This is a genomic window from Pseudomonas sp. IT-196MI5, assembly GCF_949767415.1.
GTDB lineage: Bacteria > Pseudomonadota > Gammaproteobacteria > Pseudomonadales > Pseudomonadaceae > Aquipseudomonas.
Map to the genome: position 1 here is coordinate 1 of NZ_CATKPZ010000001.1, position 115343 is coordinate 115343.

Sequence of the window (115343 nt, forward strand, 5' to 3'; positions counted from 1 at the left end):
CCTACATTGGTTTTGTGTTGCGCAGGTGGTTAAGATGCTGCCCTTCCCCGCAGCCTCTTTCTGCACCCGCCGAATAAGCCGATCCCATGCCTTTCGAACTCAGCGTTGACCTCTCTACCCTGGCCATCCTGGCCCTTGTCGCTTTTGTTGCCGGTTTCATCGATGCCATCGCCGGTGGCGGTGGGTTGTTGACCACCCCCGCCCTGCTCACGGCCGGCCTGCCGCCGCATCTGGTACTGGGCACCAACAAGCTCAGCTCGACCTTCGGTTCGGCGGTTGCCAGTTTCACCTTCTACCGCCGCAAGCTGTTCCATCCCGCGCAATGGATGCACGCCATCGTCGGCACCCTGGTCGGCGCGCTGACCGGTGCCGTGGTCGCGCATTACCTGCCCGCGGAGTGGCTGAACAAAATGCTGCCGGTGATCGTCTTCGCCTGTGGCGTTTATCTTTTGTTTGGCGGCACGCCGAAAGCGCCAACGGACAGCGATGCACCGATCAAGAAAAAGTGGCAGTCGACCCAGGGCTTCAGCCTCGGCTTCTATGACGGCGTGGCCGGGCCCGGCACGGGTGCGTTCTGGACCGTGAGCAGCCTGCTGCTCTACCCCATCGACCTGGTGAAGGCCAGCGGCGTGGCGCGCAGCATGAACTTCGTCAGTAACGCGGCAGCGCTGTCGATCTTCATCTTTTCCGGTCAGGTGGACTGGATCATCGGCCTGTGCATGGGCTCGTCGTTGATGGTCGGCGCGTTCTTCGGAGCCCGCACCGCCATCAGCGGCGGTGCGAAATTCATTCGCCCGGTGTTCATCACCGTGGTGCTGGGCCTGACCGTGCGCCTAGCCTGGCAGCACTGGTTCAGCGTGGCCTAAACGCCGCGCCACATAGAGGTCGATCAGGTAACGGGCAATCGAGCGTGACGCCGGCAACGGCGGCAGCTCGTGCACGTTGAACCACTGGGCGTCCTCGATCTCGTCTTCCTGACAGACGATCTCGCCGCCGGCGTATTCGGCATGAAAGCCGAGCATCATCGAGTGCGGGAACGGCCAGCACTGGCTGCCCATGTACTGGATGTTCCTGACCTCGATGCTCACCTCTTCGCGAACCTCGCGAATCAGGCAGTCCTCGGCCGATTCGCCCGGCTCGGCAAACCCGGCCAGGGTGCTGTAGACCCCCGGCACAAAGCGCGGCGAACGCCCCAGCAGAATCTCGTCGCCGCGGGTCACCAGCACGATCATGCTCGGCGAAATCCGTGGATAGCTGCGCAGATCGCACGGCTGGCAATACATTGCCCGTTCGCGCGGCACCTGAGTCATGGCCTGGCCGCAGTTACCGCAAAAGCGATGTTCACGGGCCCAGGTGCCGATCTGCGCGGCGTAACCAAGCACCTTGTAGAGCGTGTGATCGCCCTCCAGCATGAACGCCCGCAGGCCTTTCCAGTTGCAGCCCGGCACCTCGGTGTGACTGCGCAACTCCAGCAGATAGACCGGCTCGCCATCGAGATGACCGATGCCATGCTCGGCGAGAATCGGCAGATCCTGGCGCTTGAGCCATTCGCGCGCAAACAGTGCGCCATTGTCATCGAACAGAAAGCCTTCGGGGCTGCGCGCGACAGCCCAGCCGCCGGGTTGATCGGTGTCCAGTACTGCAGTGGTCCAGCGAGGAATCATGGTTAGTCAATCCAGAAATTCAGGTTTCTGTTTGCTCATATGGGCGGCCATGGCCACGCGCAGATCGGTGGATTGCAGCATGGCGGCGTTCCAGGTAGCGATGTATTCGAGGCCGTCATCGATGCGATGGTCGCGCATGTAGCTGATCATCTCTTTGGTGCCGGTGACGGCAATCGGCGACTTGCCGGCGATGTCGCGGGCAATGCCCATGACGCCGTCGAGCAGGCTGGCGTTGTCGTTGTAGACGCGATTGACCAGGCCCATGCTCCGCGCTTCGTCGGCGCCAAAGGTGCGACCAGTGTAAGCCAGTTCACGCAGCATGCCGTCACCGATGATCCGCGGCAAGCGTTGCAACGTGCCGACGTCGGCGGCCATGCCGATGTCGATTTCCTTGATCGAAAACTGTGCGTCCTCGGCGGCATAACGCATGTCGCACGCGGCAATCAGGTCGATGGCGCCACCCAGGCAGTAACCCTGAATCGCTGCAAGCACCGGTTTGCGGCAGCTATCGACCGCATTGAAGGACGCTTGCAGGGTGAGGATCTTGCGCCGCAACAGGCGCGCATTGCGTCCGACGTCCTTGCCCAGTTCGTTGGCCACGCCCGCCAGCATCATCAGGTCGATACCCGAGGAGAAATGCTTGCCTGCGCCGCTGAGGACCACCACGCGCACTTCATCGGTGTCGTCGATCCACTGGAAGATCTCGACGATCTCGCTCCAGAACGCAGCGTTCATCGAGTTGATCTTCTCCGGGCGGTTGATCTGCACATGGGCGATTTTATCGACCAGTTCGACGTTGAACGCGCTGTACCGAGACATGCCAGTGATCCTTTTGCGGGCAAAAATGAGGCCCGAACTATAACAAGGCACCAAGGTGGGCAGTAAGACAGTGGTTCGGCCAAATGCGGGACTTGCCAGGCTGCACCTTAACAGTGCACCACCACCAAAACGTGGCGCACATTTATGTGACTGCCCTGTGACTTTTTGCGGCCAAAACGCCAAAAAACATGCACTTCGTCGGGGCATTTGCACCTCGATCAGGCACGTCCGTACCGCTACAAACCGATTGTCGAACAATTTTGCCATCCGGCCTTCACCGCTCTAAGTTCTGGCCTAGACTCATTTTCTCGAGACGAAACCGGCCGGTCACAAAGTGGAAAAATAGTCGAAACTTTTTCCAATCCCGATCGGTCCTCTGAAAAGACGGTGCGTTGCGACTGGTGCAATCTTTGCAGTTGCTCATTCACCCATTCTGCTTCAGCGCATTGGGCAACGCTTGCTCACCGATGCGTAGCGCGTTTGCGCCCGGCCACGGAAATTGGCCATGGAACACCGTTTGCCAGACCTAAGAATTAGATCAACAACACGGGAGATTCATATGACCGGTACGGCTATGGAAATACAGGGAGAGCGTGCTCATCAGGTCGGTGAGTCGAACGCCGTAACTGCCGCAAACACCCAACCCGTCAGCGTTCCTGGCACCCGGACGCTGACCCCGGTAGCCAACCGGAATCCGAACCGTAAAAAAGTCTTGTTCGTCACCTCGGAAATCGCCGACCTGGTGAAAACCGGCGGCCTGGGCGACGTTTCCGCGGCGCTGCCGCGGGCCATGGCCCATCTGCACGATGTGCGGGTGTTGATCCCGGGTTACCCGCAGGTGCTGCACAGCGAGAACCCCATCCATATCATCGGTGAGCTTGGCGGTCATGCCGCGTTGCCACCGTGCAAGATCGGGCGCATGGACATGCCCGACGGTTTGGTCATTTACGTACTGATCTGCCCCGAGCTCTACGAGCGCGAAGGTTCGCCCTACGGCGCCAACAACGGCCGCGACTGGCCGGACAACCATATCCGTTTCGCCCGCCTGGGCCTGGCGGCGGCCGATATTGCCGCCAACCTCGCGCAAATCCACTGGTGCCCGGACCTGGTGCACGCCCATGACTGGCCGGCCGGTCTGGCCCCTGCTTATATGCACTGGCGTGGACAGCGCACGCCCACCCTGTTCACCATCCACAACCTGGCCTACCAGGGCGTGACCAGCCTGGGTTCGTGCCCCGAATTGGGCATCCCCCATCACGCGCTGCAGCAGGAAGGCATGGAGTTCTACGGCAAGATGTCGTTCCTCAAGGCCGGCATGGCCTATTCGAGCCATATCACCACGGTCAGCGCGACCTACGCCCAGGAAATCACCACCCCGGATTTCGGCTGCGGTCTCGACGGTTTTCTCGCCGCCAAGACCCAGCAAGGCCTGCTCAGCGGGATTCCCAACGGTATCGATGAAAGCTGGGATGCGGCGACCGATCCGCACCTGTTCTGCCCGTTCAGCATTGGCGACTGGGAGGGCAAGGCCGTGAACGCCGCCCATGTCCGCGAGCTGTTTGGCCTGGAACATTCCGAAGGCCCACTGTTTGCAGTGGTCTCGCGGCTGGTTTATCAGAAAGGCCTGGACCTCACCGAGGCGGTCTCCGAATACATCGTCAAATCCGGTGGCCAGATCGCGATCATCGGCCGTGGCGAGCCCGAAGAAGAACAATCGATGCGCGAACTGGCCCTGCGTTTCCCCGGGCAGATCGGCGTGCGTATCGGCTTCAACGAAACCGACGCCCGGCGCATGTTCGCCGGCAGCGACTTCCTGCTGATGCCGTCGCGTTACGAGCCGTGCGGCCTGAGCCAGATGTACGCCCAGCGCTTCGGCTCGTTGCCGGTGGCACGCAATACCGGTGGCCTGGCCGACACCATCGAGAACGGCGTGACCGGTTTCCTGTTCGATGAATCCACGGTGCAGAGCTATCAGGAAGCCCTGAGTCGCGCATTCAAGGTATTCGCCTTTCCCGACCTGCTGCACGCCATGCGCTGCCGGGCCATGGCCGCGCCGTTCAACTGGTGCAAGGCGGTCGAACCCTACGCCGAACTCTATGAACGGCTTGTGGCGAAAGCGTTGGGGAAATCGAACAAACAGTAAGAGGCTTTCAAGATGCCGTTAAGGACCCTTGAGACCTGGCCTCACGGCGCAATCATGCTGGATGCAGAGCACACGCGATTTGCGTTGTGGGCGCCAGATGCGTTCTACGTCAGTGTCGAACTGGAAAATGGACAGTCCTTGCCGTTGCTGCCCCAGGCCGACGGCTGGTTCGTGAGCAACACCCGATGCCCGGCAGGCACGCGTTACCGCTACAGCATCGACGGCGAACTGCAAGTGCCCGACCCCGCCTCCCGCGCTCAGGCTGGCGGCATTGACCAGCCCAGCGTGGTGGTCGATCCGTTGGCCTATGCGTGGCAACACAGTACCTGGCTGGGACGACCGTGGAACGAAGCGGTGATTTATGAGTTGCACGTCGGTGCGCTCGGCGGCTTCACTGCCGTCGAGCAGCATCTGGCACGCCTGGTCGAACTGGGTGTCACTGCGATCGAACTGATGCCCATCGCGCAGTTTCCCGGTGAGCGCAATTGGGGCTATGACGGCGTCCTGCCCTACGCGCCCCAGGCTTCATACGGCTCACCCGAGCAGCTCAAGCACTTGATCGACACCGCCCACGGCCACGGTCTGGCGGTGATTCTCGACGTGGTCTACAACCACTTCGGCCCGGACGGCAATTACCTGCATCGTTATGCCAGTGGCTTCTTTCGCGAAGACCGACACACGCCCTGGGGCGCGGCCATCGACTTGCGCCGTCGCGAAGTACGGGACTTCTTCATCGAAAACGCCTTGATGTGGCTGCTGGAATACCGTTTCGACGGATTGCGCCTGGACGCGGTGCACGCCATCGAAGACCCGGATTTTCTTCAGGAACTGGCGCGACGGGTGCGCCAGCAGACGGGGCCGGCGCGGCATGTCTGGCTGATGGTCGAGAACGAACACAACCAGGCCAGCCTGCTCGAGCAGGGTTACGACGCGCAATGGAATGATGACGGCCACAACGCCCTGCACGTATTGCTGACCGGCGAAACCGACGCCTATTACGCCGACTACGCGCAAAGCCCCACCGAACAACTGGCGCGCTGCCTGAGCCAGGGTTTCGTGTTCCAGGGCCATCTCAACCGCCATGGTGTGGCGCGCGGTGAGCCCAGCGGGCATTTGCCGCCCAACGCCTTCATCCTGTTTTTGCAGAACCATGACCAGATCGGCAATCGGGCCTTCGGCGAGCGCCTGCATCAACTCGCCCATCCGCAAGCGCTGCGGGCCGCCACGGTATTGCTGCTGCTGTCGCCGATGATTCCACTGCTGTTCATGGGTGACGAGTTTGCCGTCGAACAACCCTTCCTGTTTTTCACCAGCCATCACGGTGAATTGGCAAAACGGGTACGCGATGGCCGGCGCAACGAGTTCGCGGCGTTCAGCGCGTTTGCGGACCCGCGTCAACGCGAACACATTCCGGACCCGAACGATCCGCAGACATTTGCAGCGTCCTGCCCTGTCCTGCCCTCGATCGGCCACAGCGAGATGCACGACCTGTACTGCCGACTGTTGCAGATCCGGCACCGGCTCATCGTCCCGCACTTGCCGGGCACCCAGGCACTGGGCACCGACGTGCTGGGCGAAGGCGCGGTCAGTGCAGCCTGGCGATTGGGCGATGGCAGCCAACTGCGCATTGACCTGAACCTCAGCGACAGGCCCGTAGGCCACACTTCACAAACCGGTGCCGCGCGGTTGTTCGAATACCCGCCAGAGAGCGCCGGCCTTCTGGACCAAGGCACCCTTGCCCCGTATTGCGCGCTCGTCAGCCTCACCGCCGCAGCCCCTTTGCTACCCCCTATGGAGAGCGTTCATGAGTGATGCGCAACTGGAAATCCTGGCCAGCCGTGCCGGCCTCGCGGTCGATTGGATCGACGCCAACGGTCGCCCGCAAAAAGTCGCGCCTTCAGTGTTGCGCAACGTGCTGAGCGGCCTTGGCCACCCGGCCGGCAGTGCTCAGGAAATCGACGCCAGCCTGCTGGAATTGCAAACGACGCAACAGACCCATCACTTGCCGCCCTTGATCACCGCCGATGTGGGGGTGGGCCTGGACCTGGCGCGTTATTTCGAGCCCCAGACCCCTTGCGAAATCCACCTCGAAGACGGTTCGCGGCTCAACCTGAAACTGGACGCCAATGCGGTGCTGCCGGGGCTGGTGCCGGTCGGCTATCAACAGGTCAGCATCGATGGACAAACTTTCACCCTGGCGGTGGCCCCGTCCCGTTGTTACAGCGTGGCCGACGCCGTGGATAACCCCATTCCTCGTGCCTGGGGCCTGAGCGTGCAGTTGTACGGGTTGCGCCGCCTCGGCGATGGCGGGTTTGGCGACACCCAGGCGCTGGAAGACCTCGCCCGGGTGGCCGGCGAGCGTGGCGCCGAGGCGCTGGCGATCAGCCCGTTGCATGCGATGTTTTCCAGTGACACCCAACGCTATAGCCCGTATTCGCCGTCCAGCCGTTTGTTTCTCAACAGTCTTTACTGCGCCCCCGGCACCATTCTCGGCGAACGCGCCCTGCGTACCGCCATCGATGCAACCGGCCTGGCCATTGAACTCAAGGCGCTGGAAGAACGTCCGCTGATTGACTGGCCGGCCGCCGCCGAAGCCAAGCATCGGTTGTTGCAGGCCCTGTATGAAGGCTTCGTCCAGGGTGAACACCCGTTGCACGAAGACTTCAGCAGTTTTCGTCACGCGGCGGGCGAAGCGCTGGAAAACCACTGTCGCTTCGAAGCCATCCAGGAGGCGCGCGCCGCCCGCGGTGAACACCTCGACTGGCGGCAGTGGCCCGAACCCTGGCGCAACCCGCGCAGCGCCGAACTGGCGGCATTCGCCGAAGAAAATGCCGGGCGCATCGGCTTCTTCGCTTTCTGCCAGTGGCTGATCACGCGCTGCCTGGAGCGCGCGCAAACAGCCGCCCGCGCCAGCGGCATGAGCATCGGCCTGATTGCCGATCTGGCGGTCGGTGCCGATGGCGGCGGCAGCCAGGCCTGGAGCCGTCAGGACGAACTGCTCGCCGCCCTCACCGTCGGGGCGCCGCCGGACATTCTCAACCGCAGTGGCCAGGGCTGGGGGATTTCCGCGTTCTCCCCCGAAGGCCTGGTGCGCAATGGTTTCCGTGCCTTCATCGAAATGCTGCGGGCCAACTTCGCCCACTCCGGTGGCTTGCGCATCGACCACGTCATGGGCTTGCAGCGTTTGTGGGTGATCCCCAACGGCTCGCCGCCGGCCGACGGCGCCTACCTGTATTACCCGGTGGACGATCTGCTGCGCCTGCTGACCCTTGAATCCCATCGTCACCAGGCCATCGTCCTCGGTGAAGACCTCGGTACCGTGCAGGATGGCCTGCGGGAAAAACTCATCGCCCGTTCGATACTCGGCATGCGGGTGTTGCTGTTCGAACAGGACAACACGCACTTCAAGCCGATCCTCGACTGGCCGGACAACGCCCTGGCGATCACCAGCACCCATGACCTGCCCACCCTCAACGGCTGGTGGCATGGCCGCGATATCGACTGGAACGCCCGGCTCGGCATGATCGATGCCAGCACTGAAATCGAATGGCGCCAGCACCGCGAGCGCGAGCGTGAGGGTCTGCGCCGGGCGTTGAGCCAGGACCCGCAGAACTTCCGCGAAGAATCCCACGAAACCGACCAGGTGCTCGACGCCAGCGTGCGCTTCCTCGGCCATACCCGCTCGCCGTTGGTGCTGCTGCCACTGGAAGATGCCCTTGGCGTAGAACAACAGGCCAACCTGCCGGGCACCATCGATACTCACCCGAACTGGTCGCGGCGCTTGCCCGGATACAGTGAGGCCCTGCTCGATGGAGCGGATGCCGCGCGGCGTCTGGAGCTGCTCGCCTGTGCGCGACTGCAGGCGGCCGAGCGTGATCGATGACTCAAGTGCCAAGCCGACCACTGCGCGCCACGTTGCGCCTGCAATTTCATAAAGGCTTCACGCTGGAAGATGCGGTGCCACTGGTGCCGTATTTCGCCCGTCTCGGCATCAGCCATGTCTACGCCTCCCCACTGTTGCGCGCGCGCGCCGGGTCGATGCACGGCTATGACGTGGTGGACCCGACAAGGGTCAATCCGGAGCTGGGCGGTGAGGCGGCGCTGCGCAGTCTGGTCGATGCCCTGCACGGGCACGACATGGGGTTGATCCTCGATATCGTCTCCAACCACATGGCGGTCGGCGGCAGTGATAATCCCTGGTGGCTGGATTTGCTGGAGTGGGGGCGCCTGAGCCCCTACGGCGAGTTTTTCGACATCCAGTGGCACTCGCCCGACCCGTTGATGGAGGGCCAGTTGCTCCTGCCGTTTCTGGGCAGCGACTATGGCGTCGCATTGCAGGACGGCACCCTGCCCCTGCGCTTCGATGCCTGGCACGGAAGCTTTCACGTCGAGTATTACGAACACCGCTTTCCCATTTGCCCCTGGGATTACGGCGAGCTGCTCAAGGTCGATGCGCCGCTCGATACACAACAGGGCGAACGACTCAAATCCCTGGCCGATCGCTTCAGCACCCTGAGCTACCAGACCGATGCCCACAACCTGGCGCAACCGCTGAAAGCAGAACTAAGCGACCTGGTCGGCGATCCGGCCATTGCCCAAGCCATTGACCAGCACCTGAAAAACTACGATTCAGTGACCGGCGAAGGCTTCCAGCGCCTGCACAACCTGCTGGAGCGCCAGAGCTATCGCCTGGCCAGTTGGCGCACCGCCGCCGATGACATCAACTGGCGGCGCTTCTTTGATATCAATGACCTCGGTGGGCTGCGCGTCGAGCGTCCCGCCGTGTTCGAAGCCACCCACGCGAAGATTTTCCAACTGGTGGCTGAAGGGCTGATCGACGGGTTGCGCATCGACCATATCGACGGCCTTGCCGACCCGCGAGGCTACTGCCGAAAACTGCGCCGTCGGCTCGACAACCTGTCCGCGGGACGCCACCTGCCCATCTACGTCGAAAAGATCCTCGGCGAAGGCGAAAGCCTGCCTCGTGACTGGTCGGTGGATGGCACCACTGGCTACGAATTCATGAACCAGTTGTCACTGCTGCAAACCGACCCCAGGGGTGCGCAGGCGCTGGCCGAGCGCTGGAAGCGTCACAGCGGGCGGTCCGCCGACTTCTCCCAGGAAGCACAACTGGCCCGTCAGCAAATCCTCAATGGCTCCCTCGCCGGGGATTGCGAAAGCGTCGCCCAGGCGTTACTGCAAGTGGCCCGGGACAATCTCATGACCCGCGACCTGACCCTCGGGGCCATTCGCCGGGCCTTGCAGGCGTTGATCGTGCATTTCCCGGTGTACCGCACCTACATCGGCCCCCTTGGCCGGTCAGCCCAGGACGAGGTGTTTTTCCGGCAGGCCATGGCCGGTGCCCGGCAAACCCTGGGCGAGGCAGACTGGCCGGTGCTCGACTGCCTGGCCGGCTGGCTCGGCGGTGAACCCTGGCGGCGGCGCCCGGCCGGTCGCCAGCGCAAACGCCTCAAGTACGCCTGCGTACGTTTCCAGCAACTGACTTCACCGGCCGCGGCGAAAGCGGTCGAGGACACCGCATTCTATCGCTCGGCGGTCCTGCTCTCGCGCAACGATGTGGGGTTCAACACCGAGCGGTTCAGTGCGCCGGTTGCCGACTTTCATCAAGCCTGCATCGAACGCCTCGACACCTTCCCGGACAACCTGCTGGCCAGCGCCACCCACGACCACAAGCGCGGGGAAGACTCACGGGCGCGGCTGGCGGTGATGAGCGAGCGCAGCGACTGGTACGCCGACCAGATCGGTCTGTGGCGCACCCTCGCCCGGCCACTGCGCAGTGACGATCAAATGCCGTCGGCGGGCGATGAGTTGATTCTGTACCAGACGATCCTCGGCAGTTGGCCTCTGCCATTGAGTTTCGATAATCCGCTGGCGCTCGAAGACTACGCAAAACGCCTGAAGCAATGGCAACGCAAGGCCCTGCGCGAAGCCAAACTGCAAAGCAGCTGGAGCGCGCCCAATGACACTTGTGAGCAGGCGAGCGAGGACTTCATCCAGCGCCTGTTGCTCAGCCCCGAAGGTGAGCTGTTGCGTACGGCCCTGGCCAAGGCTGCCCGTTCGATTGCCGTGCCCGGTGCACTCAACGGTTTGGCGCAAACCTTGCTGCGCATGACCGTACCCGGCGTGCCGGATCTGTATCAGGGCAACGATTTCTGGGACTTCAGCCTGGTCGATCCGGACAACCGTCGCCCGGTGGATTACGCCAGCCGCCAGCAGGCACTGCAGCAAGCGGTGGACCTGTCGGACTTGTTGCTGAATTGGCGTGACGGGCGCATCAAGCAGGCCTTGATTGCGCGCACCCTGGGTTTGCGTGCCGAGCATGCCGAGCTGTTTCGGCGTGGCACTTACCAGGCCCTGGAAGTGGTGGGCAGCGAGGCCCATCGAGTGCTGGCTTTTGTCCGTGAACGGGAGGGAAAACGCGCCGTCGTGATTGTGCCGATACGTTGTGCCGAGCTGCTGGAAAACGGTGCCGAGCCACATGTTCACGCGCCGCTGTGGGGCGATACCCGGGTCAAATTGCCGTTCACCATCCCTGACGAAAATCTGAAGGGACTTTTTTCCGGCGTCGCAGTCACACAACACAGGGAGCTGCTGGTCAGCGCCGCGCTGGGGGATTTCCCGGTCAATCTCTTTATTCAAACTACCCACACTTGAGTTCAGTTCAGGAGCATTGCGATGAGTACCGACGATAAACGCATCCGCGAATTCGCCTATCAGATCTGGGAATCCGAAGGAAAACCCGAGGGCCAGGAAGCCCGCCACTGGGAGATGGCAAGCAAACTGGCGGAAGCTGAAGCCCTGGCCCCCAAAAAACCAGCCAAGGCAGCGGCGATTAAAAACCCGGTCAGCAAAACGGCCAATGGCAAGGCTGGTGAGAGCAAAGTCGCTGCGCCCAAAACCAAAGCCAAGCCTGCAGCGGCCTCGAAAGTAATCCCGCCGGGAGAAAAGACCGCCGAGAAAAAGCCCCGGGCGGCGAGAAAACCACCGGCGGTTTGATCCACACAGCGTTTACCCTGACTGACTGCGTGGCACACCTGTTCGCCCCAAAAAACACCTGTGGGAGCGAGCTTGCTCGCGATAGCGGAGTGTCAGCCAACATAGGTCTTGAATGTTGAACCGCCATCGCGAGCAAGCTCGCTCCCACATGTATCCCGTCTGCAGGAGCACTTATGACCAGCCCGAAGAAATCCGCAGCGCCCCCCCCGCGTGCCGAAGCCACGCGAATCCGCGAAGGCTTGCCCTTCCCGCTGGGCGCCACCTGGGATGGACTGGGCGTCAACTTCGCGCTGTTTTCCGCCCATGCCACCAAAGTTGAACTGTGCCTGTTCGACGACACCGGCGAAGTTGAGCTCGAACGCATCGAACTGCCCGAATACACCGACGAGATCTACCACGGCTACTTGCCCGACGCCCATCCGGGGCTGATCTACGGCTATCGCGTCTACGGCCCCTACGACCCGGCCAACGGCCATCGCTTCAACCCCAACAAACTGCTGATCGACCCCTACGCCAAACAACTGGTCGGCAAGCTGAAATGGTCCGAAGCGCTGTTCGGCTACACCATCGGCCACCCCGACGCCGACCTCAGCTTCGATAAACGGGACAGTGCGCCCTTCGTGCCCAAATGCAAGGTCATCGACCCGGCGCACACCTGGGGCCACGACCACCGCGTCAGCGTGCCGTGGGACAAGACAATCATCTATGAAACCCATGTGCGCGGCTTCAGCATGCGTCACCCTGCCGTCCCCGAAAACCTGCGCGGTACCTTTGCCGGGTTGATGGTCGATGACGTGGTGGAGCACATCCGCAAGCTCGGCGTGTCGTCCGTGGAACTGCTGCCGATCCATGCGTTCGTCAACGACCAGCATTTGCTGCACAAGGGCATGACCAATTACTGGGGCTACAACAGCATTGCGTTCTTCGCCCCCGACCCGCGTTACCTGGCCAGTGGCAAGATCGCCGAATTCAAGGAAATGGTCGCGCACCTGCACGAAGCCAATCTGGAGGTGATCCTCGACGTGGTCTACAACCACACCGCCGAGGGCAACGAGCAAGGCCCGACCCTGTCCATGCGCGGTATCGACAACGCGTCCTACTACCGCCTCAAACCCGATGACAAGCGCTTCTATATCAATGATTCCGGCACCGGCAACACCCTGGACCTGAGCCACCCGTGCGTACTGCAAATGGTCACCGACTCCTTGCGCTACTGGGCCTCGGAAATGCACGTGGACGGTTTCCGCTTCGACCTGGCGACCATTCTGGGGCGTTACCACGACGGTTTCGACGAACGCCACAGTTTCCTCGTGGCCTGCCGCCAGGACCCGGTGTTGCGCCAGGTCAAACTGATCGCCGAACCCTGGGACTGCGGCCCCGGTGGTTATCAGGTCGGCAATTTCCCGCCGGGCTGGGTCGAGTGGAACGACAAATTCCGCGACACCGTGCGCGCCTTCTGGAAAGGCGACGATGGACAACTGGCGGATTTCGCCAGCCGCCTGACCGCTTCGGGCGAAATGTTCAATCAGCGTGGCCGCCGCCCCTATTCATCAGTGAACTTCGTTACCGCCCATGACGGCTTCACCCTCAACGATCTGGTGTCGTACAACGACAAGCACAACCAGGCCAACGACGAAGACAATCAGGACGGCAGCAACAACAACCTGTCGTGGAACCACGGCGTCGAAGGCCCCACCGACGATCCCGACATCAACGCATTGCGCCATCGGCAGATGCGCAATTTCTTCGCCACCCTGCTGCTGGCCCAGGGCACGCCGATGCTGGTGGCCGGCGACGAATTCGCCCGCACCCAGGACGGCAACAACAATGCGTACTGCCAGGACAGCGAGATCGGCTGGGTCAACTGGGACCTCAGCGAAGACGGCAAGGCCCTGCTCAAGTTCGTCAAACGCCTGATCAAGTTGCGCCTGACCTACCCGATCCTGCGGCGCGGGCGTTTTCTGGTGGGTAATTACAACGAGGACATCGGCGTCAAGGACGTGACCTGGCTGGCGCCGGACGGCACGCAAATGACCACCCGGCATTGGCACGATGCGCACAATCGCTGCCTGGGCATGCTGCTCGATGGCCGCGCCCAGGAAACCGGCATTCGCCGCAAAGGCGCCGACGCAACGTTGATGCTGGTGGTCAACGCGCATCACGACATCGTCAATTTCCGGCTACCACAAGTGCCTGACGGTGGGTTCTGGACGTGCATGATCGACACCAACCAGCCGTCGGTCCACGGCCAGGAGCGCTTCGAGTTTGGCCACGAGTACTCGGTCACCGGCCGCTCGTTGCTGCTGTTCGAGTTGCAGCATGAGGAAGAAGAGTAACGAGGAGGGTGAAAAATCACGGCGCCACTGCCGTAGAGCGGAAAAATCATATTGATTAAGTTCGCGATGCGACGAATAGCGTTACATGAGCAATACTCGATTCGCGGCCATCCAGGGTAGGGATTGTCGCACCACGCTATCCACCAGCCTTCACGGGTCGGCCGGGCTTGACTCGCGCACGACTGAAGGCGCAGCAGAACAAGGACGTAATCCCCATGAAATCCGTTTCCGTCAGCGAAGCCAGCCTGCCATCACACATCTGGAACAGTGCCCCGCAACTGGACAGCATCCCGGTCATCAGCACCCAATCCCTGGTGCCCACCGGCGCACGTGCGGTGCTCATTGCCCCGCACCCCGGCGATGAAGTCGTGACCTGCGGCGGCCTGCTGCAATTGCTCAGCAACCTGGGCCACCCGCTGCAATTGATCTCGATCACCGACGGCAGCGCCAGCCATCCGGGCTCTCGGCAGTGGTCGGAAAAGCGCCTCAGTGTATTTCGCCCCCAGGAAAGCGTCGAAGCCATCCGCCGACTCGGGTTGCCGATGCATAGCCTGAAGTGGATTCGTGGCGGGTTTACCGACAACGCCCTGGTGGAACACGAAGACCAGATCGCCCGATTCATCACGCGCTACCTGCGCCCCGGTGATGTGGTGTTCAGCACCTGGTGCGAGGACGGCAACGTCGACCACGACACCGTCGGCCGGGCCAGCGCCAGGGCCGCAGCCAACGCAGGGGCATCCTACAACGACGTACCGCTCTGGGCCTGGCACTGGCCGGCACGGGACCGGGAGCTGATTCCCTGGCATCGAGCACGCAAGGTGCGCCTCGATACCTGGACCGTCGCCCGCAAGAGCCACGCCATTCACGCCTACGCCAGCCAACTCGACGGCGAACCGGCCATCGGCCTCGCGCCATTGCTGCCGCGGTCGTTGCTCGAGCGTATCCGCTTGCCTTATGAAATCGTGTTGATTTGAAAGCGCAACCCATCAGACTGAACTGCCTGCCGACGCATCAGTCGCATACATAAGCAGCCCTGAATCAGAGGAGTGGATGTGGCCAGTCATTCAAAACGGCAGGTAGCCCAATCAACGCCATTGAACACACCCCCGGCGATTCATCGGCTTCGCGTGCTGACGGTCAACACCCATAAGGGGTTTACCGCACTCAACCGGCGCTTCATCCTCCCAGAGTTGCGTGAAGCGGTGCGCAGTACGTCGGCAGACCTGGTGTTTCTGCAAGAAGTCGTCGGCGAACACGACCAGTATTCCTCCCGCTACAACGATTGGCCACCAACCTCGCAGTATGAATTTCTCGCCGACAGCATGTGGGGCGACTTCGCCTATGGACGAAACGCCGTCTATCCCGACGGTCATCATGGCAATGCCCTGCTGTCGAAATACCCGATCCGCGAGTACCGAAACCTCGATGTTTCCATTACCGGCCCGGAGCGTCGCGGCTTGCTGCACTGCGTACTGGACGTGCCGGGGCATAACGAAGTGCATGCCATCTGTGTGCACCTCAGCCTGCTGGAAAGTCATCGTCAGCTGCAGTTGCAGTTGCTCTGCCAACTCCTCGAGTCCCTGCCTGACCAGGCACCGGTAATCATTGCCGGCGACTTCAATGACTGGCTGATGCAGGGCAATGCCGCCCTGGCCCGTCGCGATTATCTGCACGAAGCCTTCGAACGCCACCATGGCCGTCCGGCCAAAACCTACCCCGCGCGGTTTCCCTTGTTGCGCCTGGACCGCGTCTACCTGCGCAATGCCAGCAGCCACGAGCCACAAATACTCGGGCACAAGCCGTGGACGCACCTGTCCGACCATTTGCCGCTGGCGGTGGAAGTGCATCTCTAAGTCGTCAGATCTGTTAGTTCTTACAGTATCCCGTGCCTCGATTGGCAGGCATGCTGGTTTCCGGGCATTGGGCAGGTAGCGAAGTACCACGATGATTTACCGGGCGCTTCACCACAAAGGCACGCCAACTTTGACGGTTACCGACGCGCGTGGCCTGGCCCTACGCGAGGTGGCTTACTGCCGAGAGCAGGCGGAGCAGTCCGCCGATACCCGAATCACCCGTCAAGTGTTCGACCCTGCCGAACGGCTGGTGGCGCATTGGGATCCGCGCCTTTGGGGCAATGCCCCCGCCCCCAACCTCGCGACGATCTTCAGCCTTACGGGCCAGACGCTATTGAGTGACAGTGTCGATGCCGGTTGGCGGTTGAGCTTGCCCAATGAAGCTCAATCCATGGTGTTTCGATGGGACAGTCGTGGCACTTGGCATCAGTGCGAATTCGATCGACTTCAGAGACCGGTCGCCATCCGTGAAGCGTTGGCCGATGAACCGCCTCGAGTCATCGAGCGATTCATCTACGCAATGGCCAACCATGAATGTGCTGCACACAATCAATGCGGCCAATTGGTGCGCCACGATGATAGTGTCGGCAGTCAGCATTTGAGCGCGTTTGCCATTCACGGCGAAATACTGGTTGAAACCCGGCAGTTTCTCAGCAGCCTTGATACACCTGACTGGCCGCTCGACATTCAATTGCGCGAGGCATTGCTGGAAGTTGGCGAAGCTTTTGTTTCCACCTGGCGTTACACCGCCACCGGCGATTTGCAAAGCCAGGCCGATGCCAAAGACAACTACCGGGAATTTGCTTATTCGCTAGCCGGCCAGCTCAAGGAGAGCCGGTTGCAGCTGGCAGGCGCCGGGCAAGTACCTCGTCTATTGGTCAGTGACATCCATTACAACGCCGCCGGACAGATAGACAATGAAACGGCTGGCAATGGCGTAATTACCCGCGTTTTTCATGCCGCCGACAATGGCCGCCCGACTCGGCTGACAAGCGCCGTGCCTGGCAGCGCCCCACTCCAGGATTTGCACTACCGCTACGACCCGGTCGGTAACATCCTTCATGTGGAAGACACGGCACAACCCATTCGGTTTTTCAAAAACCAGCGGGTCGAACCGATCAACCGTTATCGTTATGACAGCCTGTACCAACTGGTCGAAGCCAGTGGCAGGCAAGTAATGCCCTCCACCTACGGTCCTGCACTCCCGGCAATGCTGTCCACTCCGCTGGACCCGAATCAACTGACCCCTTACACACAAACTTTCGACTACGATGCCGCCGGCAACCTGCTCACCCGCCACCACTCCGACGCCCCGACCTTCCGCATGAAAACCTCCCGCACAAGTAACCGCAGCCTTGCGCAGCAGGAGGACCGCGCATGGCTCGACGAGCAGGACATCGCCAATGGATTTGATCCCTGCGGCAATCAACGACAACTGCAACCTGGTCAGTACGTCCGGTGGGACGGTCGTCAGCAATTGAGTGAGGTTACGATGGTCAAGCGCGATGACGGGCCTGATGACCATGAGCGCTACATCTATGGCCCGCGCGGACAACGCCTGCGCAAGGTGCGCATCACCCACACCGGCCGTCGCACCTTACTCGCAGAAACGCGCTATTTGCCGGGGCTGGAAATTCACCTCGACGCCGTGCACGGTGAAGAACGACATGTGATTACAGCCGACGCAGGACGAAGCCAGGTACGGATGATGCACTGGACAGTGCCCCCTCCAAAGGACGTAAAGAATGATCAACTGCGATTCAGCCTCTGCGACTTGCTTGGTTCCTGCACACTGGAGCTGGACGAACATGCCAGGCTGTTGAACCAGGAAGGTTTTTACCCGTTTGGCGGCACGGCGTGGTGGGCTGGCAACAGTGCATTGGAGGCGAGAGACAAGGTTCGCCGTTATTCGGGCAAGGAGCGGGATGCGACAGGGCTTTATTACTATGGTTATCGATATTACGCACCGTGGTTGCAACGGTGGATGAGTCCGGATCCGGCGGGGAATGTGGATGGATTGAACCGGTATTTGATGGTGAAGAATAATCCGGTGGTTTTTTTTGATGAAAATGGCCTTGGGCGCACATCAACAACAAATCCGCATCGACCATTAACGTCAGGCCGACAAAACGCAGAGCCGAACATCTCTTACTACGATCAAAACTTAGAAGAACGCTTTAACTTAGATAGCGAAGCAGTAAAAAAGCACATAGACTTCATCGAAAAAAACTTCATCCATCAATCAATAATGAAATACGGTATAAACTCTTCATTTATTTCTGATAATTTTCACAATATTTTCCAACCAGATCACTGGCAATTCATGCACAACTTTCGAAACCCCACCACAACGGATTACTACGCAAATGAAATGGCAAAATTTCAGTACGCAAAAATAGCTCGAGAACAAAACTTCTTTGGACATCTACCATCCCTCATTACCAGAAGCAACGTCATCAACAAGGAAACATTAAAAGAAACTAAACACCTTAAAAGCGGAAGTGACAAAATGCTTAAAACCTTTATGAGCAAGACACCAAATGGAAAATCCACTCAAAGAATACTGAGTGACTTCGGATTGATGGCTACCAAGGTTGAAAAATTTTCCTCTGACAATAAGGTCAGTTTTCTAATACATGTGCAGCCTGCCCCCGTCATTTCCTCCGAAGAAAATCCGGGCAAGTTTGGAGAGGCCGCTGCCAACGACGCAGCTTTCGAGTCGTCCACGAATACCCTTCAAACGCAACGACGGAGAAACGGGCTAGTAGCATCTATTCAAAATTTTTTTCGATGACACCTGAAATCTCGCTGACACAGCAATCCGGAAATTTACCATGGTGAACGCCAATTTAAATCTCCAACTGTAATTTATGACAGTAGCGACGTTCAAAAACTGTTGTTACCGTTTAACTTAACCTCAGCAGCCAAGCGGTCACTTGTTTCACAGTAACCGACGCTGCCCCAAGGTCAGTTGCCTTTCGATGCAGTCTCGCAACTCACGCTTCAGGTGCGTCCGATGCGTGACCGTTAATCGCGAACGGCATAGAGCCGTAGTTCCTCGACCGTCGAACTGGGTCTGGGCCTGGTCGCCAGGGTGACACCGCTGGTGAGCCTGTACATCAGCGCCGACTACAGCAGCGACGTGGATGACAATGATTTGAACGGATTGATTGGCAGCCTGGGGGTGCGAATGCGCTGGTGAAAACTGGTATTTCTTACAGTATCCGTGGCACTGACGGTGATGCATTGTGATGGCCAAGTCCCCCTGATCGAGGCCGTCACGGATGTTTATGGACCATGCGCATCACGGCACACCGGTTCTTGCGGTTTCAGATCCCCGTGGCTTGGGGATCAGGGCCATTCAATACCATCGGCGGCTGGCGGGCGATCCGCTTGAAGCGCGGGTGACGCATCAACGGTTCAATGCCGCCGGGCGGCCGGTGGCCAGTCGCGATCCGTATTTGTTTGCCTTGGCGCAGAACGATGCGTCGGTGCCGGCCAACCTAAGTCAGGTGTTCAGTTTGTCTGGCGCACCGTTGTCGAGTGACAGCGTGGATGCAGGTTGGCGGGTGGCGTTGCACGGTGCGGCCAGGCAGCGCGTCGCGGCTTGGGACGGGCGCGGCAGCCACTCCCTGACTGAGTTCGATGTACTGCTGCGACCGGTGGCCGTACGTGAACGTGGTGAAGATGTCGCCGAGCATGTCCTTGAGCGTTTTACTTATGCGGGAGTCGAGGCCGGCGCGGCCTTGCACAATCTGTGCGGTCAGTTGATTCGCCATGATGACCCGGCGGGGACGTTGCACCTGAATGATCTCGGCATCGCTGGCGCACTGCTACAACAGACGCGGCATTTTTTGCTCGAAACCAATCCCGTGAACTGGCCCGACAGCGTGCCCGCCCGCGATGCGTTACTTGAACCCGCTGAGGGCGCCACCACCGCGCGGCACCATGCCGCCAGCGGTGAACTGCTCCAGCAAATCGATGCACTGGGTAATCAGCAGCGTTTTGCCTACAGCGTCGCCGGTGAATTGAACGACACGCGACTGACCCTGGCTGGCCCCGACGGGAAAGAGCACACGCTGGTCAGCCATCTTCGCTACAACGCCTCCGGCCAGATCGAAGCAGAAACCGCCGGCAACGGCGTCGTCACCCGCCACCACTACGATCCGGCGGATGGTCGCCTCATTGGGCTCAGCGCACACAAAGCCAACGGCACGCCGCTGCAGGACTTGAAATACAGCTACGACGCAGCCGGCAACGTTCTGAGCCTCGAAGATGCCGCCCAGCCGATCCGCTACTTCAACAACCAGCGCATCGAACCGATCAAGACCTACCGCTACGACACCCTTGATCAATTGATCGAAGCCACCGGATGGGAGGCAAAGACAGGGCATGGCGGTCCCGCCCTGCCCGACCTTCAGCCCTTGCCTCTCGACCCCAACCAGGTTGCCAATTACAGCCAGACGTATCACTACGACGCCGGCGGTAACCTGCTGGACCTGACGCATGTCGGGGCCCAATCCCACAGCCGCACCCTGACCCGCGCCCAATACAGCAACCGTTGCCTGTCCGAACGCAACGGCCGGCCTCCGACCGAAGACGAACTGGCCGCCGGCTTCGATGCCAATGGCAACCTGCGTGAGTTGCAAGCCGGCCAATCGCTCGCCTGGGACCTGCGCAATCAACTGTCTACCGTGCGCCCGGTCGTCCGCGAAGACGGCAATGACGACTACGAACGTTATATCTACGACGGCGGCGGCCAACGGGGGCGCAAACTGCGTTCAAACCAGACCAACGCCCGCACACTGATCAGTGAAGTACGCTACCTGCCCGGCGTGGAAATCCGTAGTCATAGCGGTACCGGGGAAATCCTTCACGTGATCAATGCCAGCGCCGGCAGCAACAGCGTACAGGTGCTGCATTGGGTTGCCAAACCACCCGAGAACATCACCAACGACCAGGTGCGCTACAGCCTCAACGACCACCTGCAATCCAGTACCCTGGAACTGGACCAAAACGCCGACCTGATCAGCCAGGAATGGTATTACCCGTATGGCGGCACGGCTTGCTTCGCGGCCCGCTCCGCCACAGAGGCCAAGTACAAGACCGTGCGCTATTCGGGCAAGGAGCGGGATGCGACGGGGCTTTATTACTACGGGTTCCGGTATTACGCGCCGTGGTTGCAGCGGTGGATTAATCCGGATCCGGCGGGGTATGTGGATGGGATGAATTTGTTCGCAATGGTCAGGAACATGCCAATCAATTATGGCGATCTGGCTGGCCATGCAGGAAAAGACCTGACACAAAAAGATCTCGACAAAATCGCAAGCTCAATAAAAAAAAATATGGCCGATCTCCCTGAAGAGGCGGTGATAGATGTCATCAACCAGTATTTGACGAACAAAGGAGCGGATCCTCAGCAGTATCTTGATACGATCAAGTCTTTATTAGGCTTTGCAACAACCAAGGCAGTAGCAGGAACATCGATGCAACCACCGGCAACGAAATATGACAGAGATTTGAAAGAAAACGAAAAAAAAGGACTTCATCTATTTTGGAGCACCAATGCTGGCGCCCAATATATCAATGCAATTACTAGAAATTTTTACACGGGAGATACAATCCAAGAACCAACATCCTTACAGAGCGCCAGGGACGCTGCATTCAAGGAGTTAAAGTCGAATCTTGGCTCAACGACCATCAAAATGTCGAGTGCTACGCAGAAAGATAGTTACTCCCCTGCAATGGAGCTATTAGTCAAGCATGAAAATAATTCAAGACAAACCATACTTCTGATGAAGGCCTCACTAGGCGCCCAGCTAAAATCAGCTGTTTTCCGTGGTGCGCGGTTACCCGACTCCAATATAAAAGAAGGTGACATATTGCAAACCAGTGGCTTCACGTCATTTAGCCCGAATGAACGTACCGCGCGGGCATTTACTGATCGACCTTACGACCTCGCATTCAATAGCAAAACAACACCGGTAATGTTTATTACCGATGGAGGCTATCGCATTGAACACGGCACAGAGGAAGAGAGCGCATTCCCTCCGATGACTCAGTTCAAAGTAACCGGAGTCTATTCCGGCAAAAAGAATACGCCAAATATATACCTTGAAAAAATCAAATTCAAATCCACCCCCAGTGCCAGATGGATTTAAATCGGAAAAATCATCTTTCAAGAAAGCTATATTTAATAGGCAATTCGAATACTGAAAAGTATTCGAGTCACCCAATTGCAGTAGAGGAACGTCTACCCCTCCGGCCGCAACATCAACACCGCCAACGGCGGCAAATTCAGCACCAACGACAACGCCTGCCCATGGCTCGGCGTCTCCTCGGCCAGCGCCCCGCCACTATTGCCGTAGTTGGAACCCGCATAAATAGACGAATCGCTGTTGAGCACTTCACTCCACTGCCCGGCAAACGGCACCCCGACGCGATAAGCCTCGCGCGGCACCGGCGTAAAGTTGGCCACCACCAGCACAGGCCGGCCGTCCTTGCTCCAGCGCAGCCACGCATAAACGCTGTTGATCGCGTCATCGCCGATCAGCCATTGGAACCCCTGCGGTACATCGTCCTGCTCGTGCAGCGCCGGCTCTTCGCGGTACAAGCGATTGAGGTCAGACACCAGTTTCTGCACGCCCTTGTGCTCGGGGTATTGCAACAGGTACCAGTCCAGCTGCTGGTCGTGGTTCCACTCGCGCCACTGGCCGAACTCGCAGCCCATGAACAGCAGTTTCTTGCCCGGATGCGCCCACATGAAGCTCAGGTAGGCCCGCAGGTTGGCGAATTTCTGCCAGCGGTCGCCGGGCATCTTGTCGATCAATGAGTGTTTGCCGTGCACCACTTCATCATGGGAAATCGGCAGGATGAAGCGCTCGGACCAGGCATACACCAGGCCGAAACTCAGCTCGTTATGGTGATGGGCGCGGTACACCGGGTCTTGCTGGATGTAGTGCAGCGAATCGTGCATCCAGCCCATGTTCCATTTGTAGGCAAAGCCCAGGCCGCCCTGTTGCGTGCCCTGGCTGACGCCCGGCCAGGCGGTGGATTCTTCGGCGATGACCAATGCACCAGGCGCTTCCAGGGCCACCACGTCATTGAGGTGGCGCAGGAAGTCGATGGCTTCCAGGTTCTCCCGCCCGCCATGGCGGTTCGGCACCCATTCGCCAGCCTTGCGCGAGTAGTCGCGGTACAGCATCGAGGCCACCGCGTCGACCCGCAGGCCGTCGACATGAAAATGCTTGAGCCAGTGCAGTGCCGACGCCAGCATGTAGCCGTGCACTTCGGTGCGCCCCAGGTTATAGATCAGCGTGTCCCAGTCCTGGTGGAAACCTTCCTGCGGGTTGCCGTACTCGTACAGTGCCGTGCCATCGAACTGGGCCAGACCGTGGATATCGGTGGGGAAATGCGCCGGCACCCAATCGAGAATCACCCCGAGCCCGGCCACATGGCAGGCGTTGACGAAGGCGGCGAACTCGTCCGGCGTGCCATACCGCGCACTCGGCGCGAATTGCGACAGCAACTGATAGCCCCACGAACCGCCGAACGGGTGCTCCATGATTGGCATCAGTTCGATGTGGGTAAAACCCAGGTCTTTTACATAGGGAATCAGTCGCTCGCTCAGTTCGGGCCAGGTGTACTGGCGGGCCACTTCGCCCAGGTCATCCAGCTCACATTGCCATGAGCCGGCGTGCAATTCGTAGATCGACAAGGGCGCAGTCACCCGGTGGCGGTCGCCCCGGGCCAGCATCCAGTCCTGATCCTGCCAGTCGACATTCAAGGGTGAAGCGACTTTCGAGGCGGTGTCTGGCGGCAGGCTGGTGGCCAGTGCCACGGGATCAGCCTTCAACGGCAGAATGCCGTGGGCGCCGAGAATCTCGTATTTGTAGGTGTCCCCGGCTTGCAGGCGCGGGATGAACAACTCCCAGACACCGGTGGGATGGCGCAGGCGCATCGGATGCCGGCGCCCGTCCCAGACGTTGAAATCACCGACCACCGACACCCGCCGGGCATTCGGCGCCCACACGGCGAAACGCACGCCGTCGACGCCGTCCACGGTTTTCAGTTGCGCGCCCAGGCATGCGCTGAGGTCGCGGTGATTGCCTTCGGCGAACAGGTACAAGTCCATTTCGCCCAGCAACGGACCGAAGCTGTAAGGGTCTTCGGCCGTTTGCTCGCCGCCGGCCCAATGGGTGCGCAGCAGATACGCTTGCGCACGCTGGAAATGCCCGACAAACAACCCCGGTGTCGCTGTGGCTTGAAGATTCCCAAGCGCTTCGCCCGAGTCCCTGGCCAGCACTTCTACACTCAGTGCGCCCGGCAGATACGCGCGAATGAACTGCCCGCCCATGCCATCGGCGTGCGGGCCGAGAATCGCAAAAGGGTCGATATGCTCGGCGCGTACCAATGCATCGATATCCCGCGCGCTGGGCAGCAGCGCTTCTTTGTGATGACCCTGTTCCTTGTTCGAGACACTCATGACTACTCTCCACCAAGATCGGAAAAGGGTTTGATCCCACTCAATAATCCATATAAACCGTGCAACGGCACGGGCAACCAGGTGGGGCGATTTTCCGCCTCATAGGCCACTTCATACGCCGCCTTCTCCAGACCGAACAGCGCCAGCGCGGCATCCTCGCCTTCTGGATCTTGCCATGCATGGGCAAGACTAGCTGCCGCCAGCCGATAAGCGTCGACAAATGCTTGCCGCGCTTCGCTCGAGTAGCGATCGGTGACCCGCAAGCGCGCGGCAGCGGCTGTCGCGGTGTTATCGACGCTCTGCACGTTGATCGCCATCGCCGCCGCATAGTCGAAGGAACGCAGCACACCGCTGACATCCTTGTACGGGCTGTGTTTGCCCCGTCGTTCATGCAATGGCCGCGCCGGTTCTCCTTCAAAGTCGATCAGGTAGGCATCGCCCTTGATCACCAGCACCTGCCCCAGATGCAGATCGCCGTGCACACGAATGCGCAGGCCACCTGCAGTCTTTTTGCCTAACGCTTGCACATGGCCGAGGATGGCTTTTTTGTTGTCCAGCAAATGGCTGACCAGCGTCTGGTCCGCCGGGTTCAGTTGATTTTTATGCTGCTTGAGCAAGTTCAACGCGTGGTCGATTTGCGCCGCGACATCCCTGGCCGAAGCCAGCGCCTCCTTCGGCGTGGTGACCTGTGGCAAGAAGTCCGGATTGGCACTCGGCGCTGCCAGCACCTGATGCATTTCTCCCAGGCGCCGACCGAGCATACCGGCGAAATCTTTCAGTTCGCCGAGCGCGTTGTAGTGTTGTTCCTGCTCGGACACGGCGTCGGCCAGCTCATCGCGCAGCGCCCGTTCGAGGTTGTTCTGCGTCCACTCCCAGGCGTCGCCCTGATTGTTCAGATAGCCTTGGGCGATCATCAGCAGATTGTCTTCACCCGCCGCATCACGGCGCACCACCGCACCCAGCAATGGCGAGATATTGCTGAACCCGGCGTTGGTCAGATACGCGCTCATTTCCAGTTCCGGATGCACGCCTGAGGCGACCTTGCGGATCAGCTTCAGCACCAGGCTGTTGCCGATCACCACCGAGCTGTTGGACTGCTCGGCCGACAGGTAGCGCACCGGGGACTCGGCATTGAGGCCGAGTTTTTCAAGCTCCGCGGTGGACTCGAAGCGAATGTCGCCATCACTGGATGCCAACACGGTGCCGGCCTGAATGCCCTGTAATACGGCATGCACAAAGGTGTCCAGGCTGAAGGCATCGGTGATCAGGCCGACCTGACGTCCACGCCGTACCCGCGACAACGCCAACTGCTGCGGCAACGGAGTGCCGACCTGATCCTCGGAAATAAAGCCGAACGGCAACTGGTAGCGACTGACCTGGCCTGCGCTGGTGACTTTTATCTCACTGAACAGCACCGGATGCTGCGGATCGCCGAAACGCACGCCATAGGCCAGATCGACCTGTTGAATGGCAGCGTCCTTGCCGGCGAACCAGCGGCGGTTCTGCAACCAGTTCGGCAGGATGCTTTGCTCCAGTGTGGTGCGTGACGGCGCTTCGAGCAGCTCTTCCATGCGTTTTTTCAGCACCAGCGTGGTGAAGTCCGGCAGGCTTTGCGCGGGTTCCACGTGCCAGCTCGGCATCTGGTTTTCCGCGGCGAGGCCAAACCAGTAAAAGCCGTAGGGCGCCAGCGTCAGAAGGAAATTCAGCTGGCCAATGGGCGGGAACGCATTACCCCCGAGCATTTCCACCGGCACCATGCCGACGTAGGCCGACAAGTCCAGCTCGGCGGCTTGGGCACTGCGCGACACATTGGCCACGCACAGAATGACTTCGTGCTTGCCATCCACCCCGGTGTATTCACGGGTGTAGGCCAGAATCCGTCGGTTGCTCGGCGAAAGCATCCTCAATGTACCGCGCCCGAAGGCCTTGGATTGCTTGCGCACGGCAAGCATGCGCCGGGTCCAGTTCAACTGCGAATGCGGATCGCCGGCCTGGGTTTCGACGTTGACCGACAGGTAGCCATATTGCGGGTCCATGATCGGCGGCAGCACCAGGCTGGCCGGGTCGGCGCGGGAGAAACCGCCGTTGCGGTCGATGGACCATTGCATCGGCGTGCGTACCCCGTCGCGGTCGCCGAGGTAGATGTTGTCGCCCATGCCGATTTCATCGCCGTAGTACAGGGTCGGCGTGCCGGGCATCGACAGTAGCAGGCTGTTGAGCAGCTCGACCCGGCGGCGGTCGCGCTCCACCAAAGGCGCCAGACGCCGGCGAATGCCCAGATTGATCCGAGCCCGGCGGTCGGCGGCGTAGTAATTCCACAGGTAGTCGCGTTCCTTGTCGGTGACCATCTCCAGGGTCAGCTCATCGTGGTTGCGCAAGAAGATTGCCCACTGACAATTGGCGGGAATATCCGGTGTCTGGCGCAAAATGTCGGTAATCGGGAAGCGATCTTCCTGGGCCAGCGCCATGTACATGCGCGGCATCAACGGGAAGTGAAAGGCCATGTGGCATTCGTCGCCGTTCAGGCCTTTTTTATCGGTGTCGCCGAAGTACAACTGGGTGTCCTCCGGCCATTGATTGGCCTCGGCCAGCAGCATGCGGTCGGGGTAGTTGGCATCGATTTCGGCGCGGATCTTTTTCAGGACGTCGTGGGTTTCCGGCAGGTTCTCGTTGTTGGTGCCATCGCGTTCGATCAAGTAAGGGATCGCGTCCAGGCGCAAGCCGTCGATGCCCATGTCGAGCCAGTAACGCATCACCGACAGCACCGCTTTCATCACTTGCGGGTTATCGAAGTTCAGGTCCGGCTGGTGGGAGTAGAAACGGTGCCAGAAGTATTGGCCGGCGACCGGGTCCCAGGTCCAGTTGGACTTTTCGGTGTCGAGGAAAATGATGCGGGTGCCGTCGTATTTCTGATCGTCATCGGACCACACGTAGAAGTCCCGGGCGGCTGAACCTTTTTTGGCCTTGCGTGCGCGCTGGAACCACGGGTGCTGGTCGGAGGTGTGGTTGATGACCAGTTCGGTGATCACCCGCAGGCCGCGTTTGTGCGCCTCGGCAATGAACCGCCTGGCATCGGCCATGGTGCCGTAGTCACTGTGCACGCCACGATACTCGGCGATGTCGTAACCATCGTCGCGCCGTGGCGAGGGATAGAACGGCAACAACCAGATGGTATTGACCCCGAGGTCGGCGATGTAGTCGAGCTTGGCGATGAGGCCGGGAAAATCGCCAATCCCGTCGTTGTTGGAGTCGAAATACGATTTGACATGAACTTGATAGATCACCGCGTCCTTGTACCAGAGCGGGTCCTTGATGAACGTGGCTGCCTTGGGTTTCTTCGCCATGTGAAACTCCTGGTGAATTCGATAAAGCCGCTGGGCCGTTCGCCTGCCTCGAACGCGATGACTTACCTGTGGGAGCGAGCTTGCTCGCGATGACGTCAGCACATCCAACATCAATGTGTCAGACAGTTCGCCATCGTCGGAACGCCGCCCGGAGCAATCTCGCTCCCACAGGTTCAGCGTCTAGGCAGTTATCCTCCAAATCCCGAACGGCTGGTACGCCGGGTCGATCCGCATGAACTGCTGCTTGCCGTGCCAGGTCCAGCGATGGCCATTCATCAAATCTTCACCCTGGGTGCTGGCGTCATCGGGCAGGCCCATTTCCCACAACGGCAACTCGAAGCTCGCTTCCTGCACGTTGTGCGGATCGAGGTTGACCGCCACCAGAATGAAATTGCTGCCGTCAAAGCTGCGTTTGCCGAAGTACAGGATGTTGTCGTTCCAGGCGTTGTAGACCTTCAGTCCCAGATGCGTGTGCAGCGCCGGGTTCTGCCTGCGGATGCGGTTGAGCTGGGCGATCTCGGCAATGATGTTGCCCGGCGCGTTGAAGTCCCTGGGGCGGATCTCGTACTTCTCGGAGTCAAGGTACTCCTCCTTGCCCGGCACCGGCGCCGACTCGCACAACTCGAAACCCGAATACATGCCCCACAGACCCGAACCCATGGTCGCCAGCACGGCGCGGATGAGGAACCCGGGACGCCCTGAGTCATGGAGAAACGCCGGGTTGATGTCCGGTGTATTGACGAAAAAGTTCGGCCGGTAGCATTCGCGCCACGGCGATTCGTTGAGCTCAGTGAAGTAGCTCGCCAGTTCGGCCTTGGTGTTGCGCCAGGTGAAATAGGTGTAGCTCTGGGAATAACCGACCTTGCCCAGGCGCGCCATCATTGCCGGGGTGGTGAAGGCTTCGGCGAGGAAGATCACCTCGGGGTACAACGCCCGTACATCGGCGATCAGCCACTGCCAGAACGGCAAAGGCTTGGTGTGCGGGTTATCGACGCGGAAGATCTTCACACCCTCCTCGACCCAGCCCACCACGATGTCGCGCAGTTCCACCCACAGGCTCGGAATCGCCTCGGGGGCATAGAAGTCGACGTTGACGATGTCCTGGTATTTCTTCGGTGGGTTCTCGGCATATTTGATCGTGCCGTCCGGCCGCCAGTTGAACCAGCCGGGGTGTTGCTTGAGCCAAGGGTGGTCCTGGGAACACTGGATGGCAAAGTCGAGGGCGATTTCCAGGCCATGGGCCGCAGCGGCCGCCACCAGTCGCCGGAAGTCTTCGCGGGTACCCAACTGCGAGTGAATCGCCTCGTGGCCGCCCTCCTCGCTACCAATCGCATAAGGACTGCCCGGATCATCGGGGCCCGCCGTCAGGGAGTTGTTCGGGCCTTTGCGGTAGCTGCGCCCGATCGGATGAATCGGCGGGAAATACAGCACGTCGAAGCCCATGTCCTGAATCATCGCCAGCCGTGAATGCACGTCATTGAAGGTGCCATGGCGCGCCGGACTGTCGGTGATCGAACGCGGGAACAATTCATACCAGCTGGCGAACTGCGCCAGTTCGCGCTCCACATCCACCGGGTACTCCGGGCTCAGGCTCAGGAAAGCACGATGATTAGAGCGAGCCATGAGGTCGGCACTACGCGGGTGCAAAAACAGCGCGACCTGCTCGGCTTCGAGCAGTCCTGACAGTTCATGGTGCAAGGCCGCCAGTTGCTCGCTAAGTGGCCCTTCGCTGCGTTCGGCGGCTTGTTGTACATGAATCCGCCCTTCCTGCAATTCCAGGCTGACGGGCACCGCCGCCGCATGCTTCTTTTCCAGCTCATAGCAAAAACTGGCGAACTGATCGATCCAGGCTTCGATACAGAACAGATAACGGCCCTGGCTCTCGACACGGAACTGCCCTTGCCAACCGTTGTTGCCCAGATCGTTCATGACCGCGCTTTGCCAGACGTCCTCGTCCTCGGCCCGCCAGCGCACGCGAACCGTCAGCTTGTCATGCCCGTCGGCAAATACCTTGGCGGTCACCACCATGTCCTGCCCCACCACGGCCTTGACCGCGAACTGCCCGCCTTCAAGGGTCGGCATGATGTTTTCCATGACGATACGCGGCAGCAACAACGCCTGCGACAGCGGCATGTGCGGGTTGTAGCTCAACTCAGTCGGTTTTTCAGCCGTCATCGAGCCTCTCTCCTGACGCCCCATGGACGCGCATGTGTCTGGTCGCCATCCCGCTGGACTGTCCGCCCCGGGATGCACTTACTTAGGTTCCGAGCGACAGTCGCCGGGAAAGTTTCATCTGCAATTTGCGTAATCAAGTCTTTGGCGCAGCGGTTAACCCAGTAGTCCACCTACTTAAGCACGACTCACGCCATGTGCCAGTGGAGGTTTGAACAATGAACAATCCATTCCTGGCACGATCCCACCGCCAAGAGAAGAATCGCCAACGACGATGTCGCCGGTGATGGTGAATCTGCAATGAAGACGGTTGATCGCTCCTGCGTCGAAAGCAGGGAAGATCATAAAAAATGTATGACTCTTCCCAAGAACGCGTAGTACCGATCCTAAAGCGGCAATTCTGCCCGCCCGACACTTTACGAAACGCATATCCCACGCCTTATATAGCCATCACTCCGTCAGCATTGAGCGTGGCCAGCCATGAAAACGTTTTTTTCCAGCGTCAGCGAACTCACAGACAACGCTAGCGCACAGCACCACGCGCTCAACCGTGAACGACCAACCGACGGCTGGCCTCCCTTTGAAAATATTCAATTACGAATTCCTTTGCTTCGAAGCCGAACGCCCTCCCTCGGAACCATCAACCAGAAGCTCAATCATCAGGGATCTGGAGAATCATCTGCTGCACGGTGATATTGACTACAGCCAGCACGAACTCTCGGAAACCCCAAGCAACGAGCAGGAATCAGGTTGTGAAAAAACCTCCGCTGACAGGCAGGCGCGGTGGTTGGACGCCGGCACTTGAAAGCCACCGACAGTGATTCGGTGATTTGACCGAGATTGATCAGCGCCTGCCGCCGCTGTTTTAGATGGCCTCCTGCGCTCAACTGTGACGGGTGCTTCAAGTTGTCGCAGGCCGTGCGTCCAGTACCATCTGATCCGCTTTTTAATGCAATACCTGAGCCTGTTATGCAAACAGATCGCCGCTCATAGTGCTCATGCCTGATGGAGGCTGATGAGCGAAAGACCATGAGCGAGAGAATCCCCGTCCGAACCGTAGAAACATTCGAGCCTTCGCGTCCAAAGATGAAGGCCAAATCCAGCGACAACCACATTCACACCCGCAGCTTCACCGGGTTGTTCCGCAACCTGCGCATCAGTGGTGCGGGTTTTCTGTTTTTGCTGTTTTTCGGCACCGTGTGGTTGAATTGGGGCGGCCGCCAGGCGGTGCTCTGGGATCTTTCCGAAAGCAAATTCCATATCTTCGGCGCAACTTTCTGGCCGCAGGACTTCATCCTGCTCTCGGCGCTGTTGATCATTGCTGCCTTCGGCCTGTTTGCGATCACCGTGTTCGCGGGACGGGTCTGGTGCGGATACACCTGCCCGCAAAGTTCGTGGACCTGGATCTTCATGTGGTGCGAGAAGATCACCGAAGGCGAACGCAACCAGCGGATCAAGTTGCAAGCTGCGCCGTGGGGCCTGAACAAACTGATGCGGCGAGCGGCCAAGCACACCTTGTGGCTGGCCATCAGCCTGCTGACCGGCCTGACCTTCGTCGGCTACTTCACGCCGATCCGGCCGTTGGCCGAAGAGCTGCTGACCTTGCAAATGAGCGGCGTCAGCCTGTTCTGGGTGCTGTTTTTTACTGGTGCCACGTACATCAATGCCGGTTGGCTGCGTGAAGCGGTGTGCATGCACATGTGCCCCTACGCGCGGTTCCAGAGCGTGATGTTCGACAAGGACACCCTGACCATTTCCTACGACGTGGCCCGGGGCGAAAACCGTGGCCCGCGCAAACGGGAAGTCAAACCCGCCGAGGTCGGTTTGGGCGATTGCATCGATTGCCAGCTCTGCGTACAGGTCTGCCCGACCGGCATCGACATTCGCGATGGCTTGCAGATGGAATGCATCGGTTGCGCCGCGTGCATCGACGCCTGCGACTCGATCATGGACAAGATGGGCTACGCCCCAGGATTGATCAGCTATACCTCCGAGCATCAGTTGCAGGGTGGCAAGACCCACCTGCTGCGTCCGCGCCTGATCGGCTACACCGCCGTGCTGCTGGTGATGATCGCCGCCCTGGTGGTGGCGCTGATGGAACGGCCGATGGTGTCGCTCGACGTCAGCAAGGACAGGGGGTTGTTCCGCGAGAACAGCCAGGGGCAGATCGAAAACATCTACAGTCTGAAGGTGATCAACAAGACCCAGCAGCGTCAGGACTATCAATTGAGCCTGGTCGATGCCGATGGTTTCGAGCTGCGGGGCAAAACCGGGTTGAGCCTGGCACCGGGCGAGATTGTCGATGTGCCGGTGTCGGTGGCGATGCTCACGGAGCGTCCGGCCAGCAGCTCACAGAGCATCGGCTTCAAGGTGGTCGACAACGATGAGCCCGACGTCTACAGCGTGGCGAAGAGCCGGTTTGTTGCGCCGATGAATCGCTGAACCTTTACACTGCGGTCCTTGTGAAATGCGTTCCCCTGTGGCGAGGGGGCTTGTCGGAACGCCGCACCGCCCCGTTGGGTCGCGAAGCGGCCCCAAAATGGGACTGCTGCGCAGTCCAACGGGGGCAAGCCCCCTCGCCACAGACAAGCCCCCTCGCCACAGTTAATCGAATCGACTCCATTGCGGGACACCGATGAAACGCTACGAAAAATTCGCCGACGACATCGCAGAACTGATCCGCTCCGGCGTCCTCGGCCCGGGCCAGCGTGTGCCCTCGGTGCGCTACGCCAGCCAGACCTACGGCGTCAGCCCGTCGACGGTGTTCCAGGCCTACTACCTGCTGGAACGTCGCGGGCTGATCCGCGCTCGCCCGCGTTCCGGCTACTTCGTCAACGCTCATGCACCTCGACCGTTTTCCGAACCGGTGATCAGCAATCAGGTCAACGAATCCACGGAAGTCGACGTCAGCGAACTGGTGTTCTCGGTGCTCGACTCGATCAAGGATCCGAACACCGTGCCCTTCGGCTCGGCGTTCCCCAGCCCGACCCTGTTTCCCCTGCAACGCTTGTCCCGCTCCCTGGCCAGCGCCAGCCGCGAGATGGATCCGCGCATGGTGGTCACCGACATGTCGCCGGGCAACCCGCAACTGCGCCGGCAAATCGCCCTGCGCTACATGGTCGGCGGGCTGATGCTGCCCATGGAAGAACTGCTGATCACCAACGGCGCGCTGGAAGCCCTCAACCTGTGCCTGCAAGCGGTGACCCAACCCGGCGACCTGGTGGCCATCGAAGCCCCGGCGTTCTATGCCTGCCTGCAAGTGCTCGAACGCCTGAAGCTCAAGGCCGTGGAAATCCCCGTGCACCCGCGCGACGGCATCGACCTCGGTGTGCTCGAGCAAACCCTGGAGCGCCATCCGATCAAGGCCTGCTGGTGCATGACCAGCTTCCAGAACCCCATGGGCGCGACCGTGCCCGAGGCAAAGAAACAGCAGCTTGTGGAACTGCTGCGCCGCCACCAGGTGCCGCTGATCGAAGACGATGTCTACGCCGAACTGTATTACGGCCAGCAAGCACCGAAACCGGCCAAGGCCTTTGATACCGAAGGCCTGGTGATGCACTGCGGTTCGTTCGCCAAGAGCCTGGCCCCCGGCTACCGCATCGGCTGGGTCGCCGCCGGGCGCTATGCGCAGAAAATCGAACGACTGAAACTCATGACCTCACTCTGTGCCTCGATGCCGGCCCAGGCCGCCATCGCCGACTACCTGCAACACGGCGGCTACGACCGGCACCTGCGTAAATTGCGCCACGCACTGGAAGACCAGCAAAGCGCCATGCTCGCCGCCATCGCCCGCTATTTCCCCGCGCAAACGCGGGTCAGCCAACCGGCGGGCGGGTACTTTTTGTGGCTGGAATTGCCGGAACAGATGGATTCGCTGAAGTTGTTCCAGATGGCGTTGGCGCAAGGCATCAGCATTGCACCGGGGCCGATTTTCTCGCCGGCGCAGCGGTTCAGGAATTGTATTCGGTTGAATTATGGCAGCCCGTGGGATGAGGCTGCGGAGAAGGCGATGGAGACGTTGGGGCGGATTGTGCGCTCGTTCTGACAGCACCATGTCGTTTGATAGATGGCTATCGCGAGCAAGCTCGCTCCCACAGGTTTCTCCGTACACACAAGATTTGTGAGCAGTTGAGATCCACTGTGGGAGCGAGCTTGCTCGCGATGAGGCCAGAGCAGACAACGTCTGTCTCAGGAACTAACGCCCACCACCAAGATCGACGAAAGTCCCCGTCGCATAAGAAGCCTTGTCCGACAACAACCAGACAATCGCCTCCGCCACCTCATCCGGACGCCCGCCCCGGGCCATCGGAATCGCCGATTCCAGTTTGCTGACCCGGTCCGGATCGCCGCTCAAGGCATGGAAATCGGTGTAGATATAGCCCGGGCGCACGGCATTGACCCGAATCCCCTCGCCCGCCACTTCCTTGGACAGGCCGATGGTGAAGGTGTCCAGTGCACCTTTGGAGGCAGCGTAGTCGACGTACTCGTTGGGCGCGCCCAAACGCGAGGCCACCGAAGACACGTTGACGATGCTGCCACCCTGCCCGCCGTGCCTGGGCGACATGCGCAGGATCGCATGCTTGGCGCAAAGGATCGGCGCCAGGACGTTGGTTTTCATGATTTTGAGAATGCGGAACTCGGACATCTCGTCGACCCGGGACTTTTGCCCGACGGTGCCGGCGTTGTTCACCAGCGCGGTGACACGGCCCAGTTCGTTGTCTACCCGATTGAACAGCGCGATGACCTCGTCTTCGATGCTGACGTCGGCCCGTACTGCAATGGCTTGCGCACCGAGGGCGCGGACTTGCTCGAGCACGCCGAGTGCAGCCTGTTCGTCGGCCTGGTAGTTGATGCAGATCCGATAGCCCTGCGCGGCGGCCAACAGAGCGGTGGCGGCACCAATGCCGCGGCTACCGCCGGTGATGACGATGACTTTGTCCATGCGAGCTTTCCCCCCAATCAAAGCTTAAGCGGTCGGGGGCAAGAATAACCGCCATTGACGGTTTTTGCATGGCTTCGGTTGTGTTTGCTCGCGAAGCAGGATGACGCGGTCGATCAGGCGAGTTCCAGCAGCTCCGCGCGGTGAATCTCGTTCATGAAACGCTCGGCCGGCAACGGATGCCCGAGCAAATAGCCTTGCAACGAATCGCAACCGAGTTGAGTCAGGAAGTCCTGCTGCACACCCGTCTCCACACCTTCGGCGACGATGCGCAACCCCAGCGCCTGGCCGAGGGCAACGATGGCCGAAACGATGGCGGCGTCATCGCTGTCGTGCTCCAGGTCGCGGACAAAACCGCGGTCGATCTTCAGTTCGTTGGCCGGCAGGCGCTTGAGGTACATCAAGCTCGAATAGCCAGTGCCAAAATCGTCGATGGACAGGTCGACGCCCATTTCCGACAGCTCCTGAAGCACCGTCATGCTCGCATCGGCATCGCTCATGGCGGTGGTTTCAGTGATTTCCAGGGTCAGGCTGTTGGCCGGCAGTTGGTGTGTCGCCAGCGCTTTGGCGACGCTCTGGACCAGCCCGGCATGACAGAACTGGATCGCCGACAGGTTCACCGCAATGCGCCAATCGGTGTAGCCCGACACGTACCACTCGCGCATCTGGCGGCAGGCTTCGTTGAGTACCCATTCGCCGATCGGAATGATCAGGCCGGTTTTTTCCGCCATTTCGATGAATTTGTCCGGCAACAGCAGCCCTTGCGTCGGGTGCTCCCAGCGCAACAAGGCCTCGGCGCCCACCGGACGGCCATTGGCGGCGTCGAACTTGGGCTGGTAATACAGGCTGAATTCCTGCTGTTCCACGGCATTGCGCAAATCCTGCAGCAATTGCAGCTGTTTGCGGGCGTTGCTGTTCATCGAGGCATCGAAAAAGCTGTAGCCGTTTTTACCCGCGCCCTTGGCGTGATACATCGCCGCGTCGGCGTTCATCAGCAACTCGTGGGCGGACTGCCCATTACCCGGGTAGAGCGCGATGCCGACGCTGGCGGAAATGTGCAATTCATGTTCGGCAACCCGGAACGCCCGCGCGATCAGCCCGACCTGGCGGGCCGCCAGGTTCAAGGCGTCGATCTGCTCGCTCAATTGCACCAGCAACACGAACTCATCGCCGCCGATCCGCGCCAGGGTGTCCTGGCTACGCAAGTCTTCGCGCAGGCGCAAGGCCACTTCGCGCAACAGCAAATCACCCATATGGTGACCAAAGGCATCGTTGACCGGTTTGAAGCCGTCCAGATCGATGAACATCAGGGCAAAGCAGCCACCCTGTTCCCGGACCCGCGACATGGCCTGATCGATACGATCGGCAAGCAACATCCGGTTCGGCAACCCGGTCAGGGTGTCATGCAGAGCCAGTTGGGTCAGTTCCCGGTTGGCCTCGGTCAGCGACTCGGCCAGGCTCGCGGTGCGGGCCTCCAGGCGCGCATCGAGGATCGAGGTCAGCAAGGCGATGCTCAGCACCGCCAGCGTGGTGACCAGCACCAGATTGTCCAGGCCCTTGCCGCTCAGGCCATTGACCGCCGCCCCGCAAAAACTGCCATCGGCAAAGCGCGCGGCGGCCATGCCGGTGTAGTGCATGCCGACGATGGCGATACCCATGATCACGGCGGCACCACCACGGATCAGACGGACATAAGGCGTTTGCTGGCGCAGGCGCAAAGCAATCCACAATGCCGCGCCCGATGCACCGACCGCGATCAGAAGCGAAGTGCCGAACAGCGTCGGATCGTAGTCGATGCCCGGTTGCATGCGCATGGCGGCCATGCCGGTGTAGTGCATCGCACTGATGCCGGCGCCCATGACCAACGCGCCAAAGGCCAGCTGCCAGGCCGGCAATTGCGGTTGGCTGACCAGCCACAGCGCAAAACCGCTGGAGAGCACGCCAATCAGCAGCGACAACAGGGTGATCGTGCCGTCGTAGCCCAGATCGATCGGCAACTTGAACGCGAGCATGCCGATAAAGTGCATCGACCAGATGCCGATGCCCATGGCAATGGCCCCGCCCGCGGTCCACAAATGCACGGCGCGACCTTTGGCAGTGGCAATGCGTCCGGTCAGGTCGAGTGCGGTGTATGAGGCGAGAATCGCGACACAGAGCGAAATGATGACCAGGGTGGGGGAATAGCTACCGATGAGCATGGGGACTTCTCGCGCATGCCCCCGTCAATTGCATTGATTCTCGCTGGGGGGCAAATGCGGCGATTGTACTGATTCCAAATGAGAACGCACTCACAAAATTAGCAAAAGGCCACCAGTCCGATGAAACGCTTGTTTTAAGGTTTTACATTAACTCCCTTCAAGCTGCTGGCGCCACAAAACCTGTGGGAGCGAGCTTGCTCCGGGCGGCGTTCCGACGATGGCTGCGTCACATTCAGCATGGATTTTGCCTGACCCACCGCTATCGCGAGCAAGCTCGCTCCCACAGGGATTGCAGCGTGCGTGAGATTGCGCTACCGGCTATCGCTCACCTGAAGCTGTCCATCCCAGCCACCTCCCAACGCGGCAATCAACTGCACGCTGGCAATCAGGCGGCTTTGCAGCAGGTCCAGGTTACTGCGCTCATTGCTCAGCGCCGCCGCCTGGGTCACCACCACATCGATGTAGGCAATCAAACCGGCCTTGTACTGGTTCTGGGTCAGGCGCAGCGATTCACGGGCGGCGTCCAGTGCCTGTTGGCGCACGACGGCTTCGTCTTCAAGCACCTTGAGCTGCACCAGGAAGTTTTCCACCTCGCGGAATCCGTCCAGCACAGTCTGGCGGTACTTGGCCACCGTTTCGTCATAGGCCGCTTCACTGCGGTCGACTTCCGCCGAGCGCTGGCCGCCGTCGAACAGGGTCATGGCCAATTGCGGTCCGACCGACCAGAAGCGGTTTGGCAGGCTGATCCAGTTGGCATAGGTGCTGCTGCTGTAACCGCCGTTCATGTTCAATGTCAGGTCGGGGTAATAGGCGGCCTTGGCCACGCCGATGTTGGCGTTGGCGGCCATCACCGAACGCTCGGCCGAAGCAATATCCGGGCGCCGCTCCAACAACTGCGAAGGCAAGGCTGGCGGCACTTGCGGCAACGGCGGAATGTCCTGGCTTTCCGCCAGGCTGAACTGCGAAGGCGGCAGTCCGATCAGCACGGCAATGGCATTTTCGAACTGGGCGCGCTGCCAGATCAGGTCGACCATATCGGCTTCGGTGCTTTTGAGCTGCGTCTGGGCCTGGGCCACGGCGTCCTTGCCGGATACGCCGGCGCGGTACTGGTTCTCGGTCATCTTCAGCGAGCGCTGATAAGCCTCGACCGTGTCCTGGAGCAAGCGCTTCTGGCCATCGATCACGCGCAATTGCAGGTAGTTCTGCACCAGTTCCGACTGCTGGCTCAAGCGCATCGCGGCCAGATCGGCAAAGCTGGCCTGGGCATTCGCGGTGTCGGCTTCGAGGCCCCGGCGCAGCTTGCCCCATACGTCCGCTTCCCAACTGACGCCCACCTGGGCGGAATACGTGTCGCGAATACCGCTGGACGAACTGGTCAGGCTGGAATTGCTGCTGCCAGTGCCCTGGCTTGAGCGGTTCTTGCTGACGTTCAGGTCGCCCGTCGGGAAAAACGCCCCGCGTGCGCTACGCACCAACGCCTGGGCCTGGCGGTACTGGGCTTCGGCCTGGGCGACGGTCTGGTTGGCGCTGTTGAGCTTTTCGACCAGGTCGTTGAGCTGCCGGTCACCATACAACTCCCACCAGGCGCCGCGCGCCAGGGCATCGCTCGGATTGGCCTGACGCCAGCCCTCTGCGGCCTTGTACTGCGCAGGTTCCGCGGTTTGCGGGCGCTGGTAATCCGGGCCGACGGCGCAGGCACTGAGCATTGCCACGCACAGTGACAGGCTCAACAGACGCGAGCCTCGAGCCATGAGCAGCGGTGCAGCCAGGTTGAAAAGCGAACGTTCAGTCATAGCGGAGTTTCCAGAGCAGCATCGGTACGCACCCCACGCCATTTATTGAAGCGATGGCGCAGTTTGTCGAGATAGAGGTAAACCACCGGGGTGGTGTAGAGCGTCAGCACCTGGCTGAAGATCAGTCCGCCGATGATGGTCAGGCCCAGTGGCTGGCGCATTTCCGCCCCTTCGGCACGGCCCAGCAGCAACGGCAAGGCACCGAGGATCGCCGCCAGGGTGGTCATCAGAATAGGTCGCAAACGTTGCAGGCAGGCACTGCGAATCGATTCCAGGGGCGCCATGCCCTGGTGTCGCTCCAGCTGCAACGCCAGGTCGATCATCAGAATGGCGTTTTTCTTGACCACGCCGATCAGCAAAAACAGCCCCAGCAGCGAAATCAGGCTGAACTCGCCGCCCAGCGCATAGATCGACAGCAACGCGCCGACCCCGGCCGACGGCAGCGTGGACAGGATGGTCAGCGGATGAATGTAGCTTTCGTACAACACGCCGAGCACCAGATACACCGCCACCAGCGCACCGAGAATCATGAACGGCTGGCTTTTTTGCGTGGCGGCAAAGGCGTCGGCGGTGCCGGCCATTTTCACGATCACGTCTTCCGGCAGGCCGACCTTGGCAATCGCTCGTTCAATGGCGGCACTGCCCTGCTCCACAGTTACGCCTTCGGCCATGTCGAAGGCAATGCTTTCCGAAGCGAACTGGCCTTCGTGGCTGACCCGGTCGTTTTCCAGGCTGTTTTCGTAATGGGCGATGGTCGACAGTGGAATCCGCGCGCCATCAGCGGTGATCACCTGGACCTGCTTGAGAGTGATCGGGTCCTGGGCGTATTTCGGATTGACCTCCATCACCACCTGATACTGGTTGAGGCTGTCGTAGATGGTCGAAATCTGTCGCTGACTGTAGGCGTTGTTCAGCACCGCCGTGACCATGTCCATGTCGACGCCCAGGCGCTTGGCCTGGTCGCGGTCGACGATCAGCGTCACTTGCCGGGCGCCCCGGCCTTCCCGCGCATCGATCGCCGTCAGCTCCGGCAAGGCCCTGAGCGCGGTGACGACTTTCGGATACCACTCGCGCAACGACCCCAGGTCACCGCTTTGCAGGATGTAGGAATATTGCGAGGAGGTCTGCTCGCGGCCGCCGCCGAATTGCAGGTCCTGGTCAGCCATCAACATCAGTTGTGCGCCTGGCACTTTAGGCATTTCCTTGCGCAGACGCTCGATGACCTTTTGCGCGGAAATGTTGCGTTCCTTGATCGGCTTCAGGCGCACCAGCATGAAGGCGTTATTGGTGCCGTTGCTGCCGCCAATGAACCCGGCGACGCTTTCTACCGCCTCATCCTTCAACACCGCCCGGCGGAAAATCTCCATCTTCGGCTGCATCACACTGAACGACAGGCCGTCGTCGCCGCGCACGAAACCGATCAGCTGGCCTGTATCCTGCTGCGGCATAAATGTTTTAGGAACAACCACATACAACGCGATGTTCACACCAATTGTCACGAATAGACTGAGCAAGGTCAGGCGCTTGTGACGCAGCACCCAGTCGAGGCTGGTGGCGTATTTGCCAACCATCCAGTCGTTGGTCCGCCGGCTCCAGCGTTGCAGGCGGTTCTCCTGCCCTGGCGTGTGCGGCTTGAGCCAGCGGGCGCAGAGCATCGGGGTCAGGGTCAGCGACACCAGCAGCGAGACCACGATGGCCGCCGCCAGGGTGATGGAGAATTCGCGGAACAGGCTCTCGATGATCCCGCCCATGAACAGGATCGACAGGAACACCGCCACCAGCGACACGTTCATCGACAACAAGGTGAAGCCGACTTCCTGGGCACCGAGGTACGCGGCCCGCATCGGCCGCACGCCTTCGTCGATGTGCCGGGAAATGTTCTCCAGCACCACGATGGCATCGTCCACCACCAGCCCTGTGGCCAGGATCAGCGCCATCAGCGACAGGTTGTTCAGCGAAAAACCGTAGAGGTACATCACGGCAAAGGTGCCGACCAGCGACACCGGCACCGCCAGGGTCGGAATCAGCGAGGCGCGGAAGTTACCGAGGAACAGGAACACCACCAGGATCACCAGCGCCACGGCGATCAGCAGGGTCATTTCCGCTTCGTGCAGCGTGGCCTTGATCACCGGCGAGCGGTCCATGGCCAGGTTCAGCTTGACGCTGGCCGGCAACACCGCCTGCAACGCCGGCAACTGGGCCTTGATCTCGTTGACCGTCTCGATGATGTTGGCGCCGGCCTGCCGGTTGATCACCAGCAGCACCGCCGCGTCATCGTTGAAGAAGCCGCTGTTGTAGCGGTCCTCGACGCCATCGCTGACCTTCGCCACATCCTTCAGGCGCAGGGCTGCGCCGCCGTTGTAGTGGATGATCAGCGACTCGTAGTCCTTGGCTTTTTCCAACTGGTCGTTGGCCTGGACCTGCCACAGCCGCTGATCGTCTTCCACCGAGCCCTTGGGCCGGCGCACGTTGGCATTGGCGATGGTGTTGCGCACATCGTCCAGGGCCACGCCATACTGGTTGAGCAACTGCGGTTCGAGTTCGATACGTACCGCTGGCAGGGAACTGCCGCCGATCTGCACCTCGCCGACGCCCTGCACCTGGGACAGGCTCTGGGACAGGATCGTCGAGGCCAGGTCATAGAGCTGGCCTTTTTCCAGCACATCCGACGTCAGCGACAGCACCATGATCGGCGCCTGGGACGGATTGACCTTCTTGTAGGTCGGCATGCTGCGCATCCCGCTGGGCAGCAGGTTGCGCGAGGCATTGATGGCCGCCTGCACTTCCCGCGCTGCGCCGTTGATGTCGCGGTCGAGGTCAAATTGCAGAATCACCCGGGTCGATCCCTGGCTGGACCGGCTGCTCATGGTGTTGACCCCGGCAATGGCGCCGAAAGAGCGCTCCAGCGGTGTGGCCACGGTCGATGCCATCACCTCGGGACTGGCCCCGGGCAGGCTGGCCTGGACCACGATCACCGGAAAGTCCATTTGCGGCAGCGGCGACACGGGCAACAAACCGAAGCTCACGCCCCCCAGCAGCATGATCGCCAGACTCAGCAACATGGTCGCGACCGGGCGCTTGATGAAAGGGCCTGAAAGATTCATCGCTGTTGCCCCACTGTGGGAGCGAGCTTGCTCGCGAAAGCGGTGGACCGGCCAACAATGATGTTGAATGTACGGGCCTCATCGCGAGCAAGTCGGATCGCCGCACCGTCGCTCCCACAGGTTGTGCGGGGCGTCATACCGCCGTCTCCTGAGCGCCGGTCTTGCCAAATCGCCGACCGAGACGGTCGAAATACAGATAGATCACCGGCGTAGTGAACAGGGTCAGAACCTGGCTCAGCAGCAATCCGCCAACCATCACCAGACCCAGCGGCTGGCGCAGTTCTGCGCCGGAACCGGTGGCCAGCATCAATGGCACGGCACCGAACAGCGCGGCCAGGGTGGTCATCAGGATCGGCCGGAAACGCAGCAGCGCCGCCTGATAGATCGCCGTTTGCGGGTCCATGCCCTGGTTGCGCTCGGCGTCGAGGGCGAAGTCGATCATCATGATCGCGTTCTTCTTCACGATGCCGATCAGCAGAATGATGCCGATGATCGCGATCATGCCCAGGTCATTGCCGGTCAGGATCAACGCCAGCAAGGCGCCCACCGCCGCCGACGGCAAGGTCGAGAGAATGGTGATCGGGTGGATGTAGCTCTCGTAGAGCACGCCCAGCACGATGTACATGGTCACCACCGCCGCCAGAATCAGCAGCAAGGTGCTCGACAACGAAGCCTGGAACGCCTGCGCCGCGCCCTGGAACTGGGTCTGCACGCCAATCGGCATGCCAATGTCCTTCTGCACCTGCTCGATGATCTCTACCGCATGCCCCAGCGCCACGCCCGGTGCGAGGTTGAAGGACATCATCACCGCCGGAAACTGGCCGATGTGGGTGATCGCCAGTTGCGCCTGGCGTTCCTCGATATGCGCCAGGCTGGACAGACGCACCTGCCCGCCATCGGTGGTCTTGACGTGAATCTGGTTCAACGCATCCGGGCCGATCTTCTCGCCGGACTGCGATTGCAGCACCACGCGGTACTGACTGGCCTGGGTGTAGATGGTGGAAATCTGCCGCTGGCCAAAGGCGTCGTACAACGCATCGGTGATGTTCGACACCGACACCCCGACCCGCGACGCCGCATCGCGGTCGATCACCAGATAAACCTGCAAGCCCTTGTCCTGCAAATCGCTGGCAACGTCAGTCAGTTCCGGCCGGTCGGCCAGGGCGTCGACCAGTCGCCCGCTCCACAGGCTCAGCAGCTCAGAATCCGGCGAAGACATGCTGAACTGGTACTGCGTGCGGCTGACCCGGTCTTCGATGGTCAGGTCCTGCACCGGTTGCATGAACAGGCGGATGCCGACCAGTTTGTCCAGCTCCGGTTGCAGGCGGGCAATCACTTGCGTGGCACTCAGGTCGCGGTCGTGGTGCGACTTGAGGTTGATCAGCAACCGGCCGCTGTTGAGGGTCGAGTTATCGCCATCCACGCCAATGTAGGAGGACAGGCTCTCGACGGCCGGGTCGGTCAGAATGACCTTGGCCAGTTCCTGCTGGCGCTCGCTCATGGCGGCGAATGAAATCGATTGCGGTGCTTCGGAAATACCCTGAATGACGCCGGTGTCCTGCACCGGGAAAAATCCCTTGGGCACCACCATGTACAGCAATACCGTCAGCACCAAAGTGCCAATGGCCACCATCAAGGTCAGCGGCTGGTGCTTGAGCACCCACTGCAACTTACGTCCGTAAGCGGCGATCATCCAGTCGATGAACGCACCGCTGGCACGGTAGAAGCGCCCCTGCTCTGCTTCCTTGGGTTCACGTTTGAGCAACCGCGCGCACATCATCGGCGTCAGGGTCAGGGACACCACCAGGGAAATCAGGATCGCCACCGCCAGGGTGATGGCGAATTCGCGGAACAAACGCCCGACCACGTCCGCCATGAACAGCAGCGGGATCAGTACGGCGATCAGCGACAACGTCAGTGAGATCAGCGTAAAGCCGATCTGCTTGGCGCCCTTGAGCGCCGCGTTCAGCGGGCTGTCGCCTTCCTCGATAAAACGCGCGATGTTCTCCAGCATGACGATCGCATCGTCCACCACGAAACCGGTGGCGATGGTCAGGGCCATCAGGGTCAGGTTGTTGACCGAGAACCCGGCCAGGTACATCACGCCAAACGTACCGATCAGCGACAGCGGTACGGCCACCGACGGAATGATCGTGGCACTGGCGCGGCGCAGGAACAGAAAGGTCACCATGACCACCAGGGCGATGGCGATCAGCAGTTCGTGCTGCACGTCCTTGACCGAGGCGCGGATGGTCTGGGTGCGGTCGGTCAGCACCACCACGTCAAGGCCAGCCGGCAGGTTGTCAGTGATGCTCGGCAGCAGGGCCTTGATGCGGTCCACCACCTCGATCACGTTGGCGCCGGGCTGACGCTGGATGTTCAGCAGCACGGCCTGGTTTTCGTTGGCCCACGCGGCGAGTCGCTCGTTTTCGGCGCCGTCGACGATTTCCGCCACGTCCTTGAGCCGCAACGGCGCACCGTTGGCGTAGGCCAGGATCAGGTTGGCGTAATCCTTGGGCGACGTCAGTTGATCGTTGGCATCGAGCATCGAGACCCGTGTCGGGCCGTCGAAGTTGCCCTTGGGCTGGTTGACGTTGGAGGCGCCAATCAGCGTGCGCACGTCCGACAGGTTCAAGCCATTGGCCGCCAGGGCCTCCGGGTTGACCTTGATGCGTACGGCCTGGCGTTGGCCGCCGGCAATGCTGACCATGCCGACACCGCTGATCTGGGCGATTTTCTGCGCCATGCGGGTGTCGACCAGATCGTTGAGCTTGGGCAACAGCATGGTCTTGGAGGTAATCGCCAGGGTCAGCACCGGCGTATCGGCCGGGTTGACCTTGTTGTACACCGGCGGCGCCGGCAGGTCCTTGGGCAGCAAGTTGGTCGCGGCGTTGATCGCCGCCTGAACCTGTTGCTCGGCCACGTCCATGTTGATGTCGAGGCTGAACCGCAGGGTCAGCACCGACGCCCCGCCGGAACTGGTGGAGGCCATTTGCGTCAAGCCGGGCATTTGCCCGAACTGCCGCTCAAGCGGCGCGGTTACCGCGCTGGTCATGACATCCGGGCTGGCGCCGGGATACAGGGTCATGACGCGAATGGTCGGGTAATCGACCTGAGGCAGCGCCGAAACCGGCAGCAATCGATAAGCGATCACACCGGCCAGAATAATGGCCAGCATGCTCAGCGTGGTGGCTACCGGGCGAAGGATGAACAGCCGCGAGAGATTCATGCGCCGCCCTTTTTCGCCTTGTCGGTGGTCATAGGGTCAGCCGCGTCGGCCGCCGACTTGCCTTGCAGGTGTTCGGTCGGTGTGGCCGGCACGTCCTGGCTGTCGTTGACCACCTCCACCTCACTGCCATCCTTCAGGCGGTCGGTGCCTTCCAGAACAACCCGCTCGCCCGCCGACAGGCCTTCGGTGACCACGGTGTTCACGCCATCGCTGGCGCCGACTTTCAACTGACGGATCCTGACCTTCTTGTCACCGTCCAGGGCATAGGCAAATGTACCGTTGGTGCCGAACTGGATCGCGGCGGAAGGCGCGAGCACTACGTCTTTGAGGGTGTCGGCCAACAGGCGCACATTGACGAACTGGTTGGGAAACAGCGACTGATCGCGGTTCTCGTAACGGGCCTTGAATTTCAGGGTGCCGGTGGTGACGTCGATCTGGTTGTCCAGGCTCTGCAGCACGCCAGTGGCCTGCAATTTGGTATCACCGCGATCCCAGGCTTCAGCCGGCAGCTTGGCGCCGCTGCGATAACGGGCGAGTACGGTGTCGAGGCTGTTTTCCGGAAGAGTGAAGGCCACGCTGATCGGTTGGGTCTGGGTGATGATCGCCAATGCGGTGGTGTCATTGGCAGCTACCAGGTTGCCGACGTCCAGTTGACGCAGGCCGACGCGACCGGTGATCGGCGCGCGAATCCTGGTGAACTCGAGGTTGAGCCTGGCATCGTTGACCGCTGCCTGATTGGTCTTGACCGTGCCCTGGAATTGACCGACCAGCGCTTCGGCGGTGTCCAGGGTCTGCTTGGCAATACTGTCTTCGCGGTACAGGCCGCGATAGCGCTCGACGTCGACCTGGGCGTTTTTCAGCTGCGCCTGATTCTGCAGCAAGGTGCCTTCGGCCTGAAGCAAGGAGTTCTGGTAGGGGCGCGGGTCGATTTCGGCCAACAGGTCGCCAGCCTTGACCATCTGCCCTTCTTCGAAATGGATCTTGACCAGCTCACCGCCGACGCGGCTGCGGACATTGATGGTGTTCAGCGCCGTGACCGTACCCAGCGCCTTGAAGTACAGAGGGAAATCACCGGTGACTGCCGGAGCCACTCGCACCGGTACCGGCCCGGACGCCCCGCCGAATCCAGGTCGCATTCCACCTGACTTGCCGGTATGCCCGGCGACGGCTTTCTGCCCCGCAGCTTCTTTGGGTGCAGCGCTGCCGGGCCAGAATTTCCAGCACAGGGCGGCGATGACCAGCAGGACAAGCAGGCCGAACAGCCAGCGACGAGGACTACGGGAAGCGGAGGATTGCATTGAGTGATCAACCATTGGGCGCGTGGGCTTTTTTTACATGAGGGAACGATAAGCACTGGCGGGTTTTAAGCAAAGCGCCTTTACCGGCAATTTACCTTTGGCTTACGTAGCAGGAGATTTGTGTAAGACACTGAAGCACAAATGAAAACGGCCTGGACAGAGGGTAATGCTGCTCAGTGTAGGAGCGAGCCTGCTCGCGATGGTCGTTAACGATAACGCGTGTCTACTGGCTAAACGCGGCGCTCTTGAGTCCATCGCGAGCAGGCTCGCTCCTACAACAGCATTATTGACAGCGGGGGTGTTAACAATTGTAAAGGTGCTTACTTACTTCAGAACAGCAAGTGCCGCTTCATAGTTCGGCTCATTAGCAATTTCGCCAACCAGTTCGCTGTGCAGCACGTTGTCGTTTTCGTCCAGAACCACGACAGCACGGGCGGTCAGGCCTTTGAGCGAGCCGTCAGCGATGGCCACGCCGTAGTTCTGGATGAACTCGGCACCGCGCAGGGTCGACAGGTTCTGTACGTTTTCCAGGCCTTCGGCGCCGCAGAAACGGGCCTGGGCGAACGGCAGGTCAGCGGAGATGCACAGTACGACAGTGTTGGCCACTTCGCTGGCCTTGGCGTTGAACTGGCGCACGGAGGTGGCGCAGGTCGGGGTGTCGATGCTTGGGAAAATGTTCAGCACTTTGCGCTTGCCGGCGAAGCTCGCCAGGGTTACGTCGGACAGATTGCCGGCAACCAGGGAAAAGGCTGGCGCCTTGGAACCGGCTTGTGGCAGTTGGCCGTTGACTTGAACCGGATTGCCTTTAAGAGTGACTTGAGCCATGAACGGAGTCCTTCTGAACGTTGTGGTGGAGAATTTTGACGAGGCCGAAGTTAACCACGAAATTGTCCGACGACCTATGGTCAAACATAAATTGTCATGTATCAGCGTACAAAAATGGATACAACCTACAGGGACCGCGGTGTTATTTGAGTAACTCCAGCATATTGCGATGGCGCGCCTCGAAAATCCGTCGCATGTAGCCATTGACCAGCAACCACTCCATGGGCGCGCCACCTATCGCCGAATACGTCACCCGGTCGGTGTATAGCGTACCGCCCTCGCCTGCCGCTACTCGATGTTCATGACGAAAGGCACGCATCGGTCCCTTGAGCATCTCGTCGATGAAATACATCTCACCGACTTCACGGATCACTACCGTCCAGCTCGACGCAATCACATTGAACATCCAGTGGCGAAAGCGGAATTGCCGCCCGGCTTCAATCCGCAGGTCGTTCAGATCGACATCGCCGAGCGGGGTAATGCGCTCGGGGAAAATCTTCGGAAAGTTGACCCCTTCCAGGCAGAAGTCGAGGACCTGTCCGGGCGTGCGGCCGGGGATGAGTGTAGTGAGTTCCAGAATTGCCATACGGGACACATTCCTTTGATCGTTGGACAAGCTCGCCAGAAATACGGTGTAGCGAAATGGCGGTCGAAAAGAAACCTGCCAAAGTGTTTTCTATAAAAATTTTGTCGAGAAGCTGTCGATTTGCACTTCAGCCATTCGACCATTTGGCGAGTCACTCAATTACAACGGAGAAATCACCATGCGATTCATGATCATCATCAAGGCCAGCGCCGATTCCGAAGCCGGCGTGATGCCCAGCCAGGAACTGCTGACTGCCATGGGCAACTTCAACGAAGAACTGGTCAAGGCCGGCATCATGCTCGCAGGCGAAGGCCTGCACCCCAGCAGCAAAGGCGCCCGCGTAAGGTTTTCGGGGGAGCAACGCTCGGTCATCGACGGCCCCTTCATCGAAACCAAGGAACTGATCGCCGGCTTCTGGTTGTGGAAAGTGAAATCCAAAGAAGAAGCCATCGAGTGGGTCAAGCGCTGCCCCAATCCGATGCCGGGCACCGAAGCCGAGATCGAGATTCGCCAGGTGTTCGAGGCCGAAGACTTTGGCGCCGAATTCACGCCGGAACTGCGTGCGCAGGAAGAACGGGTGTGGGAGCAGGCGAAGAAAAACTGAATCCCCCTGTAGGAGCGAGCTTGCTCGCGAAGGTGGCAGATCAGCCACTACCAGTATTGAATGTAAATCCGCCATCGCGGGCAAGCCCGCCACACTGGATCTGTGTGCGCCACCGGTCCCCTGTGGGAGATTCTATGGTTGAGGGAAAGCCCTCAACCTGCTTGCGGTTGGTATTCACTTTGCCCTTTCAGGAGAGCAAATACCATCCGGGCAAGCTTGCGAGCCTGCTACGGCCGTGAACCGGACAAAAATCAGGCATTGCGCCAAATCAGGCAATCCTTGTCTACGCTGCATAGTCAGGCCGGGGGCAACAGAGAATCCGGCTCTGGTGCATTGCATCCGCTCAACTCCGTTCACGAGAAGGATTTCCCATGACGAATTCGATATCTCTGCGCCATCGCCGTATGTTCAGCTTCCTGCTGACCCTGGCCTTGAGCCTGCCGTTACTGGTTCAGGCGGCCGAGCCGCTACCCTCCTGGAACGATGGCCCGTCGAAAAAACAGATCATCGAGTTCGTGCAGACAGTCACCGATCAAAACAGCAAGGACTTCGTAAAGCCCGAGGACCGCATTGCCGTGTTCGATAACGACGGCACCTTATGGAGCGAGCAGCCGATGTACTTCGAGTTATTGTTCGCCCTCGAGGAAGTCAAACGCACCGCACCGCAGCACCCGGAATGGAAAACCACCCAGCCCTTCCAGGCGGTGCTGGAAAACGATCACAAAGCCCTGGCCGCCACTGGCATGGAAGGCATGATGAAAATTTTCGGTGCCACCCACACCGGGATGACCACCGATGCCTTCGATGACTACGCCAAAACCTGGCTGAGCCAGGCCCGCCATCCGAAAACCGGCAAACCGTACACCGAGATGATCTTCCAGCCGATGCTGGAAATGCTCGACTACCTGCGCGGCCAGGACTTCAAGACCTACATCGTCTCCGGCGGCGACACCGGGTTCATGCGCGCCTTCGCCGAGAAGGTCTATGGCATCCCGCCAGAACAGGTCATTGGCACCACCTTTGTCACTGCCTATCAATTCAAGGACGGCCAGGCATCTATCCTGCGCACGCCAAAACTGGCCCACAACGACGATGGCCCGGGCAAACCGGAAAGCATCGATGCCGTGATCGGACGCCGGCCAATCCTCGCCTTTGGCAACTCCGACGGTGACTTGCAAATGCTCCAGTGGACCGCCGCCGGTCCCGGTAAACGCTTGATGGGCCTGGTGCATCATACCGACGCCAAACGCGAATGGGCTTACGACCGCAAATCGCAGATCGGCCGTCTGGACAAGGCCCTGGACGAAGCAAACAAACGTGGCTGGACGGTCGTCGACATGGCGTCCGAATGGCGTCGGATCTATCCGTTCGATGCCTCCACAGCCGAGCAAACGCAATAAGAAGACGTCATGCAGGACTGCAATAAACGTTTGTCGCAGTACATTGCCGGTGGTTTGTCGGGGAGTGATTGGGGGCCTTGGCGGCCGCCATCGCGAGCAAGCTCGCTCCCACAGGTTCGGTGTCGATCACTACATTTGGGCACGACATAAACCCTGTGGGAGCGAGCTTGCTCCGGGCGGCGTTCCGACGATGGGGCCATCAGCTTCACAACATTCGTTATTTGACAGACGCCGACCACCCGGCAAAGCTGCATCGAGCTTGAACGCGTGCTTGATGGCAATCGCACCTGGACCATGGAAGTCGTGATGCGCAAACATAAAAATAAAGCTGCAACCCCACACCCTGATTCGCAACCGAACCTGATCAACCGTTATCTTTTCCCTGTCACCATCGGCATCTTGCTGCTCGCCGTGGCGGGTATTGGCTGGTTTTTGCTGAGCAGTACACCGACGCTGCTCCAGCCAGTCCCTGTCAGCGCCCCTGTCGTCGAATCGGCCAAACCGCAACCGGTCGCTGTCGCGCCTGCGAAAATGGTCGACGAGCAACAATGCCAAGGCTGCCACGGCGAGCAGGTCAAGGACTGGCAAGGCTCCCATCACCAGTTGGCAATGCAGCCAGCCAACGCCGACACCCTGCTCGGCGACTTCAATAACGTCACCTTCAAGGCTGAAAAAGAGACCACGGTGTTCTCGCGCAAAGGCGACGAATTCTGGGTCAACACCCCCGGCGTCGATGGCAAGAATGCCAACTTCAAGGTGGCTTATGCTTTTGGCGTCGCCCCCTTGCAGCAATACCTGCTGGAGGTTGGCGAAGGCCGCTTGCAGGCCCTCGGCGTAGCCTGGGATACCGAGAAGCACCGCTGGTTTCACCTGTATCCCGGCCAGGGCGTGAACTTCAAGAACCCGCTGCACTGGAGCAAACCGAGCCAGAACGCCAATTTCATGTGTGTCGAGTGCCACACCACCGGTTTCAAACGCAATTTCGACGCGGCGAAGAACACCTTCGACAGTCACTGGAACAGCCTCGGTGTCGGGTGTCAGGCCTGCCACGGTCCGGCGTCCAACCACCTGGAATGGACAGCGAAGAAAACCGACCTGATCCATGCCGGATTTGCCGTCGACCTCAAAGACAAGAGCGCCACTGTCGAAATCGAAACCTGCGCCCGCTGCCACTCGCGCCGCGCACCATTGGACGACGGTTACACAGTCGGCAAGCGCCTGATGGACGACTACCTGCCGAGCGTCCTGACCCGTGAACTGTACGCGCTGGACGGCAAGATCAAGGATGAAGTGTTCGAACACGGCTCCTTCGCCCAGAGCAAAATGTTCGACAAGGGCGTGCGTTGCAGCAACTGCCACAACCCGCACAGCACTCAATTGAAAGCGCCAGGCAACAGCGTTTGCCTGCAATGCCATAACCCCGCCGGCAAAATCACCGTGGAAGACGTCGACGGCAAGGGCCTGCAAGCGAAAAACTACGATTCGATCGAACACACGCGCCACACCATGGGCCAACCGGGCTCGCAGTGCGTGGATTGCCACATGCCCGGCAAGTTCTACATGGGCAATGACTTTCGGCATGACCACAGTTTCAGCATTCCCGACCCTGAGCGAGCCAAAAAACTCGGTACACCTGACGCCTGCCTGACCTGCCACCAGGGCAAGGCCGGCGACAAGATCACCGAGCAATTCAAACTGTGGAACACCGCCAACGCCAGCGCGGTGCAGGCCCCGCGTTACGACGAAAGCCTGTGGTTGATCCGTAACGGTCAACCGGGTGCGGCGCAGGCGCTGTTCGAGCAACTGCAACGCAGCAATCTGCCGGCGATCCAGCGCGCCACGCTGCTCGGCGAATTGTCGCTGTATCCCGGCGAACAAGCGTTGAAACTGGCCACCAGGGACCTGAACAACGCGGCGCCTCAAGTACGTGAGAGCGCCCTGCGCGCGCTCAGCGCATTCCTGCCGCCACCGGAACGCGCGCAGCTGCTGACCCCCTTGTTGAATGATCCTGTCAGGGCAGTGCGCATCGCCGCCGCCCGGGATTTGCTCAGCGTGGCGCGCAACGGACTGGGCACGGCTCAGGACAGCTGGAATACCGCTATCATCGAATACGAGGCGGTGCAAAAGAGTCTGGTCGAACGTGCCGAGGCCAACCTGAACCTGGCCATGCTCTATCAGGCGGATGGCCGTAGCGCAGAAGTCGAAGGTTTGCTGCGTACCGCCTTGCAGCGCGACCCGGACTTCTACCCGGCGCTGATCACCCTGGTGCAATGGCTGGAGGCCAACGGTCGCCGTCAGGAAGGCCAAGTCCTGCTGGCGCAAAGCCTCAAGGACCACCCCGACTCAGGCCTGCTGCAACACACCCAGGGCCTTGCGCTGATTCGTGCCGGCCAGGCCGCTCAAGCCATGCCGTACCTGCGCAAAGCCGCGCAACTGGAGCCACAGAGCGGACAGTTCGGCTATGTGCTGGCGGTGGCCCTGCATGACAGCGGCAAGATTGACGAGGCGTGCGCAGAGCTGGAACGGCTGTTGAAAGAACAACCGTCCAACCGCAATGCCCGCTTGTCGTTGATCCAGTACTACCTGGACAACGGCCAGGAGCCCAAGGCGCAGGTGCTGTTGCAGGGCTGGAAGAAAATGAACATGGGGGACCCGGCGTTGAAATAACTGCTGGCGTCACACCTCAAACGCTTTGCTTGCCCTGGCAAAAGTGTATCGAAACCAAGGCGTGAAATGCTCCGGATCCCGGAGCATGCGCGCCTCTATTTGCCCTCGGGACAGGTAACAAAACGCTTGGGCTTCATCTGGGTTCAGTACCGGCAACTGGTCGCTGACCCCATAAAATACGTGACCGTATTCGTGCTCTACCAAGCCTTGGTCAACCTCCAGCCGGTACTTGATCTCAAAGCCCTTGTGTAGCGTACACCTGAGGCCCATTTCCTCTTCAAGCCGCCTCTGTGCCGCTGCAAGTGTGTCCTCCCCCGGGTAAGGATGACCACAACAGGCGTTACTCCAAAGCCCGCCACAGTGGTATTTGTCCGCGGCGCGCTGCTGGAGCAAAAGCTCACTGCGCGAGTTGAACACGTAGACCGTGACCGCTCGGTGCATCAGCCCCTTTTCGTGGGCTGCAAGCTTTTCCATTTCGCCCACCGGTTGGTCTTTTTCATCAACGAGAATCACTTTGATCTCAGCCATCACAGCTTCACCAGATGCAACTGAACCATGCGCAAGGTACCGACAACGTACAGTGGATCGCCGGCAATATGCGCCAGCTGGGCAAGAATGGAATCAGCCTCTTGCCCGGTACACAACCCCATCGAGACCAAGGGTTGATGAATTTGCGTAAATGAACGCCAAAGCAGGCTTTTCTGGCGGTCGGTGGTTGGGATTTTGTGGGGATGCCAATGGGCGTATGGATCGCCCCACAACTGGTCTGGCCACAAATGAACCTCGACCTGCTGTTGACCACCTTCGCCCGTTTGCGACCGCTGCACACCAACCTGGTGAGACGGCCGTGCGAGCAACGCCCATCTCAGGCATGTGCCTTCCCCGTTTGCCCTGTATCGGTCAGCAAACAATGCGAACCCCTTAGATTTTGAGCGCCATCACTACGCCACTAATGATAAGGCTCGCAGCGCTTGAAAAGCTCTCCCCATTACATTTCGAGGCGAAATGAAGCACGCCTCGGCCAATGACGGCAATGATCGTTCGCAAGGATCAACCATGGAAGCTCTCCGCAAGTTGTTCACCGTTACAGCCCTGACCACAGCACTCCTGACTTCGGGCTGTGCAAGCATCGTCGGTGACAGCAAATACCCGGTGAACGTATCGAGCAGGCTAGCGGCGCCAACTTCACCATTACCAACAAAGCCGGTGGCTTGGTAGAGTCATCGGCATGCTGGTAGTCGACCCCATGACTGGCGCCATGTACAAACTTCCTGAAGGCGCCACGGGCAACCTCGGTAGTCCGTTGGCCGGCGAAGCACCAAAAAACCTGACACTGCTGGAAATCGATCAACTGTCGCCAAGCGAACGCGCGACGCTGGTTCGCTTCAACTGACAACACCCGGCGCATTCCGCCGTTCGGGATGCGCCCTTTTGCTAGTGATCTAGCCCCGCCGACGAAACAACGGCCGCGGCTCAATCACCGAACGCCCGTACAACACGCTCATCCCCGCCAATCCCTTCAATGCATCTTCTGCGGATTTGTCTTCACGCACGGCAAAGCTGTCGAAGCCGCATTGGCGCATGTGGCTGAGTTGATCGCGCAAGACATCGCCGATGGCGCGCAACTCGCCGGCCCAGCCCAGTCGCGTGCGCAGCAGATACGCCTGGCTGTACCCGCGGCCATCGCGAAAGTTCGGAAAATCCAGGGCGATCAAGGGCAGTTGGGCAAGCCATGGCTGAAGGCTTTCCACTTCATCGTCCGGCCCCAGCCACACGCCGCTTTGCGACGGGTTTTCCAGCCAACGGCTCAGCGGCAGAATCGCGGCACCCGCGGGCAGCGGTGCTTGCGGGTCGCGCACGAGCTTCCACGGATCATCCGCGACAATCCGCGCCATGCCCTCTTCCAGACGCAACAGATTGTTCATGCCGACACCTCCAGCACTTTCGCATAGACCGCCTCCTTGAACGGCTCCAGCCCGATCCGTTGGATGGCGTCAACGAACAGTTCCTCGTTCTCGCGATAACGCACGAAGGTGTCGATGATGCGCTCGATCACCTCGGGCACTTCGGCGGCGCTGAAGGACGGGCCAATGACCTTGCCCAAAGAGCTGTGCTTGCCCTGGGCGCCGCCGAGTGTGATCTGGTACCACTCGGCACCGTTCTTATCGACCCCCAGAATGCCGATGTTGCCGATGTGATGGTGACCGCAGGCATTCATGCAGCCGGAGATATTGAGGCTGATGTCGCCCAGGTCGTGCAGGTAGTCGAGGTCCTCGAAGCGTGCGGCAATAGCCTTGGCGATAGGGATAGACTTGGCGTTGGCCAGCGCGCAAAAGTCGCCACCGGGGCAGGCGATGATGTCGGTGAGCAATCCGGCGTTGGCGCTGCCCAGATTGTGTGCGCAGGCCAGGCGCCACAGGGTGAACAGATCGGCCTTGGACACGTCAGGAAGGACGATATTCTGCTCATGGGCAATGCGGATTTCACCGAAGCCGAAGCGTTCGGACCACTCGGCCACCGCTTCCATCTGTCCGGTAGTGACATCGCCCGGTGGCGCAGCGCTGCCGGGCTTGGTCGACAACACCACGCTGGCATAACCCGATACTTTGTGCGGCTGCACGTTACGTTGCACCCAACGAGCGAACGCCGGGTTTTCGGCCAGGTGCGTACCGAAATCGAGGTTGGTGTCGGACAGATCACGATATGGCGGTGCGACGAACGCACTGGCCACACGCTCGAACTCGTCCAGGGTCAGTTGCGCCGGGCCGTCCTTGAGGTACTGCCACTCTTGCTCCACTTCCCGGGCGAAGGCTTCGATGCCCAGGGCTTTGACCAGAATCTTGATTCGCGCCTTGTACTTGTTGTCCCGCCGGCCATGGCGGTTATACACCCGCAGCACCGCCTCTACGTATGACAGCAGGTGCTGCCACGGCAAGCCTTCGCGGATCTGCAAGCCGAGGATCGGCGTACGCCCCAGACCGCCGCCCACCATGACTCGCAGGAGCATCTGTCCTTCGCAACCCGGATAAAGATAAAGGCCGATGTCATGCATCATGATCGCCGCGCGGTCCTGCTCGGCCGAGCAGATGGCGATCTTGAACTTGCGCGGCAGGAACAGGAATTCAGGATTGATGGTCGACCACTGCCGCAGAATTTCCGCCAACGGTCGCGGGTCAATCATTTCGTCGGCCGCAACCCCGGCAAAGGCTTCGGTGGTGATGTTGCGCACGCAGTTGCCGGAGGTCTGGATCGCATGCATTTCCACCTCGGCCAGGCGTTCGAGGATGTCCGGCACCCGGGCCAGTTCGATCCAGTTGAACTGCATGTTCTGCCGAGTGGTGAAATGGCCGTAGCCGCGATCGTAATCCCGGGCGATGCTCGCCAACGTACGCAACTGCAGGGCACTCAGCGTGCCGTAGGGAATTGCCACCCGCAGCATGTAGGCGTGCTTTTGCATGTACAGGCCGTTCTGCAGGCGCAACGGCAGGAACTCTTCTTCGTTCAGCTCACCGGCCATGAAGCGCTCGACCTGATCACGGAACTGCGCAACCCGTTCGAACACCAGCGCCCGGTCGTAGTCGTCGTACTGATACATGTGGCTACCTCGTCAGGATGGATCGAGCTCTGCGGCTGATGCCAACCACCCTCCATGTGGGAGCGAGCCTGCTCGCGATGGCGCCAGATCAGTCAACATATGTGCTGGATGTGCTACCGCTATCGCGAGCAGGCTCGCTCCTGCAGGGAATGCATTGGGCGTCAGGCTTTTCGGCTCGATTTCGAGGTTGTGACTATGAACCTGCGCCGCCATCCATTACAGATTCACCTTCTTGCAAAAAAACAGGATCAGATCTAGGCCATCCAGGCTGGCAAAGCGGTACATCTGATCCGCACAAATGAAATATTCCTGAGCCTGTTTTGTTTTCGCCACGGTTTTTACAGTGCATGTCATTGCAACCGTGGAAGCATCGATCATGAGCACAACAACTATCGGACAGGCTTACAACTACAAGGTCGTCCGCCAATTCATCATGGCGACCGTGATCTGGGGCGTCGTGGGGATGGCGATGGGCGTGTGGATCGCCTCGCAACTGGTGTGGCCGCAGATGAACCTGGACCTGCCGTGGACCACCTTTGGCCGCTTGCGCCCGCTGCACACCAGCCTGGTGATTTTCGGTTTCGCCGGCAGCGCGCAATTCGCCGCCAGCTATTACGCGGTGCAGCGTACCTGCCAGGTGCGGCTGTTCTCGGACACACTCGCCGCCTTCACGTTCTGGGGCTGGCAGTCGATGATTGTGGTAATGCTGATCACCCTGCCGCTGGGCTACACAACAACCAAGGAATACGCCGAAATCGAATTTACCGGCGCGGTGTGGATGACCGTGGTCTGGGTTGCATACGCCGTGGTGTTCTTCACGACCTTAGTGCAACGCAAGACCAGACACATTTACGTCGGCAACTGGTTCTTCGGTGCATTCATCGTGGTCATCGCCATGCTGCACGTGGTCAATCACCTGTCGATTCCAGTCGACTGGTTCAAGTCCTATCCGGTGTATTCCGGGGCCACCGACGCCATGGTGCAATGGTGGTACGGGCACAACGCCGTGGGCTTTTTCCTGACCACCGGTTTCCTGGGGATGATGTATTACTTCGTGCCGAAACAGGTGGGCCGGCCGGTGTATTCCTATCGCCTGTCGATTGTGCACTTCTGGGCGCTGATCACCCTGTACATCTGGGCAGGTCCGCACCACTTGCACTACACCGCACTGCCGGACTGGGCTCAGTCCCTGGGCATGGCGATGTCGCTGATCCTGCTGGCGCCGAGTTGGGGCGGGATGATCAACGGCATGATGACCCTGTCCGGTGCCTGGCATAAGTTGCGCAGCGACCCGATCCTGCGTTTCCTGGTGCTGTCCCTGGCGTTCTACGGCATGTCGACCTTCGAAGGGCCGATGATGGCGATCAAGACCGTCAACGCCCTCTCCCACTATACCGACTGGACCATCGGCCACGTACACGCAGGCGCCTTGGGCTGGGTGGCGATGATTACCTTCGGTGCGACCTATCACATGGTGCCGAAGGTATTCGGATGCGAGCAGATGCACAGCACGCCGCTGATCAACCTGCACTTTTGGCTCGCCACCATCGGCACCGTGCTGTACATCGCCTCGATGTGGGTCAACGGCATCACCCAGGGCCTGATGTGGCGCGCGATCAACGATGACGGCACGCTGACCTACTCCTTCGTCGAAGCCTTGCAGGCCAGCCATCCGGGATTCGTCGTGCGCTTTGCCGGCGGGGTGTTTTTCCTCAGCGGCATGCTGCTGATGGCCTACAACCTGTGGCGCACGGTCCGGGTTACGGACGTGGCGATGGCCGAACGCGAGGCGCGGTTTGCCTGATGATTGAAGTCATGTTGAACATTTCGGCTGTGGCATTTTTGTGGTTCGCCATCGAGTATTGTCTGCGCCACCAGACCGCCGAGAGCCTGGACGACGCGAGCCTGATCCCGTTTGCGGATGACCCGGAAGTGGCGCGGCGGGTCGAGTTGGCGACGGGCAAGACAGTGAATGCAGTGGTGCCTGAAGTGCCGAAACCGGGGTGGGGCAACCTCGAAATCTGAGGCACCACCGACCACTGTAGGAGTGAGCCTGCTCCGGGCTCACTCCTACAGGGTTATTTGTCTCAGCTGCGCTCCCGGGGAATCAGGCTTTGCAGTTGTTGCGCCAGGAAGTTTGCATCGAACTCAAAAGTGTCCGGGTCTTTCAAGCCATTGGTCTTGCGCCATTGCCAACCAGTGGATGGCGGCAGGCACACCAGTGACACGCTGCCATAACGTGCTGCTGTAAAGCCCATCACCGCCACGCAAATCAGCCCGCCGGCACCCATCACCTCCGGCACGAATTCCACCGGTTTGCCAGCGATCAGGATGCTCAGCTTTTCGGTCTTGAATGGAGAGGTCTCCACCGGAACACTCGGCCCCGACGCGACATACACTTCGCGGTTCACTTCGAGCAGGTCAGGTGCCTTGACCGGTTCCAGCCACTGCTGGATCTGATCGAACAGCGCACCAATGCGCTTCGCCCACTCGGCCGATTGCGACTCGAACACTTGCTTTTTGTGCGCTTCGCTTTCGGCGTAGTGGCGAAGCATTTCGCCCAGTTGCTGTACATCGTCCATTGCAGTGTTCCTTTGGTTGCAGCGGTGTTACGGACATTGAGCATGGCAGATGCGAGAGGCCGATGTGCGACTAACAGCCAGGAGGTATGCCAGGGGTTCGCCCTGGGCGGCTGACTCAACCGGCCTTGGGCGGGCGACGCAGGCGCGCCATGCTCAAGGTATCCACCAGCACACCGTCGCGCACGGCGTAATCACGGAACAGGCCCTCGGTTTCGAAACCGAACTTGCGGTACAGGGCAATGGCCGCTTCGTTGTCGGCGTACACCGAAAGCTCGATGCGCTGCAAATTCATCCAGTTGTCAGCGATATCCAGTGCCGTCGCGAGCAGCGTCGAACCCACGCCCTTGCCCTGCCACGCCACCGCAACGCCCATACCGAAACTGCCGGCATGACTGCGACGAATGCGTGAGAACTGCTCCAGGCCAATGTTGCCGATGACCGTTCCTTGATGCAGGGCCACCACTTTCACCAGGCGTTCGTTATCCAGCGCCAGGCGACTGCGCCAGAGCTCGGTGGACTGAAACGGCATTTGCAGGGTTTGTCGGGCGATCTCCGGGGCGTTGTACAGCGCCGTGATGCCTTCGATATGAGACTCATTGAAGCGTTCGAGGGTAATAACGGGTTCGGTGGCCGGCATGGGTGAATCATCCTTGAAGCAGACATGGCCGTTCACTCTATAACGCGACCTTCGGGTATGGCGAGAACCAATGTGGGAGCGGGCTTGCTCGCGAAGGCGTCAGTTCAGGCGACATTGATGTTGAAGGTGCTGGCCTCTTCGCGAGCAAGCCCGCTCCCACATTTTGATTGCGTTCAGCTTTCGAACCACGCCCGGCGCTCGTTGAAGGTGTTTTCGATCAATTCGACGATCATCCGTACCTGCGCGTCGCCCCCGGAATGGGCGTTGACCGCCATCCACACCTGACGTCGCATCGGCTGGTCAAACAGGCCCGGCAAGGCAATCAGCCCGCGGTCGAAGTGGCTCATGTAGTGCGGCAGCAGGCCGATGCAGGCACTGCAACGGATCATCTCCAGCATCAGCTCCCAGGATCGCAGTTGCACCGCTCCGGCCAGGCGCTGATCCACCAGCGCATTCCATGGCCGCAAGCTTTCAACCTGGCCGTCCTGCTGCCATTGCACCAGGAGAAAACCGGCCAGGTCATCCACGCATTCCGGCCTGGAAGCGACCCGCGAGTAGCGCTTGGCAATGTGCGGCAGGTAATCCAGTTGCACCAGACGCCGGGGTTCAGTGGTGGCAAAGCTTGGCCCCGGTGACGGCGACTCGGTCTCGCCCAGCCACACCACCACGTCGGCGCTGACCGCCTGCAATGACAATTCGCTGTCGAGCGTGATGATGTCCAGCCGCACGCTGGCGTTACGCCGCAGCAGTGCAACCAGGCCGCGTCCGAGAAGGTCATGCAGGATCGAATCCGCCACGGCCAGCCGAATCAACGGCTGCTCGATCACCGGCAAATTGCGCTCATGGGCCAGGGCGATCAATTGTGCGTGCAAACGCAAGCCATCGCGGCTGAGGCTCAAACCATTGTCTGAATGGTTGAACAGTGAACACTCGAGCTGCGTCTCCAGCAGCACCAGCTGCCTGCGCAGGCGGGTGGCCTTGAGATTGAGACTGCGGGCGGCCTGCATGAAGCAACCGCAACGGGCGCTGGCGGTGAAACACAGCGCCTGTTCGGGGTCGATACCTGCTGCCAACTGGCGCCAGGAGGTGTTTTTTTCAATGGCTACACGATACTCGGTAGCCCCCAGGCGGGTGCTGGTTTCCATGACTGACATCGAGGACTCCCTGTCGATCTGACACTGACAGTTGCATCCTGCGGATCATTCATGAACCTGCCATGACAAAGGCTCAGGTGCTGGGCGTCTGGCGAAAGCTCACGGCCAGGCGGTTCCAGCTGTTAATGGTGGTGACGGCGATGGTCAAGTCGACCATTTCGCTTTCACTGAACTGCTCCCGGGTCAGGGTGTAGACATCGTCCGGCACGTGGCTTTCGGAGAGCAAAGTGACCGCCTCGGTCCAGGCCAGCGCAGCTCTTTCCCGCGGATTGAAAAAATTACTGTCGCGCCAGACCACTATGCAATAGAGGCGCCGATCGCTTTCGCCCAGGCGCCGTGCATCCACCGAATGCATGTCAGTGCAAAAGGCACAGCCATTGAGCTGCGAAGCACGAATCTTGATCAGGTGCAGCAGGCCCTGCTCGATGCTCAGGCTGCTGGTCAGGGCCTCCATCGCGATCATGGCTTTCATCGCTTTGGGGGACGCGCTGTAGTAATCCAGGCGAAGGGTCATGGAGCGATCTCGTGCAGCAGTGATGTGACCTTCACGGTAGCCGCTGGCACGCAGGCATGACAGATCCAATCAGGCGAATTCCCCGGGGACCACCCCCGCCAGACCCATTGACGGTTTTTCCACTGCACAACTTCTGTACCACCAGCGGATAGGGGTAATCTTGCGCGACGCACACGCGCCTCAACAGCCCCGGAGCCTCGCCGGTATGGAACTACATGTTGTCATCAACGGCCGCAAGGACCTGGCCGGCCAGCTGTACAACCAACTGCGCAGCGCCATCGAGTCCGGTCGCCTGACCGCCGGGACGCAACTGCCGCCCAGCCGTTTGCTGGCCGAGCAATTGGGTATTTCGCGCAAGACCATTTCCGATACCTACTCCCAGCTGACCTACGAAAACTTCCTCACCGGCGTGGTCGGCAAAGGCACTTACGTCAACGCGCGCACTTCGAAGGTGCAGCGTAAACAGAGCCATAGCGAGCTTGCCGGTTTCGAGGTGATCGAATCCTGGCGCAACCTGCCGGTGTTTCTGCGTCACCCGACGCTTGAGGGCTCGCTGCGCTACGACTTCATCGGCGGCGCCACCGGCAAGGGCCAGTTTCCCCAGGATGACTGGCGACGCTGCACCTCTCACGCACTGCGCCAGATTGCCGGTTCCAAAGGCCTCTACAGCCTGCCAGAGGGCTTGCCAGCCCTGCGCAACGCCATTGCCCGGCACATCGCGTTCTCCCGCGGGGTCAATTGCCAGGATGAGGATGTGGTGGTGTGCAATGGCGCGCAGCAGGCGCTGGACCTGATCGCCAGGGTGCTGATCAGTCCGGGTAGCCTGGTCGCCATGGAAGACCCGGGCTACCCACCGGCGCGGCTGCTGTTCGGCAGCCATGGCGCCACGGTGATTGGCATGCCGGTGGACGCCGAAGGCATTGTGGTGGACCAGATTCCTCGCGGTACGCGCCTGATCTACGTCACCCCTTCGCACCAGTTCCCGCTGGGCATGCCGATGAGCCAGGCGCGACGGGTCGCCCTGCTGGCCAAGGCCCATGAGCTGGGCGCGATCATCATCGAAGACGACTACGACAGCGAATTCCGCTACGAGGGCCGTCCTGCCGATTCCCTGCAAAGCATGGATGAACGGGGGATCGTCGCGTACGTCGGAACGTTCTCGAAAACCCTGTTGCCGGAACTGCGTCTGGGCTATGCGATCCTGCCGCCAGCGATCCTCGAGGCCGTGGTGCGTGCCAAACAGCTCACCGACCTGCACACTTCGACCCTGCCGCAATGGGCGTTGGCCAAGTTCATCGCCGAAGGCTGCCTGCTCAAGCACATCCGGCGCTGCCATACGATCTATGCCGGGCGCCGCGAGCGAATCCTGGCACGCATGGCCGGCGATCTCTCGCCCTGGCTCGAGGCGGTGCCGACCACCGCCGGTTTCCACATGGTGGTGATGTGCAAAGTGCCGATGGATATTCCATTGGTGATCGAGCTGGCGAAAAAAGTCGAAGTCGGGCTCTATGCCATCGACAGTTTTTTCTATCAGCAAGCGCCCACGGCCGGGCTTTTCCTCGGTTTTGGCGCCATCGAAACCCTTGACATCGACATCGCCCTGGACCGTTTGCGCGACATTCTGCAGCAGGTGGCCTGACGGATTGGCCTGCGGCTTTATCCGGCGATTGGCTATTGGCGGTCCACGGGGGCAGGCCTATCCTGCATAGGCGTTATCCCTCAATGAGCAGGATTCGTCCGGCTTGATTCAGGAGTGTGAGCAATGTCCCATGAAGTGATCAATACCGTACAGGTACAGGCCGCCGCCGGCCGCTCGGATGAACTGGGTAAGCAACTGCAAAAGATTGTCGAAACCCTGCGTGAACTACCGGGCTGCGAATCCTATATGGTCGACCGCTGCCCCGAGGACACCAATCGCTGGACCGTCAGCGCCCACTGGCAATCGGAAGCGGCCATGCGATCGCATTTCAACTGCCCGCAGGTCCAGGGTTTTATCAGCCTGATCGATAGCCAACTGGCCAATGCCGTGGACTTCAACAGCTTTCCGATCGTTTAAAAACAAAGATCGCAGCCTGCGGCAGCTCCTGCACGGAATTCTCCGTAGGAGCTGCCGCAGGCTGCGATCTTTGCTTTTAACGCCGGTTAATTGGTCCCCTCGCCTTCCCGAATATTGGCTGTTTAACCTCTATTACTTGCGCACTACTGTTGTTTTCGACAACTAACTCACCGCAGGTAAAGAACCATGAACGTGTTGCGCTTCTGTGCTGCCCCCCTTGCCGCCCTGGCCCTGATGTTTTGTGCATCGGCTTTTGCCCATGATCCTTCGGAAAAGGTGACTGTCCTGCAGGACGAAATGCTGAAGAACGCCCCCGGTAAAAAAGCGCTGATGATCGAAGTCGATTACCAACCCGGTCAGTCGTCCATCGCCCACAAACACGATGGCTCCACCATGGCCTACGTCACCTCGGGAGCAATCGTTTCTCAGGTCCAGGGCGAGCCGGCGAGAACCTACAAGGCCGGTGAGTTCTGGTATGAGCCGGCGGGGTCGGAACACCTGGTATCGAAAAACGCCAGCGCAACCAGGCCGGCCAAGTTGCTGGTGTTCATGGTATTGGCCCCCGACGAGAAAGTGTTGATCCCATTGGAACACTGATGGCTGAACGTACAGCTATAAATAAAAAGGCTCAAATCGCCGATTCGGGACTTTTTATTTCCTCACGCAATTAACCGAAGACTTTTAAACCAAACAAAACTATTGGTCACCTGACAAGCGTGGTTATTGGCCATTTAAATAAATCAACCAGGGTTTAGTCTTGAGTCACCGCCGGAACAGCACCGGCAATTCAACTCTCGACTAAAATTGTTTCACTGGAGAAACACCATGAAACTTGCGCTTGCCAGTACGTTGACCATGGCTGTTGTATTAACCGGCTGCTCGATCCCCACCGCGCCCACGGCGGTCTCTTCGCTGAACGGTATTTTCACCGAACCGGTGGGCCGCAGCGGTGCCACCCGCATTACCAACGGTAGCCATGTTTCGTTGGGCGTTATCTACAGCCAATCCACTCAGACCAATCGTGCCTACCTTCGGGATTATCAAGCCAACGCCGGCACCGGTTTCGGCCAGAGCCTGCTGGTGCAGCCGATTCATGACGCCTACGTAGCCACCTCCAGGCCAGACCAGGCGGTGGATTGGGTCAAGGCCTCCCTGCAGCGGCAATTTGGCTCGGTTATCGTATACCCGGACATTCAGAGCCTCAGGGCAGCGAAACCGGATGTGATGGCAGTGGTCGACACCCGCAGTCAACTGATGACCTCGCGCAGTTCGGATATCCAGGCGGATGTCCGTGCGGACTTTTATGACAAGAATTTCAACTACATCGGTACTGCACAAGGTCATGACGCCAAGGCACTTAGTCCGGTTTGGGCAGACTTTAAACGCAGCGAGGAGATAGTTGCCGACATTAACGAGCAACAAAATGTGCAAGTAAGGGCACTGCAAAAGTTTGACCAGTCGCTCAGCAATTTATTGACCAGCCCGACAAGTAATGTGTCGATGGTTGATAATAAATCCAGCCAGAAGTTGTATTGACTTCAATGGCTCCATCGCGAGCAGGCTCGCTCCCACAGTGGGCTTCTGTTGTACACAAAATCTGTGTTCACTGAAGAATGACTGTGGGAGCGAGCCTGCTCGCGATGGGGCCCGGTCAGCCACCACAAAACCCAGGTCAAAAAAAACCCGCATCTCTCGATGCGGGCTTTTTCATTCAACGCCTGATCAGGCAGCCGGTTCCAGCTCGGCGGCGACAGCGGCAGGCACTACCGCTTGACCGCTCAATGCCAGGTCCAGCAGTTCGCGGTTGGCCACCGCGTACATGGCGTAGTCGGTGCCGCTGGCGGCACGGATTTCCACCAGCATGGCGCGCCAGCGTTCGATCATGCTCTCGTGCTGATCCATCCACAGTGCCAGGCGTGTTTCCACGTCCTGGGTACCATCGCCCTGCTGCAGGACCGAGATGGTGATCGCACGTTGCTGCCAGTCGACGTCATCACGGAACGCTTCACGGGCCAGGGCCTGCCAGTTGTTTTCAACCGGCAGAGCGCTGATCTGTTGCATGTACCAGGTGATGTCCAGCGCACTGCCCACGGCGAAGTAGGCCTTGGCCACGTCCGCAGGGTCCTGGCCGGTCACGTCGGAGGCCTCGATGATCGGTAGCAAGGTGTACAGGTGCGAGGTGCCAGCCACCATGCGCGCCAGCAGCTCCGGTACACCGGCTGCGACGTACGCCTGGTAACGGGCCTGCCAGGTTTCGTGGATCTCGCCACTGAGCAACTCGTCGAGCTTGAGGCCCAACTCCTTCAGGTGCGGACCGAAGTGGGCGACGTCACGGGCAGCGTTCTGCTCGTTGCGACGGGCACGCAGGAACCAGCGCGTGGCGCGGCGGCCCAGACGCATCAGCTCGTCCATCAGCTCCAGTTGCACGTCGGCGCAGACCTGGTAGTCCAGGTTCTCGATCTGACGGAACCAGTGCGGGAGGTGGAAAATGTCGCGCACGATCACGTAGGCGCCGGCCACGTTCGCCGGGCTCATGCCGGTCGACTCCTTGAGTCGCTGAACGAAGGTAATGCCCATGTGGTTGACCAGATCGTTGGCGATCTGGGTGCTGACGATTTCACGCTTCAGACGGTGACGACGCATGGCCGCGGAGAACTTGCTCACCAGGGTTGGCGGGAAAGCGGTTTCCATGTCGCGGGTCAGGTAGTCGTCGTCCGGCACCAGGGAGCCCAGCAACTGCTCCTTGAGGTCGATCTTGCTGTACGAGATCAGCACCGACAGCTCGGCGCGCGTCAGGCCGTGGCCTGCGGCGATGCGCTCGGTGATTGCATCTTCGGCCGGCAGGAACTCGATGGCGCGATCCAGCTTGCCGCGACCTTCCAGGTCGTTCATCAAGCGCTTGTATTCGGCAATCCGCGGCAAGGCGCGACGGGCTGCCAGGGACAGGGCCTGAGTCTGCTTGTAGTTGTTGCCCAGCACCAGACCACCGACTTCGTCGGTCATGCTCGCCAGCAACTGGTTACGTTGCTTGTCGGTCATGTCGCCGGCCTGAACCACTTCGTTCAGCAGGATCTTGATGTTCACTTCGTGGTCGGAGCAGTCCACCCCACCGGCGTTGTCGATGAAGTCGGTGTTGGAACCGCCGCCATTGAGGCCGAACTCGACGCGACCCAGTTGGGTCATGCCCAGGTTACCGCCCTCGCCCACGACTTTGCAGCGCAGTTCGTTGCCGTTCACGCGCAGTGCATCGTTAGCCTTGTCGCCGACATCGGCGTGGCTTTCGCTGCTGGCCTTGACGTACGTACCGATACCGCCATTCCACAGCAGATCCACTGGCGCCTTGAGCAAGGCGTTCAGCAGTTCGGTCGGGGTCAGCTTGTCGGCCTGAATGTCGAAGCGCTCTTTCATCTGCGGGGAAATCGCGATGCTTTTCGCGCTACGGGAGAAGATCCCGCCGCCTTCGGACATGATGCTGGTGTCGTAATCCGACCAGGCCGAACGCGGCAGGTCAAACAGACGCTGACGCTCAGCGAAGCTATTGGCAGGCTCAGGGTTCGGGTCGATGAAAATGTGCAGGTGGTTGAACGCGGCAACCAGTTGCAGCTTGTCGGACATCAGCAAGCCGTTGCCGAACACGTCGCCGGCCATGTCGCCGACGCCCACCACAGTGATGCTGTCTTCCTGGACATTGATGCCGCGCTCGCGGAAGTGGCGCTGTACGCCGACCCACGCGCCCTTGGCGGTGATGCCCATTTTCTTGTGGTCGTAACCGGCCGAACCACCGGACGCAAACGCGTCACCCAGCCAGAAGCCGTAGTCGATGGCGATACCGTTGGCGATGTCGGAGAAGGTCGCAGTGCCCTTGTCCGCCGCGACTACCAGGTACGGGTCATCGTGGTCATGACGCACGACGTTGGCCGGTGGCACCAGGGCGCCATCCTTCAGGTTGTCGGTGATGTCCAGCAGGCCCGAAATGAAGATGCGGTAGCAGGCGATGCCCTCGGCCGCGATCTCGTCACGGCTGCCGCCCAGTGGCAGGCGACGCGGCAGGAAGCCGCCCTTCGCGCCCACCGGCACGATCACCGAGTTCTTCACTTGCTGGGCTTTTACCAGGCCCAGGACTTCGGTGCGGTAGTCTTCTTCACGGTCGGACCAGCGCAGGCCGCCACGAGCGACGTTGCCGAAGCGCAGGTGCACGCCTTCGACACGCGGCGAGTAGACGAAGATTTCGAACTTCGGTACCGGCTTGGGCAGTTCGGGAATCAAGTGCGGGTTGAACTTGAAGCTAAAGTACGACTTGTTATGGCCGTTGGCATCGGTCTGGTAGAAGTTGGTACGCAGGGTGGCCTTGATCAGGTCCAGGTAGCGACGCAGGATGCGGTCTTCGTTCAGTACCTGGACGTCGTCCAGGGCGCTGTGAATCGCCTGTTCCAGGCGTTGCTGCTTGTCGTCCAGATCGTCGCCGGTCAGCTTGCGCGCCAGGTAGAAACGGGTCTTGAACAACCGGGTCAGCTCGCGAGCGATGTCGGTGTGGTTGTTCAGGGTGCTGGCGATGTAGCCCAGGTCGAAGCCCAGACGAATCTGCTTCATGTAGCGGGCGTAGGCACGCAGCAGCGCCACGTCGCGCCATGGCAGGCCGGCGGTCAGCACGAGGCGGTTGAACGCATCGTTCTCGGCATCGCCACGCACGATGTGGACGAATGCGTCCTGCAGCGTGTCGTTGAGTTGCTGGATGTCGAGTTCCAGGCCTTCGGCGGCAGTGAACGCGAAATCGTGAATCCAGAACTCGCGGCCACTGTTGTGCCGCAGGCGGTACGGGAATTCACCCAGCACGCGCAGGCCGAGGTTTTCCAGGATTGGCAGTACATCGGACAACGCCAGCGGGGTATCGGCGTGGTACAGCTTGCAGTGCAGCATGCGCTGGCCGGACACCTGGCCCAGCGGCTGGTAGAAGCTCATCACCAGCGGATTTTTTTCGTTGAGGCTCAGCAAGTGCTGCATATCGACCACTGCCGAGTGAGCGGCAAAACGCTCGCGGTAGCCGGCCGGGAAGCCTTTCGGGAAGTCAGCCAGCACGTTGGTGCCGTGGGCTTCGCCGAAGCTTTCGATGGTCAGGGCGGAGTAGTCGTCCTGCCAGCTGCGGCAGGCCTGCACCACTTCTTTTTCCAGCAGCAGCGGGTCGATGTCGAGGCGGTTTTTCGGGTCGACGCGCAGGATCAGCTGCACGCGGGCCAGCACGGACTCGGAGAAGAATGTCCAGAACTCGCAATCGGTCGCTTTCAGGCGATCCATCAGCACTTGCTGGATCTTCTGGCGCACTTCGGTGGAATAGATGTCGCGCGGCACGTAGGCCAGGCAGTAGCAGAAACGGCCGTACGGGTCTTTGCGCAGGAACACGCGAATCTTGTTGCGTTCCTGAATCTGCACGATCGACATCACGGTGCTGAACAGCTCGTCCACCGGGGTCTGGAACAGATCGTCGCGCGGCAGCACTTCGAGCACCTGCGCCAGTTCCTTGCCCAGGTGAGCCTTGGCCTGGAAGCCGGAACGGCGTTCGACTTCCTCGACCTTGCGGCGGATGTACGGGATCACCCGCACGCTCTCGCCATACACCGACGAGGTGTACAGGCCCATGAAACGGCATTCCTTGATGACCTTGCCGTTGGCATCAACTTCACGGATCGACACGAAATCCGGGTAAGCCGGACGGTGGACACGGCTTGGGTGCGAAGCCTTGGCGAACGACAGCAGGGTCGGTTCGCGCAGGTAGTTCACGGCGTAGTCTTCGATGCGCAGGTCATCGTAGGTCAGGCCGGCGCGCAGCAGTTTGGTCAGGCCGAGGAAGGAGTCCTTGTCATAGACGATGTGGCCGCCATCGGCTTCATCGCTGACCACGAACTCTTCGTAGCCCAGGAAGGTGAAGTGGTTACCCACCAGCCATTCCAGGAAGCTCTTGATTTCGCTCTTCTCATCGGCATCGACGGCGAACTGGCTGTTGTCCAGCATGGTCAGGATGTCCTGGACCTTGGCCTTCATCGGCTCGAAATCGCCAACGGCCACGCGGACTTCACCGAGTACCTGCTCCAGCTCTTTGCTCAGGACATTGAGCTCGGCGGTGTTGGCGCAGCGGTCGATTTCCAGGAACATCAGCGATTCTTGCTGAATGTCGTCGCCCTGGGTGCCTTTGGGCAGGATTTCCAACAGCTCGCCCTTGCTGCCACGACGCACGCTGAGCACGGTGGTTTGCAGGGTATGGATGCTGTAGCCGCGGCGGTTCAGCTCGGTGCGCACCGAGTCCACCAGGAATGGCAGGTCGTGGTGCAACACTTCGACCGCGGTGTGGGTCGACTGCCAGCCGTGGCGTTCGTAATCGGGGTTGAAGACGCGCACTTGCGGTTGCGCGTGATCGAAGCGCTCAAGCAGGCGCCATGCAGAAAGGGTGCAGCCAGCAAGGTCGGACAACCGACGCTGGGTCAGCTCGTCAAGGGAAATGATGCCGAAGAATTGTTCAGCGAACAGCGCCACTTGTGGCAGTGCCTGTTCACTGATGTGCTGCGCCAGTGCCGCTTGCAGTTGGTGCTGGAAGTCGGCTTTGCTGGCTGCGGTGAAGAACGCCATCTGTGGTACTCCGCTTGGGCTTGTTATTGATGGAAGCGTCGCGTGCAAAGCCCCTGTTCGGGGCTACCCGTCACCCGGCTCCTGATTCTCGGGCAGAGGAAACAGGGCGACAGGTGGGTGAAGCTGGACGAGACACTCAGGTCACATTCACCTTCCGTGAATGGGCATCTGCAAAAACGACTGGGCCGGGTGCAGCACAATGTTTTTACGGGTGCTCATCCGTTGCGCAGCTTAACGAGTGCGGCAAGGCCCATGCTTGCGGTGCTGCGACATATTCGGTCATCGGTACGCAGCTCAAGGCACGCGCATCGAACAACACTAGCATTCGCACAGAAAAATGACGGCTTTTCGTCCGGTTTTACGGGACATGCGTACCAGAAATGACCAGTAACACTCTCTCCGTCCACGACCGGATCTTTGACACTCGGACGAGCAGAAATCTGCGCGGGCTGGCAAAATCGCCTTTTGTTGCGTTTACCACGCCCGCCGGGCCAGGAATTTCCCATGAAAATGAAAACCGCCCTCTTGATCGTCAACCCTTGCGACGACGAAGAAGACAACATGGCCATGCTTTGCTGCCACAGCGACCAGGGCGAAATGTTCCTGATGAGCCGCTACCCCGATGAAGACGAGCTGGAAATCACCCTCGACGGCGAACCTTCGACGCTTGATGGCGTGAAAGTCACCCTCAGCCCTGCGCTGCTGAAGATCGAAATTGCCGCAGCTGATGCTGATGCGTTGAATGGGGATGATGTGTTGGAGATCACCTTCAATCCGGACATGGTGGATCTGGCTGAAGTGGAAGAGACCTTGCAGAACATTCTTAAGGGTACCGGTACCTTTATCAGCCAGATTTGAGGTGTTTGATCTGCCCTCATCGCGAGCAGGCTCACTCCTACAATTGATCGTCGTACACCGTCAATGTAGGAGTGAGCCTGCTCGCGATGGGGCCGGCACAGCCACCCGATCACTCCCCTGCTACAAAAATCCAGCAATTACCCCAATCATTTCCCGCACTTTGCGCAAAATGCCGTTAGTCGCCGCCCCCCGCGATGGATTAAAGTAACGCCCCCGGCCCTGGCGTACTTCGAACGTCCTCGGCCACCCTTTTGCAGGAACAGTCATCGATGGAACATCGTGAAGCGCTGCTCGCGCTGCGAACCTTTCTTTCAACGCAGATTCTCGGCCAGGAAAAACTCATCGAGCGCTTGCTCATCGCCCTGCTCGCCGACGGCCACATGCTGGTCGAGGGCGCCCCTGGCCTGGCCAAGACCAAGGCCATCAAAGAACTCGCCGAAGGCATCGAAGCCCAGTTCCACCGCATCCAGTTCACCCCTGACCTGTTGCCGGCCGACATTACCGGTACGGAAATCTACCGCCCGGAAACCGGCAGTTTCGTGTTCCAGCAAGGCCCGATTTTCCACAACCTGGTACTGGCGGACGAAATCAACCGCGCCCCGGCCAAGGTTCAGTCGGCCTTGCTCGAAGCCATGGGCGAGCGGCAAGTCAGTGTCGGGCGCAGCACCTATGAACTGTCGCCCTTGTTTTTGGTGATGGCCACGCAGAACCCTATCGAGCAGGAAGGCACCTACCCGCTGCCCGAAGCCCAGCTCGACCGCTTCCTGATGCACGTGAAGATCGGTTTCCCGGACGCGACGGTTGAACGCAAGATCCTGCAACAGGCCCGTGGCGAAGCCCTGAACGGCGAAGCGAAGCCTGAGCGTCGGGTTACCCAACAGACGATCTTCGCCGCACGCAAGGAAATCCTCGGTTTGTACATGGCCGACGCCGTGGAGGAATACCTGGTGCAACTGGTCATGGCCACCCGCACCCCGGCCAAGTTCGATCCGGAAATGGCCGAGTGGATCGCCTACGGCGCCAGCCCGCGCGGTTCGATTGCCCTGGACCGCTGCGCCCGCGCCCACGCCTGGCTGGCCGGGCGCGACTTCGTCAGCCCGGAAGACATACAGGCCGTGCTGTTCGACGTGCTGCGCCATCGCATCATTCTTTCCTTTGAAGCCGAAGCCGCTGGCATCGACCAGGACCGGGTGGTCCAGCGGATTCTCGACGTCGTAGCCGTCGCTTGACCCCGATGAAAGCCAGCCTGCCGCCCGAGCCGGGCATCCGTGTCAGCCTCGCCGACCTGATCGAGATGCGCCATCGCGTGCGCGAAGTGCAGCTGTTTTCCACGCCGAGCCAACGCAGCCCGCTGATCGGCCTGCACCATTCCAAATTGCGCGGGCGTGGCGTCGACTTCGATCAGGTGCGGGTCTATCAGGCCGGCGACGATGTGCGCACCATTGACTGGCGCGTGACCGCACGCACCCAGGAGCCTCACACCAAGCTGTTCCACGAAGAACGTGAGCGGCCGATTTTCATCATGGTCGAGCAAAGCCGCCGGCTGTTTTTTGGCTCGGGCCTGATGTTCAAGTCAGTGCTCGCCGCACAGGCCGCGAGCCTGATCGGTTGGGCAGCCCTGGGGCATAACGACCGGGTCGGCGGGCTGGTGTATGGCGACAATCAGCACTACGAAATCAAGCCTCGGCGCAGCAAGCAAAGCCTGCTGCAGCTGCTCAACCGGCTGGTGCGGGTCAATCAGTCGCTGAACAGCGAAAGCGAGCCGGACCGTGATGCCTTTGGTATCGCCCTGCGCCGCGCCCGGGAAGTGTCCCGCCCGGGCAGCCTGGTGATTGTGATTTGCGATGAACGCGCGCTATCGGACAGCGCCGAGCAACAGCTGAGCCTGTTGTCGCGTCATTGCGACCTGTTGCTGCTGCCGGTGTCCGACCCGCTGGATCATGCCCTGCCCGCCGCGGGACTTTTACGTTTCGCCGAGCGTGGAGCGCAACTGGAACTCGATACGCTGAATTTCGACCTGCGCCAGACTTACCGGGCCCAGGCCGAAGCACGCATCGCTCGCTGGGAGCTGCTCGCGCAGAAACTTCGGGTACTGATGATGCCTTTGAGCACTCAGAGCGAGATGGTCGAACAACTGCGCGAATACCTGAACCCACAGAAACCGGGGAAAGGTCGATGAGCAGCCTTGATCAACTGCAACCCCTGATATCCCCGCCACCGGTGGAATTCTGGCCTCCGGCACCGGGTTGGTGGGTGCTGCTTTTATTGGTGCCACTGATCGGTTTGGCCCTGTGGAAGCTGCGTCGCTTTATTCTGGACAAGCGCCCAGTGGTACGTGCTGAACAGCCGCTTGACCCGGTGCGCGTTGCCGCCCTGGCGGAGCTGGCCTTGATGCCCAAACCCTACGACGGTGCGCCAGCCGGTGCCTGGCTGCAGCAACTCAACGGCTTGCTCAAACGCCTGTGCCGCAACCATTACCCCTACAGCCAGAGCCATACCCTCAACGGCCGCAAATGGCTGGCGTTCCTCGACAACCGCTGCCCGGCGGCCGGGCTGACTCGCTGGATGGTGCTTGTGGAAGGCGCCTACAAACCCGAATGCAAGCTCGACGACAAGGCAATCGCCGGCCTGACCCAGGCCGTCGACACATGGATTCGCAAACATGTTTGAATTTGCCTGGCCGTGGATTTTTGCCCTGCTGCCGCTGCCCTGGCTGATGCGCATCGTATTGCCGGTGGCCGACAGTGGCGAACCGGCACTCAAGGTCAGCTTCCTGAGCGATCTCGAAGGCCTCGCCGGGCGTCGCGCCCGGGCCAACCTGCCGGCATGGCGCCAACAGGCGCCGTTCATTTTGCTGTGGATGTTACTGCTGGTCGCGGCGGCGCGCCCGCAGTGGCTCGGCGAACCCTTGCCGATCGCCGCCAGCGGCCGCGATCTGCTGGTGGCGGTGGACGTTTCCGGCTCCATGGATTTCCCTGACATGCAGTGGCAGGACGAAGATATGAGTCGACTGTCGTTGGTCCAGCACCTGCTCGGCGACTTCCTCGAAAGTCGCGAAGGTGACCGCATCGGCCTGATCCTGTTTGGCAGCCGGGCCTACCTGCAGGCACCGCTGACCTTCGACCGCCACACCGTACGCGTCTGGCTCGACGAAGCGCGCATCGGCATTGCCGGCAAAAACACCGCCATCGGCGATGCTATCGGCCTGGCCCTCAAACGCCTGCGTTTGCGTCCGGCAACAAGCCGCGTGCTGATACTGGTCACCGACGGCGCCAACAATGGCGGTGAAATCGATCCGCTCACCGCCGCCCGACTGGCGGCCCAGGAAGGTGTGAAAATCTACCCGATCGGCATCGGTGCCGATCCGGAACAAAGTGGCTCCGTGGGGTTTCTCGGTGTCAATCCGAGCCTGGACCTCGACGAGCCTTCCCTGAAAGCCATCGCCGAAGCCACCGGCGGCCGGTATTTCCGCGCCCACGATGGCAAGGAACTGCAGTCGATCAAGGACACCCTTGACCAACTGGAGCCCGTGGCCCAACAACCCACCCAGGCCCGCCCGACTCAAGCGTTGTATCACTGGCCGCTCGCCTTGGCGCTGTGCTTGAGCATACTGCTGGTGGTTCCCGTACTCTGGCCGGACAACCCGTTGCAACGCCTGTTTACCAAGGATCTGTATTTGCAAACGCAATTGCTGCCCGACTGGCGCCAGCGTCTTAAACGCCTGCGTCTGCGGAGGCGCCGATGAGTGCGCTGTGGCCCTACTGGTTCCGGCCCTGGTGGCTACTGTTGCTGCCAGTGCTTGGCTGGTTGCTCTGGCAACTCTGGCACCGCAAGAAGCGCGCCGGGCGCTGGCAGATGATCCTGCCGCCGGCCTTTCACTCGGCACTGCTCAGCGGCGGCAGTGGTCGCGACAGTAAACTGCCCTGGGTCGCGCTCGGCGTAGCGTGGCTGTTGACCGTGCTCGCGCTGTTGGGCCCGGGCTGGGAACGCGTCGAGCAAACCAGCCAGAAACCCGCGGATCCGTTGGTGGTGGTTCTTGAACTGACCCCGGAAATGCTCGCCACCGACGTCATGCCCAATCGGCTGGAACAGGCCCGGCGCAAGCTGTTCGACCTGCTGCAGGTCCGCAGCGACGCGCAAACCGCCATTGTCGTCTACGCCGGCAGTGCCCACACGCTGGTGCCGCTGTCAGATGATCTTTCCACCAGCCGCAACCTGTTGGATGCGCTGAAACCGTCGTTGATGCCAGAGCCCGGTCATCGCGCCGATCTGGCGGTGCTCAAGGCCCTGGCGCTGCTCGAACAAGCTGCTTTGGGCGACGGACGGATCCTGCTGGTGGGTTCGTCCCTGACCGAACCAGAGCGGCTGGGCATCCGTCGCGCGCTGAACGGCAAATCGACTCAATTTCTGATGCTCGGCATCGGCACCGCCGAAGGCTCGCCGATCACTCAGGAAGACGGCAGCTTCCTCAAGGATGAACAAGGCGCCATTCTCGTGCCGCGCCTCGACGAGCCCGGCCTGAAAGGTTTTGTCAACGACCTGGATGGACGCTTTCGTCAGGCGCGCCTGGACGATAGCGACCTGCACGCCCTTGGCCTGCTCGACGGTCCGCGCAATTTGCGCAACGACGGTCAGACCTTGCGCCTCGATACCTGGGCTGACCAGGGTTACTGGCTGCTGCTGCCACTGTTGCTGCTCGCGGCCTGCGCAGGACGTCGTGGCTGGTTGCTGTGCCTGCCGCTGCTATTGGCGCTACCGCAACCCAGCTATGCCTTCGACCTCGCAGACCTGTGGCTGCGTCCTGATCAACAAGGCGTGCAATTACTCAAGCACAAGCGTCCGGCCGAGGCCGCCCGGCGCTTCGAGGACCATCAGTGGCAAGGCGTGGCGCTCTATGAAGCCGGAGACTACGTGGGCGCCGCCGAGCGGTTTGCCGAGGGCAACGATGCCCATGCCCACTACAATCGGGGCAACGCCCTGGCCAAGAGTGGTGAACTGGAGGCCGCCCTGGACGCTTACGAACAGGCACTGGAACGTCAACCTGATTTGCGTCCGGCACTGACCAACAAGGCGCTGGTGGAGCGTCTGCTCAAGGAGAAAAACACGCCACCCCCTCCTGAACCAGACGCCGCCAGCAACGCCCGGCCCGAAGCCGAATCGCAGGAACCACCGCCCGGTGCTGCTGCCCAACCCTCGAGCAGCGACGATGGGCAACCGCCCGGCCCGGGTGAACAACAACCGCCCACCACACCGCCGAAACCGGGGACCAACGAAGTACCAGGCAGCGAACTGGGTGACGAACAACACACTACACCACCCTTGCGCCCGGCCACCGACGGCATCGAAGGTGAACAGCGCCAGGCACTGGAGCAATGGCTGCGGCAGATTCCGGATGACCCGGGTGAACTGCTCAGGCGCAAATTCTGGTACGAACAGCAACAACATCAGGATCAGGAAGAAACTCGATGACCCGCTTCACCGTTTTATTGCTCGCGCTGTTGCATGGCCTGTTGTTCTGCACCGCCCAGGCGCAGGCAGGAGAACTGGTCGCCAGTGTGGACCGCAGTCGCCTCAGCTCAGGCGAGACGGTCGAGCTGACCCTGGAATCCACCGATGTCACTCAGTTCGGCAAACCCGACCTGGCACCGCTGGAGCCGTTGTTCGAAGTGCGCGGCACACGCCAGGTCAACCAGTTGAACACCCTCAGCGGCGAAAACCAGGCCGCCACGCGGTGGATCGTCACCCTCCTGCCCCGGCAAAACGGCAGCGTGGTGATTCCGGCACTGCAACTGGGCGAACTGCAGAGCCAGCCGATCACCCTGCAAGTGGTCGAGAGCGAAACACCGGACAACCCGAATAACCGGGCCCCGGTGTTCATCGATGCCAGCCTCGATCAAACCAGCGTGTACGTACAGGCCCAGGCAGTCCTGACCCTGCGTATCTACCATTCGGTGTCGCTGTACGACGACAGCAGCCTGCCGCCCTTGCAGATACCTGATGCGCGCATCGAGCAATTGGGCGACTCACGCACCTATGAAAAAGACATCGATGGCCAGCGCCACGGCGTGATCGAAATGCGCTATGCGATCTACCCGCAACACAGCGGCGAACTGATCATTCCGGCACAGGTCTTCAACGCCGCGCTGGTCGATGCGCAACCGGCACAGGACGCCACCCAAGGGGCGAAATCCGGCAAGCTGATGCCCGTTACCTCGACCGAACTGCAGTTGACGGTCAAGGCCAAACCCATCACTTATCCGGCCGATGCGCCCTGGCTGCCTGCGCGCAGCCTGACCCTGAGCGAAAGCTGGAACCCGGAGCCGGATCACGCCCAGGTCGGCGATTCACTGACCCGCAGTCTGACAGTGACGGCCGAAGGCTTGTCCAGCACCCAACTGCCACCACTGCCCGGCACCGATGCCGGCGGCCTGCGCCGCTACCCGGATCAACCGGTGCTCGGCAACCAGAACAGCGAACGCGGACTGGTCGGCAGTCGTGAAGACCGAGAAGCCCTGGTGCCGACACGGACCGGCGCCATCGAGCTGCCCACCGTCGACCTGGTCTGGTGGAACACCTTCGAAGACCATCTGGAACGCAGCAGCCTGCCCGCTCGCACGCTGCACGTGGCGGCCAATCCGAGCCTGGCGGTCGACACGCCTGCCGGCGCCTCACCGATCGATGCCAGCGCCGACAGCGAAGCACTCTGGCGCTGGAAGCTCAGCACCTTGATCCTGGCCTGCACCACCCTGCTCGGCTTCGGCCTCTGGTGGCGTGGCCGCTGGCAACCGGCGGTGGCGCGTGTCGCGCAAACCGGCCCGAGCCCGCGCACCGTACTCGACGACCTCAAGCGCGCCTGCCAGGCCAACGACTCCCACGCCACCCGCCAGGCCCTCGACGCCTGGGCCCGCCAACAGCCGGAAACCCTGGCCGACATGGCCGCCCGCTTCGTGCCCCTGTCCAACGCCCTCGACGGCCTGAACGGCGCGCTGTACAGCGAAACCGGCCAGTACTGGCAAGGTGACGAGTTGTGGCGGGTGATCAAGGCGATCCCGATTGCCGAACGGGTGCAGGATCCGGTCGGTGACAGTGGGTTGCCGCCGCTGTATCCGAAGTAAACACCGATCCTTGTGGCGAGGGGGCTTGTCGGAACGCCGCATCGCCCCGTTGGGGCGCGAAGCGCTCCTCTACTATTTTTCAGGCACATCGAGTTGCCTGGTGCTACTAATCGCCGGCGATATCATTGACACGGTCAACCCTGGCTTTTGAGATGCAACTCGGCGTCCAGATGAATGGCCTGTAAAAAAGCGCAATCATGAGAAACCACGATCAATGCCCCTTGGTATTGATTAAGCATGTGCTCCAGCGCGATTCTACTGGGCAGATCCAAATGGTTATCCGGTTCGTCCAGCAACAGCAATTGCGGTGGCCGCCGTGCATACAACTGCGCAGCGAGCGCTATTTTCAGGCGTTCGCCGCCACTCAACTGGCAGGTCTTGAGCATCGCACGGTCAGCATCAATCCCCATCTGCGCCAAGCGGGTTCGTGCCTCGGCTTCGGGCAATTCAGGATTGCTTTCGTAGAGCCATTGCACCGCCGTGCGTTCGGGGTACTGCAATCCAGCGTGTTGATCCAGCCAGCCGACATGGCAACTGCGGATGAGTTCGCCTTGGCGCACCGGCAGTTGGCCGGCGATCACTCGCAACAGGGTCGACTTGCCGCTGCCATTAGCGCCCAGGAGTGCCATGCGCATAGGCCCCGTCAGCGTCAAATTGATCGGCGCCGCGTAACCGAACGGGAGAATGACGTCGTTGAGCTGCACAATCAGCTTGCCATTGGGCACTACGCTTTCCGGAGACAACATCATGCGTTGAATGTCCGGCGCGCACCGCGCACGGGCCTCGGCGATCCGTTGTTGCTGCTGTTCCCGGGCAACCTGTTGATTGAGGCGCAATCTTCCCTGACTGTTTTCGCTGCGCTCTTTCTGGGCGTTGGTGATCAGCTTGGTCTGATTGCCGTCACGGGCCTGGCGGTCGCCGCGCGCATTACGCCGGTGCTGACGCTCCATTTGTACGATCATCTCGCGTTGCTCACGTTTGGCCTGCGACCGCTCACCTTGTAATGCCGACTGGAACGCCTGCTGCTCCTGCTCGCGTGCCGCCGCATACTGACTGTAGTTGCCGCCATAAACCGCCAGCCCCTGGGGTGAAAGCTCGACAATTTCGTTGACGTGTTCCAGAAGGCTGCGGTCGTGGCTGATCAACACCAGGCCGTTGGGCCAGCGCTCGATCTGCTGCGCAAGTTTGTGTTGCTGATCAATATCCAAGTGGTTGCTGGGCTCATCGAGAACGAGCCAGTCGGCCCTCGATAGCCACGCGCCCAGTAACGCCACCCGTTGCCGTTCGCCACCACTGAGTGCGTCGGTGCGCGCGTCGGCTTCCAAGTGACCGAGGCCGATCTGCTGAAGTTCCGCCTCAAGGCGTGTGGCGCAATCCCATTGGTCGACCGCCAGCGCATGGTCGTCATCGTCGACGCTACCTTGGGCAATACGCTCCAGCGCCGCCAGAATATGGTCGACACCGGCCAGTGCGGCGACGCTGGGATAGCGCTCGGGCTCCAGTAATTGCGCGACGGCGTAAACCCGCCCTTCGCGCCGGACGATGCCGCTAGTGGGCAGTTGTTCTCCTGTCAGGAGCCGGCCAAGCAAAGACTTGCCACAGCCATTGGCACCCACGATGCCAGTGGCCCTGGTACTGAAGGTGTGGTTCAAGTGATCGAACAGAACGCGCCCGTCGGGCAGGTTGAACGACACATGATCAAGTTGCAGTAACCGTTGAGTCATGACACTTCCTTTTCATTCGGCCGGTTAGGCACTGAACCACTCCCTGATGGTGCGCAACAGCAGACGTCCCGAGGCCCAATGTACCTTGACCAAGCAAGCCCCTCTACCAACAACAAGTTCGAAAGATCGCAGCCTGCGGCAGTTCCTACATTGGATATGCGCATATCCTGTAGGAGATGTCGCAGGCTGTTCTTTTTGCCTTCTGCATTCCCGACCTTTTGCCAGTAAACTCCCTCCCCTTTCGCCGCCTTCATTTTTCCCGCGGCCATTACCTATTTTGTAGCGGAGTCCGCCTTGCGCTTGTTTCACACCTCCGACTGGCACCTCGGGCAGAACCTGCACGGCCAGGATCGCGATTTCGAACATGGCTGTTTTCTCGACTGGCTGCTGCGTCAATTGAAGCTCGATCAGCCGGATGTGCTGTTGATCGCCGGTGATATCTTCGACACGGTCAATCCGCCGGTCAAAGCCCAGGAACGCCTCTACGACTTCATCGTCAGCGCCCACGAGCAACAGCCGTCGCTGACCATCGTGATGATCGCCGGCAACCACGACTCCGGTTCGCGGATCGAACTGCCGGCGCCGTTGATGCGCCGCCTGCGTACTCATGCACTCGGTCGTGTGTTGTGGCTCGACGACGGTCAACTGGACGCCGAGCGCCTGCTGCTACCCTTGCCGGATGCCCGTGGTGAAATCGCCGGCTGGTGTCTGGCGCTGCCGTTTTTGCGTCCGGCGGAAGTCACCGGCGCGCATTTGGGTGACAACTATTTGCGCGGGATCGGCCAGGTGCACGAGTGGCTGATCGAAGCGGCCAATGCCAAGCGCCAGCCGGGTCAGGCACTGATCGCCATCAGCCACGCGCACATGGCCGGCGGCTCGGTGTCGGAAGACTCCGAGCGCAGCCTGATCATCGGCAATGCCGAGGCCCTGCCCGCCAGCCTGTTCGGGCCGAGCATCAGCTATGTCGCTCTCGGCCACTTGCACAAGCCGCAGAAGGTCAATGGCGAGGAGCGCATCCGCTACAGCGGCTCGCCGATCCCCCTGTCGTTCTCCGAGATCAGCTATCAGCACCAGATTCTCGACATCAAGCTCGACGGCGAAACCCTGCTCAGCGTCGAGCCGAAGCTGATCCCCCGCGCGGTCAACCTGCAACGCATCGGCCCGGCGCCATTGAGCGAGATCCTGCTGCAACTGGCGGACCTGCCGAACATCGACCTGTTGGCCGAGATCCAGCGCCAGCCATGGCTGGAGGTGCGGGTGCGCCTCGACGAACCGCAGCCCGACCTGCGCAATCAAGTGGAAACCGCCCTGCAAGGCAAGGCCGTGCGTCTGGTGCGCATCGCCGCCGAGTACGCCGGCAATGGCAGCCATGACGGTGCCGACGAAGGCAGCACGCTGATCGAACTGGACCAGCTCACGCCTCAGGAACTGTTCAGCCGCGCCTGGCAAGACAACTACGGCAGCGAGGTCGACGAGCAGACCCTCAAGGACTTTGCCGAGCTGTTGCAGGACGTGCAGATGGAGAGCGAACAGCCATGAAAATCCTCGCGATCCGCCTGAAAAACCTCGCCTCCCTGGCCGGGCCGTTTGAAATCGACTTCACCGCCGAACCCCTGGCCAGTGCCGGACTGTTCGCCATCACTGGCCCCACCGGTGCTGGCAAAAGCACCTTGCTCGATGCCTTGTGCCTGGCGCTGTTTGGCGCCGTACCGCGCCTGAACAATACCGGCCGCGACGCCAAGGTGCCGGACGCCGACGGCGAAATCGCTACCGGCGACCCGCGCACCCTGCTGCGTCGCGGCACGGGTGAAGGCTATGCGGAAGTGGATTTCGTCGGTGTCGACGGTCGCCGTTACCGCGCCCGCTGGGAAGCCAATCGCGCCCGGGACAAGGCCGCCGGCAAGCTGCAGGCCAGCCGCCAGAGCTTGCGTGACATCGATCAGGATCAATTGCTCGCCAGCCAGAAAGGCGAATACAAGACTCAGCTCGAAGCCGCGCTGGGGCTGAATTTCGAACAGTTCACCCGCGCGGTGATGTTGGCGCAAAGCGAGTTCAGCGCGTTCCTCAAGGCCGACGACAACGACCGCAGCGAATTGCTGGAAAAACTCACCGACACAGCGCTCTACACTCGCCTCGGTCGTCGGGCCTTCGACAAGACCAAGGAGGCTCGCGAGGCGCACAAGCTGCTGCAGGATCAGGCCAGCGGGGTGACGCCGCTGTCGCCGCAAGCCCGCGCGGAACTGGATGAGCGCTTCAACGAAGCGCAGCAACAACTCAAGGCCCGGCAGGCGCAGCTCAAACAACTTGAACTGCAGGACACCTGGCTCAAGGACCTGCGTCGCTTGCAGGACGAACATCTGGCTGCCAGCGAACAACTGCAATCGGCACAGACCCACTGGGAGGCCCTGGCCAGTGAGCGCTTGAGGCTCACCCGCCTCGAACAGCTGGCCCCGCAACGGCACCAGTTCGCCCGTAAAGCCGAGGTCGACGCGCTGCTCACACCCTTGGCGGCGCACATTGCCTTGCATGCGCAGCAGCATGGCGAACTCGGCGAGCGTCAGACGCAGCTCGAGCAACAGCTTAGCGCCGCCCGGATCGCGTTGAACGAAGCGCAACAACGGCAAACCGCCAGCGCGCCGTTACTGCGCCAGGCCTTCGAAGCGCAAAGCACCCTCGCCCGCCTCGCCAAGGACACCGCCCTCAGTGCCGAGGCAAAGCAAAATGCCGAGCAGGCCTGCAGCCTGGGCCAGAGCACGATTCAGACCTTGGTCAATCAGCAAACCCGTGGCGCCGGGGACTTGCAGCGCATTGCCACCGAGCTGGAACAAAGCACTCATCTGGCACCGTTGAGCGATGCCTGGAATGCCTACCGCGATCGCCTGCAACAGTTGATGCTGATCGGTAACCGGTTGAATCAGGGCCAGGCCGAACTGGCCAGCCTTGAGCAAAACGCCACGAGCACCGAACAAACGCTCAACGCACAGAAGCAGCAACTGGAGGTACTGTTCAAGGAGGCCGGTGCGGAGCCGGATGCCGTCGCCGAGCAGATCGGCATTCTCGGCAGCCTGTTGCAGGACAACCGCAAGCAACTGCGCGCCGTCGAAGACCTTGCACGCTTGTGGACCAGCCAGCAGGAACTGGACCAGCGCGGCGCCGAGCTGCAGCAACGCCAGCTCACCGCGCAGCAGGAACGTGAACGCCTGACCCAGGACGGGGTCAAGGCCAAGGCTGATCTGAGCGTTGCCGAACAGACCCTCAACGTCACGCGCGAACTGCTGGAGCGTCAGCGTCTGGCACGCAGTGCCAGTGTCGAGGAGCTGCGCGCGCAGTTGCAGGACGATCAGCCATGCCCGGTCTGCGGCAGCAACGAGCACCCCTATCATCAGCCCGAAGCCCTGCTGCAGAGCCTCGGTCGTTTTGATGAGAGCGAACAGGCCAACGCGCAAAAGGCCGTCGACCTGCTCAAGGAAAAACTCACCGACCTGCGTGCCGAAGTCGGCGGGTTGATCGCCCAGCAAAAGGAACTGCTGCAACAGCAGGAGCATCTGGCAACCCAACAGCAAGCCCTCGCCCCAAGTCTGGAAGCGCATCCGCTGGCTGCCCAACTGCTGAATCAGGATGCCGCCAAGCGCGATGCCTGGCTCACCCAGCAAAACAGCCAGCTCAACCAGAGCATCAGCCAGGACGAGCAACGGCAGAGCGCGCTGCTCACCCTGCAACAGGATGCCGCGCGCCTGACCCAGCAACTGCGCCATGCTGAAATCGCGCACCAGCACGCGGCCCAGCACCTGAGCAATCAACAGCGCGAGCTGGGTAACGACCGCCAGCGCCTGGACGAGGAACTCAGCGCATTCGCCAATCTGCTCCCGGCCGAAACCCTGCAAGCGCTACGCGTCGAGCCGGCCGCGACCTTCATGCAGCTCGACCGGCAGATCGCCGAGCGCCTGGCGCAAGTCGAGCAACAAAAGGAAGAACTGGCCGAGCAGCAACAGCGCCAGCAAAACCTGGAGAAGGAACAGGATCGCCAGCAAAGCCGCGTACAGCAATTGCAGGCCGCCGAACAGCAGTTCACCGGGCTGGCCGAGCAGCAACAGGCGAGCCAGCACACCCTCGGGCAATTACTCGGCGAACACAGCAGCGCCGAGCATTGGCAGCAGCAACTGGAACAGGCCGTGGAACAGGCGCGGAGCACCGAAACCAGTACCGCGCAGACGCTGCAAAGTGTCCTCACGCGGTCTGTGCAACTCGCCGCCGAGCTCAAGGCCCAGCAAGAACGCTTGCACGCACTGGAAGCTGAAGAACGTGAGCTCGCCGGCAAAATCGGCGACTGGCGTGCCCGCCATCCCGAGCTGGATGACGCTGGCCTCGAAGACCTTCTGCGGGTTGACGACACCCAGGTCAGCGAACTGCGCCAGCGCTTGCAGCACAGTGAAAAAGCCATCGAGCAAGCCCGCGTCCTGGTGCAGGAGCGCGACAAGCGCCTGCTCGATCATCAAGCGCAACACAACGGCAACCTCGATGCCGAGCAGTTGGCCACTGAATTGGTCGATCTGCACAACCTCGCCGCCACCAGCGAGCAACACTGCGCCGAACTGCGCGCCGAACAGGCCGAGGACCAGCGCCGACAGAACGCCAATCAGGCCCTGGCGCAGCAGATTGCCGATGCCTACAGCGAGTATCAACGCTGGGCGCGCCTGAATGCGTTGATCGGCTCCGCCACCGGCGACACCTTCCGCAAGATCGCCCAAGCCTACAACCTCGACCTGCTGGTGCATCACGCCAACGTGCAATTGCGCCAACTGGTGCGCCGCTATCGCCTCAAGCGCGGCGGCAGCATGCTCGGGTTGCTGGTGATGGACACCGAAATGGGCGACGAACTGCGTTCGGTGCATTCGCTGTCCGGTGGCGAGACATTCCTGGTATCGCTGGCGCTGGCCCTCGGCCTGGCGTCGATGGCGTCGAGCACGCTGAAAATCGAGTCGCTGTTCATCGACGAAGGCTTCGGCAGCCTCGATCCGGAATCCTTGCAACTGGCCATGGACGCCCTTGATGGCTTGCAGGCCCAGGGCCGCAAGGTCGCGGTGATTTCCCACGTACAGGAAATGCATGAACGGATTCCGGTGCAGATTCAGGTCCAGCGCCAGGGCAACGGCCTGAGCACCCTGGAGGTGAAATGAACACGTTGTATTCCTTCCGCCGCTGCCCGTACGCCATGCGCGCGCGCATGGCCCTGCGTTATGCGGGAGTGGCCGTGGATATCGTCGAAGTCAGCCTGAAGGCCAAGCCCGCCGAAATGCTCGCGCTGTCGGGCAAAGGCACGGTGCCGGTACTGAGCGCCGATGGCCGGGTGATCGACGAAAGCCTCGAGATCATGCGCTGGGCCCTGGCCCAGAACGATCCGCAGGACTGGTTGCTCAAGGCTGATCCTGGCGCAGCGGCGCAAATCATCCCGCTGATCGAGCAGAACGATCAGGTGTTCAAGGTGCACTTGAATCGCTACAAGTACGCCGAGCGTTATCCCGAACAGCCGATGGAGGTTTATCGCGCCGAGGGCGAGGTGTTTTTGCAAAGGCTGGAGGTATTGCTGGAAGGACGCGATTACTTGCTGGCTGATCATCCAAGCCTGGCCGATGTAGCGTTGATGCCCTTCGTGCGCCAGTTCGCCCATGTCGACCGCGATTGGTTCGCGCAGACGCCGTATCGACGGTTGCAGGACTGGTTGCAGCGGTTTCTGGAGTCGGATTTGTTTACCGGTGTGATGCGCAAGTAAGCCGCCGCACACTGTGGTGAGGGGGCTTGCCCTAATGCCGATCAGTTAACGCTTCGAACACCGCCCCCCCTGTGGGAGCGAGCTTGCTCGCGATGACGATCGCATAGTCAACACCTGCGTTGCCTGACAGTCCGCCATCGTCGGAACGCCGCCCGGAGCAAGCTCGCTCCCACAGGTTTTGCTCCTTAACTGACTGGCATTAGGACAAGCCCCCTCACCACAAAAGCCCTTTTTCCGCAGCAGACTTCAGGCCAACACCTCACACATCCCGATCGCCGAGCAATCCACCTGGAACGGCCCGAACACCACGCCTTCACTCCTGATCGGCGGATTGCCGGTCAACATGCCTTGGGCACTGGCGTTTTCGATGCTGCGGGCGATGTTGTGGTTGGCTTCGATGGCCCGTGCCACTGAGCCTGCCGAACCCTGGCCGATCCCCAGCAGGGAGGATCCGTTGGTCATGAACGCCAGGAAGGCGATGACCCAGAGTCTGTGCCCTTTCATGCGCCGACGACTCCCGCGAGTTCAGCCTGATGGACGCCCGCGTTTTGCGCTCGGTGTTCAAACTGGATGCCGGGATGAGCGACCTGGATCGGTGCTTCGAAGGTGGATTGCGACTGCGCCGAAAGGCTGACCAGCAGCACCAAGGCAAGGTAAAGACCGATTGCCACATAGGCGCCATATTTGGCAGAAGTGAGAATTGCGCTGGCCATGATGTTCCCCGCAGGCATGTTTCAATGCCCACAGAATCGATCAAAAAAGCCTGGGTAACCACTCAGGGTTATCCATAGTAACCATCAGCCTCGTTGATCATTAAGCCAGTCTATTTCAGTCTTCAATAAAACTTATCAAGCGCTCGCGCGCAGCCTCCGGCTCACCCGGAACAGGGTCGGCTGCCGACAGAATGGGGGTGGAATAGAGAAAAAGAACAACCAATGCCAGACGCGTCACCATGCTGCCGATCCTTGCCGTGAGGAGGAGTCAAAAAATCAGCGTCAATTTAAACGTATGGCTATGTGATATCAAGCGCGACATTGATGGCAAATTGATACTGTCGCAAATGCGTTATGCAGGAGCGACATCACTCTGATCGTTTTCAACACAAGTGCCTTCGATCATCAGTGACTTCGCTCCTGCATAAAGGCAGGGGTAAACGCTCAGGCCTGGGCTTTGTGATCCAGCGCGGCGTAGAAGTTGGCGCTCTGTTGCAGGTATTTTGGGGTGTAGCTCTGGGTGTGGGCTTTTTTGTCGCTGATTTCAACGCTGGCACTGGCTGGCAGCGCAACGGTGGCAGAAATGGCGGAAGCGGCGATGACAGAGAAAATGTTGAAGTTCATGGCGGTATTCCTCGGATTCAGTTGGCTTGCTTGCCCGGTGGGGCCGTGAAGCAAACTTAACCCTCGAGGGTTGGTGCCTTGAAATGCTTTGTAGCAGTACCAGATATCAGCGCCATTGATAAAAGCAGGCAGGCCCCATCAACCGGGGCCTGCGGCTTATTGACGCAGCAGAAACCTGAGGTCGCTCGGGGCGTCCATCGGTAGTTTTTGCACCGTCTTGCCCAATAGACCAGTCTTGGCATCGCGTTCGACGACGACAATCTGGTTGCTCTTCTGATTGGCGATCAACAGGAATTTGCCGCTCGGATCGAGGCTGAATTCCCGCGGGTGATCGCCGTCCACCGCCCGGCGTTGCAGCTCGTTGAGATGGCCGGTGGCCGGATCGATGGCAAATACCAGCAGTTGATTGGCCGTGCCACGGTTGCTGACGTAGAGGAACTTGCCGTCAGCCGAGGCATGCAACGCCGCTGCAGCCTTGTCTGAAACTGGCTGTCCGGCAGCCAGATCGACCATCTGCGTCTGCTTGAGTTGGCCGTCGTGGTAATCGAACACCGCCACCTGGGCGCTCATTTCCATGGTCAGCCAGGCGTGTTTGCCGTCAGCGCTGAACAGCAGATGGCGTGGTCCGCTACCGGGCGGCAGCTGTACGAATGCCGGGGTGGCCGGGGTCAATGGCAGTTCTGGGTTGGCCTTGGGGTCGAAGCGGTAGGCAAACACCTTGTCGGCACCCAGGTCGATTGCGAACACGTATCGGCCATCCGGTGACGGGATGGCCGAATGCACGTGGGCCGAGGCCTGACGCTCGGGGTTGACCCGACTCGCCGGGTGGCTGCTCATCTGCACCACCGGTTTGAGCGTGCCGTCGGCCGCCACCGGCATCACCGCGAGGGTGCCGCCCGGGTCATCGACCACCGAGTAATTGCTGACAAACAGATGGCCGCCATCGGCGCTGAGGCTGGAATGGGTCGGCTCGTTGCCCAGGCTTTGTACCTGGCTGATCAGGCTCAGCGCATGGCTCTTGGGATCGATCGCGTAACTGCTGACGCGCCCTACCGGATCGGTCTGGCCCGGACCGTTTTCGTTGACCACGAACAGGTGTCGCTGATCCTTCGACAGGGTCAGCCACGACGGGTTTTCGCTGTTGATCACTTGCAGGGGCCGGGCATCGATCTGCCCGGAGCTGCTGTCGAAAGCCAGGCGGTAGATGCCCTGGCTTTGACCGGCGGTGTAGGAGCCCACGAGCAGTTGATAGTCGTCGGCGGATGCGATCTGGACACCCATCGCACCGATGCTGCCGGCCATCAACAGTGGCCAGAGGTTACGCATCGTCTTGGTCGTCATCACCGTTGTCGCCACCAACGACATCGCCCACGCACACCAAACGGTGTTCACCCGACTCACCGGTGATCAACCAGCTTTGCAGCGAGGTATCGAAGGTTGCGGCCTGGACCTGCGCCGGGGTGAACTCCCAGTGTTTGGCCGCACGGCCATCCATGCATTCAATGTGCAGGTTATCGTCCTCGTCGAGGGCGAATTCGAAGGCATGCAGCCCGTCGATCTCGACCATTCCGCAGTGTTCGAGGGCATTGAGCAAGGTGTCGGTAGGGGAAGTCATGGCAGTCAATCTTTGAATGGGAAAGACGCAATGATAGCTCATGCACCACCTCCCCTGTAGGAGCTGGCTTGCCAGCTCCTACAGGGGAGGTGGTCTGGCGCTAGAGTGCCTCGCGGGACGATTGCCCGTCCACCAGTCGCTGGATACGCAGCGGATTGCCGTTCTTCAGCGCATCCGGCAGCAAATTGTCCGGATAGTTCTGGAAGCACACCGGGCGCAGGAAACGATCGATCGCCAGGGTGCCCACCGACGTACCGCGCGCATCGGACGTTGCCGGGTACGGTCCGCCGTGGACCATCGAATCGCAGACTTCCACGCCCGTCGGATAGCCATTGAGCAGGATCCGTCCGACCTTCTGTTCCAGCAACGCTGTCAGCCCGGCGAACTGTTCGAAGTCTTCCGGCTCGCCAATGAGGGTGGCGGTCAACTGGCCGTGCAGCGCGTTCAATGCGGCACTGAGTTGTGCCTGGTCAGCGACTTCGACGAACACGGTGGTCGGGCCGAAGACTTCTTCTTGCAAGACTTCATCGCCGTCGAGCAACAGGCTGATATCCGCCTTGAACAGCTGCGGCTGGGCCTGATTGCCTTGCTGCGAGCTGCCGGCGAGGTGCTCGATGCCCGGATGAGCGAGCAGTTTTTGCAGACCTTTGCCATAGCTGCTCAAGGTTCCGGCATTGAGCATGGTTTGCGCGGGCTGATCACCCATCAGCCCGGTGACCTGCTGCACGAACGCGCTGAACTGCGGCGAGCGAATACCGATCACCAGGCCTGGGTTGGTGCAGAACTGACCGCAGCCTTGTACCACCGACGCGGTCAGGTCACGGGCGATGCTTTCTGCGCGCACTTCCAGGGCCTGGGGCAACACGATCACCGGGTTGATGCTCGACATCTCGGCGAACACCGGAATCGGTTGCGCACGGGCCGCGGCCATGTCGCACAAGGCTCGACCGCCCTTGAGCGAGCCGGTGAAACCCACCGCCTGAATGGCCGGATGCTTGACCAGCGCCTCGCCGACACCGCCGCCATAGATCATGTTGAACACGCCTGCCGGCATCCCGGTTTTCTCGGCGGCGCGAATGATCGCGTCGGCAACGAGTTCAGCCGTGGCCATGTGACCACTGTGGGCCTTGAACACCACCGGGCAGCCGGCCGCCAATGCCGATGCCGTGTCGCCGCCGGCGGTGGAGAACGCCAGCGGAAAATTGCTGGCACCGAACACCGCCACCGGCCCGAGGCCGATACGGTATTGACGCAGGTCCGGGCGCGGCAACGGTTGCCGCTCCGGCAATGCCCGGTCGATCCGTGCACCGTAGAAATCACCGCGACGCAAGACTTTGGCAAACAGACGCATCTGCCCGCTGGTACGTCCACGCTCGCCTTGAATTCGCCCCGCCGGCAACGCCGTTTCGCGGCAGACCACGGCGACAAAATCATCACCGAGGGCATCCAGTTCATCGGCAATGGCCTCGAGAAACTGCGCCCGCCGCTCCGCACTCAAGCTGCGATAGGCCGGGTATGCGGCCACCGCCGCGTTGGCCGCCGCATCGACTTCCTGCGGGCTCGCCTGAGAAAAATCCTGGGGCAAGGCCTCGCCCGTTGTCGCATCGAAACTCTGCAACTTGACGCTGCCGGCGGCGCTGCGTTGGCCGCCGATGTAGTTGTGACCAAGAATCCGGGTCATGGGTAAGTCCTCAAAGTGTGCCGACGGTGCCGGGTTCGAAAGCCGCTGCGATCGGTGCGATGCCATTGATCAATGGCGCGCCGAATTCGGCCTGGGTGATCTCGAACACATCACCCGGTTGCGTGCGAATGCCGTCGGCAAAGGACAGGGTCGCGGTGCCGAAGAAGTGAATGTGAACATCCCCGGGACGCAGGAACTGGCGGTACTTGAAATGATGGAATTCGAGGTTCGCGAGGCTGTGGCACATGTTCGCCTCGCCGCTGAGAAACTCGTTCTGCCATAGCACCTCGCCGTCGCGCAGGATGCGGCTGGTGCCCGACAGATGCTGCGGCAGGTCGCCCACCCGCAATTCCGGGCCATAGCTGCAGCTGCGCAGTTTCGAATGGGCCAGATACAGGTAGTTCTTGCGTTCCATGACGTGGTCGGAGAACTCGTTGCCCACGGCAAAACCCAGGCGATACGGCTTACCGTCGCGACCGATGACGTACAGGCCAGCGAGCTCCGGCTCTTCGCCGGCATCTTCGGCAAACGGCGGCAGGGGAAACGGCTCGCCCGGCCTGACGACGATGCTGCCATCGCCTTTGTAGAACCACTCCGGCTGCACCCCGGCTTGATCGGCTGCCGGTTTGCCACCCTCCACGCCCCATTTGAAGATGCGCATGGTGTCGGTCATCGCCGATTCGTCGCCACTTTGCTGGTGCATCTTGTCCCGGGCCGATGCACTGCCCAGATGGGTCAGGCCCGTGCCACTGACCAGCATGTGCGCCGGGTCCGGATGATCCAGGGGCGGCAGGATGCGCCGTTGCGTCAGCAGTTCGGCATAGTCATGACTGATGCCCAGCCCCAGGCTTCGCACCTGCTGCTCAAGATTGGTGCCCGCCTCGATCGCCGCCAATGCCAGATCGCGAACGGTGCGCGCGTCCTGCACTTCACGAACCAGCCCCGCCTCGACCACGCCGACACGGCGTTCGCCGTTACTCAATTCGAACTGAACCAAACGCATGAATTTTCTCCTGTTAACCAAACACTTCAAAACAACGCAGTCCCCCTGTGGGAGCGAGCCTGCTCGCTTATGCGGCGCATCAGTCGACATCAATGTCGGATGTGACAACCTCATCGCGAGCAGGCTCGCTCCCACAGTTGATCGGGGCCAATCCAAGGATTCAGGTACGGGAAGCCCCACGCGCACTCGCCGCAAATTGATTGGCTGGCAGGACGTGTTTGCGTTCCAGCAGGCGATAGACGACGCCCGTCAGAATCAGCCCGAACACCATCACGCCCGACAGGAAGTACAGGCCCGAAGCCAAGTTGCCGGTGTACTCCTTCAACGCGCCGATCACGAACGGCCCGAGGTAACCACCGAGGTTACCCACCGAGTTGATCAAGGCGATCCCCGCCGCCGCACTGGCGCCGGCAAAGAATCGACCCGGCAGGGTCCAGAACACCGCGGTGCAGGAAAACAGTGCGAACGCCACCAGGCACAGCGCCGCCAGTTGCAGCACCGGCACCGACAGCCAGGCGCTGAGGAACAGGCCGATCGCACCCAGTACGTAAAGCACGGCGAGGTGGCCGTAGCGGTCGTTCAAGCGGTCGGAACTGCGTGGAACGATCAGCAGGCCGACGATCCCGAAGATGTACGGCACCGCGGAAACGAAACCGGTCACCAGGTCGCTGCCACCGAATTGTTTGATTAGGGTCGGCAGCCACAAGCCCAGGCCATAGATGCTCAGGGTCACCGGCAGGTAGAACAGCGCCAGCAGCAGGACGCGTTTGTCCTTGAGGGCGTGCAGCGGATTGCCATGGCGGGTCTGGCCGTACGCGTCCAGGTCCTTTTTCAGTTCGGTGCTCAGCCAGTCCTTTTCTGCCTGGTCCATCCACTTCACTTGTTGCGGGCCGTCCGGCAGGTAGCGCAGCACCGGCCAGGTCAGCAGGATCGCCGGGCAACCGATGACGATGAACAGCCACTGCCAGCCGTGCAGCCCCAACACGCCGTCCATGCCCAGCAAGCCACCGGACAGCGGGCCGGTGATCACCATCGCGATGGGTTGCGACAGGATGAACAGCCCGAGGATCTTGCCGCGATGGCGCACCGGGAACCATTGGGTGATGTAGTACAGAACGCCCGGGAAGAACCCGGCTTCGGCGGCGCCGAGCAAAAAGCGCATCACATAGAAGCTGTTCGGCCCCTGGACGAAGGCCATGCCGATGGTGATGGCGCCCCAGGTGACCATGATCCGCGCGAACCAGCGCCGTGCGCCGAAGCGGTCGAGCATCAGGTTGCTGGGGATTTCCAGCAGGAAGTAGCCGATGAAGAACAGCCCGGCGCCAAGACCGTAGGCGGCATCGCCCAGGCCGATGTCGGCGCCCATGTGCAGTTTGGCGAAGCCCACCGCGGAGCGGTCCACATAGGCGATCAGGTACAGCAGGATCAGGAAGGGAATCAGTTTCAGCGTGATGCGACGGATAAGCCGCAGTTCCTGGCTCATGAGATCGGTCTCCGATTGTTGTTGTTATGGAACCTCGGGGGACGCCTCTCGCGAAATATTCGCCAGGGCCATCCCTCCGTTTGAGCCGACTATATAGTAATACTATTTACTCAACAACACTTCCAAACAGCGCGATTTGCGCTTATGTTAGGCGCCAGATAGAACAATATAGTCATACAATAAGAGAATCGATCATGTCTGATAAGAAACCCACCCTGCGCTCCGCCCAATGGTTTGGCACCGCCGACAAGAACGGCTTCATGTACCGCAGCTGGATGAAGAATCAAGGCATCGCCGACCACCAGTTCCATGGCAAACCGATCATCGGCATCTGCAACACCTGGTCGGAACTGACCCCGTGCAACGCGCATTTCCGCCAGATTGCCGAGCACGTCAAACGTGGGGTGATCGAGGCCGGCGGCTTTCCGGTGGAGTTTCCGGTGTTCTCCAACGGCGAATCGAACCTGCGCCCGACCGCCATGCTCACCCGCAACCTGGCGAGCATGGATGTCGAAGAAGCCATTCGCGGCAACCCGATCGATGGCGTAGTACTGCTGACCGGTTGCGACAAAACCACTCCGGCGCTGCTGATGGGCGCCGCCAGTTGCGACGTTCCCGCGATCGTCGTCACTGGCGGGCCGATGCTCAACGGCAAGCACAAAGGCAAGGACATCGGCTCCGGCACCGTGGTCTGGCAGCTCAGCGAACAGGTCAAGGCCGGCACCATCAGCATCGATGACTTCCTCGCGGCCGAGGGCGGCATGTCCCGCTCGGCTGGCACCTGCAACACCATGGGCACCGCGTCGACCATGGCCTGCATGGCCGAAGCACTGGGCACTTCCCTGCCCCACAATGCGGCGATCCCGGCCGTGGATGCGCGCCGTTATGTGCTGGCGCACATGTCCGGCATGCGTGCCGTGGAGATGGTGCGCGAAGACTTGAAGCTGTCGAAGATCCTCACCAAGGAAGCCTTCGAAAACGCCATTCGTGTCAATGCCGCCATCGGCGGTTCGACCAACGCGGTGATCCACCTGAAGGCCATCGCCGGGCGCATCGGCGTGGAGCTGGACCTGGATGACTGGACCCGTATCGGTCGCGGCATGCCGACCATCGTCGACCTGCAACCGTCCGGGCGTTTCCTGATGGAAGAGTTCTACTACGCCGGTGGCCTGCCGGCGGTGCTGCGTCGTCTCGGTGAAGCCAACCTGATCCCGAACCCGAACGCCTTGACCGTCAACGGCAAGTCCATCGGCGAGAACACCAAAGACGCGCCGATCTATGGCGAGGACGAAGTGATCCGCACCCTCGACAACCCGATCCGCGCCGATGGCGGCATCTGTGTGTTGCGTGGCAACCTGGCGCCGCTGGGCGCGGTACTCAAGCCGTCCGCCGCCACGCCCGAACTGATGCAGCATCGCGGTCGCGCGGTGGTGTTCGAGAACTTCGACATGTACAAGGCACGGATCAACGATCCGGAACTGGACGTGGATGCCAACTCGATCCTGGTGATGAAGAACTGCGGGCCGAAGGGTTATCCAGGCATGGCCGAAGTGGGCAACATGGGGCTGCCGGCCAAGCTGCTGGCCCAGGGCGTGACCGACATGGTGCGTATCTCCGACGCACGCATGAGCGGCACCGCGTATGGCACCGTTGTCCTGCACGTCGCCCCGGAAGCCGCTGCCGGCGGACCATTGGCCGCAGTGAAAGAAGGCGACTGGATCGAACTCGATTGCGCCAGCGGCCGTTTGCACCTGGATATTCCGGACGCCGAACTGGCTGCGCGGATGGCTGATCTGCAACCGCCGCAGAACCTGATCGTCGGCGGGTATCGTCAGCTGTACATCGATCATGTGCTGCAAGCGGACCAGGGTTGCGACTTCGACTTCCTGGTCGGTTGCCGCGGGGCTGAAGTACCGCGCCACTCTCACTAACCCCACCCTCCCCCTGTAGGAGCGAGCTTGCTCGCGATGGACGTCAACGAAAACGCGTGCTGCCTGAATTTACGCGTCGTCCTTGCATCCATCGCGAGCAAGCTCGCTCCTACAGTGTCTTATGCCTACCTCATGATCCCGTCTCGCCTGCTATCATGCGCGACACCCATCCGCACAGGACCGCGTCGTTCCCCATGGATTACCGCAAACCCTCCGACCGCAAAAGCATGCACTCGCGCATCGTCCAGGAACTGGGCATGCAGATCGTCTCGGGACGTTTCCTGCCGGACGACAAACTGCCCGCCGAAGCGCTGTTGTGCGAAGAGTATGCGGTCAGCCGGCCGGTGCTTCGTGAAGCCACCCGGGTCCTGGTTGCCAAGGGCCTGGTGTACTCCCGCCCGCGGGTCGGCACCGTGGTCAAGCCACGCAAGGACTGGCACATGCTCGATCCGGATGTGCTGCACTGGTTGATGCAAAGCAGCCCGCAGAATCAGTTTTTCGACCTGCTGACCAGTGTGCGCAGCATCATCGAACCGGCCGCTGCCGCCCTCGCCGCGCAATTCGCCACCGAGGCGGACATTGCCTCCATCGGTGAGGCCTACCAGCGCATGGAAGCTGCGCCAACGCCGGAGGCGCTGTTGCAGCCGGACCTGGACTTCCACAGTCGCATCGCCGATGCCACGCACAACGACTTGCTGGCCAACCTGTGCAACATGCTCTCGGTGGCCATCGCCGAAGCCTTGAAACATTCCAACCAGCGGCCGAACCTGCATGAACTGGCGCTGCCACGGCACAAGGCAATCCTGACCGCCATCGAGAATCGCGATGCATTGGGTGCGCGGCATGCGACGCTGGTGCAGCTGGACGATGCGCGCAGTGCGTTGAATGTTGTGCTGGGTACTGATCACTCTTGACCACCGCAGAACAACTGCGAGGTTTGTCCTGAATCTCTCTGGCACATCGACTCATTCGATGTGCGGTATCTGATTACCGCACCTTTAAATAGCCCTCGTTCTACGTTGTGCAATCCAAACCAAGCAAAGGATTGCAATAATGCCAATGCCCGCTTCATCACCTGCCATGTCGGACATCATTGCGCGCGCCATCAGCGCTCGATTCAGCACCCGACCAACGTTACGCTCGCAAGCCGCTCGCCTGCTCAAGGACGGCTTGCTGGAAAAATATCCGCAACTGGATTTCGACCCGTACCGAACCAAAATCGCGCAGCCAATCACCAATGGCGCCTGGCGGCTCACGCTGCTGCTGGATCTGGTGCTGGAATATCTGGCCAGCGGCATCCCTCCCGACTTGAACGATCAGTACGGTCGCAATTGTTTTTTGACCAACAGAGCACCCGCGCAACTTGGCATCAGCAAAACCACGTCGCGCTTGCCCGACATGCAGGTTATTGCCGGCGTCATCCGCGAGTTGCCAGACATTCTCTACATCGGTTTGCAGGAATCGTTAACGGCGTTCTGGAATGAAAAAGACGAGACTGGAGGCAGCCGCTGGCAATGGCTGGGCGATCTCCTGACCGGCATTGTGAAAGCGTCCGCCGTGCGCCATTCGGCGAATGATACGTTGCAGGGCGACATCCTGTCGGAACTGGCCAACAACCCCGACCGTCAGGTGCGCCTGCAAAGGCCCTGGTCGAAAGGTGCCATTGAGGCCTGCACGCTCCAAACCACACTGACCAAAGGCAAAGTGTGCGTCTCCCTGCAGACTCCCGATCTCTTGGTGATTTGCGGTGAAACCCATCTGTTGTGCAGCGTAACCGGCGACATCGAGTCCTTCCCTTCCCTGCAGGCTTTCGGTCTGGCATGGGGCGCCCGGTTTCAGCGGGACTTCAAGGTCGATTCCATTACGTGGAAGCGTTTTGAGCCGGCCGGCAACATCTTCGATACCCAAGCCGCCCTGCTATTGAATCAACAACTGGAAGACCTGGCCGCACTCAAACTGCCGGCCCACCAAAGCCTGGAGGATCTGGAAAAACGCTTTGATTCGATCACCAATATGACCAGGCTGTTCATCGGCAGCCAAACCAACGCCCTGCACCTTCAACCGATACAGGCAACGATTCCCGACTGGTTGCAAGCAGCAAACGCCACGGATCGTATGGCCTATCGCAAACACGTCCTGGCGCTGGCCAGCGTCAAACAGCAGACCCACGGGCGCTCGTTTCGGGATGGCATTGATGACGTACATACGTTCGCCAAAAAAAAGCTACACCGGCAGATGCTGGAAGACAAACCCCTGGCTCCCGGCTACAACGCCGATGAGCTGGAACTGACTTTCCATGTTCCCGTCGGTGATCTTGGCAGCAGTTACACCGAAACGGTCAACATGTCCCTGACAGAATTGGCAATCAAAAATCTGGCTGGCAAGCCCGAAGGCCGCATGACGATCCATCACCTTGGGAATCAACTGGTCCAGGATTGGACCACCGAGGCCTACCTGCTGGACTTGGTGAGCCGGGTCGATGTCGGTAAGCATTATCCCGAACTGATCGACACTTTACTGCTCGCCGATAGCGACGAGGCACGAGAGCGCCAGCGATTGTTCGAACTGGAACTGGGAGTTCAATTACCACTGCTGGCCCTCGAATACGCGATCAAAGGTGAATATGGCTTTACCCGTTTGGGCTACCGATATGTCGATGCTTTGATGAATCGCTCGGCTGCCGGGCGAATGGTCGAAGAGCAAGCAATCGTCATCAGGCCACTGGCGTTTCAACGTACGGCAGACAGTGAATGCGATGTGGCCAGCAACATGTTCATCATCGAGCCGAAAGACTTGAGTGCCGAGGGCCCTCATATCCTTTATCGGCCGCTGTACACGCCCTCTTTGCATCAATATCCCACCCGTAGCGACTTGTTCAAAGCGATCGCCCGAACCGGTCCGCTGCAAGACAGTGTACTGACCTGGCTAGCAGACCGCGCACGCCCCATCTACGCCCACAACGGTTTCAACGAGCCGCACATCGTGCATTTACATATCGGCGACGACTTCACGCCCTACAGAAAGCCCGAACCAGCGATTGTGGTGGGCAATGCGGCGGCCGGAGACTGGCTCAAGGCAGTAGAGGAAGACCGCTTGCTGGCCAGCCTGTTCATCAGTAATGCACGGGCACTGGTCGAACTGGCTGACCGGCAATCTGTATCCAATACCGAGAGCCGCTGGGCGATCATCCTCGAAGGTGGATGGCTGCTCTTCAATACCTTGATCCTGCCTTTAAGCGGTCCGGCGATGCTGGTGGGCTGGATGCTGCAAATCACCCACAGCCTGATCAACGATCTTCCGGCACTGGACAGCGACGACGCCAAAGCCCGGAACCTGGCCTGGATCGACGTGTTGTTGAATATCGGCTTGCTGCTATTACATGTCGCACGAGAGCACGGTGCAGCGCTGTTGCCTGACGGAACCAGCAGGCAAACCCCGATTACCTTCGAACCCTTGCGCCATCCCCCGACTTCATTCTCGTTGACCGACGAGACCGTAATTACTCAGGCGCCAGCGGCGTTGCCTTCCGAGCCACCGGGCAGTGGCCATACCCTGTTGGATTTCAAGGTGTCGACCGCTCGAGATTCCGCCACGGCGCAGCTGTTCAACACATTGCTGGATGTTCGGGTTCCATGGCCGACACCGCTGCCAGACCCTGTTGCAACGGGCCCCTTCAAAGGGTTGTATCGGGTTGACAATCAATGGCACGCCACCGTCGCCGGCCTGCTTTTTCGGGTCAGTATCGTGCCGGGTTCAGGTGAGGTCTATCTGATCCATCCCAAGCTTGCCGATCACCCGGGAATCAAACTGAAAACCAATGGAAAGGGTCAATGGACCCTCGATCAGGGATTGAAACTGGTCGGCGGCGGACGCCATTCAAGAATCGAAGCCCAACGCAAAGCAACGCAAGAACGCATCAGTCTGCTGGAGCACAATTACCAAGCGTTTCTGCAACAGCAAGAACGGGTGCAAAGGGGCGTCGATATCGCTGAAAAGCTGATGAACCAGAAAAAAGACCTTCCCGGCAGCTCTGAACAGGACCGAGCAACCTTCAGGCACCTTTACAACAAGGAGCTGGATAAGCAGACCGAAACCTACGTCACGCAGATTGCCGAACTCAAGGAAATGGCCGTTTTAACGAAATCTGATCCCAATTACCCAAAGCTTTGCGCCTTGTTGGAAAACAGCATCAACAATGCCCGCAAACGAATTGTCTTGGCTGACATGGAGCGTGTAGCCACCCATCGCCACTATCCCGATTTCAGCAGTGGCATTGACCAGCTCTACGCTGCTTTTTCTACCGAAGGCATTGCCATCATGGATCGATACTTCGATTTCATGCACAAAACCTCCGAAATCAACGAAACCATGATCAGATTTTATGAAGAGGTGGATAGTCGTCTTCTGGAGTTGAAACAAATCCCACGCCTGGGTGCCGAGTCCTGGCAACGACTGACCCACAACAGACCGGAAAACGAACTCACGGCGTTGAGAGTCAAGTCTTACCAGTTGGTTATCTTGCGGACTCTCAGTACCAGGAATTTGGGGACGCAAACCGCGACAGCCCTGGAAGACGCGGTTAATCCAATACTGCTGTTGTCCCGCTCTCACGATGAACTGCACAGTTCACACCTCTATGAAAGTGGCGATCGTATTGCCGTGCTGGATAACCTGGTTAATCACTACAACAAAGCACTGGACGGACTTGAGAGTATCGGCATTTTCGATGCTGACGAGTTGCAATCAACCGCCTTCAATCGTCTGCGCGAGCTCATCAATGAACTGCGCGTCGATGCCGAACAACGTTTGGCCGACGAATTGCAGAGCCAGCCGCAACCTGATGAATCCGCTTCATCTGCCGTCGGCAGCAGCAAGCCAGCGATCAACCGTCCTTCATGGGCCGGTCGAAAGAGGGTCATCAAAACCGCAAAAGGTACATTGATCGGCGATATCCGCCCTCGCGTGGCCAACCAGGGCGCAGACATTGTCGACATCAACGGTCCGCTGGAAGACAGACCATTGACCTCTTTTCACGAACATGAACCGAATGTCTGGGTAGAAATCGTCAAGCCCAGGCAACCAGCACCCCAAGTACCCTCGCGTCCCTACTCGCAACTCAAAGGCGATGCCCGCAAGGCGATGGCCAACGTGGACAAGCAGGTGACGAAGATCGAAAGCTACGCTCAGCGCGCGAGCTCTCCCAAGGAAATTGAAGAGCAATTGCAACGAGAGGCTCAAAAACTCACCGGGTATGCCGACCGTCTTGAACACCATGAAAACGCCCCGGTTAACAAGGAGCAGGATTCCGCGCTCATCAACGGGCTACGGGACACGGCTCGCACCCTCGACACCAAGGCAACAGAACTTCGCACGCGTATGGCCCTGGCCCGCCCACCGAGCAGCGAGGGAGTCGAATATTTGCTACAGCGCAACGTAATTTTCGCTCGAATCAGCGGCAGCCGGGTTCAACTGAAAACCGGACGGCGAGACTTCATGCAGGAATACGTCCTGCTCAATGAACACAATCAAGCCTGGTCGTACGCGCATTTTCACTATGCAAATGTGGATGATGCCAAGGCTGACTACACCCGAGCCCATCTGAAAACCAAAGAACAACAATTGGATACGTACGAATCGGCGATGGCCAAGGCCAAAGATCCGAAACAGAAAATCGATATTCATCGCGGCATCATCAGCAGAGCACTGGCCAACAGCGTATTTCTGCCCCTGGAACCGCGCTGATACGCCCCCATAAAAAAAGCCGCAACCCTCAGGTTGCGGCTTTTTTGAGACCGTCCAGGGCTCAGTGAGCAAATAGTGAGTTGCCCTTCTGCCCCGCCAGCCTCGAAGGTTTGATCAGGAACCGCGCCAGTGCCGGCAACAGCCACAGCGCACCGAACATGTTCCAGAGCAGCATGAAGGTCAGCATCAGACCCATGTCGGCCTGGAACTTGATGGCCGAGAAGATCCAGGTGCACACGCCGATGGCCAGGCACAGGCCGGTGAACAGTACCGCCTTACCGGTGGACTTCAGCGTCTGGTAGTACGCTTCTTGCAGCGGCAGGCCGGCACGCAGGAAGCTTTCCAGGCGGCTGTAGATGTAGATGCCGTAGTCCACGCCAATCCCCACCCCGAGCGCCACGACCGGCAGGGTCGCCACTTTCACACCGATGCCCATGAAGGCCATCAGGGCGTTGCCCAGTACCGAAGTCAGCACCAGCGGCAGCACGATGCACAGGGTCGCCGCCCACGAACGGAAGGTGATCATGCACATGACCGCCACACAGATGTACACCAGGATCAGAATGGTCAGTTCGGACTTCTTGATCACCTCATTGGTGGCTGCCTCGATCCCGGCGTTACCGGCAGCGAGGATGAACTCCAGGCCTTCCTTGTTGTTTTCCCTGGCGAAGTCCTGCACCGCATGCACCGCGCGATCCAGGGTCTCGGCCTTGTGATCGTTGAGGAACACCAGCACCGGCGCCAGGGAACAGCTGTTGTTGTACAGGCCGTCAGCACGGGCGATGGAGTTGTTCAGCACATCAGGGTTACGCGACAGGGTTTCCCATTTCAGGTTGCCTTCGTTCATGCCCTTGATCATTTGCTTGGATACCGTCACCAGGGAAATCGCCGACTGCACGCCCTCGGTGTTCTGCATCTTCCACATCAGCTCGTCGATCGGTGCCATGGCTTCGTAGCGCGAACACCCCTCGGCCTTGGTCTTGACCATCACCACCAGCACATCGGAACTGGTCGAATAGTTGTTGATGATGAAGTTGTTGTCCTTGTTGTAGCGCGAGTCCGGACGCAACTCCGGGGCCCCCTGGTCGAGGTCGCCGATTTTCAGGTTCTGGCTGTACCACAGGCCGCCGCCAAAGGCGATCAGCGCCAGCAGAACCGACACCGGTGCGACTTTGGCGCTTGCAAAGTTCGACAGCAGGCGCCAGAACGGATGTTCGCGCACCGCGTCTTTCTTGCTGCGCTCGACGGCACGCTTGCTGATACCGACATAGGAAATCGCCACCGGCAGCAGGATCAGGTTGGTGAACACGATCACTGCCACGCCAATGGATGCGCCGATGGCCAGTTCACGGATCACGCCGATATCGATGATCAGCAGCGTGATGAAACCCACGGCATCGGCGAGGATCGCGATCATCCCCGGCAGGAACAATTGACGGAAAGTACGACGCGCCGCCGTCAGGGCGTTGTCCGCTTCACTCGATTGCAGGGCGATCCCGTTGATCTTCTGCACGCCGTGGGAAATACCGATGGCGAAGATCAGGAACGGTACCAGCATCGAGTAAGGATCGAGCCCGAAGCCGAAGAAGTGCATCAACCCCAGCTGCCAGACCACTGCCACCAATGTCGTGCTCAACACGGCGACGGTACTGCGCAGGCAATTGGTGAACCACAGCAGGAGGATCAGGGTGATGACAAAGGCGATGCCGAAGAACATCACCACCATCACCAGGCCATCGATCAGGTCACCGACTTTCTTGGCGAAACCGACGATGTGGATCTTCACGTTCGGGTTCTGCGCTTCGAACTTGGTGCGGATCTTGTCTTCAAGCTCGTGGGAGAACTGGCGATAGTCCAGCGCCAGCAGCTTGCCCTGGTCCTGTGGGTCCGGGTAGGACTCCAGCAACGGAATGTCGACGATGCTCGACTTGAAGTCGTTGGACACCAGGCGCCCGACCTGGCCGGACTTGAGCACGTTGTTGCGCAGCAAATCGAGGCTGGCCTGGGAGCCGTTGTAGCTCTGCGGGATCACCTCACCGCCGGCGAAGCCCTCTTCGGTCACTTCCGTCCAGCGCACGCTCGGGCTCCACAACGACTTGAGGCCGGAACGGTCGACACCGGAGATGTAGAACACTTCATCGTTGATCTGACGCAGGGTCTCCATGTACTCCTTGGAGAAGATGTCGCCATTGGTGGCTTCCACCGAGATCCGTACGGTGTTGCCCAGGTTCGCCAGATCGTTGCGGTGCTCCATCATCTTCTGGATGAAGGGATGCTCCAGCGGGATCATTTTTTCGAAACTGGTGGACGGACGGATCAGCGTCGCCTGCCAGAACAGGAAAATGCTGACCAGCAGGCAGATCGTGATCACTGCCGGGCGGTTGTTGAAGATCAGGCGCTCGAGGAACGTCGCCTTGTCCTGGTGATGAGTACTCAAGGAAGTCATAGCTCCGCCTTCTTATTATTGACCTGGCTCATTTGCCCGCTTTTATTTGCCAAGCTCAGTGCCGTTTGGCGAGGTGACGCGAACGCCGCCCTGCCCGGCCAGAACCAGATTGCCATTGCCTGCCGCAGTCACTGCCGAGACGGAAATACGGTCCGCACGATTGACCACCTTGAAGGTTTCGCCATCGTCGCTGCTGCGAATCACCGAGCCGCCGTTGCCGACGATCACGATCGAGCCATCGTCGAGCAGCGTGCCGCCGGACAGCCCGAACTCCAGGTCGCCACGTTCTGCCTTGAGCTCGACCTGCTCCCAGGTGCTGCCGAAGTCCGTGGAGCGGTAAAGGTTGCCGCGCAAACCGTAGGCCAGCAACGTATCAGGCTGCGCCGTACCAATCACGCCAAACAGCGAGCCTTCGTACGGACCTTCGATTTTTTCCCAGGTCTGGCCCCAGTCCGCGGAGCGGAACATGCTGCCCTGCTCGCCAACGATGAACAGCCCGGCGTCCTTGACCGCGGCAATCGCGTTCAGGTGGTACTGGTCTTCATTGTCGAGGCGGTCGCTGGCGTCTTCCCAATGTTTGCCACCGTCGGTGGTTTCCATCAGCGAGCCGTAGGCGCCCACGGCAAAGCCGCTGTCGACGTCCTTGAACCAGACATCGAGCAGCGGCGATTCGCGCGTCAGGTCTTCGAATTGCCTGGTCCAGGTCGCGCCGCCGTCCTCGCTGGCGAGGATCTGTGCGTCATGGCCGACGGCCCAGCCGTGCTTGTCATCGACAAAGAACACTGACGTCAGCAGGGCCCGGGTCGGAACCTTGGCCTGGGTCCAGGTTGCGCCCTGGTCATCGGAATACAGGATGTGCCCACGATCCCCGACCGCCACCAGGCGCTTGCCGGCGTGGACGACATCGAGCATCAGGCTTTTGGCAGCCTTGGCAGATTCAATGGAATAAACAACATCGGATGCTGACGCCGCTGCGGCCAGCGCAGGCGCCGACAACATGGCAGAGCCCAACAGCGAGAGCGCTGTAGCCAGCAACGCGAATTTGCGCAGTGCCGGCGGGCGGCAGATACCCACACCCATGACAGGCTCACTCATAGACCTTCTCCCATTATTATTGTTAGGTCGTTCAACCTTTCTGGGCGCCGCAAGGGTGCGTGTCTGGACCGACTGCTTCAGAGCATAGTCCTGAAACCCGCAATCCAGAGCCCCTTCGGAAGCTGGCTTATCCTATCGGTGTTTTTTCATGTCTGACAATCGACGCCACGTTATGTTTTGTTAACCGGGGGGGGATGGGGGTTGTTCTGAATGGTTGGGTATCAGGTGGGGTGATTGGGGTTTTGGTGATTGGGGTTTTGGTGATTGGTGTTTGGTGTTTGGTGTACATATCCATTGCTGCGGTCACGACCACCTGTGGGAGCGAGCTTGCTCGCGATGGCTTTGTGTCAGGCGATGATTGTTTTGCGGGTGTACATATCCGTTGCTGCGGTCACGGCCTCTGGCGGTTCCGCTCTTACAGCGGGTCACTTTGAAAAGCCTGCGCGGCCCGGCGCAAAGTAACCAAACGCTCTTGCCCCTGACATTCGGTGCCTCGCCTAGGCTCGGCATGCCCTCGCTCCGGTCCTGCTCCGTGGGCCCGCCGCGATCGGCCATCCATGGCCGTACGCGGCTAACCCGGCATCCATGCCGGGTTGCCCACTGCGCAGAACCTCCACTCGGCCTCACGAAGGGGCGTGCACCGCAACAGCACCCGAGGCGGCCTACCGGCCGGCCTGGTTCGTCATGCGTGCGCATTGCCCGGTAGGCGCTGTCGAGTGCAACGAGGCTGCGATCCTTTGGCGTTATTCCTGACCAACAAGAGCAAAAGATCGCAGCCTTCGGTAGCTCCTACGGCGTAATACATCCGCGAAATCAGGTCGGCTGGCCGGCCTCGCTCTTCATGCGTGCGCACTTCCCTGTAGGAGCTGTCGAGTGCAACGAGGCTGCGATCCTTTGGCGTTATTCCTGACAAACAAGAGCAAAAGATCGCAGCCTTCGGTAGCTCCTACAGTTGGGCTGGGTACATTCGAAAGAAATTGGTCGGCTATCAGGCCGCCTTCGCTGGCAAGTCGGATCGCCGCACCGCTGCTCCTACAGAAAAGCAAAGGCAGATCGGCGTACACCCACGTTCTTCACCACTCAACAGGCCGAGCGTTAGCTCGCCTGCAGCTCTTGATCTTGATCCACCCGCCCCCTCGGCAGGCTGAGCGGAGGTGTTCATCCGGGGATTGGCGCGCAGCGCCGTTCGACGCAGTCGAACCCATTGCATGTAGGTCGAAGCGAAGCCGACCGGAGGGCAATGCCCCCGGATGAATACCGCAGCGAAGGAACCCCGAGCCTCAGCGAGGGGCCGTACGTAAGGGGCGAGACTTTTTGGTTCCTTTTGTGTCGTTTGACAAAAGGGACTCGCCGTAAGGGCGAAACCATAAGTCGCCGTTACCTAAATAACGGATATGTACTCAATCAACCAACAACCTGGTCGGCCCGAAGGCCGCCAAGTTCAAAAGCCAAGATCAAGCCAAACTCTTGCTGACCACCTCAAACACATCACTGGACAACTGCCCCGAAGCCCGAATCCGCTCCAGTTCCCCCTTCATCAAAGCCTGACGAGCACTGTCGTACTTGCGCCAGCGCGTCAAAGGCGCCAACTGCCGAGAAGCAATCTGCGGATTGAAGCCATTCAACTCGATCACCAGATCCGCCAGGAAGCGATACCCGGAACCGTCGGCCGCGTGGAAGTTGATCAGGTTCTGCCCGGCAAACGCACCAACCAATGCCCGCACCTTGTTCGGGTTCTTGATGTTGAACGCCGGGTGCTGCATCAACGCCTTGACTCTCTCCAGACCACCGGGCAACACACTGCCGGCCTGGACGCTGAACCACTGATCCATGACCAGCGGATTGTCCTTGAAGTGCTCGGCGAAGCTGGACAGCGCCTTGGCCTTCTCGGCCTCGAACGGCGAATTGACCAGCACGGCGAGTGCGGTCAGGCGCTCGGTCATGTTGTCGCACGCGTCGAACTGCTCCAGGGTCGCCGCCAGAACTTCCGGCTTACCGCTGAGCATCAGGTAGGACATCGCGATGTTCTGCAAGGCACGACGGGCAAAGTGTTCAGCCTCGGCTACATACGGCGTCTGCTTCGACAAATCGCGGTTGGCCTGATAACGCAGCCACAGGCCTTCGAACAACGCGTCAGCCAGTTGCTTGCGGGCAAACTCACGCGCCGTGTGAATCGCTTCGACATCTGCCACTTCGCTGATCTCGGTCAGGTACGCCTCGCTTGGCAGCGAGAGCATTTCCGCGACCATCGCCTGATCCAGCGATTCGTCCGACAGCACGGTACGCAACGCGGTGACCAGACGTTGATCCAACAGCAGCGCTTCACCCTTCTGCTGCTGCTCGATCAATTCCTGCAGCACCTGCACCGACAGCTGCTGGCCGGCATCCCAGCGATTGAAGCCGTCGCTGTCGTGCTGCATCAGGAACATCAACTGATCACCGTTGTACGGGAAGGTCAGCTTCACCGGCGCCGAGAAGCCGCGCAGCAACGATGGCAGCGGTTGTTCGGCAATATCGACGAAGGTGAAGGTCTGCTCGGCCTCGGTTACCGAGATCACGCGGGTCGTGCCTTGGGCGGCGGCTTCACCGGCAAGACGCAAGACAATCTCGCCACCCTTGCTGTCCAGCAGGCCCAGCTCGACCGGGATCACGAACGGCAGTTTTTCAACCTTGTCCGGGGTTTCCGGGCAGCTCTGGCGGAAGGTCAGGCTGTAGGTTTTCGCCGTCGCATCAAAGGACTCGCTCACCGCCAGGCGCGGTGTACCGGCCTGGCTGTACCAGCGCTTGAACTGGGTCAGGTCGACGCCATTGGCATCTTCCATGGCCTTGATGAAATCATCGCAGGTCACGGCCTGGCCGTCGTGGCGTTCGAAGTACAGGTCGCTGCCTTTGCGGAAACCTTCGGCACCGAGCAAGGTGTGGATCATGCCGACCACTTCCGAGCCCTTCTCGTACACAGTCAGGGTGTAGAAGTTGGAAATCTCGATGAAGCTGTCCGGGCGCACGGCGTGGGCCATGGGGCCGGCGTCTTCGGCGAACTGGTGGGTGCGCAGGTAGGCAACGTCCTGGATGCGCTTGACCGTGGCCGAGTTCATGTCCGAGGAGAAACCGGCATCGCGGAATACCGTGAAGCCTTCTTTCAGCGACAGCTGGAACCAGTCGCGGCAGGTCACGCGGTTGCCCGACCAGTTGTGGAAATATTCGTGAGCGACGATGGCCTCGACCCGCTGGTGCGCAGCATCGGTGGCGGTTTCGGCCTTGGCCAGCACGGCGCTGGAGTTGAAGATGTTGAGGCCCTTGTTTTCCATGGCGCCCATGTTGAAGTCATTCACGGCGACGATCATGAAGATGTCCAGATCGTACTCGCGACCGTAGACCTCTTCATCCCAGCGCATGGATTTCTTCAGGCTGTTCATGGCGTGCTGGCACTTGTCGATGTTTTCCGGCTCGACGTAAATGCGCAGCGCCACGTTGCGCTTGCTCATGGTGGTGAAGCTGTCTTCGACGCACCACAGGTCGCCGGCCACCAGCGCAAACAGGTACGCCGGTTTCTTGAACGGGTCTTCCCAGGTCGCCCAGTGCCGGCCCTCTTCGCCAGGACCGGAGGCAATCGGGTTGCCGTTGGACAGCAGCACCGGATAGCTGTGCTGTTCGGCCACCACCGTGGTGGTGAAAGTGCTCATCACGTCCGGGCGGTCGAGGTAATAGGTGATCTTGCGAAAGCCTTCGGCCTCGCACTGGGTGCAGAACATCGTGCCGGACTTGTACAGGCCTTCCAGCGCGGTGTTGGTTTCCGGGTGGATACGGACGCTGGTATCGACCGTGAAGGTGGTGCTGGTCGGGTGCAGGGTCAGGTGATTCTCGGTTAGCTGGTACTGCGCATCAGAAAGCGCCTGGTCGGCCAAAGTGACCGACAGCAGTTCCAGCTGCTGGCCATCGAGCACCAGCGGCGGCAGGCCCGGGCCACGCTCGGGGTTGCGGCGCATCACCAGTTGCGCATGGACCAGGCTGTGGTCCTCGTACAACTCGAAGGTCAGGTGCGTTTCGTCGATCAGGTACTCGGGCGCCTGATAGTCCTTGAGGTAGATCATCTTCGGTTGTTCGGTGCGCATGCTGGAGTCCTTACTGATGCACGGCGAGCTGGTAAGCCGTGTATTTACGAATGTTGATCACGCCGGTGTCGAAGATCAGGTATTGACCCTTGACCCCCATCAGCGTGCCTTCGGCAATCGGGTTCTTGTCCAGGTTGAAGCTGACGATCTTCGCCGGGTATTGCTCGACCGGGTAGCGGATTTCCAGCGGTTCGACATCGGTCACCGGCTGGATCGCCTGCAAGCCAAATCGCTGCTGCAACCCCAGCAGACCTTCAGCGCAGCTGTCGAACAATTGATCGCGGACCTCGGCCAGGTTCACGGCCACCGCATCGCCCTTGAGTAAAGCACGCCAGTTGGTCTTGTCGGCCACCTGGCTGCGGAACAGATCCTCGACGAAACCGGATTGTTGCCGGGTCGATACGCGCATGATCGGCAACGCCTGGCTCGCACCCTGGTCGAGCCAGCGGGTCGGCAACTGGGTGGCGCGGGTAATTCCGACTTTCACCCCTGACGAGTTGGCCAGGTACACCACGTGATCGGTCATGCAGAACTTCTCGCCCCATTCCGGCTCGCGGCAGGTGCCGGCGTCGTAGTGGCAACGCTCCGGGCTCATGATGCAGACGTCGCACTGGGCCAGTTTGGTCATGCACGGGTAGCAGTAGCCCTGGCTGAAACTGGTCTTGGTCTTGCGTCCGCAATGGATGCAGTGGATCGCACCCAGGTATTCCAGACGCACCGTGGTGCCGATCAACGGATTGACCGGGACCTCGGTTTCGCCCAGACGCAAAGCGTATTGCACGTTCGGCCCGTCCAGGCGCGCCGACATTTTGCTGATTGCACCGCGGCCAATCTCGATCAATGGATGGCATCCGACTTGAACAGGATGTTCGGTACTTCGATCGACTTCGAAGCGCATTCCTGCGGCCCCATGTAGCCGGTACGCTGGTCCTCGGGCAGGTTCTGGACTTCCCAGGCGATCATCGCCTGCAGCGACAGCTCGCGTTGCTCGGCGGTGAGTTTGCCACCGTCGGACCATTTGCCGATTTCCACGGCCAGTTTCAGGCTCTCGTAGATATCGGCGGTGATGTTGTTGATCATTTCGTTAAAAGAGGACATTGAGTCTCCGTCTCTTCATTGCAGATTTTGAATTAGGCGGCCAGTTTACGGCGGTTATACAACCCGCCCAACAAACCGGTGAAGCATCCGATGAGTAACCCGCTGACATGGGCCGCGTTGGCGATTTCGCCGAAGCCGATCATCGAGACCAGTCCGGACAGGCACAGCAGCAACCACACCAGCATCATCACCAGCACGCCTCGCGGCAGGCGATAAGCCGGGTTCGGCGCCAGCAGCTGGAAGATCCAGCAATGCCCGAGCAGGCCGTACAGTACACCGGACAAACCACCGAACAAGGTCGGGCCGCTGAAGTAATACTGGGCGTAGTTGGACACCAGGCTGAACAGCAGGGTCAGGCCGATCAGGTTGATACTGCCCTGACGCGACTCGATGCGACGCCCCAGTTCCCAGTACCACATGCCGTTCATCGCCAGGTGCAGGATGCCGAAGTGAATCAGCATCGGCGTGAACAGGCGCCACCACTGCCCCGCCGCCAGGCTGTCGGCCAGTGGCGTGAAGTGGAGGTACTCGCCGACCACGCGGAATTCGAGGAAAGTCAGCCAGCGCATTGTTTCAAGGTTGTCGCCGAGCAGGGTCACTGCACCGACGATCACGCTCAGCAACAGCACCAGCGCGGTGGCCCTGGCGTATTTCAACTGTTCGACGAACCCCGGACGCTTGATGGTCTGCGCCAGCGGAATGTCCAGTTGCTGATCGGGGTCGCCCGCCGGAAAGCGTTCGTACAGCGCGCGCACGTCTTCGCTGATGTTCTGCGGCACCCACAGCACCTGTTCGCCAGCTTCTTCGCTGACCCGATGGGGCACTTGCATGCGCTTGAGCAAGATGACGAACCCGCTCAAGTCCACCGCCAGGGGCAGACGCAATACCGCTACAGCACTCATTGCAGCACCTCCGGCCGCTCGACATCGACCCAGACGAATTTATGCGGATCCAGGCGGGTTTCCTGATCCAGTCGGTAGGCAACCAGTTTGCCGTACAGCACCGCGCTGTAATCCAGACAGGCCAGGTTCGGCCGAATCGGTGCCGGCTTGCCGCTGCGCCAGTAATGACCGACGAACAACAACGGCTCATCGATGCCATAGCGCAGCAAACTGTTCTTTTCGGTGGACGTCAGCGGCGTCCGGGCCACGGGTTCCGGCAGTGCATCGGGCTGGAACACGATGTCGCCGTAGGTTTTCGGATCGTCTTCCCAGAACTTGGTGCGGAAGAACGAACGCACCAGCCCATCGCCGCTGGTCATGGTCAGGCCATGGGGCAAGCGCATGTCCGTGCCACGCAACAGGCGATCGAATACGGTGCAGGCAAAAGATCCCGATTCCGCCGAAGCCTGGAGAAAAGGCTCGTCGACGCAACCGTTAGGGAACAACGCCCGCAGCGGCTCGATCAGCCCGGCATCCCAGCAGGCGTGGACCACGCGAAAACGCCCGGCATCGACGAACAATGGCAGCTTATAGAACCAGTGCTGGAAGTCGTGCCAGTCACCCGGATGGTGTTCGAACTGGGTCAGGGTTTCATGCAACAGGCGGGCATGACGCGGCGTGTGCTCGCGCACGAACTGCTTGCCGCTGCCGGGCAGCGCCGGCGTGCTCCAGCCCAGCGCATTGAACTCGTGGTTGCCCATGATGCACAGCGCCTGACCGGCCTCGACCATGTCGTGGACGATATGCAGCGCCTCGCGAATCCGCGGGCCGCGATCGATGATATCGCCGACGAACACCGCCATGCGCGAGGCGTGTCGCCAGACGCCGCCCTGTTTGTGATAACCGAGTCGGTCGAGCAAGTGCTCCAGGGTCAGAGCGCAACCGTGCACGTCACCGATCAGGTCGTAGCTACGCGCGGGATCGAGCATCAGTCGCCTCCACCCCCCAACTTGCTGCCCCAGCCGAGCTTGGTTCGGCAGACTTCATAGTAGTTGTGGTCGAGCGGGTGAATCAGCCGCAGTTTCTGGGCTTTCTTGCTCACGGTAATGGTGTCGCCGGGCGCGCAGGTAAAGTGGTTCTGCCCGTCACACGAGACTTGCGGGTAAATCTGCATATCCTTGGACACGACGATTTTCAGCTCACTGTTGCCATCGACCACAATCGGTCTACCTGACAAGGTATGGGGGTACATCGGCACAATCACAATAGCGTCGAGCTTGGGATGCATGATCGGCCCGCCGGCAGACAGTGCATACGCGGTGGAACCGGTCGGCGTCGCAACGATCAGGCCGTCGGCCTTCTGGCTGCAGACGAACTGGCCGTCGATGTACAGCTCGAACTCGATCATTCGCGTGGACTTGCCGGGGTGCAGTACCACATCGTTCAGTGCATCGCCCTGGCCGATGGCCTCGCCGTGGCGGCGGACTTCGGCCTGCAACAGGAAGCGGTTTTCCACCAGAAAGTGGCCATCCAGCACTTCGGCGACCTTGGTTTCCAGCTCATCGGGGCGAATGTCGGTCAGGAAACCCAGGCTGCCCCGGTTGATGCCGAGCACCGGAATATTGTGTTTGGCCAGTGCCCGGGCCGCACCGAGCAGACTGCCGTCACCACCGACCACAATGACCATGTCGCAGACTTCGCCGAGCATCTTGCGCGACGAGGTTTGCAGGCCGTGCCCTGGCAGCACTTCGGCGATGGTGTCTTCGAGGATCACGTGCAGGTGACGATCGAGCAGAAACCGTTTCAGTCGGCGGACGGTATCCAGCACCTGGGAACTGCCCAGGCGACCGATGATGCCGATATTGCGAAATTGCTCCATGGGGCTCCTGCGGGGATCTGTGTCGCGGCGAAAACCACGATTATGGGCGAAAGCCGCCCGTAGACAAAATCCTTTCAGCTTCAAGGGTGTGCCCGGGTTTCGGGCTATGCTCGCAAGATGATGCTATTTCCGGATTTGCTCCACCTGCCCCATCAATTACGCCATCCCGAAGTGCGTGACCTGGCGTGGGTCATCCTCGCGCCGCCCATGATGGACGGCACCCCGTGGCCACAGCGTCACCCGCTGGCCGGTAGTGACTGGGTGCAGGCACCGGAACGGCTGGAGCACTGGCTGCGGCAGCTGGACCGGGACAGTTATGGCCTGCTGCACTGGCTGGCCCAGGCGCGGACCCGGCGTCTGGGCCTGTATTACGAACGCCTCTGGCAATTCGCCGTCCAGCATGCGCCCGGCATTGAACTGATTGGCGCCAATATGCCGATTCGCCGCGAGGGGCACACCCTGGGTGAACTGGACATGCTGCTGCGCGACCGCGACGGCGTGCATCACCTGGAACTGGCGATCAAGCTTTACCTCGGCCCGCAGTCCGGCGACGGACATGACACTGCCCAGTGGCTGGGTCCGGGCTGCCACGACCGGCTCGACCGCAAACTGGCGCACCTGAGCCAGCATCAATTGCCGATTTCCGCTCGCCCCGAGAGCCGTGAAGTGCTGGCCGCGCTGGATATCCAGGCGTTCAGCGCCCATTTGTGGCTGGGGGGGTATTTGCTGTACCCGTGGCCTGGGCAGGCTGCCTCGCCGGCGGGTGCCCATCCGCAGCATTTGCGCGGTCGCTGGTTGCATCAAAAGGATTGGCCGGCGTTAGTAGCCCAGAGCGCACCCGGGCGCTGGCAACCCCTGCCCCGCCACGCCTGGCTGGCGCCGGCGCATTACTCGGCGGAACACACCTGGACCCCTGAACAGATGCAGGCATGGCTCAATGACCTGGACCCGTTGGCGCCGGCACAACTGCTGGTACGACTGACGGAAAATGCCAGCGGCGACTGGGAAGAGGCCGAACGATTGTTTCTGGTGTCGGACCTTTGGCCGAATGTGCCGGGACAGGGTTGAGTCTTGTATTGCCTGAGCCGGCCCCTTCGCGAGCAGGCTCGCTCCCACATTTTGGCCTCAGCCGAACACAAGTCTTGTATCCACTGAAGATCCCTGTGGGAGCGAGCCTGCTCGCGAAGGGGCCAATCCGGCCTGAAGAGATAACCGCCCAGCGCTTCGCAGGACAAAGCGCTGGCCAATGACCATCAAACCTTCTTGTGCTGCTCGACCCATTGCCCATAGGCATTGATGAAACTTTGCAGGAACGGCCTGACCGACTCGGACGGCTTGCCCGCCTCGTCGAATGCCGAACCGGCGTTCCCCAGATAGGCCTCCGGCTGCTGCATCATCGGCACATTTAAAAACACCATGGATTGACGCAGGTTGTGATTGGCGCCAAACCCGCCGACGGCCCCCGGCGAAACACTGATAACGGCGCCGGGCTTGCCACTCCACGAACTCTTGCCATAAGGGCGAGAACCGACGTCAATCGCATTCTTCAACGGCGCCGGCACCGAACGGTTGTATTCCGGGGTCACGAACAGCACCGCGTCGGATGAGCTCACCTGTTGTCGGAAAGTGCTGTAGGCTGCCGGCGGTGAAGCGCCATCGATGTCTTCGTTATAGAGCGGCAGGTCGCCAATTTCGACGATGTTGAGCTTGAGACTGGCCGGCGCCAGCTCTATCAGGGCCCGTGCGACCTTGCGGTTGATCGATTCCTTTCTCAAGCTGCCGACCAGGACGGCGATCGTATAGACGTTGCTCATAAGCGTTTCTCTCGACTGTCCGATAGGAAGAACCTGTAGTTATAGATGACGATTCAAGCAGCGGGCGACTGAAAACGCCGTCCCTGACTATTTTTTTCCTGTAGGAAAACTTACCTCGCCCAAGCGCGGTCTACAGAGCCGCAAATTGAGTGATTTATCTCCAGAGGTTCCAAGCAGATGGCAGCAGTACTCGTCGGTCAGTTCCATGCAAGAGATGCGCAAGGCCGTATTTATTCGGTGCACGAGTTCCAGGACTCCACCCCGGCGGTAGACGGCTCAGGCCCTGTCACCACCTACAAGCTGGCCATTGGCGACCGTGTCAACAAGGTCGACGACAATCAATTCATGCTGGTGCAAACCGGCGTGACCATTACCCGCGAACCGCAAACCGCCAGCGTTTCATAACCCGTCGTTATGAGCAGAAGTCATATGCGCGGACTTGGGGTAGGATTCAGCCACTGACTCCTCCTCCTGCTGAACATGGACTTCACGCATGCGCTTACGCCATATCGAAGTGATCCAGGCGCTCTTGCAGACCGGTCACCTGGGCACCGCCGCCGAATGGCTGCAGTTGCCGGTGACCGAAGTCGAGCGCTTGCTGCGCGACGCCGAGGATCAGTTGGGGTTCATGCTGTTCGCCAGCGTTCGCGGGCGTTTGCAGGCCACTCGCGAGGCTCGGGAACTGCAAGTGGAAATTGCCCGGGTCTACGACGCGCTTGAACCCGTGCAGCGTCTGGCCAACAGCCTCAGGCAATACCTGGCGCCGCCGCTGCGCATCATCTGTACCCCGCCCCTGGCCAACCAATTGTTGCCACACAGCATCGCAGCCCTGCGCCGACGCCTGCCCGACGCGCCTTGCACACTGCTGAGCCAGCCCACCCGCGACATCGTCAGAAGCCTGCTGCTGCGTGAAAGCGATCTGGGGCTGAGCCTGCACGACCCTGATCACGCCGACCTCGATTGCCAGGCGATTGCCCAGGGCAAACTTCAGTTGCTCGCCCCCCATGGCTGGCTGCAACCGAAACAGAAATACATTTCCCTGCAGGATCTGGCCGGCCAATCGATGATCGGCCTGGAGGGGCAAGACCCGCTGAGCCCGGCACTGGAAAACAAACTGCACGGCTTGCGCCCTGCTCCGGTGATTCAAACCCGGGTCCAGACGCATCAGATGATGCGCAGCATGGTCGAAGCCGGCGAAGGCCTGGCCATCGTCGACCCCTTCACCGCCCTCGGCGCCAAGGCCTCGGGCCTGGACGTCTGCCCACTGGCACCAGCGGTGCCGATCAGTCTCTACGCCTTGACCCTGAAAAACGCCGAACCCTCTCAGGCGGTTCAGGCACTGTTGGCCATCGTCACGGAACAAGCCGCGGCGATGCTGACGAACTGAACGGGTTTTCCAGTGGATTTTCGAACATTCGATACCAGAACAGCGCCACTTCGGCCGTGTTCGGGTCAATGCCGCGATAGCGCAGCTGGTCGATCCCGCCCATCACATAACCGCAGCGCTCATAGAGCCGGCAGGCCCCCAGGTTGTTGTTCTGGGTTTCGAGCATGATGCCCGGGAGTTTTTTCTTGCGGCTCCAGAATTGCGCCACATCCAGCAGGGCCTTGGCCACTCCATGCCGTCGGGCCGGTGCATGCACCGCCAGTTCGTCGATATGGGCAAAGCCGTTCCAGTTGGTACTGACCACCAGGTGCCCCACGGGCTGGTCATCCAGATACGCCATGAAAATCGCGCTGTCGGCGGCATCGCGAAAGCTGCTGAACTCCTCGGGGTCGATGCCGTAACACTTGCGATAAGGCGTGATCGGGGTGACCGGCCACTGGGCCACTGGCGCTCCTATTTCTGCCGCACCGTAGGCCGCGACTTCAAAACTGAAATCACTGCCCCAGATATAGGCGGCAAAACCCTCGTCGGCAACCCGTACCGACAACCCTGGGAAATTCGGATTTATAACCGGCTGCATACTGGGAAAGGTCCTCATTCCTTGATGCAATCGACGGTATAGCACCGCCCATTGCCCTGATCTTCGTGTTGCAATCCGTGCACATCAGCGACGAACCCCGGAAAACTGCTATCGAACGTGCGGGCAAACGCCAGGTAATCGATGATCGAGCGGGTCGACT

The 115343-nt window shown here is 60.4% G+C and carries 82 protein-coding genes and 2 pseudogenes (1 of these 84 running past the window's edge); 42 read left to right on the forward strand and 42 right to left on the reverse strand.

From position 1 onward, the window contains the following. Positions 1 to 86: 86 nt before the first annotated feature. The gene (locus tag ACM6IK_RS00005; RefSeq protein WP_414872596.1) at positions 87 to 866 is read left to right on the forward strand and encodes a TSUP family transporter; all 780 of its coding nucleotides are present in this window, start codon (positions 87 to 89) and stop codon (positions 864 to 866) included. Here the strand turns inward: ACM6IK_RS00005 and nudC are convergent. Together nudC and ACM6IK_RS00015 are read right to left on the reverse strand one after the other, a co-directional pair. Further along, the gene (gene nudC / locus ACM6IK_RS00010; protein WP_414872597.1) at positions 834 to 1664 is read right to left on the reverse strand and encodes an NAD(+) diphosphatase; all 831 of its coding nucleotides are present in this window, start codon (positions 1662 to 1664) and stop codon (positions 834 to 836) included. The genes ACM6IK_RS00005 and nudC overlap by 33 nt on opposite strands. 6 nt (positions 1665 to 1670) lie before the next feature. After that, a complete protein-coding gene (locus ACM6IK_RS00015) occupies positions 1671 to 2483 on the reverse strand; it encodes a crotonase/enoyl-CoA hydratase family protein (RefSeq protein WP_414872598.1) in 813 nt (270 codons plus the stop codon). A 559-nt stretch (positions 2484 to 3042) separates the two neighbouring features. Here ACM6IK_RS00015 and glgA point away from each other — a divergent pair. The 11 genes and pseudogenes from glgA to ACM6IK_RS00070 all read left to right on the forward strand — a co-directional run bounded on the left by glgA (position 3043) and on the right by ACM6IK_RS00070 (position 21993). After that, positions 3043 to 4626, forward strand: a complete 1584-nt coding sequence (glgA, locus tag ACM6IK_RS00020; protein ID WP_414872599.1) for a glycogen synthase GlgA — start codon at positions 3043 to 3045, stop codon at positions 4624 to 4626. A gap of 12 nt (positions 4627 to 4638) precedes the next feature. Then, positions 4639 to 6438, forward strand: a complete 1800-nt coding sequence (gene treZ / locus ACM6IK_RS00025) for a malto-oligosyltrehalose trehalohydrolase (protein WP_414872600.1) — start codon at positions 4639 to 4641, stop codon at positions 6436 to 6438. Beyond that, a complete protein-coding gene (malQ, locus tag ACM6IK_RS00030; protein WP_414872601.1) occupies positions 6431 to 8509 on the forward strand; it encodes a 4-alpha-glucanotransferase in 2079 nt (692 codons plus the stop codon). Before treZ ends, malQ begins: the two co-directional genes overlap by 8 nt. Next, entirely contained in the window at positions 8506 to 11301 is a 2796-nt protein-coding gene (locus ACM6IK_RS00035; RefSeq protein ID WP_414872602.1) for a malto-oligosyltrehalose synthase, read from the forward strand. The genes malQ and ACM6IK_RS00035 overlap by 4 nt, the downstream gene beginning before the upstream one ends. Positions 11302 to 11322: 21 nt before the next feature. Continuing rightward, positions 11323 to 11643, forward strand: a complete 321-nt coding sequence (locus ACM6IK_RS00040; RefSeq protein WP_414872603.1) for a DUF2934 domain-containing protein — start codon at positions 11323 to 11325, stop codon at positions 11641 to 11643. A 173-nt stretch (positions 11644 to 11816) separates the two neighbouring features. Beyond that, a complete protein-coding gene (gene glgX, locus ACM6IK_RS00045) occupies positions 11817 to 13979 on the forward strand; it encodes a glycogen debranching protein GlgX (protein WP_414872604.1) in 2163 nt (720 codons plus the stop codon). Positions 13980 to 14194: 215 nt separating this feature from the next. After that, positions 14195 to 14953, forward strand: coding sequence for a PIG-L deacetylase family protein (locus ACM6IK_RS00050; RefSeq protein ID WP_414872605.1), 759 nt, complete (start codon positions 14195 to 14197; stop codon positions 14951 to 14953). Positions 14954 to 15031: 78 nt separating this feature from the next. Beyond that, positions 15032 to 15832 carry an endonuclease/exonuclease/phosphatase family protein gene (locus ACM6IK_RS00055; RefSeq protein WP_414872606.1) on the forward strand — a complete coding sequence of 267 codons (801 nt, stop codon included), beginning with the start codon at positions 15032 to 15034 and terminating at the stop codon, positions 15830 to 15832. 130 nt (positions 15833 to 15962) lie between these two features. After that, positions 15963 to 18626 carry an RHS repeat domain-containing protein gene (locus ACM6IK_RS00060; RefSeq protein ID WP_414872607.1) on the forward strand — a complete coding sequence of 888 codons (2664 nt, stop codon included), beginning with the start codon at positions 15963 to 15965 and terminating at the stop codon, positions 18624 to 18626. A 252-nt stretch (positions 18627 to 18878) separates the two neighbouring features. Continuing rightward, positions 18879 to 19034: pseudogene (locus ACM6IK_RS00065) on the forward strand (autotransporter outer membrane beta-barrel domain-containing protein); the annotation flags it as partial. An 88-nt stretch (positions 19035 to 19122) separates the two neighbouring features. Beyond that, on the forward strand, positions 19123 to 21993 hold the full coding sequence (locus ACM6IK_RS00070; RefSeq protein ID WP_414872608.1) for an RHS repeat-associated core domain-containing protein: 2871 nt from the start codon (positions 19123 to 19125) through the stop codon (positions 21991 to 21993). 92 nt (positions 21994 to 22085) lie between these two features. Here the strand turns inward: ACM6IK_RS00070 and glgB are convergent, their stop codons facing one another. The 3 genes from glgB to ACM6IK_RS00085 all read right to left on the reverse strand — a co-directional run bounded on the left by glgB (position 22086) and on the right by ACM6IK_RS00085 (position 29836). Then, complete coding sequence (glgB, locus tag ACM6IK_RS00075; RefSeq protein ID WP_414872609.1) at positions 22086 to 24317, reverse strand: 1,4-alpha-glucan branching protein GlgB; 2232 nt, start codon at positions 24315 to 24317, stop codon at positions 22086 to 22088. A 2-nt stretch (positions 24318 to 24319) separates the two neighbouring features. Continuing rightward, the gene (gene treS, locus ACM6IK_RS00080; protein ID WP_414872610.1) at positions 24320 to 27661 is read right to left on the reverse strand and encodes a maltose alpha-D-glucosyltransferase; all 3342 of its coding nucleotides are present in this window, start codon (positions 27659 to 27661) and stop codon (positions 24320 to 24322) included. Between the two features lie 180 nt (positions 27662 to 27841). Beyond that, complete coding sequence (locus ACM6IK_RS00085; RefSeq protein WP_414872611.1) at positions 27842 to 29836, reverse strand: alpha-1,4-glucan--maltose-1-phosphate maltosyltransferase; 1995 nt, start codon at positions 29834 to 29836, stop codon at positions 27842 to 27844. 547 nt (positions 29837 to 30383) lie between these two features. Between ACM6IK_RS00085 and ACM6IK_RS00090 the strand changes: the two genes are divergently transcribed. The 3 genes from ACM6IK_RS00090 to mapR all read left to right on the forward strand — a co-directional run bounded on the left by ACM6IK_RS00090 (position 30384) and on the right by mapR (position 33878). Further along, positions 30384 to 30638 carry a hypothetical protein gene (locus ACM6IK_RS00090; RefSeq protein ID WP_414872612.1) on the forward strand — a complete coding sequence of 85 codons (255 nt, stop codon included), beginning with the start codon at positions 30384 to 30386 and terminating at the stop codon, positions 30636 to 30638. A 224-nt stretch (positions 30639 to 30862) separates the two neighbouring features. Further along, the gene (gene ccoG / locus ACM6IK_RS00095; RefSeq protein ID WP_414872613.1) at positions 30863 to 32275 is read left to right on the forward strand and encodes a cytochrome c oxidase accessory protein CcoG; all 1413 of its coding nucleotides are present in this window, start codon (positions 30863 to 30865) and stop codon (positions 32273 to 32275) included. A 193-nt stretch (positions 32276 to 32468) separates the two neighbouring features. Next, positions 32469 to 33878: a GntR family transcriptional regulator MpaR gene (mapR, locus tag ACM6IK_RS00100; RefSeq protein ID WP_414872614.1), complete on the forward strand. Its 1410-nt coding sequence runs from the start codon at positions 32469 to 32471 to the stop codon at positions 33876 to 33878. A gap of 150 nt (positions 33879 to 34028) precedes the next feature. Here the strand turns inward: mapR and ACM6IK_RS00105 are convergent, their stop codons facing one another. From ACM6IK_RS00105 to ACM6IK_RS00140, 8 genes are all read right to left on the reverse strand, one after another. Next, on the reverse strand, positions 34029 to 34775 hold the full coding sequence (locus ACM6IK_RS00105; RefSeq protein WP_414872615.1) for an SDR family oxidoreductase: 747 nt from the start codon (positions 34773 to 34775) through the stop codon (positions 34029 to 34031). 113 nt (positions 34776 to 34888) lie between these two features. Next, positions 34889 to 36970, reverse strand: a complete 2082-nt coding sequence (locus ACM6IK_RS00110; RefSeq protein ID WP_414872616.1) for a putative bifunctional diguanylate cyclase/phosphodiesterase — start codon at positions 36968 to 36970, stop codon at positions 34889 to 34891. A 311-nt stretch (positions 36971 to 37281) separates the two neighbouring features. After that, positions 37282 to 38763 carry an efflux transporter outer membrane subunit gene (locus ACM6IK_RS00115; protein ID WP_414872617.1) on the reverse strand — a complete coding sequence of 494 codons (1482 nt, stop codon included), beginning with the start codon at positions 38761 to 38763 and terminating at the stop codon, positions 37282 to 37284. Then, positions 38760 to 41867: an efflux RND transporter permease subunit gene (locus ACM6IK_RS00120; RefSeq protein WP_414872618.1), complete on the reverse strand. Its 3108-nt coding sequence runs from the start codon at positions 41865 to 41867 to the stop codon at positions 38760 to 38762. The genes ACM6IK_RS00115 and ACM6IK_RS00120 overlap by 4 nt, the downstream gene beginning before the upstream one ends. A gap of 133 nt (positions 41868 to 42000) precedes the next feature. After that, positions 42001 to 45096, reverse strand: a complete 3096-nt coding sequence (locus tag ACM6IK_RS00125; protein ID WP_414872619.1) for an MdtB/MuxB family multidrug efflux RND transporter permease subunit — start codon at positions 45094 to 45096, stop codon at positions 42001 to 42003. Then, the gene (locus tag ACM6IK_RS00130; protein WP_414872620.1) at positions 45093 to 46409 is read right to left on the reverse strand and encodes an MdtA/MuxA family multidrug efflux RND transporter periplasmic adaptor subunit; all 1317 of its coding nucleotides are present in this window, start codon (positions 46407 to 46409) and stop codon (positions 45093 to 45095) included. Before ACM6IK_RS00130 ends, ACM6IK_RS00125 begins: the two co-directional genes overlap by 4 nt. A gap of 309 nt (positions 46410 to 46718) precedes the next feature. Beyond that, positions 46719 to 47219 (reverse strand): thiol peroxidase, encoded by a 501-nt coding sequence (tpx, locus tag ACM6IK_RS00135; RefSeq protein ID WP_414872621.1) that lies wholly within the window; start codon positions 47217 to 47219, stop codon positions 46719 to 46721. A gap of 142 nt (positions 47220 to 47361) precedes the next feature. Continuing rightward, positions 47362 to 47805, reverse strand: a complete 444-nt coding sequence (locus tag ACM6IK_RS00140; RefSeq protein ID WP_414872622.1) for a polyketide cyclase — start codon at positions 47803 to 47805, stop codon at positions 47362 to 47364. 178 nt (positions 47806 to 47983) lie between these two features. Here ACM6IK_RS00140 and ACM6IK_RS00145 point away from each other — a divergent pair, with 178 nt between their 5' ends. The 3 genes from ACM6IK_RS00145 to ACM6IK_RS00155 all read left to right on the forward strand — a co-directional run bounded on the left by ACM6IK_RS00145 (position 47984) and on the right by ACM6IK_RS00155 (position 52476). Beyond that, on the forward strand, positions 47984 to 48409 hold the full coding sequence (locus tag ACM6IK_RS00145; RefSeq protein ID WP_414872623.1) for a YciI family protein: 426 nt from the start codon (positions 47984 to 47986) through the stop codon (positions 48407 to 48409). Between the two features lie 371 nt (positions 48410 to 48780). Next, the gene (locus ACM6IK_RS00150; RefSeq protein ID WP_414872624.1) at positions 48781 to 49809 is read left to right on the forward strand and encodes an HAD family hydrolase; all 1029 of its coding nucleotides are present in this window, start codon (positions 48781 to 48783) and stop codon (positions 49807 to 49809) included. Between the two features lie 306 nt (positions 49810 to 50115). Beyond that, positions 50116 to 52476, forward strand: coding sequence for a tetratricopeptide repeat protein (locus ACM6IK_RS00155; protein WP_414872625.1), 2361 nt, complete (start codon positions 50116 to 50118; stop codon positions 52474 to 52476). A 9-nt stretch (positions 52477 to 52485) separates the two neighbouring features. Here ACM6IK_RS00155 and idi read toward each other — a convergent pair whose 3' ends face one another. After that, positions 52486 to 53004 carry an isopentenyl-diphosphate Delta-isomerase gene (idi, locus tag ACM6IK_RS00160; protein ID WP_414872626.1) on the reverse strand — a complete coding sequence of 173 codons (519 nt, stop codon included), beginning with the start codon at positions 53002 to 53004 and terminating at the stop codon, positions 52486 to 52488. A gap of 173 nt (positions 53005 to 53177) precedes the next feature. Between idi and ACM6IK_RS00165 the strand changes: the two are divergent. Together ACM6IK_RS00165 and ACM6IK_RS00170 are read left to right on the forward strand one after the other, a co-directional pair. Then, a pseudogene (locus tag ACM6IK_RS00165) lies at positions 53178 to 53315 on the forward strand (hypothetical protein); the annotation flags it as partial. 389 nt (positions 53316 to 53704) lie between these two features. Continuing rightward, the gene (locus tag ACM6IK_RS00170) at positions 53705 to 53869 is read left to right on the forward strand and encodes a hypothetical protein (protein ID WP_414872627.1); all 165 of its coding nucleotides are present in this window, start codon (positions 53705 to 53707) and stop codon (positions 53867 to 53869) included. A 49-nt stretch (positions 53870 to 53918) separates the two neighbouring features. Here the strand turns inward: ACM6IK_RS00170 and ACM6IK_RS00175 are convergent, their stop codons facing one another. Further along, positions 53919 to 54401, reverse strand: a complete 483-nt coding sequence (locus ACM6IK_RS00175) for a DUF934 domain-containing protein (RefSeq protein WP_414872628.1) — start codon at positions 54399 to 54401, stop codon at positions 53919 to 53921. Further along, positions 54398 to 56071, reverse strand: coding sequence for a nitrite/sulfite reductase (locus ACM6IK_RS00180; protein ID WP_414872629.1), 1674 nt, complete (start codon positions 56069 to 56071; stop codon positions 54398 to 54400). Before ACM6IK_RS00180 ends, ACM6IK_RS00175 begins: the two co-directional genes overlap by 4 nt. A 376-nt stretch (positions 56072 to 56447) precedes the next feature. On the opposite strand from ACM6IK_RS00180, the gene ccoN reads away from it, so the two are divergent. Together ccoN and ACM6IK_RS00190 are read left to right on the forward strand one after the other, a co-directional pair. Then, positions 56448 to 57875, forward strand: a complete 1428-nt coding sequence (gene ccoN / locus ACM6IK_RS00185) for a cytochrome-c oxidase, cbb3-type subunit I (protein WP_414872630.1) — start codon at positions 56448 to 56450, stop codon at positions 57873 to 57875. Continuing rightward, the gene (locus tag ACM6IK_RS00190) at positions 57875 to 58096 is read left to right on the forward strand and encodes a cbb3-type cytochrome c oxidase subunit 3 (protein WP_414872631.1); all 222 of its coding nucleotides are present in this window, start codon (positions 57875 to 57877) and stop codon (positions 58094 to 58096) included. Before ccoN ends, ACM6IK_RS00190 begins: the two co-directional genes overlap by 1 nt. Positions 58097 to 58158: 62 nt before the next feature. On the opposite strand, the gene ACM6IK_RS00195 is transcribed toward ACM6IK_RS00190, so the two are convergent. The 4 genes from ACM6IK_RS00195 to ACM6IK_RS00210 form a co-directional block, all read right to left on the reverse strand. Next, the gene (locus ACM6IK_RS00195; protein WP_414872632.1) at positions 58159 to 58653 is read right to left on the reverse strand and encodes a hypothetical protein; all 495 of its coding nucleotides are present in this window, start codon (positions 58651 to 58653) and stop codon (positions 58159 to 58161) included. 115 nt (positions 58654 to 58768) lie between these two features. Beyond that, positions 58769 to 59290 carry a GNAT family N-acetyltransferase gene (locus ACM6IK_RS00200; RefSeq protein ID WP_414872633.1) on the reverse strand — a complete coding sequence of 174 codons (522 nt, stop codon included), beginning with the start codon at positions 59288 to 59290 and terminating at the stop codon, positions 58769 to 58771. A gap of 173 nt (positions 59291 to 59463) precedes the next feature. Continuing rightward, positions 59464 to 60444: a LysR substrate-binding domain-containing protein gene (locus ACM6IK_RS00205; protein ID WP_414872634.1), complete on the reverse strand. Its 981-nt coding sequence runs from the start codon at positions 60442 to 60444 to the stop codon at positions 59464 to 59466. A 73-nt stretch (positions 60445 to 60517) separates the two neighbouring features. Next, the gene (locus ACM6IK_RS00210; protein WP_414872635.1) at positions 60518 to 60958 is read right to left on the reverse strand and encodes a carboxymuconolactone decarboxylase family protein; all 441 of its coding nucleotides are present in this window, start codon (positions 60956 to 60958) and stop codon (positions 60518 to 60520) included. A 205-nt stretch (positions 60959 to 61163) separates the two neighbouring features. Between ACM6IK_RS00210 and ACM6IK_RS00215 the strand changes: the two genes are divergently transcribed. The 4 genes from ACM6IK_RS00215 (at position 61164) to ACM6IK_RS00230 (ending at position 64550) form a co-directional block, all read left to right on the forward strand. Further along, positions 61164 to 62597 (forward strand): PLP-dependent aminotransferase family protein, encoded by a 1434-nt coding sequence (locus tag ACM6IK_RS00215; RefSeq protein ID WP_414872636.1) that lies wholly within the window; start codon positions 61164 to 61166, stop codon positions 62595 to 62597. A gap of 123 nt (positions 62598 to 62720) precedes the next feature. Further along, on the forward strand, positions 62721 to 63014 hold the full coding sequence (locus ACM6IK_RS00220; RefSeq protein WP_108215849.1) for a putative quinol monooxygenase: 294 nt from the start codon (positions 62721 to 62723) through the stop codon (positions 63012 to 63014). Between the two features lie 186 nt (positions 63015 to 63200). Then, complete coding sequence (locus tag ACM6IK_RS00225) at positions 63201 to 63611, forward strand: cupin domain-containing protein (RefSeq protein ID WP_414872637.1); 411 nt, start codon at positions 63201 to 63203, stop codon at positions 63609 to 63611. Between the two features lie 228 nt (positions 63612 to 63839). Beyond that, positions 63840 to 64550 carry an ATPase gene (locus tag ACM6IK_RS00230; RefSeq protein ID WP_414872638.1) on the forward strand — a complete coding sequence of 237 codons (711 nt, stop codon included), beginning with the start codon at positions 63840 to 63842 and terminating at the stop codon, positions 64548 to 64550. A gap of 186 nt (positions 64551 to 64736) precedes the next feature. On the opposite strand, the gene ACM6IK_RS00235 is transcribed toward ACM6IK_RS00230, so the two are convergent. Next, positions 64737 to 69632, reverse strand: a complete 4896-nt coding sequence (locus ACM6IK_RS00235; RefSeq protein WP_414872639.1) for an NAD-glutamate dehydrogenase — start codon at positions 69630 to 69632, stop codon at positions 64737 to 64739. Positions 69633 to 70136: 504 nt separating this feature from the next. Here ACM6IK_RS00235 and ACM6IK_RS00240 point away from each other — a divergent pair. The 7 genes from ACM6IK_RS00240 (at position 70137) to ACM6IK_RS00270 (ending at position 77605) form a co-directional block, all read left to right on the forward strand. After that, positions 70137 to 70490, forward strand: a complete 354-nt coding sequence (locus ACM6IK_RS00240; RefSeq protein WP_414872640.1) for a hypothetical protein — start codon at positions 70137 to 70139, stop codon at positions 70488 to 70490. A 269-nt stretch (positions 70491 to 70759) separates the two neighbouring features. After that, on the forward strand, positions 70760 to 71719 hold the full coding sequence (locus ACM6IK_RS00245; RefSeq protein WP_108215854.1) for an AAA family ATPase: 960 nt from the start codon (positions 70760 to 70762) through the stop codon (positions 71717 to 71719). 5 nt (positions 71720 to 71724) lie between these two features. Next, on the forward strand, positions 71725 to 72669 hold the full coding sequence (locus ACM6IK_RS00250) for a DUF58 domain-containing protein (RefSeq protein WP_414872641.1): 945 nt from the start codon (positions 71725 to 71727) through the stop codon (positions 72667 to 72669). Next, a complete protein-coding gene (locus ACM6IK_RS00255; RefSeq protein WP_414872642.1) occupies positions 72666 to 73160 on the forward strand; it encodes a DUF4381 domain-containing protein in 495 nt (164 codons plus the stop codon). The genes ACM6IK_RS00250 and ACM6IK_RS00255 overlap by 4 nt, the downstream gene beginning before the upstream one ends. After that, a complete protein-coding gene (locus tag ACM6IK_RS00260; protein ID WP_414872643.1) occupies positions 73153 to 74235 on the forward strand; it encodes a vWA domain-containing protein in 1083 nt (360 codons plus the stop codon). The genes ACM6IK_RS00255 and ACM6IK_RS00260 overlap by 8 nt, the downstream gene beginning before the upstream one ends. Next, the gene (locus ACM6IK_RS00265) at positions 74232 to 75959 is read left to right on the forward strand and encodes a tetratricopeptide repeat protein (protein WP_414872644.1); all 1728 of its coding nucleotides are present in this window, start codon (positions 74232 to 74234) and stop codon (positions 75957 to 75959) included. Before ACM6IK_RS00260 ends, ACM6IK_RS00265 begins: the two co-directional genes overlap by 4 nt. Beyond that, entirely contained in the window at positions 75956 to 77605 is a 1650-nt protein-coding gene (locus tag ACM6IK_RS00270) for a BatD family protein (RefSeq protein WP_414872645.1), read from the forward strand. The genes ACM6IK_RS00265 and ACM6IK_RS00270 overlap by 4 nt, the downstream gene beginning before the upstream one ends. 134 nt (positions 77606 to 77739) lie before the next feature. Here ACM6IK_RS00270 and ACM6IK_RS00275 read toward each other — a convergent pair whose 3' ends face one another. After that, on the reverse strand, positions 77740 to 79329 hold the full coding sequence (locus ACM6IK_RS00275; RefSeq protein WP_414872646.1) for an ABC-F family ATP-binding cassette domain-containing protein: 1590 nt from the start codon (positions 79327 to 79329) through the stop codon (positions 77740 to 77742). A gap of 294 nt (positions 79330 to 79623) precedes the next feature. Between ACM6IK_RS00275 and ACM6IK_RS00280 the strand changes: the two genes are divergently transcribed. Genes ACM6IK_RS00280 through ACM6IK_RS00290 form a run of 3 tightly spaced genes read left to right on the forward strand, consistent with a single transcriptional unit; the run spans position 79624 to position 85099 of the window. Next, positions 79624 to 80868 carry an exonuclease SbcCD subunit D C-terminal domain-containing protein gene (locus ACM6IK_RS00280; RefSeq protein WP_414872647.1) on the forward strand — a complete coding sequence of 415 codons (1245 nt, stop codon included), beginning with the start codon at positions 79624 to 79626 and terminating at the stop codon, positions 80866 to 80868. Next, positions 80865 to 84506 carry an AAA family ATPase gene (locus ACM6IK_RS00285; protein ID WP_414872648.1) on the forward strand — a complete coding sequence of 1214 codons (3642 nt, stop codon included), beginning with the start codon at positions 80865 to 80867 and terminating at the stop codon, positions 84504 to 84506. The genes ACM6IK_RS00280 and ACM6IK_RS00285 overlap by 4 nt, the downstream gene beginning before the upstream one ends. Further along, positions 84503 to 85099 (forward strand): glutathione S-transferase, encoded by a 597-nt coding sequence (locus ACM6IK_RS00290; protein WP_414872649.1) that lies wholly within the window; start codon positions 84503 to 84505, stop codon positions 85097 to 85099. Before ACM6IK_RS00285 ends, ACM6IK_RS00290 begins: the two co-directional genes overlap by 4 nt. Before the next feature lie 246 nt (positions 85100 to 85345). On the opposite strand, the gene ACM6IK_RS00295 is transcribed toward ACM6IK_RS00290, so the two are convergent. From ACM6IK_RS00295 to ACM6IK_RS00335, 9 genes are all read right to left on the reverse strand, one after another. Further along, positions 85346 to 85603: a hypothetical protein gene (locus ACM6IK_RS00295; RefSeq protein WP_414872650.1), complete on the reverse strand. Its 258-nt coding sequence runs from the start codon at positions 85601 to 85603 to the stop codon at positions 85346 to 85348. Next, complete coding sequence (locus ACM6IK_RS00300; protein ID WP_414872651.1) at positions 85600 to 85812, reverse strand: hypothetical protein; 213 nt, start codon at positions 85810 to 85812, stop codon at positions 85600 to 85602. The genes ACM6IK_RS00295 and ACM6IK_RS00300 overlap by 4 nt, the downstream gene beginning before the upstream one ends. A gap of 115 nt (positions 85813 to 85927) precedes the next feature. After that, positions 85928 to 86053, reverse strand: a complete 126-nt coding sequence (locus ACM6IK_RS00305) for a hypothetical protein (protein WP_414872652.1) — start codon at positions 86051 to 86053, stop codon at positions 85928 to 85930. Positions 86054 to 86256: 203 nt separating this feature from the next. Then, on the reverse strand, positions 86257 to 86436 hold the full coding sequence (locus ACM6IK_RS00310; protein ID WP_414872653.1) for a hypothetical protein: 180 nt from the start codon (positions 86434 to 86436) through the stop codon (positions 86257 to 86259). Between the two features lie 156 nt (positions 86437 to 86592). Next, positions 86593 to 87762, reverse strand: a complete 1170-nt coding sequence (locus tag ACM6IK_RS00315; RefSeq protein ID WP_414872722.1) for a lactonase family protein — start codon at positions 87760 to 87762, stop codon at positions 86593 to 86595. Continuing rightward, positions 87755 to 88093 (reverse strand): DUF5629 family protein, encoded by a 339-nt coding sequence (locus ACM6IK_RS00320; RefSeq protein WP_414872654.1) that lies wholly within the window; start codon positions 88091 to 88093, stop codon positions 87755 to 87757. The genes ACM6IK_RS00315 and ACM6IK_RS00320 overlap by 8 nt, the downstream gene beginning before the upstream one ends. A gap of 58 nt (positions 88094 to 88151) precedes the next feature. After that, positions 88152 to 89732: an aldehyde dehydrogenase (NADP(+)) gene (locus tag ACM6IK_RS00325; protein ID WP_414872655.1), complete on the reverse strand. Its 1581-nt coding sequence runs from the start codon at positions 89730 to 89732 to the stop codon at positions 88152 to 88154. A gap of 10 nt (positions 89733 to 89742) precedes the next feature. Further along, positions 89743 to 90735: an AraD1 family protein gene (araD1, locus tag ACM6IK_RS00330; protein WP_414872656.1), complete on the reverse strand. Its 993-nt coding sequence runs from the start codon at positions 90733 to 90735 to the stop codon at positions 89743 to 89745. Between the two features lie 160 nt (positions 90736 to 90895). After that, positions 90896 to 92218, reverse strand: a complete 1323-nt coding sequence (locus tag ACM6IK_RS00335; RefSeq protein ID WP_414872657.1) for an MFS transporter — start codon at positions 92216 to 92218, stop codon at positions 90896 to 90898. Between the two features lie 194 nt (positions 92219 to 92412). Between ACM6IK_RS00335 and ACM6IK_RS00340 the strand changes: the two genes are divergently transcribed. From ACM6IK_RS00340 to ACM6IK_RS00350, 3 genes are all read left to right on the forward strand, one after another. Next, positions 92413 to 94149 carry an IlvD/Edd family dehydratase gene (locus ACM6IK_RS00340; RefSeq protein ID WP_218428599.1) on the forward strand — a complete coding sequence of 579 codons (1737 nt, stop codon included), beginning with the start codon at positions 92413 to 92415 and terminating at the stop codon, positions 94147 to 94149. 194 nt (positions 94150 to 94343) lie between these two features. Next, positions 94344 to 95063 carry a FadR/GntR family transcriptional regulator gene (locus tag ACM6IK_RS00345; protein WP_414872723.1) on the forward strand — a complete coding sequence of 240 codons (720 nt, stop codon included), beginning with the start codon at positions 94344 to 94346 and terminating at the stop codon, positions 95061 to 95063. Between the two features lie 139 nt (positions 95064 to 95202). Beyond that, a complete protein-coding gene (locus ACM6IK_RS00350; RefSeq protein ID WP_414872658.1) occupies positions 95203 to 99891 on the forward strand; it encodes a dermonecrotic toxin domain-containing protein in 4689 nt (1562 codons plus the stop codon). A gap of 61 nt (positions 99892 to 99952) precedes the next feature. Here ACM6IK_RS00350 and ACM6IK_RS00355 read toward each other — a convergent pair whose 3' ends face one another. The 8 genes from ACM6IK_RS00355 to ACM6IK_RS00390 form a co-directional block, all read right to left on the reverse strand. After that, positions 99953 to 102337, reverse strand: a complete 2385-nt coding sequence (locus ACM6IK_RS00355) for an efflux RND transporter permease subunit (RefSeq protein WP_414872659.1) — start codon at positions 102335 to 102337, stop codon at positions 99953 to 99955. A 42-nt stretch (positions 102338 to 102379) separates the two neighbouring features. After that, entirely contained in the window at positions 102380 to 103432 is a 1053-nt protein-coding gene (locus ACM6IK_RS00360) for a WD40/YVTN/BNR-like repeat-containing protein (protein WP_414872660.1), read from the reverse strand. A gap of 1454 nt (positions 103433 to 104886) precedes the next feature. Further along, positions 104887 to 107544, reverse strand: a complete 2658-nt coding sequence (gene pepN, locus ACM6IK_RS00365) for an aminopeptidase N (RefSeq protein ID WP_414872661.1) — start codon at positions 107542 to 107544, stop codon at positions 104887 to 104889. Positions 107545 to 107554: 10 nt separating this feature from the next. Continuing rightward, positions 107555 to 108385, reverse strand: a complete 831-nt coding sequence (locus tag ACM6IK_RS00370) for a DUF2797 domain-containing protein (RefSeq protein WP_218428603.1) — start codon at positions 108383 to 108385, stop codon at positions 107555 to 107557. Further along, positions 108382 to 108642 carry a YeaC family protein gene (locus tag ACM6IK_RS00375; RefSeq protein ID WP_218428604.1) on the reverse strand — a complete coding sequence of 87 codons (261 nt, stop codon included), beginning with the start codon at positions 108640 to 108642 and terminating at the stop codon, positions 108382 to 108384. Before ACM6IK_RS00375 ends, ACM6IK_RS00370 begins: the two co-directional genes overlap by 4 nt. Before the next feature lie 32 nt (positions 108643 to 108674). Next, positions 108675 to 109544 carry a rhomboid family intramembrane serine protease gene (locus ACM6IK_RS00380; protein ID WP_414872662.1) on the reverse strand — a complete coding sequence of 290 codons (870 nt, stop codon included), beginning with the start codon at positions 109542 to 109544 and terminating at the stop codon, positions 108675 to 108677. Beyond that, positions 109541 to 110515, reverse strand: a complete 975-nt coding sequence (locus tag ACM6IK_RS00385; RefSeq protein WP_414872724.1) for a metallophosphoesterase — start codon at positions 110513 to 110515, stop codon at positions 109541 to 109543. The genes ACM6IK_RS00380 and ACM6IK_RS00385 overlap by 4 nt, the downstream gene beginning before the upstream one ends. Beyond that, a complete protein-coding gene (locus ACM6IK_RS00390; RefSeq protein WP_218428607.1) occupies positions 110512 to 111402 on the reverse strand; it encodes an NAD(+) kinase in 891 nt (296 codons plus the stop codon). Before ACM6IK_RS00390 ends, ACM6IK_RS00385 begins: the two co-directional genes overlap by 4 nt. Positions 111403 to 111519: 117 nt before the next feature. Between ACM6IK_RS00390 and ACM6IK_RS00395 the strand changes: the two genes are divergently transcribed. Further along, a complete protein-coding gene (locus ACM6IK_RS00395) occupies positions 111520 to 112470 on the forward strand; it encodes a DUF1853 family protein (RefSeq protein ID WP_414872663.1) in 951 nt (316 codons plus the stop codon). Positions 112471 to 112655: 185 nt separating this feature from the next. Here ACM6IK_RS00395 and ACM6IK_RS00400 read toward each other — a convergent pair whose 3' ends face one another. Further along, positions 112656 to 113216 carry an NADPH-dependent FMN reductase gene (locus tag ACM6IK_RS00400; RefSeq protein ID WP_414872664.1) on the reverse strand — a complete coding sequence of 187 codons (561 nt, stop codon included), beginning with the start codon at positions 113214 to 113216 and terminating at the stop codon, positions 112656 to 112658. A gap of 177 nt (positions 113217 to 113393) precedes the next feature. Between ACM6IK_RS00400 and ACM6IK_RS00405 the strand changes: the two genes are divergently transcribed. Both ACM6IK_RS00405 and ACM6IK_RS00410 read left to right on the forward strand, forming a co-directional pair. Continuing rightward, positions 113394 to 113621 (forward strand): hypothetical protein, encoded by a 228-nt coding sequence (locus ACM6IK_RS00405; RefSeq protein WP_108215881.1) that lies wholly within the window; start codon positions 113394 to 113396, stop codon positions 113619 to 113621. Between the two features lie 88 nt (positions 113622 to 113709). Beyond that, on the forward strand, positions 113710 to 114603 hold the full coding sequence (locus tag ACM6IK_RS00410; RefSeq protein WP_414872665.1) for a LysR substrate-binding domain-containing protein: 894 nt from the start codon (positions 113710 to 113712) through the stop codon (positions 114601 to 114603). Here ACM6IK_RS00410 and ACM6IK_RS00415 read toward each other — a convergent pair. Both ACM6IK_RS00415 and ACM6IK_RS00420 read right to left on the reverse strand, forming a co-directional pair. Next, positions 114569 to 115183, reverse strand: a complete 615-nt coding sequence (locus tag ACM6IK_RS00415; RefSeq protein WP_414872666.1) for a GNAT family N-acetyltransferase — start codon at positions 115181 to 115183, stop codon at positions 114569 to 114571. The two genes, ACM6IK_RS00410 and ACM6IK_RS00415, sit on opposite strands and share 35 nt — an antisense overlap. A 14-nt stretch (positions 115184 to 115197) precedes the next feature. Continuing rightward, on the reverse strand, positions 115198 to 115343 hold the 3' end of the coding sequence (locus ACM6IK_RS00420) for an Orn/Lys/Arg decarboxylase N-terminal domain-containing protein (protein ID WP_414872667.1). 2110 nt of this gene lie beyond the right edge of the window; only the last 146 of its 2256 coding nucleotides appear in the window; the start codon falls outside the window, past its right edge — the gene reads right to left on this strand; the stop codon is at positions 115198 to 115200.

Coding starts and splice junctions, on each gene's coding strand:
- ACM6IK_RS00005 (WP_414872596.1), top strand. CDS start 87: ATGCCTTTCGAACTCAGCGTTGACCTCTCTACCCTGGCCATCCTGGCC.
- nudC (WP_414872597.1), bottom strand. CDS start 1,664: ATGATTCCTCGCTGGACCACTGCAGTACTGGACACCGATCAACCCGGC.
- ACM6IK_RS00015 (WP_414872598.1), bottom strand. CDS start 2,483: ATGTCTCGGTACAGCGCGTTCAACGTCGAACTGGTCGATAAAATCGCC.
- glgA (WP_414872599.1), top strand. CDS start 3,043: ATGACCGGTACGGCTATGGAAATACAGGGAGAGCGTGCTCATCAGGTC.
- treZ (WP_414872600.1), top strand. CDS start 4,639: ATGCCGTTAAGGACCCTTGAGACCTGGCCTCACGGCGCAATCATGCTG.
- malQ (WP_414872601.1), top strand. CDS start 6,431: ATGAGTGATGCGCAACTGGAAATCCTGGCCAGCCGTGCCGGCCTCGCG.
- ACM6IK_RS00035 (WP_414872602.1), top strand. CDS start 8,506: ATGACTCAAGTGCCAAGCCGACCACTGCGCGCCACGTTGCGCCTGCAA.
- ACM6IK_RS00040 (WP_414872603.1), top strand. CDS start 11,323: ATGAGTACCGACGATAAACGCATCCGCGAATTCGCCTATCAGATCTGG.
- glgX (WP_414872604.1), top strand. CDS start 11,817: ATGACCAGCCCGAAGAAATCCGCAGCGCCCCCCCCGCGTGCCGAAGCC.
- ACM6IK_RS00050 (WP_414872605.1), top strand. CDS start 14,195: ATGAAATCCGTTTCCGTCAGCGAAGCCAGCCTGCCATCACACATCTGG.
- ACM6IK_RS00070 (WP_414872608.1), top strand. CDS start 19,123: ATGGACCATGCGCATCACGGCACACCGGTTCTTGCGGTTTCAGATCCC.
- glgB (WP_414872609.1), bottom strand. CDS start 24,317: ATGAGTGTCTCGAACAAGGAACAGGGTCATCACAAAGAAGCGCTGCTG.
- treS (WP_414872610.1), bottom strand. CDS start 27,661: ATGGCGAAGAAACCCAAGGCAGCCACGTTCATCAAGGACCCGCTCTGG.
- ACM6IK_RS00085 (WP_414872611.1), bottom strand. CDS start 29,836: ATGACGGCTGAAAAACCGACTGAGTTGAGCTACAACCCGCACATGCCG.
- ccoG (WP_414872613.1), top strand. CDS start 30,863: ATGAGCGAGAGAATCCCCGTCCGAACCGTAGAAACATTCGAGCCTTCG.
- mapR (WP_414872614.1), top strand. CDS start 32,469: ATGAAACGCTACGAAAAATTCGCCGACGACATCGCAGAACTGATCCGC.
- ACM6IK_RS00105 (WP_414872615.1), bottom strand. CDS start 34,775: ATGGACAAAGTCATCGTCATCACCGGCGGTAGCCGCGGCATTGGTGCC.
- ACM6IK_RS00110 (WP_414872616.1), bottom strand. CDS start 36,970: ATGCTCATCGGTAGCTATTCCCCCACCCTGGTCATCATTTCGCTCTGT.
- ACM6IK_RS00115 (WP_414872617.1), bottom strand. CDS start 38,763: ATGACTGAACGTTCGCTTTTCAACCTGGCTGCACCGCTGCTCATGGCT.
- ACM6IK_RS00120 (WP_414872618.1), bottom strand. CDS start 41,867: ATGAATCTTTCAGGCCCTTTCATCAAGCGCCCGGTCGCGACCATGTTG.
- ACM6IK_RS00125 (WP_414872619.1), bottom strand. CDS start 45,096: ATGAATCTCTCGCGGCTGTTCATCCTTCGCCCGGTAGCCACCACGCTG.
- ACM6IK_RS00130 (WP_414872620.1), bottom strand. CDS start 46,409: ATGGTTGATCACTCAATGCAATCCTCCGCTTCCCGTAGTCCTCGTCGC.
- tpx (WP_414872621.1), bottom strand. CDS start 47,219: ATGGCTCAAGTCACTCTTAAAGGCAATCCGGTTCAAGTCAACGGCCAA.
- ACM6IK_RS00140 (WP_414872622.1), bottom strand. CDS start 47,805: ATGGCAATTCTGGAACTCACTACACTCATCCCCGGCCGCACGCCCGGA.
- ACM6IK_RS00145 (WP_414872623.1), top strand. CDS start 47,984: ATGCGATTCATGATCATCATCAAGGCCAGCGCCGATTCCGAAGCCGGC.
- ACM6IK_RS00150 (WP_414872624.1), top strand. CDS start 48,781: ATGACGAATTCGATATCTCTGCGCCATCGCCGTATGTTCAGCTTCCTG.
- ACM6IK_RS00155 (WP_414872625.1), top strand. CDS start 50,116: ATGCGCAAACATAAAAATAAAGCTGCAACCCCACACCCTGATTCGCAA.
- idi (WP_414872626.1), bottom strand. CDS start 53,004: ATGGCTGAGATCAAAGTGATTCTCGTTGATGAAAAAGACCAACCGGTG.
- ACM6IK_RS00170 (WP_414872627.1), top strand. CDS start 53,705: ATGCTGGTAGTCGACCCCATGACTGGCGCCATGTACAAACTTCCTGAA.
- ACM6IK_RS00175 (WP_414872628.1), bottom strand. CDS start 54,401: ATGAACAATCTGTTGCGTCTGGAAGAGGGCATGGCGCGGATTGTCGCG.
- ACM6IK_RS00180 (WP_414872629.1), bottom strand. CDS start 56,071: ATGTATCAGTACGACGACTACGACCGGGCGCTGGTGTTCGAACGGGTT.
- ccoN (WP_414872630.1), top strand. CDS start 56,448: ATGAGCACAACAACTATCGGACAGGCTTACAACTACAAGGTCGTCCGC.
- ACM6IK_RS00190 (WP_414872631.1), top strand. CDS start 57,875: ATGATTGAAGTCATGTTGAACATTTCGGCTGTGGCATTTTTGTGGTTC.
- ACM6IK_RS00195 (WP_414872632.1), bottom strand. CDS start 58,653: ATGGACGATGTACAGCAACTGGGCGAAATGCTTCGCCACTACGCCGAA.
- ACM6IK_RS00200 (WP_414872633.1), bottom strand. CDS start 59,290: ATGCCGGCCACCGAACCCGTTATTACCCTCGAACGCTTCAATGAGTCT.
- ACM6IK_RS00205 (WP_414872634.1), bottom strand. CDS start 60,444: ATGTCAGTCATGGAAACCAGCACCCGCCTGGGGGCTACCGAGTATCGT.
- ACM6IK_RS00210 (WP_414872635.1), bottom strand. CDS start 60,958: ATGACCCTTCGCCTGGATTACTACAGCGCGTCCCCCAAAGCGATGAAA.
- ACM6IK_RS00215 (WP_414872636.1), top strand. CDS start 61,164: ATGGAACTACATGTTGTCATCAACGGCCGCAAGGACCTGGCCGGCCAG.
- ACM6IK_RS00220 (WP_108215849.1), top strand. CDS start 62,721: ATGTCCCATGAAGTGATCAATACCGTACAGGTACAGGCCGCCGCCGGC.
- ACM6IK_RS00225 (WP_414872637.1), top strand. CDS start 63,201: ATGAACGTGTTGCGCTTCTGTGCTGCCCCCCTTGCCGCCCTGGCCCTG.
- ACM6IK_RS00230 (WP_414872638.1), top strand. CDS start 63,840: ATGAAACTTGCGCTTGCCAGTACGTTGACCATGGCTGTTGTATTAACC.
- ACM6IK_RS00235 (WP_414872639.1), bottom strand. CDS start 69,632: ATGGCGTTCTTCACCGCAGCCAGCAAAGCCGACTTCCAGCACCAACTG.
- ACM6IK_RS00240 (WP_414872640.1), top strand. CDS start 70,137: ATGAAAATGAAAACCGCCCTCTTGATCGTCAACCCTTGCGACGACGAA.
- ACM6IK_RS00245 (WP_108215854.1), top strand. CDS start 70,760: ATGGAACATCGTGAAGCGCTGCTCGCGCTGCGAACCTTTCTTTCAACG.
- ACM6IK_RS00250 (WP_414872641.1), top strand. CDS start 71,725: ATGAAAGCCAGCCTGCCGCCCGAGCCGGGCATCCGTGTCAGCCTCGCC.
- ACM6IK_RS00255 (WP_414872642.1), top strand. CDS start 72,666: ATGAGCAGCCTTGATCAACTGCAACCCCTGATATCCCCGCCACCGGTG.
- ACM6IK_RS00260 (WP_414872643.1), top strand. CDS start 73,153: ATGTTTGAATTTGCCTGGCCGTGGATTTTTGCCCTGCTGCCGCTGCCC.
- ACM6IK_RS00265 (WP_414872644.1), top strand. CDS start 74,232: ATGAGTGCGCTGTGGCCCTACTGGTTCCGGCCCTGGTGGCTACTGTTG.
- ACM6IK_RS00270 (WP_414872645.1), top strand. CDS start 75,956: ATGACCCGCTTCACCGTTTTATTGCTCGCGCTGTTGCATGGCCTGTTG.
- ACM6IK_RS00275 (WP_414872646.1), bottom strand. CDS start 79,329: ATGACTCAACGGTTACTGCAACTTGATCATGTGTCGTTCAACCTGCCC.
- ACM6IK_RS00285 (WP_414872648.1), top strand. CDS start 80,865: ATGAAAATCCTCGCGATCCGCCTGAAAAACCTCGCCTCCCTGGCCGGG.
- ACM6IK_RS00290 (WP_414872649.1), top strand. CDS start 84,503: ATGAACACGTTGTATTCCTTCCGCCGCTGCCCGTACGCCATGCGCGCG.
- ACM6IK_RS00295 (WP_414872650.1), bottom strand. CDS start 85,603: ATGAAAGGGCACAGACTCTGGGTCATCGCCTTCCTGGCGTTCATGACC.
- ACM6IK_RS00300 (WP_414872651.1), bottom strand. CDS start 85,812: ATGGCCAGCGCAATTCTCACTTCTGCCAAATATGGCGCCTATGTGGCA.
- ACM6IK_RS00305 (WP_414872652.1), bottom strand. CDS start 86,053: ATGGTGACGCGTCTGGCATTGGTTGTTCTTTTTCTCTATTCCACCCCC.
- ACM6IK_RS00310 (WP_414872653.1), bottom strand. CDS start 86,436: ATGAACTTCAACATTTTCTCTGTCATCGCCGCTTCCGCCATTTCTGCC.
- ACM6IK_RS00315 (WP_414872722.1), bottom strand. CDS start 87,762: ATGCGTAACCTCTGGCCACTGTTGATGGCCGGCAGCATCGGTGCGATG.
- ACM6IK_RS00320 (WP_414872654.1), bottom strand. CDS start 88,093: ATGAGCTATCATTGCGTCTTTCCCATTCAAAGATTGACTGCCATGACT.
- ACM6IK_RS00325 (WP_414872655.1), bottom strand. CDS start 89,732: ATGACCCGGATTCTTGGTCACAACTACATCGGCGGCCAACGCAGCGCC.
- araD1 (WP_414872656.1), bottom strand. CDS start 90,735: ATGCGTTTGGTTCAGTTCGAATTGAGTAACGGCGAACGCCGTGTCGGC.
- ACM6IK_RS00335 (WP_414872657.1), bottom strand. CDS start 92,218: ATGAGCCAGGAACTGCGGCTTATCCGTCGCATCACGCTGAAACTGATT.
- ACM6IK_RS00340 (WP_218428599.1), top strand. CDS start 92,413: ATGTCTGATAAGAAACCCACCCTGCGCTCCGCCCAATGGTTTGGCACC.
- ACM6IK_RS00345 (WP_414872723.1), top strand. CDS start 94,344: ATGGATTACCGCAAACCCTCCGACCGCAAAAGCATGCACTCGCGCATC.
- ACM6IK_RS00350 (WP_414872658.1), top strand. CDS start 95,203: ATGCCAATGCCCGCTTCATCACCTGCCATGTCGGACATCATTGCGCGC.
- ACM6IK_RS00355 (WP_414872659.1), bottom strand. CDS start 102,337: ATGACTTCCTTGAGTACTCATCACCAGGACAAGGCGACGTTCCTCGAG.
- ACM6IK_RS00360 (WP_414872660.1), bottom strand. CDS start 103,432: ATGAGTGAGCCTGTCATGGGTGTGGGTATCTGCCGCCCGCCGGCACTG.
- pepN (WP_414872661.1), bottom strand. CDS start 107,544: ATGCGCACCGAACAACCGAAGATGATCTACCTCAAGGACTATCAGGCG.
- ACM6IK_RS00375 (WP_218428604.1), bottom strand. CDS start 108,642: ATGTCCTCTTTTAACGAAATGATCAACAACATCACCGCCGATATCTAC.
- ACM6IK_RS00380 (WP_414872662.1), bottom strand. CDS start 109,544: ATGAGTGCTGTAGCGGTATTGCGTCTGCCCCTGGCGGTGGACTTGAGC.
- ACM6IK_RS00390 (WP_218428607.1), bottom strand. CDS start 111,402: ATGGAGCAATTTCGCAATATCGGCATCATCGGTCGCCTGGGCAGTTCC.
- ACM6IK_RS00395 (WP_414872663.1), top strand. CDS start 111,520: ATGATGCTATTTCCGGATTTGCTCCACCTGCCCCATCAATTACGCCAT.
- ACM6IK_RS00400 (WP_414872664.1), bottom strand. CDS start 113,216: ATGAGCAACGTCTATACGATCGCCGTCCTGGTCGGCAGCTTGAGAAAG.
- ACM6IK_RS00405 (WP_108215881.1), top strand. CDS start 113,394: ATGGCAGCAGTACTCGTCGGTCAGTTCCATGCAAGAGATGCGCAAGGC.
- ACM6IK_RS00410 (WP_414872665.1), top strand. CDS start 113,710: ATGCGCTTACGCCATATCGAAGTGATCCAGGCGCTCTTGCAGACCGGT.
- ACM6IK_RS00415 (WP_414872666.1), bottom strand. CDS start 115,183: ATGCAGCCGGTTATAAATCCGAATTTCCCAGGGTTGTCGGTACGGGTT.